Origin of the sequence: Desulfobulbus oralis, from assembly GCF_002952055.1 — a bacterium.
In the GTDB taxonomy this organism is placed as follows: Bacteria; Desulfobacterota; Desulfobulbia; order Desulfobulbales; family Desulfobulbaceae; genus Desulfobulbus; species Desulfobulbus oralis.
Map to the genome: position 1 here is coordinate 230,032 of NZ_CP021255.1, position 115,343 is coordinate 345,374.

The following is a 115,343-nucleotide window of genomic DNA, read 5'->3' on the forward strand; positions in this document are numbered from 1 at the left end:
TTCTGGGCGGTGATGTCGCCGTCCGTAAACCGGATCGTCTCGATGCGGTTGTTGGGGTTCCGCCAGTTTTTGATGGTCAGCACATCAGAAAGCCCGGAAAAGGCCTTGCCCTCCTCTTTAATGCCGATCTCGAGGTCATCACCAGAAAGCCGCATCACAACCTGCTCACGACTCAGATCCCGCATGATGAGCGTGTCGTTGCCCGCATGGTACCGCTTGTCCACTCCGGCAAAGCTCGACCCGGCACCGTCCCACTCATAGTAGTTGTCAAAGAGGGTGTCATGACCATAACCTTTTGAAAATACATAGTTGTCATTGCCAGCCATCCCCTGGGCCAGGTCACGGCCCCCGCCAGGATCCAGCGTATCATTCCCCGCCAGGCCAAACAGGATCTCTCCGGCAGCCGTGCCCTTCAGAACATCGCTGCTGTTCGTGCCCCGGATAACGCTTGCCGCAGCACCTGCCTCAACCGTTACAGTAAACACATCAGACACGCTGTACTCGCCGTCAGAGGCCACGACTTTCACATCCCAGGTTCCGGCCGCGCCCGGCCTGCCGCTGAAGGTCCGGCTCGCCGCATCGAAGCTCAGCCAGGAGGGCAGCGCCGAACCGTCCGCCAGACTCGCGCTGTACGAAAGCTCATCGCCGTCCGGATCGCTGAAGGCCCCGGCCGCCAGCACATAGCTGAAGTCCTCCCCAGCCTTGCCCGCAGCATCCGCAAGCGGAGAAGACAGCACCGGCTCGTGGTTGACAGGTGCTGCCGCCACGCTCAGCCTGAACACATCAGACACGCTGTACTCCCCGTCAGAGGCCACGACTTTCACCTCCCAGGTTCCGGCCGCGCCCGGCCTGCCGCTGAAGGTCCGGCTCGCCGCATCGAAGCTCAGCCAGGAGGGCAGCGCCGAACCGTCCGCCAGACTCGCGCTGTACGAAAGCTCATCGCCGTCCGGATCGCTGAAGGCCCCGGCCGCCAGCACATAGCTGAAGTCTTCCCCAGCCTTGCCCGCAGCATCCGCAAGCGGAGAAGACAACACCGGCTCGTGGTTGACAGGTGCTGCCGCCACGCTCAGCCTGAACACATCAGACACGCTGAACTCCCCGTCAGAGGCCACGACTTTCACCTCCCAGGTTCCGGCCGCGCCCGGCCTGCCGCTGAAGGTCCGGCTCGCCGCATCGAAGCTCAGCCAGGAGGGCAGCGCCGAACCGTCCGCCAGACTCGCGCTGTACGAAAGCTCATCGCCGTCCGGATCGCTGAAGGCCCCGGCCGCCAGCACATAGCTGAAGTCTTCCCCAGCCTTGCCCGCAGCATCCGCAAGCGGGGTGGACAGCACTGGCTCGTGGTTGACAGGTGCTGCCGCCACGCTCAGCCTGAACACATCAGATACGCTGTACTCCCCGTCAGAGGCCACGACTTTCACCTCCCAGGTTCCGGCCGCGCCCGGCCTGCCGCTGAAGGTCCGGCTCGCCGCATCGAAGCTCAGCCAGGAGGGCAGCGCCGAACCGTCCGCCAGACTCGCGCTGTACGAAAGCTCATCGCCGTCCGGATCGCTGAAGGCCCCGGCCGCCAGCACATAGCTGAAGTCTTCCCCGGCCTTGCCCGCAGCATCCGCAAGCGGAGAAGACAGCACCGGCTCGTGGTTGACAGGTGCTGCCGCCACGCTCAGCCTGAACACATCAGATACGCTGAACTCCCCGTCAGAGGCCACGACTTTCACCTCCCAGGTTCCGGCCGCGCCCGGCCTGCCGCTGAAGGTCCGGCTCGCCGCATCGAAGCTCAGCCAGGAGGGCAGCGCCGAACCGTCCGCCAGACTCGCGCTGTACGAAAGCTCATCGCCGTCCGGATCGCTGAAGGCCCCGGCCGCCAGCACATAGCTGAAGTCCTCCCCAGCCTTGCCCGCAGCATCCGCAAGCGGAGAAGACAGCACCGGCTCGTGGTTGACAGGTTTCGGAGGCTCTGGCGGCGTTTCACCACCCTGAAAACTTATCCCCAGATCCCCATCCTGCCAGTGCAGAATCTCCACATGTCCCTTTTGGCCACCCATGGTCACATACAGCGTGTTGCCGGCTTTGGTCAGCGTGTAGCCGCCATCCGCTGTCTGGCGGACTGTATCGGACACAATCCTCAGATCTTCGCCTCTGACCAACTGCCCGTTCAGCCATACACTCCCCTTGCCGTCCCGGTCATCTATCCGGGTCACCGAACCGGCTGTCCCAAACGTCATCCTTTGCAGATGGTAGCGGTCATTGCCGCTCTCGTCCCTCATGGTCGATTCGCCAACGCCGCTGTAGTACACATCGTCGCCAGTTCCGCCGTCCAGCAGCGTATTCCCCCGGAACCGGCATTCAGGGTGTCATTGCCAGCCTCGCCGTACAGCTCGTCTCCGCCGCTGCCGGCCCACAGCTCGTCGTGGCCCGCGCCGCCGTACACCAGGTCTTTTGCACCGTCGTCTTCAGAGGCATACAACTGATCATCTCCGCCACCACCGTACAGCCTGTCCGCGCCGTTCCCCCAACCAGCATGTCATCGCCTTCTGCCATGCCCTCCGGCAGAGCCACGGCATCGTCTCCGTACAGGATATCGTCGCCGTCCCCACCATAGATAACGTCGCTGCCCGCCTGACCCGCTACCCAGTCGTTGCCGGAACCGGCGTCGATATAGTCGTCCCCCGGATCCGCCGCCACACGGGTCTGCAGGCTCAGGTTCATTCCAGGGGCAAAGGAAAAATCATAATCCGCCCCCACAGTCCAGCCCCAGCCGTAAAACATCTGCCCCCTGGGAACCATCACGATGCTATCGCTCAGGTTGCGGATCTGCCGCATCTCGCCTGTGGCTGTGTCCCAGTAATACTCCCGCGCTACCGGAATACCGTTGAGCGAGCCCGTCAGAGTCTGGGTCTGCAGGCGTATCTGGTAATGCCCATCCCCCAGAATCAAATCATCTCCCGCCCCGCCCCGAAGCTCATCACTGCCTCCGCCGCCAAAGAGAAAATCCCTGCCGCCGCTGCCGATAAGCGCATCGTCTCCTTCTTCGCCCGCCACCCAGTCGCCGGGCCCTCCACTCGCCGCCTCGATATCGTCTGCGGCAAAACCGCCGTACAGCACATCCGCTCCGCCGCCGCCGTAGATGATATCGCTGCCGCCACCCCCCTCGACATGGTCGTTGTCGCTCTCCGGCGCACCCGGCTGCAGAAAGTTGCCCGCACGGATGAACTCGTTGCCCGCTCCGCCCAGAATGAAGTCGTCGCCGCCGTGGGCCAGAACCAGATTGGTGGCTCCGTCACCGGTCTCGATCCGGTCGCCGTACTCGCTGCCCGTCAGATAGTCGTTGCGCCTGCTGCCGACAATCCGACCGCCTTTCGGCGCCGCTTTCAGGCTCACCGCCAGATAAAACCGCTCCCACTGGCTGTAATCCGCATCGATGGAGTCCGGACCATCCTGATGCGCCTCCCGCAGGCGAATGCCGAAGGCGCCATCGGCAAAATCCGCCGCACTCGTCTGCTTGGCAAAGGTGATGCTGGTATTCCCGTTGATGGTCAGAACGCCCGGGGAATGAAACGCCAGACGATGCCTGGGGCTGCCGTCCGCATTCCTCACAAGGCTTTCAAATTCGCTGCCGCTGCCTGCCGCCGCCTGAAACGTCCCGGCAATCAGCGTTTCATGACCGTTACGATCCCGGTAGAGAATGTGATTCCTGCCGCTGTCGATGATCGTATCGTGACTGCCCTCGACCACGACATAGGTGTCTTCCCCCGCTCCGCCGATAAGGGTGTCGTGGCCGGGGCCGCCGTCAAGGTAGTCCCGGCCGGTGCCCCCCACCAGCACGTCATTGCCGCCACCACCATTCAGGGCGACACCGTTCGTGTTGCCCAGACTCGTATTCCCGAGCAGGATGTTGTTCTGCCCTGTACCGGCAAGTGGAGTCCCTGAATACACGGCGAAAACCTCGGTGGCATCAAAATCAGCAGCATGCAGATTGAGGCCGGGGTTACCGGCGTTCAACTCCGCCACTATCGCATCCCGGGCCGCGTTGAGCTGATCCTGAAGCCCGCTTGCCTGGGAAATGGTAATCCCGGCATTCCTCCGGGCCAGCTCGGCGTTTATGACGGCAATATCGCCGTTGGCATTGGTAAACGCCGTCCTCCGGGCTCTATCCCAGGCGGTATTCATATAATTGCTGTTACTGCCGTTCCCCTGCCGGTTGTGTCTGGTGTACACACTGTACACGCCCCGGGCGTCTTCTGCCGTGACCGCAGCGGCATTTTCATACAACCCGAACACCTCGGATTCGATAATGCGCCGCTTGTACTGATTGCCGCTGTTGTAGCGAATCTCGTACCATGCTTCGGCTCGATCCCGCGCCATGCCCTCAATATCGGTAACACCATTTGTTGTTCTTTGTGCATTAATGGCAGCACTTAACCTGCCCCCCAACAGCACCGGATTATTATATGCCAATGAAGCCAAAACAACTCGTTCGTATGATCTGCTAATTACCGGTGTCGTATAGTCTGCCGAAGTTATGCCTGTTTGGGGATGAGTCTGCCTGTTAATTTCACCGTTCACCTTTTCTTCAAAGCAGCGCCATGTAACAATTGTAGTATTATTGTTGCCTTGAGTAGTGTCGTTGGTATCCATAAGCCCATCAAACACTGCTCTGATCTGGGTATTGGTCATTGTAAATGCAGATACAGTTCCCCCTGTTGCCGCATTGACAGCCGCATCAAACAGGGCTGCCAGAGCGTTATTTCTTCGCTGGCGAGCCGCACCAGTGTTTGTCTGAGTGGTTCTCAGCGTGTCTCTGTCCAGCACACGCTGGGCCGCATCGAGTTTCTGCTGGGCCGCATCGCGTTGCTGCCGGGCCGCAGACAGGGCGGCTGGGCTGGATGTAGGGTTATTCAATACAGCCAGAGCGGCATTGAGATTATTTCGAGCTGTGTTCAAATCTTGTCGGGCCACAGTTGCGGTAGTTTGAATCAGATATTTGACCGCTCGTGCTGCCACCTGATTGGTGGGATACACAGCGCTCAGCACCCTATCAAGAACATGATTATTCCTACCACCATCAATATTAAAACCAACACCAATGGTGATCAGTGGATCATGACTAGCATTCGGATTATAATCCGCATCAAAATATGGAGTCTGAGTAAATCCCTCCAGTTGTTTGATCAGAATATAACGCAGTTCTTCGTATTGCTGGTCAGTTAAAGCGCGTCCATTAATCGCCATGATCCACCTCCAGTGTTATGGTTCATATAGTCAATCGTTCGTGATCGTACAGATATCGCTAAACATATAAAAATCAATTGATGCATCTTCCCGTTTTTTAGCCCGGCAGATTGTATGGTCTTTGGATATGCTGAAAGCCCTCCCTTTATATAAAAAAAGTTGTCGCCCACATCGACTAAAAAACCATCTGTTGTCAGGAATGTTTTCCAAAGGCCTATAATAAGAACTACTTCCTGGGTATAGTTCATTTTCGGGCACATACAGATAAATAAAGTCGTCTACCAGTCCTGAAGGATAAATACATGACATGTCGAAGGCGCGATAAAAATTATCGTAACCATTATTCTTTGCCACACTGGATATACACTTCTCATAATTGTTACAATAATCTGTATAGAATAACTTTTGTCGGTTGTATGGGCAGGTTGTGTAAAGCGTTTCGCAAAAATTTTCCTGCTCAGCCAATGACAGACCAGTATAGGACACTACCGTGACCAAGGGGCCATTTTGCTCAAAACGCACTTTTGCCCTGCGCAGGCTTGGACGAAAAGGAAGTCTGTATGACACGCCACTCGGCAACTTCTCCCCTTCTATATAACCGTTCTGCATATCGCGAAGGTATTGCGCCCGCCATTTCGCAAATGGTAGGCGATCAGAAGTTTTTACCCAGTAGTTGCTCAACTCGTAAATCATCTGCCAGTTGTCCTCAATCTTCAGCACTTCCCACTCCGGTTCGCTGAATTGCGGCATATCCGGATGAAAACGCAGCTTGCACCAAAACGAGGCTTGTGAAGGTTGCAGCTTGTTCAGATTTTTCACCATGTCCCGGCATACGTTCCAGCCGGTGTCTTTGATCTGATAATACTTCACGCGCGGTTTGACTTGGCCCTGCTTTTCCCCGGCCTGCGCCATGGGTGGCAAAGCCAGAGCGCAACACAGCGTCAGCAGCAGAAGAGCGAAAAGAGCCCAGCCCGGACATCTGCCCGCCGCAGGCCTGGCTGGCAGCCGGGCCAGGGCAGGCTCTGTGCCCGGGCCATTCCGGAAAAAGGATGGAGAAGACGGAGAAAAAGGAAGGTACAAACCGGAAGAAACACAGAGCGACATGGCATCCCTCACAAAGTATGTTAGAGGAATCTTAAGCTATCGCCAGTATAGCTCCCCCTGCTGCCCACTGGCAAGCCCTGATGTATAAACAACGCCCCCGCCGTGCCAGGTGTTTTTGTGCTCCGCATCCGCCGTAAAGCTCTGGCTTCTGGTGTCGGTACTCCCCAGAATCAGCCCGGAACGCCGGTTCAGCAAACGGCAAACAGCTCGTTGACCCTGGGCTTCTCCCGCTCATCCGCTCCGGAGAGCTGGATCGCAGCTCCTGCGTTTGCAGCGTCCAGGCCATGACGAAGCGCCCCTGCCGTGGTGTGGTAGAGGATGCAGTCCCGGTCATCCAGGGCAGAGCCTGTGGCATTGGCCACAAAAAGGCTGTCTGCAGGCGGGCCTGCTTCAGAAAGGGCCGCGAACACCGACCGGCTCAGATGCAGAGGGTCTTTTTGCGCATCCCCAGGCCCTTCGGCCTCCGGACTGTCCAGACACAGGCGCGCCCCCTCCGGTCCGGATTCCCCCAGCCCCTGGAGACCCTTCAAGGGCTCCGCTGCCTCTGCCAGGACAAAGGGCGCCTTGCGGTCAGTGGAGAGCATGGCCGCTCGTCCCGCATCCGCACCGCTCCCGGATGCATCCCTGGCTCCACTCAGGTTCAGGGCTTTTCCGTCAGAGCTCAGATACTGGCTCAGGTTCTGGGCGGTGATGTCGCCGTCCGTAAACCGGATCGTCTCGATGCGGTTGTTGGCGTTCTTCCAGTTTTTGATGGTCAACACATCAGAAAGCCCGGAAAAGGCCTTGCCTTCCTCTTTAATGCCGATCTCGAGGTCATCACCAGAAAGCCGCATCACAACCTGCTCACGACTCAGATCCCGCATGATGAGCGTGTCGTTGCCCGCATGGTACCGCTTGTCCACTCCGGCAAAGCTCGACTCCGCGCCGTCCCACTCAGAGTAGTTGTCAAAGAGACTCACCCGGCCGCCGGCCCTGCCATAGCTGTAGCTGTCGTTGCCCGCTCCGCCCTGAACAATCGAACCCGAAGCCCCGGCAGAGACATGAATGCTGTCGTTGCCGCCAGCGGTAAACACTTTGTTCGCCCCGCTGCCGGTGATAACCGTATCCCCATAGTTGCCGGTGGTGATGGTATCGTTGCCAGAGCCCAGACTGAGATCTGCCGCACTCTCCGTCCAGGTGAAGTTCTGCCCTTCGTCGCCGAATGTCAGGTAGCCGGTCAGGTTTTGGGCAGTGATGTCGCCGTCCGTAAACCGGATCGTCTCGATGCGGTTGTTGGGGTTCTTCCAGTTTTTGATGGTCAGCACATCAGAAAGCCCGGAAAAGGCCTTGCCCCCCTCTTTAATGCCGATCTCGAGATCATCACCAGAAAGCCGCATCACAACCTGCTCACGACTCAGATCCCGCATGATGAGCGTGTCGTTGCCCGCATGGTACCGCTTGTCCACTCCGGCAAAGCTCGACTCCGCGCCGTCCCACTCAGAGTAGTTGTCAAAGAGACTCACCCGGCCGCCGGCCCTGCCATAGCTGTAGCTGTCATTGCCCGCTCCTCCCTGAACAATCGAACCGGAAGCCCCGGCAGAGACATGAATGCTGTCGTTGCCGCCAGAGGTAAACACTTTGTTCGCCCCGCTGCCGGTGATAACCGTATCCCCATAGTTGCCGGTGGTGATGGTATCGTTGCCAGAGCCGCCTGTGACACGCACCGCGCTGTCTGTCCAGGACAGGCTGTCGCCCATATCGCTGGTCTCGAGGCTCAGGTTGGCAATCGTCACCCTGGCATCCGTAAACTGGATCGTCTCGATGCGGTTGTTGGCGTTCTTCCAGTTTTTGATGGTCAGCACATCAGAAAGCCCGGAAAAGGCCTTGCCCTCCTCTTTAATGCCGATCTCGAGGTCATCACCAGAAAGCCGCATCACAACCTGCTCACGACTCAGATCCCGCATGATGAGCGTGTCGTTGCCCGCATGGTACCGCTTGTCCACTCCGGCAAAGCTCGACTCCGCGCCGTCCCACTCAGAGTAGTTGTCAAAGAGACTCACCCGGCCGCCGGCCCTGCCATAGCTGTAGCTGTCGTTGCCCACTCCTCCCTGAACAATCGAACCGGAAGCCCCGGCAGAGACATGAATGCTGTCATTGCCGCCAGAGGTAAACACTTTGTTCGCCCCGCTGCCGGTGATAACCGTGTCCCCATAGTTGCCGGTGGTGATGGTATCGTTGCCAGAGCCGCCTGTGACACGCACCGCGCTGTCTGTCCAGGACAGGCTGTCGCCCATATCGCTGGTCTCGAGGCTCAGGTTGGCAATCGTCACCCTGGCATCCGTAAACTGGATCGTCTCGATGCGGTTGTTGGCGTTCTTCCAATTTTTGATGGTCAGCACATCAGAAAGCCCGGAAAAGGCCTTGCCCTCCTCTTTAATGCCGATCTCGAGGTCATCACCAGAAAGCCGCATCACAACCTGCTCACGACTCAGATCCCGCATGATGAGCGTGTCATTGCCCGCATGGTACCGCTTGTCCACTCCGGCAAAGCTCGACTCGGCGCCGTCCCACTCAGAGTAGTTGTCAAAGAGACTCACCCGGCCGCCGGCCCTGCCATAGCTGTAGCTGTCGTTGCCCACTCCGCCCTGAACAATCGAACCGGAAGCCCCGGCAGAGACATGAATGCTGTCATTGCCGCCAGAGGTAAACACTTTGTTCGCCCCGCTGCCGGTGATAACCGTGTCCCCATAGTTGCCGGTGGTGATGGTATCGTTGCCAGAGCCCAGACTGAGATCTGCCGCACTCTCCGTCCAGGTGAAGTTCTGCCCTTCGTCGCCGAATGTCAGGTAGCCGGTCAGGTTCTGGGCGGTGATGTCGCCGTCCGTAAACCGGATCGTCTCGATGCGGTTGTTGGGGTTCCGCCAGTTTTTGATGGTCAGCACATCAGAAAGCCCGGAAAAGGCCTTGCCCTCCTCTTTAATGCCGATCTCGAGGTCATCACCAGAAAGCCGCATCACAACCTGCTCACGACTCAGATCCCGCATGATGAGCGTGTCGTTGCCCGCATGGTACCGTTTGTCCACTCCGGCAAAGCTCGACTCGGCGCCGTCCCACTCAGAGTAGTTGTCAAAGAGGGTGTCATGACCATAACCTTTTGAAAATACATAGCTGTCATTGCCAGCCATCCCCTGGGCCAGGTCACGGCCCCCGCCAGGATCCAGCGTATCATTCCCCGCCAGGCCAAACAGGATCTCTCCGGCAGCCGTGCCCTTCAGAACATCGCTGCTGTTCGTGCCCCGGATAACGCTTGCCGCAGCACCTGCCTCAACCGTTACAGTAAACACATCAGACACGCTGTACTCGCCGTCAGAGGCCACGACTTTCACCTCCCAGGTTCCGGCCGCGCCCGGCCTGCCGCTGAAGGTCCGGCTCGCCGCATCGAAGCTCAGCCAGGAGGGCAGCGCCGAACCGTCCGCCAGACTCGCGCTGTACGAAAGCTCATCGCCGTCCGGATCGCTGAAGGCCCCGGCCGCCAGCACATAGCTGAAGTCCTCCCCAGCCTTGCCCGCAGCATCCGCAAGCGGGGTGGACAACACCGGCTCGTGGTTGACAGGTTTCGGAGGCTCTGGCGGCGTTTCACCACCCTGAAAACTTATCCCCAGATCCCCATCCTGCCAGTGCAGAATCTCCACATGTCCCTTTTGGCCACCCATGGTCACATACAGCGTGTTGCCGGCTTTGGTCAGCGTGTAGCCGCCATCCGCTGTCTGGCGGACTGTATCGGACACAATCCTCAGATCTTCGCCTCTGACCAACTGCCCGTTCAGCCATACACTCCCCTTGCCGTCCCGGTCATCTATCCGGGTCACCGAACCGGCTGTCCCAAACGTCATCCTTTGCAGATGGTAGCGGTCATTGCCGCTCTCGTCCCTCATGGTCGATTCGCCAACGCCGCTGTAGTACACATCGTCGCCAGTTCCGCCGTCCAGCAGCGTATTCCCCCCGGAACCGGCATTCAGGGTGTCATTGCCAGCCTCGCCGTACAGCTCGTCTCCGCCGCTGCCGGCCCACAGCTCGTCGTGGCCCGCGCCGCCGTACACCAGGTCTTTTGCACCGTCGTCTTCAGAGGCATACAACTGATCATCTCCGCCACCACCGTACAGCCTGTCCGCGCCGTTCCCCCCAACCAGCATGTCATCGCCTTCTGCCATGCCCTCCGGCAGAGCCACGGCATCGTCTCCGTACAGGATATCGTCGCCGTCCCCACCATAGATAACGTCGCTGCCCGCCTGACCCGCTACCCAGTCGTTGCCGGAACCGGCGTCGATATAGTCGTCCCCCGGATCCGCCGCCACACGGGTCTGCAGGCTCAGGTTCATTCCAGGGGCAAAGGAAAAATCATAATCCGCCCCCACAGTCCAGCCCCAGCCGTAAAACATCTGCCCCCTGGGAACCATCACGATGCTATCGCTCAGGTTGCGGATCTGCCGCATCTCGCCTGTGGCTGTGTCCCAGAAATACTCGTGCGCCACCGGAATACCGTTGAGCGAGCCTGTCAGAGTCTGGGTCTGCAGGCGTATCTGGTAATGCCCATCCCCCAGAATCAAATCATCTCCCGCCCCTGCCCTGATGGTATCCCCATGACTACCCCCAAACAGAAAGTCTCTGGACCCGCTGCCGGTAATATGGTCTGCTCCTTCTTCCCCGGCTATCCAGTCACCCGCCTGATTCTCCTGGCCGGGCCGCTCGATATCCTCCCCGATCAGCCCCCCGTACAGGCTATCCGCACCCGCACCACCGTAGAGCACATCACTGTTGCCGCCGCCTTCAACCTGATCATTGTCCGTTTGACCCGCGGCAAGCCGCCCCTGCCTACCCGCGCGGATGTAATCCATCCCCGTTCCGCCCCGGATATCGTCGTCACCCCCATAGCCAAATACCAGATTCGTCGCCCCGTCCCCGGTCTCGATCCAGTCCCTGTGTTCACTGCCAGTGAGATAGTCGTTGCGCTTGCTGCCAACAATCCGCCCGCCTTTCGGCGCGCCCTTCAGGCTGATCGCCAGATAAAACCGATCAAACTGGTGCATGTCCGCGTTGATATAATCAGAACCCGCCACATGCATCGTCTCCAGCCCCAGATCGCCGCTCTTCCAGCCGGCCAGACGCGCCACCACCCGATACGAGCCATCCTGCCCCTTCTGCGATAGCTCCCAGGCCTCGCTGTCGCCATAGCGCAGTTGCCACCTGCCGTCTGCCGAGCTGAACAGATCCGGCCGCTCCTTCGTGTTGGTGAAGGCACCCCGTACCGCTTCCTTGCCAACCCGGATCACTCCCTGGCCGTCCTCATCCCGGATGATGTCCGGGGAGCCGTCATCCTGCAGAACATAGGTGTCAAAACCCCGGCCCCCCTCGAGGATGTTTCGACCAGTGCCGGAATCAAGATGATCAGCCCCTCCGCCTGTCTTGATACTGTCGTCACCAGCGCCGCCATACACATGCTGTACCACATTGTAGAAGCGGCCGTCGTATGTATCCCCATTGTTCGAGCCGAAAATGTAGCGGGGAGCGCCGGCAACTGGCAGCTCCTCCCAATAGGGAAGCCCGGTGTTGTCATACTTTTGCACCAGCTCAAAGGGTTGAAGCTCAAGACCTGAGGCTGCATCCAGGTAATAAATTTTGTCAGCCGAGATGGTGGCATTCTCAACCCCTGCCTGAACAGCCGCCACAAGAAATGACGCCCGGTCTGTTAGGCTCAGGCCTCATTACTTGCCAAAAAGCAGAAAATCTGGTTAGTTGTGCTCAAGGAGGACGCCATGAGCCAACTTTTCTACCTTTCTGCCGAACAACTCGAACGTATCAAGCCCTTCTTCCCACGTTCACATGGTATTCCGCGGGTCGATGACCGGAAAGTCATCAGCGGCATCATTTATGTCATCAAACATGGCCTGCAGTGGAAAGACGCGCCGCGCGAGTATGGCCCGTACAAGACGCTCTACAATCGTTTTTTGCGCTGGAGCCGGATGGGCGTCTTCAACAATATTTTTACCGAATTGGCAAAAACAGCGGGACAGGATGGCCAGGTAATGATCGATGCGACCCACCTCAAGGCTCATCGTACCGCCGCCAGTTTGCTCAAAAAAGGGCTCTTTCCCGCTGCATCGGCGCCGCACAAAGGGTGGGCTGAACTCCAAACTCCATGCCCTTTGCGACGGTCACGGCAGGCCCCTGGCCATGACGCTCACAGAAGGCCAGGTGAGCGACTACAAGGGAGCCGCCCTGCTTATGGACGCCATAGATGCTTTGCCTGAGGCCAGGGCGCTGCTGGCGGACCGTGGTTATGACGCCGACTGGTTCCGTGATGCCCTGCGTGCCAGAGGCATTACGCCCTGCATCCCGCCCAGACGGAGCCGGAAGAGACCCTGCCCGTACGATAAAGATCTGTATAAACAGCGGCATAAGATCGAGATCATGTTTGGCAGGATCAAAGACTGGCGGAGAATAGCCATGCGTTATGACCGCTGCGCGCATACCTTCTTTTCAGCTCTGTGCCTCGCGGCTTCCGTCATATTCTATCTCGATTAATGAGGCCTGAGCCTAGATACTGTTCGCTCATGCCGTTTGGAGCTGTGTTGGCATCGTACAGATCCAGCTCCCCGTTTTGGTTGTGCCTGGCGATATCCACCCCGGTCTCCACCACCACGTGGCGCAGCCTGGCCAGGGCATAGCGCGCAGCCAGACCAGTGGCATCGTCCCGTTTCGCCAGATTGACCAGATCCTCTGCCCCGACCACCGCCTCCGCATCCTGGCCATAGCCCTCCAAGCCTATGGCACGCCCTATCGCCTGGGCATTGCGCAGATGGTTCATACCGCCGCCGGAGGTCAGCGCGGGCTGCGGTTCATAGGGGCTCTTGATGAGTTGTTGCATCTTCTCCTCGCCCAGGTTGGTGTAGGTCACCAGCAGGGCGTCGCGCAGGCTCTGGGGCAGATCGTCCCACTGGCCGGCATAGGCGCTGTTGTTCCTGAAAAACGCCTCGGCATGCTCCTTCATGTACAGACCATAGAGCTTGGCCGTCAGCTCGCCGCCAGGGTGCATCAAATCATTGACGAGTCTTGCATAGTCGTTGAGGTAGGGTTCCAGGTTCAGAGCCTTATACTGCTCTTTGCCAGCATGCTGCACAATCAGGTCGATCGCAGTGGCGATCTTGAAGTTACCCGGGCCGGCATCGATCAGCGCCGGGTTGAGAATTTTGTCCATCAGCGTGGGTTTGCCCTGAAACTCCCGGGCTTCTCTATAGAGATCCTGCCATTCGGCATGTGAACGCTCTGTTGCAAGTTCCGCATGGTAGGTGCTCAGCCAAACTTCGGCAGCGTCACGTTCCGGGCCATCCATAACCAGAGGGAGCGTGGCTGCCCCCAAAGAAGAGAGCATCCTGGATTTGGCATACCTGTCAAGCAGGTCATCTTTCCAGTCATAGGCCGTGTTCTCCTCGGCCATGGCGCCTGCAATCGCCCCGGCGGAAATGCCGGTCGTCTGTGCGGCGAAATCAATCGCCTCCTTCGCATCCCTGATAAACGTGAAGGCGCTGTCCTTGTAGGTTTCGTTGGTGGCGCTGTACATATACCTGAGCTTTGCCATACTGCCCTCCATAAAAAGTTGTTCATGGCCTAATGGCCGTTGCACATGCCGATGAACCACTGCGACTCGATCCGGCGGTACACGCATTCATAGTCCTGCCACTTCCTGGGCAGACGGTTGAGCGTGGGCAGCACGCGCGCCGTGAATTGATGGATTGTGGCCACCCCCTCCTTCTCGTGAAACACTGCCCCATGCTCCTCTCTGTACGTGGTCTGAAGCGGTCCGAGCAGAATTCCGTTCTCGATGCGCGGCACTTCCGAGAAAAAATAGTACTCCTTCCAGATCACGCCGAAGAGCAGGCTGCCACGGTAGTGCCTGCTGGTATCACTCCGATCAGGATGCTTGATTCTCGGAGTCGTTGCGGGCTGAATACGCAGGTCCCCGTACTTATCAAACGCGGCAAAGGGCGGCAGTTCCCGTCTCTTCCGTTCACGCCTGACGGCCGTTGCCACGGCATAGGGGTCGGGGTACCAGACGCCAAAACCATGCGCAATGTGGTCAATACCCGCCCTGTTGAAGAGTTCCAGGGTGTCGCCCTCCTTGTACCAGTCCCAGGGGGTATTGTCGGCAGGATACTCCCGGTAACGCCGCACCGCCTCGATAAAGTCCGCCCGGTGTGCCCTGAAATTCGCAATCATCTCCTCGTCGCTCGGCAGCGGATTCCAGATCAACAGGCGGTAGTAGTTGCAGCCCATGAGGCACAGAAAGACTGCCAAGGCGATACCCGCCGCCTTGATGCCAGACAGACCAAATTTTTTCCTGGCCAGCCTGTAGCCTATAAACGGCGCAGCAAGTGGAAGCACGAGATACCACGTAACATCGACCAGAACATAGACGAAAAAAGTCAGCATAAGGCCCGATTCCTGGGAAAGATGGCTAATGTTGTGTTCATGGCCTAATGGCCGTTGCACATACGGATGAACCACTGCGGCTCGATCCGGCGGTACACGCATTCATAGTCCTGCCACTTCCTGGGCAGGCGGTTGAGCGTGGGCAGCACGCGTGCCGTAAATTGATGGACTGTGGCCACCCCCTCCTTCTCGTGAAACACTGCCCCATGCGCCCCACTGCCCGCGGTCTGAAGCGCTCCGAGCAGAATCCCGTTCTCGATGCGCGGCGCTTCCGGGAAAAAGTGGTAATCCTTCCAGATCACGCCGAAGAGCAGGCTGCCATGGTAGTGCCTGCTGGTATCGCTCCGATCAGGATGGTCGATTCTCGGAGTCGTTGCGGGCTGAATACGCAGGCCGCTGTACTTATCAAGCCTGGAGGGCGGCAGCTTCTGCTCCTCCTTGTCCCGCCTGACGGCCGTTGCCACGGCATAGGGGTCGGGGAACCAAACGTCAATTGCAGAGTCAATGTTGTCAATACCCGCCCTGTTGAAGAGTTCCAGGGTGTCGTCCTCCTTGTACCAGTCCCAGGGTGTATAGTCGGCAGGATACTCCCGGTAACGCCGCACCGCCTCGACAAAGTCCGCCCGGTGTGCCCTGAAATTCGCAATCATTTCCTCGTCGCTCGGCAGGGGATTCCAGACAAGCAGGTAGTAGTACAGCATGCAGTAGAAACAGGAGAAAAGCCCGCTGCCCGCAGCCAGCCAGACCCAGTTCCGCATCAGGAAGCCGCGGCAGCCTTGCATGACCTTTCCCTGGCGGACGGCGCTCACATCGCTCTGCCTTGCCATACTGTCCTCCATAAAAAGTTGTTCATGGCCTAATGGCCGTTGCACATGCCGATGAACCACTGCGGCTCGATCCGGCGGTACACGCATTCATAGTCCTGCCACTTCCTGGGCAGGCGGTTGAGCGTGGGCAGCACGCGTGCCGTGAATTGATGGACTGTGGCCACCCCCTCCTTCTCGTGAAACACTGCCCCATGCGCCTCTCTGCCCGCGGTCTGAAGCGCTCCGAGCAGAATCCCGTTCTCGATGCGCGGCGCTTCCGGGACATTGCCTACAAGCAGGTATTTGTCGCCGATGATTCAGCACTTGGCTGACCTTGGCATCTAGAGCATTTTAACAATGACTTTTACCATATTATTTCAACGGCACAGAGCTTATGAAAATAGCCGGTAAAGATTTTCGCCAGCGTGCGGTGGCAGTGTATCAGTCAGGGGAGTTCACGCGGGAAGAAGTGGCCAAAATGTTTGGCTACACCACGACCACCATTGGTAACTGGATGCGGACCTTCAAAAAGGAAGGCCGGATCACGTCGTTGCCGCGAGGCCACAGAGCGCCGGCGTTCACAGCCGGGGAGCAACAGCAGTTACGGGAGCTTGTGCGGAAACAGCCCGATATGACCCTTGAAGAAATCAGGACGCATTTTGGCAAAAACTGTTCTCTGCCCACGGTGTCCAATACGCTGGCCAGACTGGGGCTCACGTTTAAAAAAAGACGTTAAAGGCCAGTGAACAGGTGGAACGGGCAGACATTGTCCAGGCCCGTGAAGAGTGGCGCAGGGTGCAGGATGAAACGCCGTGCGAGCATCTGGTGTTTCTGGACGAAAGCGGCGCAAAAACGAATATGACGCGCCTGTACGGTCGTGCGCCTCTGGGCGAGCGGTGCTTCGACCATGCGCCGGATGGTCGCTGGAAAACGGTGACCATGCTGTCCTCCATTCGCCTTGATGGCACCACGGAATGTCTGGTGTTTGCTGGCGCGTTGGACAGGCGCACCTTTGAAGCATACGTAAAGGAGAGTCTTGCGCCTGCGCTGAAAGAGGGTGATGTGGTTGTGATGGACAATTTGCGTGCGCATAAATCTCCGACAGCGCAGCAGGCGATTGCAGCGCGCGGAGCACGAGTGCTTTTCCTGCCTGCGTACAGCCCGGATTTGAACCCGATAGAAAAGATGTGGAGCAAGGTGAAACAGCTTTTGCGAGGCTTCAAAGCATGGAACACAGACGAGCTTTTTACCGCCATTGGCCAGGCCCTGGACAAGGTCACCGCAAGCGATGCCAAAGGCTGGTTCGCTTCATGTGGGTATAGTAATTTTCAAAGTTAAAACGCTCTAATTCCGCCTGATAGGCTGCATGGTCAAAACTCATGGCATGTTCTCCCTGTTAAAAACTGGTAAAGGTAATGGTGGTATTCGGTTGCTGATCGTGTACGCCAAAAAAACCATAGGCTGTCAACAGTTCTTTCAGCAGTTGCAGTACCCTGGCCTGCTCTTCTTCGGGAGGAATGGGCGCAAAGCGGGGATTGAAGCCAAAAAATGTCCAGGTCACGCTTGGAGGGCTTAAATTTTGGTCATCGTCCAGAAAAAACTTTTTTCGTCCTCTTTTGAGATGTACTCATTCAAAAAGGCCATAATGCTTCCTCTTGGGAAGTGATGAAAAATCTCTGCTCCGGCCCATGGGCCACCCTTTCAGGTACTTCTACCACATGCTGTATGCCGGACAAGCAAAAAAGGAAGGAAAAACAGGGAAAAAAAGAAAAAATCCAGCAGATTGGGAATCCGGGCCCGCACCGCCCTTTCGACTCCCCTGTCCGCGGCATGCCACCCGGCTCAGGTCATTTTGCGGCAAGGTCCGGGAATCATCACCCATGCGCCAGGCATACCGGCAGAAACATTCTTGATCATGCCTCCTGAGGGGCAGCTCAGACAATATTTCTGAAACACCCGTCAAAAGCCAGAGCAGAAACATGAACGCAGGCATTCCCGCGCCACCGGTGCGCCCGAGAGCCGGTGATACTGCATGAGCACCTGATAGTGCCCGTCGCCAAGCAGCAGATCATCGCCCGCCCCGCACCGGCCCTGTCCGGCCTTTTCTATTCCCCAGGAGCGGCGGGCCGTCTTTTTCTGAAGCGTTTCCGCTGCTTTTCAGGGTTAGCAGGGTCCGCCTTCGCCTCTCTGGCCCGGGCCCGGGCCGCACGGCGCTCTCCCAGTTCATGCTGAAAGGGCACTGGAACCCGCAGCACACGCTCGGCCCCAAAGGCCCCCTCTCGCCCCGCACCGGCATCCCTGAAATCCGCCAGCAAAGGCTCTCCCTTTTGCACCGACTTCCGGATCCGCACCGGCCCCGCCCACAGAATGTACTGCTCGTTGTACTCAGCATCCGCAACAGCCTGCTGCGGCGACATCAGCAACGCCCCGCTCTCCGTCTCCACCGCAAAGACCTCCAGCCCCGTCCTGGCCCTGAGAATCTCGTTGTTCGCCACAAACCAGTCCACACGCGTATACACCGTGCCAAACACATCCACCGTGATGTACACATCCACCTCGGCCTCAGACGGCGCCACCACCTGCACCCCCTCCAGGAACAGATAGGTCTGCACAATCGCCGTCAGAAACTGCAGATCCTCCGTGTTGAACTCCTCCGAGTTGTGATACGCTCCCAGTCCCTCGTACTGCAGCCCCAACTGCGCCTGCGCCGCACCGCCCCGCGTGACCGCGCGCTTCTCGCTGGGCGACGCCAGCAGACTCGAGCTCGTCGTGGTCTGGGTGCCATGCGTCCGGGTGCTGCTGCCGGAAGACAGGCCCCCGCTGTTCTCCGTAGTCGAACTGCTGCTCGATGTCGTGGTCGAACTGCTCTCGTAGCGCGGGTAAATATACGTTTCCTTCACCTGCGGCTGCTGCTGGTAATACCCGTGCAACTGCGAGACAATGGAAAAGCGCCCCCCAGTCAGGTTCCCGGCCCCGGTGTCGCCCATGGCGTTCACATAGATGTTCACCTTCCGCCCCCGGATCGCCCCAAGATCGATCTGCCTGATCGCCGTCCGCGTGGCCGCCGCAACCAGCTCCTGCTCGATGGCAAAGCGCTTGCCCCCGCCATGACCGGGTATGCCCGTCAGGGCCGCACAGCCGGAGAGCTGCAGCACACAGAACAAAACAGAAAGCAAACCAAAACACCACGGCAGACCACGCCTGCCCGGAAAAACCGACTTTTTCATCACGGCTCGCGCAGCCCCTCGTCCAAAGCCCGGATAACGGGATAGAGAAAATACGAAATCACTGAGCGCGTCCCCACCTTGATCTCCGCACGCAGCTTCATCCCCGGCAGCAGACGAAAGCCTGCCGGAACCTTTTGCAATTTGCTGTCCAGCAGGGTGATCCGGCAGCGGTAAAAGGCCGCGCCCCCAGCCGGGTGGGCTTCTTCTCCCTTAAGCAGCTCTTCCCCAGAAGCACGGGCAAAGGCGTTTTCGCTGATCACCCGCACCGCTCCGGGCAGAACCCCATGCCGCTGAAAGGGAAAGGCATCGAGCTTGATCCGCGCCGTATCACCCTCCCTGATCCGGCCAATGTCTCTGGACGCCACCTCCACCTCCGCCTCCAGCACCGTGCCCCGCGGCACCAGCACCATGAACGGCTCGGCCTGCTGAATCACCGAACCCACCGAGCGCTCCGCCGCCTGCAGCACCACCCCACGGGCCGGGGCCCTCAGCTCGATCAGCTCATGCATCCGACGCGCCTTGTGCAGCTCCTCCTCAACCCGGTTGTGCTCACGCCGCAACTCCACCGCCTGTTCCAGAAGATCAGCCTGACGCTCCTCCACAAAACGCCGCCACTCCGAACGAGCCTCCTTCAGCTCCTGCCGGGTCACCTCGGCCTCGGCACGCAGGTTGCCCAGCACATTCTCCACCTCGACCCGCGCCTTCCTGGCCTCGATCAGACGAAGCCGCCTCTGCGTCTCATCCTCCCCCTTCAGCCGACGCGCCGCTGTGCCCTCCATGTCCCGCAGCACCTTGCCCTGTCGCTCCTGACCCGCCTGCTGAACCCCATTCTGGGCCAGTTTCGCCTCCAGCGCCGCCACCTTGTCCGCATTCAGACGCCGCGTCTCCGCCACCACCTGCCGCCGCTGCCTCAGCACCTGCTCCTGCAGAAGACCGTCCCCCGCCTCCTCCGGTCTGGCCCGGAAATCCCCGCCCCCAAGCTCCGCCTCTATCCGCCTGAGCTGCGCCGCCAGAGCATGGGCCTGCTTCTCCAACTGCCCCAGATCCGCACTGGCAAAGGTCGCATCCAGGGTCGCCAGCAACTGCCCCGCCTCCACCGCATCCCCCACTCTGGCCTCGATGCTCCGGATCACCGCCGTATTCAGCGGCTGCACCACAATGGCAGGCGCGCTGGTGATCAGCTCCCCCTCTGCCACCACGATCCGGTCAACCCGGAACACTATCGCCCCCACAACCAGCGCCACTATCGCCGCCAGAATCACGTACAGCACCCAGCGCGCCCCGCCCGGAACACCGCCTGCCTCGATCGCCGCCGCATCCGGCTGATACTCCAGAAGCTCACGATCCAGATTGCCCATCCCCATCTCCTCCTGTTCACCGGGCTGCTCGAGCGGCAAACCTTTCCCGGGCTGCAGCCCATAAAATCCCTTGACGCCATAATGTTAAAACGCCACATTGCTCAGATGAATGCGAACAAGGAGGCATTATCATGAGCGAATTGTCCAGGCGTTCCACCATCTACTTCGAAGCCCGGCTCCATGCTGCCCTGAAGCTCAAAGCCATCCACTCCAACCGCAGCCTGTCCGATCTTGTCAACGATGCCGTGCGTCAGGCCCTGGCCGAAGATCAGGCCGATCTGGCCGCCTTTGGCGAGCGAAGCGCAGAACCAACCATGAGCTATCAGGAACTGTTGCAGGATCTGAAACGGCATGGCCAGATATGAACTCAGGTTCAGACAATCGGTTGCCAGGGATCTGCGCCGACTGCCCAAACAGGATCTGGCTCTCCTGCTCCGGCGTATTGCATCCCTGGCCGACAATCCCCGCCCTGCGGGGTACGAAAAGCTGAGCAATCAGGCCTGGTACCGCGTCCGCCAGGGAGTTTACCGCATTGTGTACGAAATCCAGGATCAGGCTCTGCTGGTGACGGTGGTTAAAATCGGGCATCGCCGCGAAGTCTACAGAAAACGCTGACCATGCGGTTTTCCCGGGGCAGCGCCCTACAGCTCCATCTGCTGATGCCAGAGCTTGCTGTACAGCGCGCAGTCCCCGAGCAGGGCACTGTGCGGGCCATGGCCCACCACAGTACCCCGATCCAGCACGATGATGCTGTCCGCTTCCTTCAGCATGGAGAGCCGGTGCGAGACCACCAGCACCGTCCGGTTCCTGGCAATGTCCTTCAGGTTGGCCCGCACAATCGCCTCGCTCTCCGGATCCAAAGCGCTCGTGGCCTCGTCCAGAATCAGTATCTCCGGCTGGGTCAAAAGCGCCCGCGCAATCGCCAGACGCTGGCGCTGCCCGCCCGACAGATTCTTCGCCCCCTCCTCCAAAAGCGTGTCGTAGCCCTGGGGCAGATTCACGATGAACTCGTCCGCTCCGGCCAGAATCGCCGCATGGATGATCGCCTCCCGGGTGGCCGCCGACTGCCCGGCACGGATGTTCTCCGCCACTGTCGCCCGAAACAGAAAATTCTCCTGCAGCACCACCCCCATGTGCTGCCGGAGATGCGCGGTGTCCAGCTCGTTCAGATAGCACTGGTTGATCCGGATCGTGCCGGTGGACGGAAAATACACCTTCTGCAGCATCCGGGTGAGCGTGGTCTTGCCCGAACCGCTCGGCCCCACGATCCCCAGCATGCTGCCCGCAGGAATCACAAGCGAAATCTCCTGCAAGGCCACGGGCAGGTCCGGCCCATAGCGGAAGCTCACCCGCTCGAACTGGATGTCGCCCATGAGCGAGGGCCTGGCCCCGTGCCGATCCGCCCCCCACTCCTCGCGCGCGTTCATCACCACCCCCAGCTTCTCCACCGAAAGCGCCGCCTCCTGGTACTGGTGGATCAGACCCACCAGACGCACCAGGGGCGAGGTCACCCGGCCCGCCAGCATCTGAAAGGCAATCAGCGCACCCACGCTCAGGCTGCCGTCAAAAACCAGACCAGCGCCCACCCAGATCAGGATCACCGTCATCATCCGCTCCAGAAACTGGGTCAGGCTGCGGGCGGTAATCGAGATCCTGCCCACCCTGAACTGCATGCTCACCGCAGCCGCCACCTTCTGCTCCCACTGGCCCCGCAGCAGCGGCTCGATCGCCATGGCCTTGACCGTCGCAATCCCGTGAATCGTTTCCACCAGCATGGCCTGACGCTTCGACTCCGCCTCATAAAGCGCATCCAGACGCCGCCTGAAGGGCCGGATCAAAAGCCCAATCACCAGGGTGATCAGAGCGGTGATCACCAGCACAATCCCAGTCAGTCTGACGCTGTAGAAAAACAGAAAGGGCAGAAACACAAAGAGCGAGCTGGCCTCCAGCAGGGTCAGAAACACGCTGCCCGAGAGAAACTGCCGGATCTTCGCCGTCTGCTGCATGTGCTGGGTCAGCACGCCCGCGGTGATGTGCTCGAAAAAGTCCAGCGGCAGATGCAAAAGGTGCCGGAAGGTGCGGGCCGTCACCCGCAGATCGATCTTGTTGGTGGCGTGCAGCAGCAGGTAGTCCCTGAGAAAATCCAGGCAGGCGTTCACCAGCAGCGCCACGCTCATGCCTATCCCCAGCACCTGCAGCGTGGTGAAGGCCTGGTTCACCAGCACCTTGTCGATCACTATCTGAAAAAACAGGGGCGTCACCAGGGCAATCAGGTTGATGAAGAGCACCGACAGCCCCACATCGAAAAACGTCGCTTTCTGACGCAGAAACTCCGGAATGAACCAGCGCAGGGAAAAGGGCTGCTCCTCGTCGCCCAGCCGGTACACCCGCTTGAACAGGCAGAGTTCCCCTCCCCAGAGCGCGGAGAACGCCTCTTCCCCCATGCGCAGGTGCCCCTCCCTGCTCAAGGGATCGTACAGGCCAAGCAGCGGCTTTCCTGCCCTGTCCCTGCCCAGACCCGTCAGCACCACATGACGGCCGTTTTTCAGACGCGCCAGAACCGGAAAGGCCTTGCCCAGTCTGGCCAGATCCCGCCAGGACGCGCGCAGGCTCCGCGCCCGCAGGCCAAGGTCCCTGGCCATGCGCAGCAGGGTTTTTTCAGGTATCTCCCGCCGGCTCAAGCCATATTCGTGGACCAGACGATCCCGGCTCAGCTCGATTTTGTGCTCCCCGGCAATCAGAACAAAGCAGATCAGGGCGGTGTTGACCTGTTCAAAAAAGAGCATGCCGCCTGTCCAGAGCTGACCGAACGCTTCCAGACCTGTCTGCTCTTCCTGGGCCCCAGGGCTCATGAGAGACAGCCGGGCCCTGCTCTGGTTCATGCCGACAAGAACCTGATAGCTGCCGTTCTTCAGCTCCACAATCACCGGCAGACGACCGGCCAGTCCCGCCAACTGCTCCTGGTTCAGCCGGGCCACCTGGGGCCGCAGGCCAGAGAGACGCGCCAGTTCCAGCACCTGCTGAAACAGCTGTTTACAGCCTGCTGCTCCCGCCGGTTCATGAAGCGCGGAGAGCGCCGCCTCGAACCCCGCTTCATCCAGGGTCTTCGCCAGATACTGGCAGCAGGCCAGAAGGCCGCTCTGCCCGCCCTGGACGGCAGCCTGATCAAAACCGGCGGATTCCAATGCCGCACCCCCTGGGGTGTTGAGGATGAAAAGGACGCCATGGCACGCCGGCACAGACCCGAGCGCCCGGCACCCATGCCGCCATGGACAGAAAGCCCTGCCCCCACAGGAGCGTGGAGGCAGGGCCATTGTACAGAAAATCCAGGAGCATGCAAAGACCTGGAATCCGGTTCAGTGCAAGTTCATGGGCGGCTCCGCTCCGCCCTGTGGCCGGCCGCCTATTTCACCACGAAGAAGTCGCTGGCCTTGAGTTCCGGCCTGCTATCCAGCCGGGCAAACTGGATCGCAGCTCCTGCTCCGGTGCCGTCCGGATCGTACAGAAGCGCCCCTGTCGTGGTGTTGTAGAGGATGCAGTCCCGGTCATCCAGGGCAGAGCCTGTGGCATTGGCCACAAAAAGGCTGTCTGCAAGCGGGCCCGCTTCAGAAAGGGCCGTGAACACCGACCGGCTCAGATGCAGCTTGTCTTCGCCCGGCTTGAAGTCCGTAATCCGGTCTACATTGTTCGTTTCGTCCAGCGCATCCCTGAACAGAAAAACGTCTGCCCCGCTGCCACCCGTCAGAACCGTACTTTTGGAGCCGCCGGAAAGGATGTCTCCAAGCCCCTCGTTGCCCTGCAGGTAACCGCCGTTCGCGGCGCTCACCGCCTTCTGCGCCAGCAGCTCCTGCCAGCTCAGGCTCTTGCCGTCCGCAAAGGCAAACACATCCACACGCCTGTCCGCATAGCTCGGATAGTACCAGTACTCCAGTTTCACACTCTGCCCGCTCTCGCCAATCCGGATGATCAGATCATAGCCCGATTTCTCCAGACTGATGTCGGAAAGCCCGATCCCCTCCCCAAAGCGCAGCGTGTCCGTACTCTTCTCATCCCCATCCAGCTCGATCACCGTCTCCCCGCTCCCCGCCTGGATCAGATACTCGTCCGAGCCCGCCCCGCCTCTCATCCGCGTAGTCGCCGCACTCCCGCTCTGGTTGACCAGCAGATCGTCACCTTCTTCCCCGTACAGATACGATTTTGTGGCGGCCGCATTGGTGAAGAGCTGGTCGTCATCCCTGCCACCATACAGAGACGCAGTCTGGGACAACCCCGCATAGAGGCGATCCCGCCCGCCAAGGCCCCGCAGCGTTTCAGTGCTCCCGGCTTTGGCAACAGTGCTGCCTCGCAGCACATCATCCACCCCCTCATTGCCGTCCAGCTGTCCGCCTTCCATGGCCAGAGTCACCGCCTTCTGCGCCAGCAGCTCCTGCCAGCTCAGGCTCCTGCCGTCCGCAAAGGCAAACACATCCACACGCCTGTCCGCATGGACGTAGTACCAGTCCGCCAGTTTCACACTCTGCCCGCCTTCGCCAACCCGGATGATCAGATCATAGCCCGATTTCTCCAGACTGATGTCGGAAAGCCCGATCCCCTCCCCAAAGCGCAGCGTGTCCGTGCTCTTCTCATCCCCATCCAGATCGATCACCGTCTCCCCGCTCCCCGCCTGGATCAGATACTCGTCCGAGCCCGCCCCGCCTCTCATCCGCGTAGTCGCCGCACTCCCGCTCTGGTTGACCAGCAGATCGTCGCCCTCCTCCCCGTACAGATACGATTTTGTGGCAGCCGCATTGGTGAAGAGCTGGTCGTCATCCCTGCCACCATACAGAGACGCGGTCGAAGACAACCCCGCATAGAGGCGATCCCGCCCGCCAAGACCCCGCAGCGTTTCAGTGCTCCCGGCTTTGGCAACAGTGCTGCCTCGCAGCACATCATCCACCCCCTCATTGCCGTCCAGCTGTCCGCCTTCCATGGCCAGACTCACCGCCTTCTGCGCCAGCAGCTCCTGCCAGCTCAGGCTCCTGCCGTCCGCAAAGGCAAACACATCCACACGCCTGTCCGCATGGACGTAGTACCAGTCCGCCAGTTTCACACTCTGCCCGCCTTCGCCAACCCGGATGATCAGATCATAGCCCGATTTCTCCAGACTGATGTCGGAAAGCCCGATCCCCTCGCCAAAGCGCAGCGTGTCCGTGCTCTTCTCATCCCCATCCAGATCGATCACCGTCTCCCCGCTCCCCGCCTGGATCAGATACTCGTCCGAGCCCGCCCCGCCTCTCATCTGCGTAGTCGCCGCACTCCCGCTCTGGTTGACCAGCAGATCGTCGCCCTCCTCCCCGTACAAATACGATTTTGTGGCGGCCGCATTGGTGAAGAGCTGGTCGTCATCCCTGCCACCATACAGAGACGCAGTCGAAGACAACCCGGCATAGAGGCGATCCCCCCCGCCAAGGCCCCGCAGCGTTTCAGTGCTCCCGGCTTTGGCAACAGTGCTGCCCCGCAGCACATCATCCACCCCCTCATTGCCGTCCAGCTGTCCGCCTTCCGTGGCCAGAGTCACCGCCTTCTGCGCCAGCAGTTCCTGCCAGCTCAGGCTCCTGCCGTCCGCAAAGGCAAACACATCCACACGCCTGTCCGCATTGACGTAGTACCAGTCCGCCAGTTTCACACTCTGCCCGCTTTCACCAACCCGGATGATCAGATCATAGCCCGATTTCTCCAGACGGATGTCGGAAAGCCCGATCCCCGCCCCAAAGCGCAGCGTGTCCGTGCTCTTCTCATCCCCATCCAGATCGATCACCGTCTCCCCGCTCCCCGCCTGGATCAGATACTCGTCCGAGCCCGCCCCGCCTCTCATCTGCGTAGTCGCCGCACTCCCGCTCTGGTTGACCAGCAGATCGTCGCCTTCCTCCCCGTACAAATACGATTTTGTGGCGGCCGCATTGGTGAAGAGCTGGTCGTCATCCCTGCCACCATACAGAGACGCAGTCGAAGACAACCCGGCATAGAGGCGATCCCCCCGCCAAGGCCCCGCAGCGTTTCAGTGCTCCCGGCTTTGGCAACAGTGCTGCCCCGCAGCACATCATCCACCCCCTCATTGCCGTCCAGCTGTCCGCCTTCCGTGGCCAGACTCACCGCCTTCTGCGCCAGCAGCTCCTGCCAGCTCAGGCTCCTGCCGTCCGCAAAGGCAAACACATCCACACGCCTGTCCGCATAGTTCGGATAGTACCAGTACTCCAGTTTCACACTCTGCCCGCTTTCACCAACCCGAATGATCAGATCATAGCCCGATTGCTCCAGACGGATGTCGGAAAGCCCGATCCCCTCGCCAAAGCGCAGCGTGTCCGTACTCTCCGTATCTCCGTCCAGCTCGATCACCGTCTCCCCGCTCCCCGCCTGGATCAGATACTCGTCCGAGCCCGCCCCGCCTGTCATCCGCGTAGTCGCCGCACTCCCGCTCTGGTTGACCAGCAGATCGTCGCCTTCCTCCCCATACAGATACGATTTTGTGGCAGCCGCATTGGTGAAGAGCTGGTCGTCATCCCTGCCGCCATAGAGAGACGCGGTCGAAGACAACCCCGCATAGAGGCGATCCCGCCCGCCAAGGCCCCGCAGCGTTTCAGTGCTCCCGGCTTTGGCAACAGTGCTGCCTCGCAGCACATCATCCACCCCCTCATTGCCGTCCAGCTGTCCGCCTTCCGTGGCCAGACTCACCGCCTTCTGCGCCAGCAGTTCCTGCCAGCTCAGGCTCCTGCCGTCCGCAAAGGCAAACACATCCACACGCCTGTCCGCATAGTTCGGATAGTACCAGTACTCCAGTTTCACACTCTGCCCGCTTTCACCAACCCGAATGATCAGATCATAGCCCGATTGCTCCAGACGGATGTCGGAAAGCCCGATCCCCTCGCCAAAGCGCAGCGTGTCCGTACTCTCCGTATCTCCGTCCAGCTCGATCACCGTCTCCCCGCTCCCCGCCTGGATCAGATACTCGTCCGAGCCCGCCCCGCCTGTCATCCGCGTAGTCGCTGCACTCCCGCTCTGGTTGACCAGCAGATCGTCGCCATCCTCCCCATACAGAGAGGAGCTCGTGGCGGCCGCATTGGTGAAGAGCTGGTCGTCATCCCTGCCACCATACAGAGACGCGGTCTGGGACAACCCCGCATAGAGGCGATCCCGCCCGCCAAGACCCCGCAGCGTTTCAGTGCTCCCGGCTTTGGCAAGCGTGCTGCCCCGCAGCACATCATCCACCCCCTCATTGCCGTCCAGCTGTCCGCCTTCCGTGGCCAGACTCACCGCCTTCTGCGCCAGCAGTTCCTGCCAGCTCAGGCTCCTGCCGTCCGCAAAGGCAAACACATCCACACGCCTGTCCGCATAGTTCGGATAGTACCAGTACTCCAGTTTCACACTCTGCCCGCTTTCACCAACCCGAATGATCAGATCATAGCCCGATTGCTCCAGACGGATGTCGGAAAGCCCGATCCCCTCGCCAAAGCGCAGTCTGTCCTTGCCCTCGCCGGAGCTTATCGTAATCTCCTGCCCGCCCCGGGGAGCAATCAGGTACAGATCGTCGCCTGCCGTGCCGCTCAGCCGCTCTTGGTCTCCTGTGCCCGGCCTGAGCACCTGCAGTCCCGCGCTCGCCACCGCAAAGGCAAAGGCATCGCCATCCAGATCGCCCGCGGCCCGGAAAGCATCGAGCACCCGCTCCCCATCCTCGCCATAACTGCTCAAATAACGAACCAGGGACTGCAGCAGAGCGGAACATCTGCCGCTGTCCGCTGTCCAGCTCTCCTGCAGCAGGGCCATGCTCCGGCTGAAGTCAAAGCTCAGTTCCCAAGTCGCCGGATCGATGCTCAGCTTAATACCTGCCAGCAGCGGCGCCAGATGCGTCTGCGCCATGAGCTGACCATCCACATAGTCCTTCAACCTGGCAAAGGCCTCGCTGAGGTATTTCGCGCCGTGCTGATTGGGATTGGGGGAAGAGCCGCCCTGACGGAAAGCCGAACCCATAAAGGCCTCCATGGCGGCCACGATGCGGGCGTCGATATTGCCGCCCCGGCTGTCCGGGGCAAGGCCTGCCACCCCGGCCCAGGTATAGATGAGCTGTTCCAGAATGGCCTGCCGAGCCGCCACATCCGTCTCCGCGGCAAAGCGCTCCACCAGGGATTTCAAGGCACCGCTCCCATCCCGGGCCATAGCCTGATGCAGACTGTACACGTTGCCAAAGGCCATAACATCCGGCAGGGCCGCTATCTCTTCGGGAACCTCGACCAGCTCGGTGGGCAGAGTGCGCGCCGTATCTTCGGCAAACCACACGTCGCCCATCTGGCCCGTGCTGCCGTTTACATAAGTAAAACTGCCCTGCTGCCGCAGCGCATTGCCGTTGGCATCCACCACCTGCTGCACCGTGTAGCTGGTACAGAGACTCTGGATGCCCAGCTCGTCCAGGGTCAGCAGCTCGCCCTCGCCGACTTGGCCGTCGCTGTTTTTGTCCCGCCAGACCCGCAGGGCAGCAAAGGCCGCGTCACTGGCATCCAGCACGCCGTCTTTGTTTTTATCCAGCTCAGCCAGGGCCGCAAAGCCGTTGGCGGCCTTCTGGCCATTTTCCAGCAGGCTGTTGTTGCCAAAGAGTTCCGAACCATCGTCTATCTGTCCGTTGCCGTTCCTGTCCCAGACCAGGAGACCGTCATCAGGCGCAACCCAGCCGGAAAGCTGGGCAAAGCCGTTGCCGTCGTGGTCGAAGAACACACCCGCATCCTGGCCCAGGGTCTCGACGCCATCTCCGTCCAGGTCGAGAACAATGGGATCCTGACCGGCTGTGCCGAAGAGACCTTTCAACCCATCCAACAAGCCGTCCACAAAGGGATTGTACGGACGCTTCTTCGGCGGGTCTTTCAGGTGGGGAATATCCGGGTCGTCATCAGGATTGTACGGCGTTTTTTTTGACGGGTCGTCCAGATGAGGGACAGATGGTTCACCATTGCCGTCAGGGGTGCCGGGCGCAGTGGGATTCCCATCCCCAGCCTCTTTATCCTTGTCCTTATCCTCAGATTCAGCGGGCGTGGATGGCTGCTTGTTATTTTCGGGCTCTTTGCCTTCACTGCTGTTCGAGCCACCTTTGACAAAAAGCTCTGGGTGCTGAGTTGGGTCCTTCTCCCAGCCTTTCGGAGTTTTAGATTGAAGGCGGCCATCCCACCACATTTTAAAGCGTTCTAAATTTCCCTCTTTAGTGCCATATTTACTAGCATGCCAGTTGGGTTTTCCATCCGGTCCAACTTCAACATCTATATTATCTGTAATTTTGTACCACTTTTTCTCCTTATCATCCCAATATCCGTCTACGCCAGATATTTTTTCACCATTTTTAATGACTTGAAACCGATTCTTATTTTTATCATCATTATCCTCAAGCTTTACTATTATATCACCACCTGAATTATTTGTAAATTCCCCTTTATTTGGATAATCACGCTTATAATCATCTTTCCAACCCATGGAGCACCTCCTTATAATGAGAAAATTATTGCAATCAATACAAAAGATTATTTATCACTGATTTGATTTTTTTGACAGTTCAAAAAATTCATCAAACGAATGTTGATCAAAAATTTCAGGACAATTATCTTTTCCGCATCTATAAACATAATCGCCAAAATTTCGCTTTATAACAACACTAGTCATTTTATCATCTATAAAGTAAACATTGAATTCAAATCCCGCATTAAATATACCTTTATATGTATATACAAATTTTATTAATTTTTTATATTCATCGCTATATTCTGCCCAGTTTTTACCAGGATTCCTATCTTGAATTTTTTTGGCTTCTTCATAAGGAGAAATAACTTTAACAGGATATCCTAAAGATTTGATCACAGCGTCTCTGTTATCACCAATTTTCAGAGACATTATTTTTTCCTTTGTAAGATTCGGGGCAACATAGCATCCTGCTAAGGGATCATAAAGAAACGTTAAAATAGCTGTAGATATCGTGAATAAATGATATAAAAATATTACAATAAAAACATTCGGAAATGCTTTCCAAAAAAAATTAATTTTACCTTTATGAAGAAATTTTATAATTAAAAATACTATATAAATAGTGCACAGCAATGCGACTCTAATTACTTCTTCTTGTTGATAGCGTAACATTTTATGCCATATAGTACCGTCAAGTAACGTAAAAATTCCGCCGAGTATGGCAAAATATTTTGCTACTTTAACAATTATTGACCATCTCCCTTTAATTTTTGGTTTGCATTCTATCACGCTTATTCCTCCATTTTGCCATAACAGTCCGTTGAAAAAGTCGCAGTAGTGCACAATGCGAGTAAAAATCTTCGTCAGGCAGAGCCGCAACTCACTGATTCTACGCTACTTGAAAATTGAAATTCCTGTAGCGTGAAACCTGAAATATAGTTTTTCAACAGCCTGATAAGTTATTTGTCGCATCTGGATTCCAGCCCGGCAAATGGGGTTGCCAAATTATTTTCATGAAACCAAATTCTGGCCGTATTTGCAAGTTGTTATTTGCAATGCCGGCCGGCAAAAACCAGAGACCGAAAATGAAAAAGCAGCCCGACTATGCCGCAAGCGGCAGGCATTGCTCCGGGTAGTCATCCGCAAAGCGACTGGCCACATCCGCCACCCCGGCCCAGGTGTAGATGATCTGTTCCAGAATGGCCTGCCGATCCGCTCCCCACTCCTCGCGCGCGTTCATCACCACCCCCAGCTTCTCCACCGAAAGCGCCGCCTCCTGGTACTGGTGGATCAGACCCACTAGACGCACCAGGGGCGAGGTCACCCGGCCCGCCAGCATCTGAAAGGCAATCAGCGCACCCACGCTCAGGCTGCCGTCAAAAACCAGACCAGCGCCCACCCAGATCAGAATTACCGTCATCATCCGCTCCAGAAACTGGGTCAGGCTGCGGGCGGTAATCGAGATCCTGCCCACCCTGAACTGCATGCTCACCGCAGCCGCCACCTTCTGCTCCCACTGGCCCCGCAACAGCGGCTCAATCGCCATGGCCTTGACCGTCGCAATCCCGTGAATCGTTTCCACCAGCATGGCCTGACGCTTCGACTCCGCCTCATAAAGCGCATCCAGACGCCGCCTGAAGGTCCGGCTCGCCGCATCGAAGCTCAGCCAGGAGGGCAGCGCCGAACCGTCCGCCAGACTCGCGCTGTACGAAAGCGCGTCGCCGTCCGGGTCGCTGAAGGCATCGGCCGCCAGCACATAGCTGAAGTCCTCCCCAGCCTGCCCCGCCGCATCCGCAAGCGGGGCGGACAGCACCGGCTCGTGGTTTTTCGTTACCATCAGGGCAAAAATGCCCCCCGTCCTCGCACCCTTCGAGTCGGTTGCGGTGAGCTGTATCTGCAGATTGCCCATAGTATCCATGCAGCAGCCTTTCCGCCGCTGGCGCCAGGGAGCCTTGCCACGAAAAACAGTTCTGCTGCACACTGTGTGAAACACCGTGATCCAGCGCCCTGGGCAGCCCATTGCCTGCAACCGTGTCGCGGTCACAGGCCCTTTAGCCTTTCCGGCTGCCTCTGGCGCCCAGATGACAGTGCAGCGCTTTGCAGCACTCGCATTCCGTACCGGTAATATGCTCCAGAATGCCGCAATCGCCACCGCGATCCCCGGAACAGGAACGCAGCAGCGTCTGCAGATGCTCCTTCAGATGGCTGAGCTCGACAATCTGGGCCTCGACACTGGCAATGTGCTTTTCCACCAGTTGGCTGACCCAGCGGCAGCTCCTTGTGGGGTGATCCCGGAACTGCAGGAGTTCGCGGATTTCCGAAAGTGTCATGCCGTGCAGACGGCAGTGGCGGATGAAGTGCAGGCGCTCCGCCGCCCCCTCATCGTAGAGCCGGTAATTGCCTTCCGTACGTGCCGGGGCTGACAGGAGCCCTGCCTTTTCGTAGTAGCGGATGGTCACCACCTGACAGCCGCTCAGTTTCGCCAGTTCACCGATTTTAAGCTGCATCCGCGCCTCCCCTTCGTCTTGCCATATCCGCGGCAAAGGCCGCCGCGCTCCCCCCATTTTTTCAAAAAGGGCTTGACCCTATAGCAGGTAGAGCCTGTACCGTACAGTCCCTGACAGGAAAAGGCACGACCTTTCCGCTCCAGTACAAGCATTGACACAGAGGGAGCACACATGAGTGAAGCCATGGTTTTATGTCCTTGCGGCGCTCGCCATCCCGAAGGCTTCGCCTGCGAGGCGGGTGAACGCATCCGGCGGCAGCGGGCGGCGGAGCACGCGCATCATCACAAGCACGAACACGAGACTGGGCACTGCCACGCGCCCGCAGACCCGCATCCCCATGAGCACAGCTGCTGTTGCGGGCACAGCGGGACGCTGCAAGCGGCCGGCTCCGGGACAGGGAGCGGCCAGACCGTGGTCTACCGCATCGATGCCATGGACTGCCCCACGGAGGAGGCGCTGATTCGCAAAAAACTGGAGCGCCTGCCGGGCGTCGTCAGCCTGGAATTCCGGCTTGTGCAGCGGCTGCTCAGCGTGCGTCACACCTTGGATTCCACGGCAGACATCGAGGCCGCGCTGCAGGCCATCGACATGCCGCCGGCCTTTGCGGGGGTGGAAGCGGTCTTTGTGATCAGCGGCATGGACTGCCCGGTTGAGGAAGGCCTGGTACGCAGCAGGCTGGCCGACATGGACGGCGTATACGGCCTGGACTTCAACCTGATGCAGCGCCGGCTCGTGGTGCGGCACGAGCCGGCCCAGTTGGCCAACATCGTGCGCGCACTGGAATCCCTGAACATGGGCGCCCTGCTGGTGGACCAGACCAAACCCGAAGCCCGGACCGCTCCCGAAAGTTCACGCACTCCCTGGAGGCGGCTGGCCGTGGCCGGCGTTTTTGCGGCTCTGGCCGAGGCTATCGAGTTCGTGTTGCAGTGGCAGGCCCCGGCCCTGGAGGCTGCGCTGGACCGGCTGCCCTCTCTTGGCGCTGCGCTGGACCGGGTAAGCGCGCTGTCCCTGGTCCACGCCCTGCCGCTTCTGGCCGCGCTCATCGCCATCGGCCTGAGCGGCCTCGGCACCTACCGCAAGGGCTGGATTGCGGTGACGAACGGCAATCTGAACATCAACGCCCTGATGTCGGTCGCGGTCACGGGCGCGCTGTGCATCGGCCAGTATCCGGAGGCCGCCATGGTCATGGTGCTCTTCAACCTCTCCGAGGCCATCGAGGCTCTGTCTTTGGCCAGGGCGCGCCAGGCCATCGGCAAGCTGCTGGCGCTGGCTCCGGAACGGGCGACAGTGCTGGATGCCTCGGGCAACTGGACCGAGGTCGATATCCAGCAGGTCGCGGTCGGCACGCGGGTGCGGGTGCGGCCCGGCGAAAAGGTGGGGCTGGACGGGGTGGTGGCCTCCGGGATGTCCACGGTCAATCAGGCGCCGATCACGGGCGAGAGCATGCCGGTCGAGAAGCGCTCAGGCGACCCGGTTTTTGCGGGCAGCATCAACGAGTCCGGCTCCTTCGAGTTCACGGTGAGCGCCCCGGCGACGGATTCCACCCTCGCCCGCATCATCCGCGCCGTGGAAGAGGCCCAGGCCTCCCGCGCACCCATGCAGCGTTTTGTGGACGTCTTTGCCCGCTACTACACCCCAGCCGTGTTCCTGCTGGCGATCTTCATTGCCACGGCAGGGCCGCTGGCCTTTGCCATGCCCTGGAAAAACGCGGTCTACACGGCTCTGGTGGTGCTGGTCATCGGCTGCCCCTGCGCGCTGGTCATCTCCATTCCGGTCAGCATTGTGAGTGGCCTGGCCGCGGCCACGCGCCACGGCATTCTCATCAAGGGCGGCATGTTTCTGGAAAGCGGTCGCAAGCTGGGCTGGCTCGCACTGGACAAAACCGGCACCATCACCCGGGGCCGGCCTGTGCAGACGGATTTTTTCTGCATGAGTGGCGATGCGGACAGGGCATGGCGTCTGGCAGCCAGCCTGGCCTCGCGCTCGGATCACCCGGTATCCAAAGCGCTGGTCGAAGCGGCCGGAGATGCGCCTTTGCTGCCGGTTGAGGATTTTGCCGCGCTGCCTGGCCAGGGCGTGGCGGGCCGCATGGATGGCCAGCTCTGGCATTTGGGCAATCACCGCATGGTGGAGGCCCTGGGCCGCTGTTCCGAAGCGCTCGAGGCCCGGATCTTCCCGCTGGAAGAGGCGGGCAAGACCGTGGTGGTGCTGGTGGGCGAACAGGGAGCGGTGGCCCTGTTCGCGGTGGCGGACACCGTCAGGGCAAGCAGCCGGGAGGCGATTGGCGAGCTGCGGCAACTGGGGATTAAAACGCTGATGCTGACCGGTGACAACGCGCACACCGCCGCGGCGATTGCCAAAGAGGTTGGCGTGGACGAGTTCAAAGCCGACATGCTGCCGGAGGACAAGCTCGAGGCCGTGGCCGGGCTGGCTCAGCAGGCCAAAGGCCGCGTGGGCATGGTGGGCGACGGCATCAACGACGCGCCCGCGCTCGCCAGGGCGGACATCGGCTTTGCCATGGCGGCCGGGGGCACGGATGTGGCCATCGAAACCGCGGACGTAGCCCTGATGGACGACGATCTGCGCAAGATTCCGCGCTTTATCAGGCTCTCGCGCGCCACCTGCGCCATTCTGATGCAGAACATCGTCCTGGCACTGGGCGTGAAGGCGCTCTTCTTCGCTCTTGCCTTTGCCGGCATGGCCACCATGTGGATGGCGGTCTTCGCCGACGTGGGCACCGCCCTCCTGGTCGTGGCCAACGGCCTGCGCGCCATGCGCCTGTAGCTCAGGGGAAAAGCCAGACAAAAAACGGCTCCAGGACCTCTCCTGGAGCCGTTGTTGCCGGGCTGGACAGCAAGAGCTATTTTACCGCCGCTGCTCCGGCCCTGGCCACGGCCGTATCCTCGGCCACGCTGCCGCCGCTGACCCCAACCGCGCCCACGATGACGCCGCCCCGGATCAGGAGCTCGCCGCCGCCAAAAATGGCCAGACCGCCGTTGGTCACCTCGATGCCGTACAGCTCCTGGCCTGGCTGGGCAGCCGCGCCCAACTGGGCGGAAGACATGTTGAAGGCGCGTGCTGTGCGGGCCTTCTTCTGCGAAATGTCGATACTGCCCAAAAACGCGCCGTCTTCCCGGACAAAGGCCTTGAGGTTGCCGCCCGCATCCACCACGGCTATGTTCATGGGCACGCCCTGGGCTGCCGACTTCTTCAGCGCCGCGTCCACCACGGCCCGGGCCTCGGACAGGGTCAGATCATCGGGCAACTGCTTGACCAGCTCTGCAGCCTGCCCGTTGACAACAAGCAGCAATCCGGCCAGAACACAAACAAGTCCGTAACGCATGACACACCTCCCTGGTGTTGGAAAATATTGGCGCCAAAACTGGCATAAATGTTCCACAGTATAGAGCATCCGCCCATCCCTCTCAACAGGAATGCCCGGCCCCTCGGCCGGGCGAGAGCAAAAAACGCCGTTTTTTCTGGCGGAAAATGCGGTACAATGCGGGGGCAGGCGGGCCGCGCTCCGCGCGCTGACCTGAAGCATACGGAATTTCACCTGAAAGAGGACTATGATTGCGGCACGCATCACGGAGCAGGACGCTCTCGCGCAGGCCCGGCTTCTCCTGGTGGACGACGAGAGCGCCTTTCGGCGGGCCCTGGGCCGGCAGTTGGAGCACCGGGGCATCGCGCTCACCGCGGTGGGCTGCTGCGCCGAAGCCCTGCGCCATCTGGAACTTGAGCCCGTGGATGTGGTCATCATGGACATGCAGATGCCCGGTCTGGACGGCGTGGAATGCCTGCGTCGGATCAAGCGGCGCTGGCCCCAGGCGGAGGTCATTTTTCTGACCGCCCACGCCTCGGTGCAAAGCGGCACTGCCGGCATGGCAGGCGGGGCCTTTGACTACTGCCTCAAACCCATCGACATATCGGAGCTGCTGGACAGGGTGGAGCTGGCCGCGCAAAAGGCGCTGATCAACCGGGAAAGCGGAGCGCTCTGAGCTCCCGCAATACGGTCTTGCAACCAGGTGCAGTGGATTTATAATGGAGAATCCCGACTGCATCAGGAATGTGCTGGATGGAAGAGAAGAAGAATATGGACGAGGGCAGCATGCCCATTGCACCAGCAGTCTTCCCTGGGAGGTTCAACAGATGACAACGCGACACATGATTTTCAAGCTGATGGCGGCTTTCGGTTTTGCCCTGCTGCTGGCGCAGCCCGGCCCGGCGCAGGCCAGGGGGCGCGTCATGACCGAAACTCATTTTTTCCCCGGCACGGGCCACTACACGGTGGAGGAACAGCACTACTCCTTTGGCGCGCCGATCTACAGCGAGACCTTTTACCCCTTCGTCGTCCAGGAGCGATTCTACTCCCCTGATGGCTCCGTGGTCGTGCATAACAAGTCCAGGCATTGGCTGCCAGGCCGCGCCTACCACAGGGGCAGACCCATGTACCGGGAATGTTTCTGCACCGCTGATCCGCTCTATTCGGACATGGAGCTGGACGACTGCTGTTACGGGCCGCATGCAGACCGCTGTTTCAGGCCGAATCCCCAGTATTACGGCCCGCGATGGCATCAGTTCCCCAGACTGCACAAGCACTATCCGGGCGAGTATCGCCCCTTGCGCTACCGGCAAATGCCCAGGGGCAGGTCATACCAGAAATTCCGCTCTGCCAGATAAGAGCTGAAGACCGTACCGGTACATGCAGGGCCCGTCAGATGGCGGGCCCTTTTTTATGATCGCCCTGGCCGCCCCGGGCCAGAGAACAGCACAGACCCAGGCTGCAGAACACGGCGGAACAGCAGAAGACCACGTGAATGGCCCCAAGAAAACGTGGATACAGGGCAGGCGTGATGGCCACATTGCCGAGCAGCAGGGACAGCACCACCGTGGCCATGGCCATGCTGGTCATCTGGCCCAGGAGCCGCATGATCGCCGCCACCCCCGAGGCGACACCGTACTGACTCCGGTCCACCGCACCCATGATCGCGCTGATGTTGGGCGAGGAAAAGAGGGCGAAGCCCGTGCCGATCAGCAGCAGATTGCAAAAAATCCATGACTTGGGCGTATGCAGGCCAAGCTGTGTATAGCAGGCAATGCCGATGGTGGTTAGCAGCATGCCGGCAGAGGACAGCAGACGCGCCGGCACTCGCTCGGAAAGCCGGCCCACCAGCGGCGAGCCCAGGGCCATCACCGCCGGCTGCGCCACCAGAAGCGCGCCCGCGGCCTGCGGCGTCATGGCCTGAATGTACTGCAGATACAGACTCATGGTAAAGGTGACCGCATAGGTGGCACTGTAGTTGAAGAGCGCCGCAAAGCTGGAAAAGGCAAAACTGCGGTTGGCTGTGAAAAGCCGCAGATCCAGAACCGGATGCCGGCTTTTGTACTGGTGCAGGACAAAGGCCACGCCGCAGAGCAGACCCGCGGCCAGAAGCACCTGCCCCGCTCTGGTGGCGCTGATGGAGGCGCCATAGACCAGGGCCGCGATGGCCAGCGCATAGAGCACGCAGCCAGCCAGATCAAAGGGACTGGAATCCGGGTTTTGCCATTCGCCTTTCAGGTAGCAGCGCATGAGCACAAGGCAAAACGCGCCCAACGGCAGCATGAGCCAGAACAGGCAGCGCCAGCCCCAGAAACCGGTCAGCAGACCGCCCACAAAGGGCCCGGCGGACAGCCCGATGTAGACCGCAGCCACATAGATGCCGATGACCCGGCCGCGTCGTTTTGGCGGAAACACCGAGGTGAGGATCGCCATGCCGGTGCTGATGAACATGCCGGCCCCCACGCCCTGCAGGCCTCTGCAAATGAGGAGGGGGGCGGCATGATGCGCCACCGCGCCGAGCAGGGAGGCCAGGGTATACAGCCAAAGCCCCATGCCGAAGATCTTCTTGCGGCCCAGACGGTCGGCCAGCGCGCCCAGGGGCACCAAAGCGATGGCCATGACCAGCATGTACATGGTGGGCACCCAGGTCAGAGTCACGGTTTTCAGGTGGAGTTCCGCCTGCATGGCAGGCAGGGCCACATTGATCGCCGAGACCCCGAAGGGGCCCAGAAAGGAAGTCAGGGCACAGACCAGAAGCGCGGAGCGTTCCTGGGCGGTGTCGGCTGTGACAGGCGGGGCGGGGTTGTGCATGGCGGCTCCGGAACGGCTGAGAATCTTCAGTGCAGCGCTTTACCTGCACGAGAGCACAAAAAAGCCTCCCGACAGGAGGGGAGGCTTCTCATCTGGATTGGCTCCTTTCGGGCGCTCCAGTGCGCGGGCTCAGCTCATTTACCCCGATGCTGCCGCTCCCGGCTGGCCTTGAGGCGCTGGATCCAGACATCGACCACGCCATCGTATTCGGCAAGCCCGTGCAGCACCGGTACGGCCTTGATACCGGCCTTTTTGAGTTGACTTTCCCATGAGTCCGGATCCTTGCCCGACATGTCGTTGATGCTGTGATCACCGGCCACGGTCATGAACGGAATCAGATAGGCCTTTTTCACGCCCCTGGCCTTGAGCTGATCGAGGATCTCCTCAAAGGTGGGGGAACCCTCGACCGTGCCAACAAAGCAGTTGGGATCCCTCTTCTGGGCCTTGTACATCATGGCCGAATAGATGGCATCGGCGGGATGGTGGCTCCCATGCCCCATGAAGACCACCGCATCTTCCGCCTTGCGCTCGTCAGGGATGATGCTCTTGAAGGCCACCTCCAGCACCTGATCCATGCTCTTGTTATCCATCAGCAGCGGATAGCCGATCCTGATCTTCCGGATTCCGCCACGCATCTCCTCGAATTTGCGGGCATTGCTGTTCAGGGCATGAAATTCCGCGCCCGGCAGGATGTGCAGAGATTGCAGGGTCACCTCGCGATAGCCCTCGTCCATCAGCCTGGCCAGGGCGATTTCCGGAGAGTCGATCATCTTGCCCTCTCCAGCCAGTTTCCTGCGGATGATCTGCGAGGTGTAGGCCCAGCGGATATCTGTATTGGGGAACGCGGCCTGCATCTTCTTTTCGATATGCTCAAAAGATTTCTGGGCCGATTGCACGCTGGTGCCAAAGGTGACAAGCAGCAGCGCGTCCTTTTTTGGGGGCGGGTTCTTGCTGTGACCGCCATAGGCAAAGGCCGGAGCGACGCTGACGACACAGAACAGTGCCATCAGAAAAACGGAGGACAACAGGACAGCCGACATTTTTCGCATCACACACCTCCATGGATGGGCTTCGGAAAACAGGCCAGCTTGGCCTGCATTGCCAAGGAAAAACGCGTGAATGTACTTGTTATGACGGTCCGCCGCTGAGCGAGCCTGCCATTTCATGCCGACAGGATACGGGGAGCTCCTGTCCTCACTGCAGGTTTTCCCGATGCTGGAGAGCATACAACTCAGCGGCTGCTGCGTTTTGTCCCGGTTCCAGCGGCGAGCCCTGTACCCAAAGGTCACATCAGGGGCTCCGTTTTCCTGAGAGGCATGCCAAAGGCGCTTACAGTAAAAAAATTTTCGCACCGCCTGTCAAGTCTTTCTCCGAAAGGCAAGCCGCCATGCAGACGCAACAGGCGGCGGCCCCCTCTGCGAGGCCGCCCCGGGCCTGTACAGTGCTGGTCTGCGGCTTCAGTATTTCGCGTCGGCATAGGCCAGCCAGCCGCCGGCCGCGACAAGCTGCCTGTCAAAGGGGTTGAGTGTAAAGGAACAGCTCAGACTTTCCCCTCTGTCGCTGCTGGCGCTCAGTTTTTCCGCCTCCACATCCACGGCAATCATCACCCTGCCCCCCAGGGCCCCCAGGGCGAAGAGTCTCTCCAGGTCGCCCCTGGCCAGTTCCACTGCCAGAATGCCGCAGTTGAACATGTTTTGCCGGAAGATGCGGGCAAAGCTCTCGGCCACCACCACCTTGATGTCGTTCACCTCCAAAGCCCACACCGCATGCTCCCGGGACGAGCCACAGCCGAAATTGGAGCGCGTGACCAATACCTTGACGCCGGCGAGATCTTTGGGATCAAAGTGCCGGCCTTCCAGATGCAGATCCTCCAGCAGGTGGGGGCCAAGCGCGGCCTTGCTGATTTCGGTGAGATAGCGGGCTGGGATGATCTCGTCGGTATTGATGTCGCTCCGGTCGATAAAGGCGGCCGGACCGCCGAATTTTTTGGCATTGTGCAGGTCTTGCATGGCAAAGTCCTCGTCAGGAAAGGAAAGGTCTGGGGTCGGCGATTGTGCCTGCCAGGGCCGTGGCCGCTGCGGTGGCCGGGCTCATCAGGTGCACCATGCCGCCCTTGCCCATGCGGCCGCTGAAGTTGCGGTTGGTGGAGGAGGCGCAGACCTCGCCTTCGGCCAGGATGCCATTGCTCATGCCCAGGCAGGCGCCGCAGGTCGGGTTGGTCACGCAGAAGCCGCTGTCCATGAAGATTTTGATGAGGCCCTCGTCCAGGGCCTGCGAATAGATCTGCGGTGTGGCGGGAGAGAGAATGGCCCGCACCGTCTCGGCAATCTTCCGCCCCCTGACGATGGCCGCGACCACCCGCAGGTCCTCGATGCGGCCGTTGGTGCAGGAGCCGATATAGACCTGATCGACGGGCGTGCCGGCCATGTCGGCCACATCCCTGACCTTGTCCGGCTTGTAGCCATAGCTCACCTGTGGCGCCAGCGTGCTGACGTCCATTTCCAGCACGCGTTCATAGGAGGCGTCCGGATCGGAATGCCAGCGTTTGAAATCCCTGGCCGCGTCCTCGGGAGAGGCATAATCCTGCTGGATGAAGGGCCAGAGATATCTGGCGGTCTCCAAATCCGGCAGGCACACGCCGGAAGTCGCGCCAGCCTCCACGGCCATATTGCAGAGCGTCATGCGGGAGGCCATGCTCAGGCTGTCAATGACCGGGCCGGTGAACTCGATCACCTGATCGGTCGCGCCGTTCACCGTCAACTGCCTGATGATGTTCAGGATCAGATCCTTGGCATACACGCCTCTGGGCAGGGCCCCCTCAACCACGATTTTCAGGGAGCGCGGCGTGCGGAAGGCGCACACGCCTTTCAGAATGCCCACGGCCAAATCTGTGGTGCCCACGCCTGCGGCAAAGGCGCCGAAGGCTCCGTGGGTACAGGTGTGGGAATCGCCCATGATGACCGTGTTGCCGGGGCGGATAAAGCCCTTTTCCGGAAAGAGCGCGTGGCAGACGCCGTTGCGGCCGATGTCGAAAAAGTCTTTAATCTGGTGCCGTCTGGCCCAGTCACGCATGATTTTGGACTGCATGGCCGTCTTGGCATCCTTGGGCGGGGTGACGTGATCGATGACGGCCTTGATGCGCCTGGCATCGCACACCCGGTCCTTGCCCCTGGCCACCAAATCCATGATGGCGATGGGCGTGGTGATTTCGTGGCACATGATGACGTCGATATCCAGCACCATATTGCCCGGAGCCGGGTTGTCGCGCAGATGGGCGGCGAAAATCTTCTCGGTAATGGTTTTGCCCATGACACACTCCTGGAAAAGAGGAAACAAACAGCAGGCCCGCCCCTGCGAAAGATGGCCGGAGGCCCACAGCGAAAGACTGTACAAGACCGGAGTGCCGGCGTATAGTGCAAGGCCGTTCGCCTACCAACAGCCAGCCCGGGAGGGCACTATGCGGTTTTTTCTGCGCCGGTTCATGCTGGCCGCCCTGTTTTTCATGCCCCTGCCGCTCCAGGCCGGCCATGGCCTCAGCATTGACGGCAGCCTCAAATACCCGAAGAACTTCGAGCGCTTCGCCTATACCTCGCCGAAGGCCCGGCCCGGCGGGCTGCTCAACCTACATGACCTGGGCGGCTTTGACAAGATGAATCCCTTCACCCTGAAGGGCGCGGCGCCTGCGGGACTTGCCGGCTATGTCTTTGAGACGCTGACCGTGCCCAGTCTGGACGAACCTTTTGCCCAATACGGCCTGATCGCAGAAGACATAGAGCTGGCAGCGGACAAAATGTCCGTGACCTTCACCATCGACCCCAGGGCCGCCTTCTCCGACGGCACGCCGGTGACCGTGGCGGATGTGCAGTTTTCTCTGGAAACGCTCAAGAGCGGGGCGGCCCATCCCTTTTACCAGATGTACTTTCAAGACATCGAAGGGGCCGAGATCCTGGACGCGCGCCGCATCCGTTTCCGCTTCGCGCGGCTGAACCGCGAATTGCCCATGATAGCCGGCCAGTTGCCGGTTCTGAGCAAGGCCTTCTACAGCGCCCACCCCTTTGCAGCCAGTGGCGCCGGACTCATGACCCCGCCCCTGGGCAGCGGCCCCTACCTGGTGGAGCGGGCTGTGGCGGGCAAGAGCATCAGCTACAAAAAAAATCCGAACTACTGGGCCAAAGACCACCCCGCCCGGCGCGGCATGTTCAACTTCGAGCGTATCGTGGTCAAGTGCTACAAAGACCCGATCGTGGCTCTGGAGGCGTTCAAGGCCGGCGAATTCGACGTCCTCTCCGTTCATATCGCCAAGCAGTGGCACCGGGACATGAAGGGCCGGCGCTTTGACAGCGGCCAACTGCTCAGGAAGAACTTTCCGCACCGTAACGATGCCGGATTGCAGGGTTTTATACTGAACACCAGAAGGCCCCTGTTCAAAGATGTGCGGGTGCGTCAGGCCTTGGGGCTGGCGCTGGACTTCGAGTGGACCAACGAGAGTCTCTTTTACGGCGGCTATGTCCGCAGCAATTCGTATTTTTCCAATTCCATCTATGCGGCGCCCGGCCTGCCCGACGAAGCCGAGCTGGCCCTGCTGAATCCCTGGCGCTCCCACTTGCCGGAGGCGGTCTTCACCACGCCGCTCACCCCGCCCAGCACCAGGCCGCCCCACAGTCTGCGCGGCAATCTCCTGCAGGCCAGGAGTCTCCTGGAACAGGCGGGCTGGCAGATGCAAAACGGCGTTTTGCGAAACGCGGCCGGCCAGCCCTTCCACTTTGACATTCTGCTGGCTGACAACGCCTTTGAGCGGGTCATGGCCGCCTATGCCCACAATCTGAAAAAACTGGGCATTCGGGCGGATTACCGCCATATTGACCTCAGCCTCTACGCGGACCGGGTCAGGAACTTCGATTTCGACATGATAGTCAACGGCTTTGGCCAGTCGCAGTCGCCGGGCAACGAGCAGCGCGACTACTGGACCAGTGCGGCTGCGGATCAGAAAGGCTCGCGCAATCTGGCCGGCATCAAAAGCCCGGTGGTGGACGCGCTCGTGAATGCGGTCATCTACGCCGAGACCCAGGAGGCGCTGATCACGGCCTGCCGCGCCCTCGACCGGGTGCTGTGGTATGGTTACTACGTGGTGCCGAACTGGTATCTGGCCAGCCATCGTTTGGCCTATGCCTCGTGGCTGCGGCAACCGGAAATCCTGCCCTTATACTACAGTGCCGACCAGTGGCTGAATACATGGTGGCGCGAATGAAGGCCGGCAACGGAGGCAAGAACGGCATGGGTTCAGCCCCGGAAAAAAAGGGCCCGCAGCCTGCGGGGCAGGTGCCTGCGCCCGCTCCAGAGGCCCGGGTCAAGGCAGGCCCCGCGAAGGCGGCAAAAAGCGGCGGCAAAACGGGCAAGGAACAGCAGTGGATCTATCAGACCGGCAAGGAAGTCTACCAGTTTTTCAGCCGGGTGAAGGGCCGGCTGCAGGGCATTCAGGTTTTTGCCCTGGTGGGCAAAAGCGGTACCGGCAAGAGCTTTCGGGCAAAACTGCTGGCCGAAAAGCTGGGCGTGCCCTACATCATCGACGACGGCCTGCTCATCCACGACACGACCATCCTGGCCGGCAAGTCGGCCAAGCAGAGCAAGAACTATATCAGCGCCATCCGCACCGCCCTCTTCGCTGAACCCACACACCGGGACGAGGTGGTCAAGGTTATCCAGGAACACAAAATCAAGAAAATCCTGCTCCTGGGCACCTCGGAAAAAATGGTGACCCGGGTGGCCGAGGCGCTGGAACTGCCGCCCATCAGCCAGGTCATTCATATCGAGGAAATTGCCAGCCAAAAGGATATCGAAAACGCCATCAGGTCGCGCTTCGAGGAGGGCAAACACGTGATTCCCGTGCCAGCCATCGAGATCAAGCGCGCCTTTATCCAGAATCTGACCGACACCATCCGCATATTTTTCAAGGGCACCCGTGGCAGCGACGGGGCCCAGCGCTCCCGCTTCTTTGAAAAATCCGTGGTACAGCCCAGGTTTCAGGAAAAGGCCGGCACCGGCACCGTTACCATCTCGGAGGCTGCACTCAGCCAGATGATCATCCACTGTGTGGACGAGTATGACGACGAAATTCTGGTGCGCAAGATCCGGGTGCATGTGGGCCGCCACGGTTACGGCATCGATCTGGGCATCGATGTGCCCTACGGCAAAACCCTGGCCGGGGGCCTGCACGAGCTGAACGGCTATATCCTCAATCACATCCAGAAGTATACCGGCATTGCCATCAAGCACCTGGAAATCGAGGTGGAAAAAATCACCCAGCGCCAGCCGAAGCTGCCGCGGAAGCGTCAGGCTTAGAGCGCCTGACTTATGGGCCAAGCGGAGTCGGTTGACAGGATGAGCAGGAATGAGGCCGCAGGCTTTGCAGGTCTTCGGGTTTGGGCCCAGGCTCCGGCATCCTGCCTTTTCCGGGCTGCACCACGGCAGCTATTCCCCTGGGCGTGGCCATGAGTCTTCTCATCACCGCACCGCCCGTCAAGGAACGAGCGGCGCTGCCGCTTTTGTGCGCCCTGGCGGGCGTTCAACCCGCTGCGGGCTGTGCCTTGGCAAGGGCCGAAGCGGCACTTACGGGCAGAGTTCCAGCAGAAACACGTTCAGCGTGTCCACATCCGGGCAGGCGAATCGGGCCGTGCCCGGCGGCTGCCCCGGAATGGCGCCGCCGTAGCGGAGAATGTCGGCATAGACAAAGGCCACATGAAAGGCCATGGGGCAGAGGCTGCCCCGCTCGGTATCAAAGTCCCAGCTATCGCCCACCCTGTGGCCGTGATGGCAGGGCAGAGCACCCTTTCGCTCGATGAGCGTGATTCTGATCTTGGGCCTCCTGCTCACAGTTCCTCCTGCAGATAGGTTGCGCAAAAACCGCAGAGCTGCCGCTCCTTTTTCAGGACCTTGTCCCAAAGGGGCGGATGCCGGCTGCAGCCTGCCCCGTCCGTATGCAGGGCACATCGGCATCCAGCCGGCACGCGCGGCCGGCGGCTCCGGGCACTCCGGTTCTCCCGGAAAGTCAGGGCGCCATGTTGTTCGCCGGCCGCCGTGCTCTTAGGCCAGCCCCTTTGCTTCGCCCGCCGCGCAGAACGCGGCCGAGCTCATGATCGCAGCGCCGATGTTACGCATATCCGCAAGGTTTGCGGCCTGAATCTCGGGCGTGCTGGCCGAGCAGCAATCCTCTATGAGCGTCACCTGATAGTCCAGCGAAATGGCGTCGTAGCAGGTGGTCCGGATGCAGTTTGGCGTGGTGGTGCCGATGAGATACAGCCGGGCAATGCCGTTTCGCCGCAAAATCAGATCCAGGCTGGTCTGGAAAAAGGCGGAGAAGCGCGGCTTCACGATATGATAATCGAGGGGCAGGCATTCAAATTCGGCTGGATACGCGGCAGAGAGCTCGCCCCTGGCCGAGCGGGTAATGGGTCGGCCCTGCTCCCACAGGGCCTTGCGCGGCAGTTCCACATCCGTGCCGTCCTCGCGGTACAGGCGGGTGACATAGGCCACCAAAAGCCCCTGCCGGTGCGCCTCCCGAATCACCCGGCTGCACGCCGGAACCGTGGCTTCTGCCATGCGGATGCACAGGGGCGATGCGGCCTTGATAAAGCCGTTTTGCATGTCAATGACAATGAGGGCTTTTTTGCTGTCTGCGGTCATGTCCTGCTCCTGTTCGAGCCTGGCGGTGCTGGCCTATACCCATAGATACCTTCTCAACAGCGACCAGAGGCCCCTGAACCTTTTGACCACGCCCTCACCGCTGTCCCGGAACAAAAAGGGCTGTGGCAGGCGGGGCATCAGCCACGGCAGACCTGATTGCGGCCCGCTGCCTTGGCCCGGTACATGGCCGCATCCACGCGTTTGATGAAATCCTTGGCCGTCTCGTTGGCCCGGTATTGGGCCACACCGATGCTGATCGTGGCATGGCCGCCGTCCGGCAAGAGCGGCGTGTCGCCGATATTGGCACGGATGCGCCTGGCGACCAGAAAGGCGTCTTCCAGCCTGGTCGCTGCGAGCAGAATGACAAATTCCTCGCCGCCAATCCGGGCGGCCAGATCCTTGGAGCGGCAGGAGCTGCGCAGCATGCCGGCAATGGCGCGTAAAATCATGTCGCCCGTGTCGTGGCCGTAGGTATCGTTGATGTTTTTGAAGTGGTCGATGTCGGCCATGAGCATGCACATGGGAATCTGCTTGCGCCGCGCCAGATCCATGCCCAGGGTCAGATATTCCGCAAAGGGGCGCCGGTTGGCCAGGCCGGTCAGCGCGTCCGAGCGACTCAGGTAGCGCAGTTTCTGCTGCACGCGCCACAGTTCTTCCACCTTGGCCGCGAGATTCCGCTTCAGGGCCACCTGCTCGGAAATGTCCACAATCATGCCCACCTGGGCCCAGGTGCCCAGCGCCCGGTCGCCGAAGCCCTTGCTCCAGTACATGGCCTGCCGCTTGCCCCGGGGGGTGTCGTATTCGGTCTCGTAATGCCGGGTGTGGCCCTCGCGGATGATGACGACGTCTTCCTCCTGATAGCGCTCCCGTTCCTCGGCGTTCATGTGCTTGGTGTCCTTGAGCGTCCGGCCCAGCAGGTTTTCCCGCTGGACGCCAAAAAACTGCTCATAGGACTTGTTGCACAGGCAAAAACGCGACTTGATCGTTTTGGCAAAAATGGGTGTGGGCAGTTCGTCCACCAGCGATTCGTAAAAGGACAGCAGTTTGCGCAGGCGCCTGATTTCGGCCTCCATGTTGCCTGCCTGGTCTGTCGCATCGATGGCGGCAACTATTCTGGCCCGATTGACGAGCGCCTGATCGCTGTCGGCCATGTCCGCTGCAGCCCTGGAAACGGCAGCTTCCGGAACCTCGGGCACGGGATGCTCCGGCCCGGGCAATCGGGCCGGCGGCCTAGGCCCGCCGTGGTCGGCATTTTCCGCTCTGCCGCATATCCGGCGCCACAGTTGGGTCAGACGCCCGAGGAAGCAGCCCAGCGGGGGCTCCCCGTGGCCAGATCTCATGATTTTTTTCCCCTGCATGGAAGCCAGTTGTGCAGCCATTTGTCCCGATGTTCACGTTGCTCTGCCGCATCGCGCTGCGGAGGAATCGGTGGAAAAGTGCTGGATATTGCCAGCACCACCAATTTACGCTATAGAAAGCCCCATTTCAAGGCAGGCTCCAAGGAATCCGGTTTTTCCCGGGAACCTCGCGATACCTTTGGCGGGTTTTTCTGTTCAGGGCTGGAAGGCGCTGAAAAGCTGCCGGGCCAGGTCCACCATGCCGCGTGCCGCCTCGGTGCGCAGCATGCGCACGTTCAGGCCTGCCTCGCCCAGTCGCACCCGGTCCAGCGCGTCCGCGTCCTTGAAGATGCGATAGGCCTCCAGCCACCCTTTGGCTGCCCGGTGACCGCCCGCCTGCCGGACAATGGCGTCAAGGCCTTCAGCGTCGCTCTGGTCGTGCCAGGTCATGATGCTGGCCGCCCGCTGGGAGTAGGGCAGGCCACGCTCCCTGCAGAAGGAGATATAGTAGTAGGCCGCACGGGCGCCATGGCCCTGGTCGCGGCCTTCGTCGCGGCGGCGGGTGTCGTGGAAAATGGCGGCATGGGCCAGGGCATCCTCCACGTCTTCGTAGCCTGTCCGGTGCGCGATGCCGAGCGCCAAGAGCAGCACCCGGGCGCAGTGGGGCCGGCCGTGAATCCGGCTGTGCCTCAGACTGAAGTCCAGATTTTCTTCCATGTAGGCGCACCAGAGGGCGGCCTTTTCGGCAATGGCCGCATGCTCCGGTCTGTGCAGAATGTGTTCAGGCAGCATGTTTTCCCCGGAAAAATGTTTGTGATGGTTTGACGATGACCAGCGAGACGACAGTGCCCGAATATATCATCAGGGCCATGCAGGCGAAAGACGAAGGCGAGGTGCTCGCCATGATGCGGGTCTTTTATGCCTCCCCGGCCGTGCTGAGCAACGGCACGGAAGACATTTTCCGGCGCGATCTGGCCTTTTGTCTCAGCGATTCGCCGCTCCTGTCCGGCTATGTCTTTGCCGCGGCGAACCGGCTGCTGGGCTATGGCATGGTGGCGCCCGCCTTTTCGACCGAATACGGCGGCCCCTGCCTGTGGATTGAAGACCTGTACGTGCAGCCGGAGTTTCGCGGCCATGGCCTGGGCCGGGCCTTTTTCCGCTTCATCGAGGAGCGGTATCCCGAGATCCGTATCTTCAGGCTGGAGCTCGAAGCTGAAAATGCCGGCGCCGCCCGGCTCTACCGCCGCTGCGGCTACGATCCGCTGCCCTACCGGGAGATGAAGAAAGTCAGGAAATAATCACCGGCAAAAGGCCTTTGGCAGTTCATCCCATTCCGTGGTGGCCCGGGGCGAGACCCGATCCTGCCGTACATGCCAGCCCGCATCTTTAGGCCCGGCAGCGCCAAGGCGCAGCGTCTCCCGGCCCATTTTCCGGTTGATCGCGTCCATGGCCTGCATGAGCGCCGCCCGCTGGGCTGTGCTCGCTTCGCTCTGCTCGGGAAAAAGTGCGTACTGGCCCCGGGCGGCATCGGTCAGTTCAAAGAGCAGGACCCCGGCCTTGGCGTAGGCCGGACCCCGCCGATACAGGGTCCGCAGAACCGAAAGCGCCGCCTCTTGCAACCGGCCGGTATCGTTCGTGGCCTCGGACAGGCGCTTCTGGCCCGAGGCATTGTAGGCCGCGCCTGTATACAGGGAGCTGCGGATATGCACACCAACGCCGCCGGCCGCCAGGCCCGCCTTTCTGAGCCGTTCCGCCGCCCTGGCGGTGAAGGTGGCCACAGCCTGGGCAAGCGGGGGCAGATCCCGCACCTGCTCGCCAAAGGATCGCGAAACCACCAGCGTATGCCGGGGCGTGGGCGCGTGCTCCCCGGCAAGCGCCGGCATGCCGCGCAGCTCCCGGGCCGTGCGCAGGCCGCCTATGGTGCAGTGCCGCTGGATCCACTCGTCGCTTTGGCTGGCAAAGACCCGTGCATTGCTTACGCCCAGAAAGGCCAGTTTCGCGGCCAGCCTGCGGCCGATGCCCCAGACCTCGCCCACCGGCAGGCGCTCCAGCAGGGCAGACAGATCGGCCGCCCTGTCCAGCACCACCACGCCCAGCCCTTGCTTGGCCATGTGATTGGCAGCCTTGGCCAGCGTTCTGGTCGGGGCCACGCCGACCGACACCGTGATGCCGGTCCACTTCAGCACCGTGCGGCGCAGGGTCTGGGCCACGGCAAAGGCGTCTTTGGCCAGAGCGCCACTGAGCGGAATAAAGGCCTCGTCAATCGAATACTGGCAGATCTCCGGGCACAGGCCGGCCAGCGTGGCCATGACCCGTGCCGACATATCGGCGTAAAGGGCATAGTTGGAGGAAAAGACCTGCACCCGGTTGGCCCGCAGGATGGGCCGCACCCGAAATTCCGGAACGCCCATCCCGATGCCCAGGGCCTTGGCCTCGGGTGAACGGGCCACGATGCAACCGTCGTTGCTGGACAGCACCACCACCGGCCGGCCCTTCAGGTCGGGCCGGAAAACCAGCTCGCAGGACACGAAGAAGTTGTTGCAGTCCACCAGAGCCCACAGCATTGGCTCTGGTCTGGCGCCCTTCAGGCGGGGGCTGTCAGAGCTGATGGATGACATGGGTGACCACGCCCCAGATCTGTACCGTGTCCTGCCCGGTGATGTCCAGGGCCGGATAGTCCGGATTGGCGGGCACGAGCCAGACCCGGCCCTGCCGCAGCTCCAGCCGCTTCACGGTCAGTTCGCCGTCAAGGGAGGCGATGACGATGCGTCTGTTGCCCGCTTCGAGCGAACGGTCCACCACCAGCAGGTCGCCGTCGTGGATGCCGGCCTCCACCATGGAATGGCCGCTCGCCTTCAGAAAAAAGGTGGCGGCCGGGTTGCGCACCAGATGTTCGTGCAGATTCAGGCTTCGTTCCACATCATCCGCTGCGGGCGTGGGAAAACCGGCCTGTACCGGAGAGAGAAAAAGCGGCTGGCCGGACGGATTTTCCGGCTCCGCGGCGGATGGGATGGCATTCGTTTTCATGGTCTGAGTGCCCGGCAGCGGCGGTGCAGGCAATCAGCCTGCCAGCGACCGCGCTGGCAGTGCACAGGCGCAAGCCGCCTCCCCGCGCCCCGGATACGGCACAGGGAGAAGTGATCGGGCACGGTTTCACCGGGGGCAAGGCCCAAGAATTCCAGCAGGGACAGGACACCGCGAGCTGTGGCGGCGGATGCCGCACTCAAAGTCGATGCCCCAAAACAGCCGATCAAGAGCATGCGGAAAGAGCGGCCCGGCGGGATGGACCTGCGGCCGGATTTTTCGGCGGAGCATGGAGCGCACAGCTTTTCGGGGAAGCTGTCAAATTCTTCCTCATGCAGGAGCTCTTGCAGCCGCTGGTACAAGACCTGCCCCCGACTCTGGGGCAGTTGATCGTACGAAAGCCACATGCTCTTCTGCTGTTCCTGCCTCCGGCCAGGACTCATGGACGCCTCCCCTCCTCGACACAGTTTGATCGCCTGGGTTCCATTATGCCTTGTCTGGAGACTTTTTCAACGGGCTGATAAGCAGGACAGCTCCTCGGTAGTCGCTCATCCGGCCTGCCGTGCGCCTCATGGCCAGGGCCTGCCGTGAGCGTCGCAAGGCGCATGGTTTTGGAGTTCAGCCCGCCCGTTGTGCGTCCGATGCAGCGGGAAAGAGCCCTTTTTCAAGCAAACTGGCGGCGGTACGATGCGCCTTGAGGTAGGTCGCATCGATCATCACCTGGCCACCTTGGCCCGCTGTTTCTTCGCATGGTCTCCAGGAATATCCCCGGATATCCCAATGGGTTTTGCTGCCGCCTTGGCGGCGGCTTTTGGGAACCAGAGCCGCCCCTGTGCCTGCTCGATGCCTGCCCGGCTCATGGGCCCGTGAAAATTGCCCAGTTTCTTTGCATGCCATTTAATTTTTTATTCGTTTGACAGGGATATTTTTTTCCATTAGTTATCCCTTTGGTATTTTTCCCTGCCCTGCGTTTGCGCAGCGGCCGGCGGCGTATAACTCGTACCAAGACGGAGTGAGCATGATCACGATCGACATTACCCTCCTGATTCACATCATCAACATCATCGTGCTGATGGTGGTACTCAACGCGGTACTCTACAAGCCTGTCCTTGGCATCATGGCGAAACGGACCCAACGGCTGGGCGCCCTGGAAGAAGAGGTGGCCAGGTTTGAAAGCGATGCCGCAGCCCAGCAAAACGCCCTGGACAGCAAGATTCGCGAGGCCAGCGCCAGGGCCAAAAAGGCTTTGGATGAGGCCAAGGCCCAGGCCCAGGCCATGACTGCCAAAACCCTGGCCGAAAAACGCGCCGCCGCGGACGAAGACAAGAAGAAAGCTCTGGAAATTGCTCATCAGGAAGCCGAAAACGCCCGCAAGGCACTGCAAGACAAGACCGCCGATTTCGCACGGGCTATGACCGAAAAGATACTGGGAAGGAGTCTGAACGCATGAATGCCTCGCTGACAAGCATGCTGCGGCAGCTAACGCTGGTTTTGCTGCTGGCAGCCATTCCGCCGTTTTTTGCAATGCCCTGCACTGCCCTGGCAGCCGGCGGGCAGCGGGTCACGGCCGCAGAAACCGCGGCCCCTGCCGCGGCGCCCGCGAAAGCCGCAACCGTGAAGCACGCCAAGGCCCACAGCAATCCCCTGAGCTGGGCCAAGCTGAAGGATTTCTTCTGGCGGACGGTCAACTTCATCGCCCTGCTCATCATTTTGGTCAAATTTCTGGGCGGGCCCACGGTCAAATATATGAACGAGCGCCGGGAGCGCATCGCCCACGAACTCGACGATCTCACCACCAAGAGGGATGAGGCGGAAAAGGCCTACAGGGAATTCTCCACCAAACTCGCTGGCATGGAAAAAGACATGGAGCGGGTGATCGAGCAGGCCATGGCGCAGGCTCAGACCGAAAAGGCCCGCATTCTGGCCGAAGCCGAACAGATGGCGGAGGACATCAGGCATCAGGCCCAGGCAGCGGTACAGGGCGAAATCGAGAGCGCCAAGCGCAGCCTGCGTGAAGACGTCGCCGAAGCGGCAGCCAAAATGGCTGAAGAGCTGCTCAGAAACAATCTGAGCGAGGCCGATCAGAATACCATTGCCGAACAGTATCTCGAACGAGTGGGGGCAGCACTGTGAAAAGCACGATATTGGCTCGCCGCTATGCCAAGGCGCTGTTTTCCCTGGGCAAGCAGGAGGAGAAGGTCGAGGAGTACAGTGAAAAACTGAGCGCCATTGCGGCCCTGTACCATGACGAAAGCGCCGGAATCCGGGACGCGCTGGTCAATCCGCTGTATCCGCTGGATGCAAGGCGTCAGGTTATGGGCAGGATTGCCGAAACGGTGCAGGCCGATCAGATGCTGGGCGGCTTTCTGAAGCTTCTGCTGGAGAAGAACCGGGCGGCCATCCTGCCGGACATTGCCGACGAAATGCGCATCCTGGCGGATCGGGCCCAGAATATCAGCCACGGTCTGGTCATCTCCGCCGTCCCTCTGGGCGACGAGCTGCTCGCCAAAACCCAGGCGACCCTGGAAAAACTCACAGGCACCAGAGTCCTTTTGGAAACCGAGGTCGATCCTGCCCTGATCGGCGGGATTGTGGCCAAGGTCGGGGACTTGGTGCTGGATGGCAGTATTAAGACTCAACTCAACGGACTCAAGGAATCTATCAAGGGGAGAGAATAACCAATGCAGATCAAAGCCGAAGAGATCAGCCAGATCATCAAGGATCAGATAGCTGGCTATACCAAGGATGTCGACCTGAAGGAAACTGGCACCGTTCTGTCTGTTGGTGATGGCATTGCACGCGTGTACGGCGTCGAGAACTGCCAGGCCATGGAATTGCTCGAATTTCCGGGCAACATCTACGGTCTTGCTCTGAACCTGGAAGAGGACAACGTCGGTTGCGCCATTCTGGGCAGCGTACGCGACATCAAGGAAGGCGATGTCGTCAAGCGCACCGGGCGCATTGCCGAGGTTCCTGTTGGTCCTGAAATGGAAGGGCGCGTTGTTGACGGCATTGGCCAGCCCATTGACGGCAAGGGGCCGATCAAGGCTGCGCAAACCCGTAAAATCGAGGTGTTGGCCCCCGGCGTTATTGCCAGGAAGAGCGTACACGAGCCCTGCTATACCGGGGCCAAGGCGGTCGACGCCATGACCCCGGTCGGCCGCGGCCAGCGCGAGCTGGTCATCGGTGACCGCCAGATCGGCAAGACGGCGCTCTGTGTCGATGCCATTATCGCGCAGAAGAACACGGACGTGCACTGCATCTACGTCGCTATCGGCCAGAAGCAGAGCACCGTTGCCCTGGTGGTCGAGGCCCTGCGCAAGCACGGGGCCATGGACTACACCACGGTGGTTGCGGCCTGCGCCTCCGACCCCGCGCCCATGCAGTACGTTTCCGCCTTTGCCGGCTGCGCCATGGGCGAGTACTTCCGCGACAACGGCCAGCACGCGCTGATCATCTACGATGACCTCTCCAAGCAGGCCGTTTCCTACCGTGAGGTTTCCCTGCTGCTCCGCCGTCCGCCGGGACGCGAGGCCTACCCGGGCGATATTTTCTTCAACCACTCCCGCCTGCTGGAACGCGCGGCCAAACTGAACGACGAGCTGGGCGCCGGCTCCCTGACCGCCCTGCCCATCATTGAAACCCAGGCCGGCGACGTCTCGGCCTTCATCCCGACCAACGTCATTTCCATTACCGATGGTCAGGTGTATCTGGAGCCGGGCCTGTTCTTCGCCGGCGTCCGCCCGGCCATCAATGTCGGTCTGTCCGTCTCCCGCGTTGGCGGCGCGGCCCAGGTCAAGGCCATGAAACAGGTGGCCGGCACGCTCCGCCTCGATCTGGCGCAGTATCGCGAGCTGGCGGCCTTTGCCAGCTTCGGTTCCGACCTGGATGCCGCGACCCAGGCCCAGTTGACCCGGGGCGAGCGGCTGGTTGAAATTCTGAAGCAGCCGCAGTATCAGCCGCTGCCCATGGAAAAGCAGGTCACCATCATCTTTGCCGGCACCAAGGGCTTCCTCGACAAACTGCCGATCAACACCCTGCGCGATTACGAGCAGGACCTGTACAACTACATCGAGTCCAACGCGCCCTTCATTTTCGAGGAGCTGCGTGAGCAGCAGAAGATTTCGCCCGAACTGGAAGAGAAGATGAAGCAGGTGCTCGCCACCTTTGGCGAGACCTTCAAGGCGACCAAAGGGCTGAACTGAGCCTGAACCTGAACTGAGGATACAGCTCATGCCTGGACTCAAGGATGTCAAAAACAAAATAAAAGGCATCGGCAAAACCGCCCAGATAACCAAAACCATGTACATGGTGGCCTCGGCGAAGCTTCGCAGCGCCCAGAAGCGGATGGAAGACTTTCGCCCCTACACGGCGAAATTCACCGACGTCATGCAGGAGTTGTCCGGGGGCGGCGAGAGCGAAACGGGGGTTCTGCCCCTGATGGAACAGCGCGAGGTCAAGACCGTGGCACTGGTCGTCATCACCTCGGACCGCGGTCTTGCCGGCAGCTTCAACTCGAATATCCTCCGCGCGGCCGACCGGCTGCGCAGGCAGTACGAAGGCGAGGGGAAAAAGGTCAGCGTGGTGGCGGTCGGCAAAAAGGCGAGCCGCTACTTCCGCAAGACCGGTTTGTTGCGGGAAGAATTCAACGACATCATGGGCTCTTTCCTGATGTTCAACGCCCGCGATATTGCCCAGGTGCTCACCAGGGCTTTTTTGGCCGGCGAATGCGACCGGGTGGATCTCATCTATGGCAAGTATTTCTCCATGGCTGTCCAGAAACCGGAAATCGAGCAGATGCTGCCGATCGAGCCGGTCCAGGGCAGGCAGGCCGGAGACGACAGGGTCCAGCCCCCTGCTGCGGGGCCAAACGGTGTCTACACCTTCGAGCCCGATGCCGGCGCCATCATGAACGATCTCCTGCCCCTCTTTCTGAATGTGCAGGTGTATCACGCCATGCTCGAGGTCGGCGCCAGCGAGCAGGCCGCGCGCATGACCGCCATGGACAACGCCACCAAGGCCTGCAAGGATATGATCAAGGATCTGACCCGGCTCTACAACAAGGCCCGCCAGGCGGCAGTCACCAACGAACTGATCGATATCGTCGGCGGCGCCGAGGCGCTGAAAGGGTAATTAAAGGGAACAACCTTTTTTTGGAAGAACAGAGGAGACCATCCAGATGGACGAGGCAAGAACAGGCAAGGTTATACAGGTCATTGGCCCGGTTGTGGATGTGGAATTCGAGCCGGGCGATCTGCCTGAAATCATGAACGCGCTTTTCATCACGAACCCGGCCATCAACGATCAGCCGGACAATCTGGTGTGCGAAGTCGCCCAGCATCTGGGGGACAACGTCGTGCGCACCATTGCCATGGATCAGACCGACGGTCTGGTTCGCGGCATGCAGGCCAGGGATTCGGGCGCGCCCATTTCCGTTCCGGTGGGCAAGGATGCCCTGGGCCGCATCCTCAACGTGGTCGGCCGCCCGGTGGACGGCCTGGGCCCGGTCAATGCAAAGGACAAAATGCCGATCCACCGGCCAGCCCCGGAATTCACCGACCAGAACACCGAGGTCAACGTGCTGGAAACCGGCATCAAGGTCATTGACCTGCTGATCCCCTTCCCGCGCGGCGGCAAGATGGGCCTCTTCGGCGGCGCCGGCGTCGGCAAGACCGTTATCATGATGGAGATGGTCAACAACATCGCCATGCATCACGGCGGTATTTCCGTTTTCTGCGGCGTGGGCGAGCGGACCCGTGAGGGCAACGACCTGTACCACGAAATGAAGGAGTCGGGCGTTCTGCCCAAGGCCGCCCTGGTGTACGGCCAGATGACCGAACCGCCGGGAGCCCGTTCCCGCGTGGCCCTGACCGGTCTGACCGAAGCGGAATACTTCCGCGATGTGGAGGGCCAGGACGTACTGCTCTTCATCGACAACATCTTCCGCTTCACCCAGGCGGGCTCCGAGGTCTCCGCCCTGCTGGGCCGCATGCCGTCCGCCGTTGGCTATCAACCGACCCTGGCCACGGACATGGGCGCCCTGCAGGAGCGCATCACCTCCACCAGCAAGGGCTCCATCACCGCCGTGCAGTGCGTTTACGTCCCTGCCGACGACCTGACCGACCCGGCCCCGGCCACCACCTTCGCCCACCTGGACGGCACCGTGGTGCTCTCCCGTCAGATCGCCGAGCTGGGCATCTATCCGGCCGTGGATCCCCTGGACTCCACCTCCCGCATTCTTGATCCGAATGTGGTCGGCGCCGAACACTACAACACGGCCCGCGGCGTGCAGGTCACCCTGCAGAAGTACAAGGAACTGCAGGACATCATCGCCATCCTCGGTCTGGACGAGCTTTCCGAGGAGGACCAGATCACGGTGGCCAGGGCCCGCAAGATCCAGCGCTTCCTGTCCCAGCCCTTCCATGTGGCCGAGGTCTTTACCGGCTTCCCCGGCAAGTTCTGCACAATTGCCGAGACCGTGCGCGGCTTCAAGGAAATCCTGGAAGGCAAGCACGACGATCTGCCGGAATCCGCATTCTATATGGTCGGCTCCATTGACGAGGCGGTGGAAAAGGCGGCAAAGCGGGCGGCTGCCTGATCGGCTCCCCTGAACAACGAGGATGACATGGCGCAAATTCATCTTGAAATAGTAACGCCCACGGGCCCGGTCGTCAGTGAAGACGTGGATGTGGTGACTGCGCCAGGCTCCGGTGGTGAGTTCGGTGTTCTGGCCAATCACGCCCCCTATCTGACGACCATCAAACCGGGCACGCTGTCGTACCGCAAGGATCGGGATACCAAATATCTCATGGTCAGCGGCGGCTTTGTGGAAGTGTCCTGCAACCGGGCCACCTTCCTGGTGGAAAGCGCGGAGTTCGGCACAGCCATCGATGTGGAGCGCGCGCTCAAGGCCAAGGAACGGGCCGAGCGTCGCATTGCCCAGGCAGTGCAGGGCGATGCGGAGGTCAACCGTATCCGCGCCGAAGCCGCCCTGCACCGGGCCCTGGCTCGCCTCCAGACCGCCCAGCGCGCGAAGCTGTAAGCAGCGGGCCTGGCGTTTCGGGTTCGGCTTTGCTGATTTCCACACAGGGAAGCGTCCTGCCCCGGGGCAGCGCTTCCCTGCCCCTTGAACCCTTTTGCTCGCTGAGACAGACCATTCAACTCTAGGTAAGCGACATGGACGAACACGAGGGCGCCACCCGGGTGCAGGAGGCGGCCCGCCATTCTCTGGATGAAAGCGCCAGGCGCCGCCAGGCTCTGACCGTTGTCGCATGGTTTGGCGCCATGGTCATCGGCGCTGTGCTGGGCAATCTGCACATTGCCCAACTGGACGAGCTGTTCACATTCATCGCCACGGTTTTCACCCGGCTGTTTCAGTTTGTGGCGGTGCCGGTCATCGCCCTGGCCGTGATAACCACACTGGCCACCCTCGGTGCACGCAGGGAGACCGGCCGCATCTTCGGCCACGCGATACTGTACACCCTGAGCACCACCTTTGCCGCCGCCCTGGTCGCGCTGAGCCTCTTCATCCTGATCGCGCCGGAAAATGTGCCGGCCACAGGCGGCTCGACCATCCCGGAAAAGCTGGGCCGGCTTTCCTACTATGAGCACCTGCTGTCGGTCATCCCCAACAACATCCTGCAGCCCTTTGTGAGCGGCAACGTGCTCTCGGTCCTGCTGATCGCCTCGGCTGCCGGTCTGGCGCTGGCCTTCATGCCCCGCACCGAAAACCGGGAGACCCTCGTCCGGGTCATCGCTGGCCTGCAGGAGCTGCTCTTCTTCCTTATCCGGGCCCTGCTCACCATCCTGCCCGTCGGCATTCTGGCCTTCACCGCCCAGTTGGTGGCGGAAATCAGGGCGGGCGTCATCGTGGGCGCGCTGGGGCAGTACGTGGCCGTGGTCATTGGCAGCAACCTGCTGCAATTCTTCGTGATCATCCCGCTCTTCCTGCTGGCCCGCCACCTCAACCCGATCACCGTCTTCCGCGGCATGTCGCCGGCTCTGGCAGTCGCCTTCTTCTCCAAGAGCTCGGCCGGCACCCTGCCGGTCACCATGGCCTCGGCGGAGGACAACCTGCACCTTGACCGCCGGGTGACCCGCTTTGTGCTGCCCATCTGCACCACCATCAACATGAACGGCTGCGCGGCCTTCATCCTGGTCACCTCGCTTTTTTTGATGCAGAATGCGGGCATCCACATCACGGCAGGCACCATGTGCGTGTGGCTCTTTGTGGCCGTACTGGCAGCCATCGGCAACGCCGGCGTGCCCATGGGCTGCTATTTCCTCACCCTCTCCCTCATGTCGTCCATGAACGTGCCGGTTGACCTGATGGGCGTGATTCTGCCCATCTACGCCATCATCGACATGATAGAGACCGGCGTGAACGTGTGGTCGGATTCCTCGGTCGCCGCCATGACGGACCACGATTTGCGCGGCAAACTCCCGCTCGCGGCAATGCCCGGGATGGAATAGGCACAGCGGGTGGGCATTTCTGTCTGCAGGGCAGCCGCGCAAGGGGCTGCCCTTTTTTCAATTTCGCCCTGGTCCGGCACGCTGTGGCCCCTCCTCATCCAAGCCGGCAGCTCCGCCGTGCTCCCCGGAGCAAGCAGAAAAGGCCCCTCTGCTCCGCCTTGCAGCGCCCGGTTCCTACCGTTTTTGGCGCCTGTTCTCCACCATGCCCGGGAGGCCGGGCCCTTCTATTTGCAGCGACCCATATTGACCTTCCTGCTGCTGTGATTATGCTCTGCGTCATTCCAGCCCCGGCCCCCGCTCCTGTGCAGCCTCTGCCGCCTGTCCCCTGAGCCATTCCTCCCACCTGTCACCTGCCCCGGACAGCGCAGGCGCTGCAAGGCTTTCTGGAGCGGCACCGTACGCACACGGGTGGCGCACCCGCACCTTCCGCCCCAGCACCAGCAGCGCTCCCGCTTGTCAGTTCCCGGCGAACTTGCTATAACGAAGGCGTACCGGATGGCTTTTCCTGTCCCGTATACGATCCATTTCCTTTGGAGACAACCATGCGCCACATATTTTCCTGCACCATCATCGCGCCCCTGCTCACGCTGAGTCTCTCCTGCTGCGCCGGCCAATACGGCAGCCAGCGCACCATCGTTCGCTACTATCCATCCTGCTACCGGCCCATTTACGATCTGCGGCGCTCCGAACACAACGTGGCCAGAGTCACCGCCGGCACCGCCCTTGTCGGCGCGCTGCTTGGCGCCGCGCTCGGCGTGGCCGGCTCCGACCGCAGGCACCGGGGCCAGGGGGCATTGGCCGGGGCGGCATTGGGCGGCGTGGCCGGCGGCATGGCGGGCAACATCTATGCGCAGAAGCAGCAGATCGCCGATGAAAACCGCCGCATGGCCAGCTACCTGGAGACCCTGGAAGGCGACATCTCGAATCTGGACATTGTCAGCGGCTCGGCACGCGCCTCCCTGCAGTGCTATGACCGCCAGTTTGCGGGGCTGCTCGAGGACATCAGAATCCGGCGCGTTCCGCCCGCACAGGCACGGCAGATGTATTCCGAAATCCGCTCGGGCCGCGAAGAGGCCATTGCCCTTCTGGGCCAGGCGGAAACCCATGGCCACGAGCTGGATCGCCAGTATCAGCAGGCCTTTTACGAGGAAGAACGCCAGTTGGGCCTCCCACACGGTCGAGAGGAGGAACTGGCATCTGCCCCGAGGCAAAGCCAGCTCAACAGGTCCACGCCCAAACAGTCCCGGCGCACCGACACCGGCCCCAGGACGCACGCGCAACGCACCCTGGCCAACGCCAAAAAGAAGCAGGCAGCCCTGAGCCAGAAGGTCAACAGAATCACCGAAGACCGAGTGGCTGCCCAGCGCCGCAACCAGGCCGAAGCCAGAGAGCTGGAGCGTATGCTGGCCGACATCGACGCCTGAGCCGCCCGCACCGCTGCCTGTCCGACCAGAGCCCCCGCAGGGATCTGCGGGGCCGATTTGCCTTTCCCCGCCCGGAGTCGCCCATGTCCACCGCCTCACCCGCTCCCCGCTCCTTTGCCTTGCTCGTCCCGCTGCTGCTCATTCTGGGCCTGCTGGCGGCGATCGCCTACTTTGGCCTTGAGCTCTGGAAAAGCTGGCATTCATCTGCATCAGGAAGCACGGCCGTCCTGCTGCAGGCGGAAAAAACCCTGGCCGGGCAGCTTAAGGCCGAAAAACAGCGGCTGGAAATGCTGCTGCAGGAGCCCGCCTGCAAGGCCAGGGCCCGGCTGGAAGGCCGCCATGCCGCCACGAGCCCGGCGCCGGCCGGGCTGCCCGCAGTGGCAGCGCCCACGGCTCAGCCCGACGACAGCCCCGAAGCCAGCGGCACGACCATGGTCGAGCAGGCCTGCGTCTTCATTGTCAGCCTGGGCCGGCAGGGCGCTGCCAACACCGGTTCCGGTTTTTTTGTCGCACCGGGCTATGTCGCCACCAACAAGCACGTGGTGGCCGGCGCAAACGGTAAAATCCTGGTCACCAGCAAATCGCTGGGCCAGCCGAGCATGGCGGAAACCGTGGCCCTGGGGCAGAAGGACAGGGACTATGCCATTCTCAAGGTCAAGATGCCCAAGGGCAAAAGCATCAGGCCCCTGCATTTCGCCCCCGGATTCCGCCGTACCGACAAGGTCGGCGCCTGGGGCTTTCCCCACATCATCGGCCAGAACGACCCGGCCTATGCCCGCTTCTTCAGCGGTCACATCGACGCCGTACCCGAACTGTCCTACACGGAAGGCGTCATCAGCGCCGTTCTGGAGCGCGAGCCGCCCCTGATCGTCCACTCCGCGCCCCTTTCGCCGGGCAACAGCGGTGGGCCTCTGGTCAACGCCAAAGGCGAAATCGTCGGCATCAACACCATGATCACTCTGGACGACGGGAGCTATCGGCAGGCCTCCATCGCCCTGGCGGGCGACGACCTGCTGCGCTTCCTCCGGGAACGCGGCATTGCCGCCCCCAGCGGCCGGCAAAGCGCAGGCGCCGGAGGCCAGCGATGAACGGAACCCTGATCACCTCGACACCCAAGAGTTCCATGCACGCCCTGGCCTGTCAGGGCATCATGGTGGCGTCCTGCTACCCGCAGCTCCGCGACATGCTGCGCAAAAAACTGGGCGACGACTATGTGCTCCTCTTTGCGGAGCCCATGCCCAACAGCGCCGACAACAGCATCGACTGGTACACGCCGGTGCAGGGCGCGGTGCAGCGCCTGGACGCGCTGCCGGAAGCGGCGCAAGACCGGCTGCGGGACACACTCGCGCAGATGGCCGCAGAGATCCGGCGTTATGCCGACGAGCTCAGACAGTCGCCGGACAGCGCCAAACAGACCCGGGGCGAAATCCTCAGGCTGGCGCTGCACTACCCGGGCGAGGAGAGGATCTTCGTGGTGGGCGATCAGCCGGTCTTCACCTGCTGGGGCCACGGGCCGGGAACCCCGGGTGCAGAAGCCCAGGACCTGAGCCGGCTGAGCCGCAACATCCAGAAGGCACCCTTGATGGCCGTCGCAGCGGCAGAGCGGGAAGAGCCGCTTCCGGCCGAAGGCCCCGCCCCGCCTCTCCCCAGGACGGAGCAGGAGCCAGAACCGCGCGGCCGCCTTGCGCCCTTTCCGGGTGCTGGCTGCCTCTGGTGGCTCCTGGCCCTGCTGCTTCTGCTCGTCCTGCTCTTTCTGCTCTGCGTGGGCATCGACGAGCAGCCCGCCCGCTCCGGCCTGACCCTGTACAGGCTCAAAAGCCGGATGCCGCCAGAACTCGGGATGCTGCGCGACCGGAACCGGGCGCTGGAGGACGAAATTTCCGGCCTGAAAGAGCGGCTCCAGAAACACGTGGCAGGCTGCCGGGAAGAGACTCCGGCCGAGCCGGCGGGCGAAGCCATGCGCATCCCCGAAAAATCGGCCGGGATATCGTTTCTGCAGGGCGCCTGGCGCTGTGAAACCGGGCTGGTCAACCTGGGAAACAACGAGCCCCTGGTGATTGAATTCCGCTTTGACGAAAAGGGCGAAGGCCAGGCCATTGTCCAGGAACAGAATGGCAACCGCTGCACCGGCCCGGTCCGGGCCACACTGGGGGATGCGGGCCTGCATATTGCCGTAGACCCGCAGCGCTGCACGGACGGCAGCCTGTTCTCCAGTCAGAAAATCGACTGTAAAAACGAAGGCCAAAGCGCCCAGTGCTCCGGCCTCAACGAGGAGCAGGGCAATCACTGGGAGGCCCGCTTCTTCAGGCTGGGCGGTTGATGGCTTGAAACTGCCGCCCTGCCCAGCAGACGCGGACAAAAGCAGGGAACTGCAAACGAGGAAAGTATGCACATACACTGTACGCACAAAAGGGCGCTGACGCTGCTCTGCGCGCTGGCCCTGATCTTCCTGCTCCCGGGCACCGGCCTGGGTGTTTCGGGCTGGGGCAATGCGCCCGAGCGGAATACAAACAGCAATACAGAGCCCCATTCCGGCCAGCGGACCACGGAAGACAGTCAGAGCGAAAGCGAATCCGGCACGGTGGACGAGACCACCATCCCTGTGCCCGGCTCCGGCAGCAAGGCCCCGAAAGCCGCAGAGGCAGACGCCGCTCAGGCGCAGCCGGGCCGGAGTTCGGAACGCGTGCTTGAAAGCAAAAGCACTTCCGAAAGCGAGCGCCGCACGGACACGGAACGGAAAGAAACCATCATAGTGCCGGAAGATCGCCGGCAGAACGCGGCGCAGCCTCAGGAGGGGCCTGCCCAAGGAGGGAACGGGGAAAAGGAGCGGATCACCAGGGAAAGCACGAATTCCGAAAAGGACAAGGCATCGCTTCGGGAAGAAACCAGGATTATAGTGCCTGAACAGGCGGGGCCGGAGACGCAGAACCCGGAGGCCAGGCAATCGGAAGAACAGCAGAAGGGGATCACGGAGGAGCGCAGGCAGTCCGACAGGGAGGAGAAGACGCGGCAGGAAGAAAGGACCACCGTGCTGCCGCCGGCAGAGGCCGGGCGGGCCGAAGGCAGCGCCAGAGGCAAGGGCGTGTATCTGCGGGAGCTCATTCCCCTGACCAGGATGCCGCCCAAAGACAACGGCGAGGCAGCGCCCGAAGAGGTCAAGGCAGACGGAAGCGCGCAGCCAGCGGAAAGGCCGGCCCAGCCAGGTGAAGAAAAAGAGGCGGCAAAGCTTGAGGACACGCGAAAAAAGGCGGTGCCGTCCGAAGCCGGGCAAAAGGAGGCCAAAGGCCACATCGAAAAGGCCAAAGCGGAAAGGGCCAGGGAGGAGCCGGCGCAGACAAAGGCCGAAAAAGGCAAAACGGAAAAGGCGCCCGCGCAGCCGGAGCCGGCCGGGGCGGAAAAGGCCGGGGCAGAGCGGGGCAAAGCAGAGCGGAAAAACGCCAGGCCCAAAATCGGCGAGCCCCTGCGCATTCCGCCGGAGGCCGTGAAAACGGGCAATCTCGACTTTCTGGAAGGCTGTTGGCAGGGCACGCGGCCGGAGTACTACTCCAAGCGCACCGTCGAGGAATGCTTCTGCTTTGGCCCCGGCGGTCAGACCGGCAAGCGCCGGATCATCGACCCGGCAGGCGGGCGCAGCTGCATCGGCGCGACCCGCGCCAATCTGAACAAAAACGGCGTGCTGTCCGTCACTTCACAAAAGGGCTACTGCGACGACGGCGTCAACTGGGGTCAGGCCGAAATGCTCTGCCACGGCGAAGGCCAGAGCACACCCTGCTCCTGGGTGTTCCGCGACGCCCAGGGGGGCCGCCAGGCCTACAGGATTCCCTTTGTCCGCGTGCGCGCCTGCGGGAGGTAAAGCATGTTCACCATGCCCAAGTACAAGGAGCGGATCAGCCTCATTCCCGGCGGCTGCCCCCAACTGCTGGATTTTGCCGCCGACCTGAACGCGATCCCCAAGATGCGGCGCAACTTCGAGGAGCGCAGGGCTCAGGCGGAGGACGGCACATCCAAGGTGCGGCTCTTTCCCATTGTGGCCAAGGACGAAAGGCTGGTGGACGCCATCGAGGGCCGACCGGCCCTGGGCAATGGCTACGATCTCGAGGCCCGGAAAACGCTTGCGCCCTGGCTTGGGCAGTGGATTCCGCTGCCCTTTCTCCGGGAGCGGGAGCAGCGGTGGGCAGACGACGACGTCTGCCGGGTGGAGTACGGCCCCAGCAACTGGGCCCGCGCCCGGCTGGTGATGAGCGATTCCGCCCCGGACACGCTCCGCATCGTGCTGGCCTTTGACATGCAGGTGGAGAGCCCCAGGGATGGGGGCTACTGCGCCCTGTCGCCGCAGGACGTGAGCGCCCATGCCCAGTTCCGGCTGGCCTGGCAGCCAAGGGACAACGCCTGGTTTCTGAACGAAGCCTGGGTGGACGACTGGCTGAAAGAAATCTGGAGCGCCTGGCAGAAAAAAAACCGCCGCCGGCCGCAGGAAGGCGATCCGGAGCTGGAACACCTGGCGAGTTACCTCACCGTGCTGGAGCTGCTCGATCACTGCATCCAAGGGACCAGGGTCTATGTCATCAACCCCGAGCACCGCAACCCCATTGACGTGGACCTGGTGTTGGACATCGGCAACTCGCGCACCACGGGCATCCTGATCGAGACCCGCGCCCAGAGCATCACCAACCTGAACGACAGCTATCTCCTGCAGCTTCGGGACATGGATCAGCCGGAGCATGTCTATACCGAGCCCTTTGAAACCCGCATCGAATTTTCGGAAATCAGCTTTGGCAACGACGCCCTGAGCCGCCGCTCCGGCCGCAGGACCCCGGCCTTTGTCTGGCCCTCTCCGGTGCGCATCGGGCCCGAGGCCGGTCGCCTGTCCACCCAGTCGCTCTGCGTGGAAGGCAGCACCGGCATGTCCAGCCCCAAGCGCTATCTCTGGGACGAGCGCGACTGGCAGCAGAGCTGGCGCTTCAATACCCGGGGCCAGGGCGAGGAGCCCTACGTCACCCGCGGGCTGCTGGCGCAGCAGCTCAACTCCAGCGGCACCCCGCTCTGCTGCATGCAGGACAGGCTCTTTCTGCGCAACCGGATTTTGAACAAGCAGGAGAAGGAAAGCGCCTTCGAGTCGCTCTTCACCCGCTCGTCCCTGATGATGTTCCTCCTGGTGGAACTCATCCAGCAGGCGCTCCTGACCATCAACTCGCCGGGCCAGCGGGAACGCCACGATTTCTCCGACCAGCCGCGCCGGCTCAGGCAGCTCATCTTCACCGTGCCGGCCGGCATGCCCCTGGCCGAACAGCGCATCTACCGCCGCTGGGCCCACTGGGCCGTGCATGTGCTCTGGGAGGCGCTGGGCTGGGAGCAGTACTACAGCGACAGCAGGGGCGCGCCGCAGCGCGGCCTCCGGGTCGATTACCGCAGCAACCCGCAGGTGCGCTGCAACTGGGACGAGGCCACCTGCACGCAGTTGGTCTACATCTACAACGAAATCACCCGCAAGCTCCAGGGCGACGCCCACCTCTTCTGCCAGCTGGCGGGACGGCCACGGCCGGAATACGGAGAGCATCCCTGCATCCGAGTCGCCACCATCGACATCGGCGGCGGCACCACGGATCTGTCCATCACCACCTTCGAGCTGCAGAGCGATGCCGGTTCCACGGCCCGCATGGCGGCGCATCCGGAATTTCATGACGGCTTCAATCTGGCGGGCGACGATGTGCTCCGGGCCGTGGTGGAAAAGCACGTGCTGGGCGCGCTGGCCGAGGCCATGGCCCAGGCAGGCGTCAAAAACACCGGCATGGCGCTGCCCAATCTCTTTGGCCGCGAGGTCATGGACCGCACCCAGGAGAGCCGCAATCTGCGCGGCCAGTTTATCCGGCAGGTGGCGGTGCCGGTGGCGCTCTGCATCCTGGCGCTCTACGAGCAGGCCGATCTGAAGAGCGGCAGCGGCATTATCACCTGTCGCATTCGCGACTGCTTCCAGTTCCCGCTGGCCAATGGCGAAAACGGCGACGAAGGGGCCATGGCGGGCGAGGCCCAGGCGCCCGAGCTGCCCTGCCCGCGGCACCCCGCGCCCAATCGGGCGGCCACCCGCTATCTGGAGCAGTACGTGCAGGACAATGGCGGCGACCTGCTCTTCAATGTGCTGGACGTGCCGCTCCGCATCGACCCCAAGGGGGTCAACGACACGGTGCGCAGCGCGCTGGAGGAGGTGCTTGCCAATCTCTGCGAGGTTATCCACAGCTATGACTGCGACGCCCTGCTGCTCACCGGCCGGCCCAGCCGCTGGCCGGGCATCATCGGCAGCGTCTTCGCCCATCTGCCCGTCCCGCCCGACCGCATTTTCCCCATGGGTGACTACCGGGTGGGCGGCTGGTACCCCTTCTCGGACGCCCTGGGTCACATGACCGACCCCAAAACCACGGTGGTGGTGGGCGCCATCCTCTGCACCCTGGCCGAAGGCCAACTGGAGGGCTTTTCCTTTGACCCGGCCAGGCTGAGCCTGACCTCAACGGCCCGCTTCATCGGCGAGATGGAGCTGAACGGCCAGATCAAGCGGCCCAAGGTCTGGTTCGAGGTGGACGTAAACAGCCGGGAAGGCCGGGAACAGACCCGGACGATTACCTTCGGCGGCCCCATCGCCGTGGGCTTCCGGCAGCTCGATGTGGAACGCTGGACCACGACCCGCTTCTATCTGCTGGAATTCGTGGATGAAAACGCCCGGCGCGACTACGCGCCCCGCCTGCCCCTCACGGTCACCCTGACCCTTGTCGTGGCCGAGCTGGACGAGAGCGGCCATCAGGACCCGAACCGTGCGGAACGGGACGAGGGCGAGTTCTTCATCGAAGAGGTGCTGGACAGAAACGGCGACAGCATTCCCACCAACGCGCTGGAGATCCGGCTCCAGACCCTGCCCCGGGACGAGGGCTTCTGGCTGGACACCGGCATCATCTCCGACTGAAAAACGCAGGCCAGGCACAAATGCAAGGAGTACGCGACATGGAGCTTTCACAGTATGCCCGGGAACTGGCTGCCGCCTGCAGGGACGCGGGCGCCTGGGTGACGCGCAACAGCGAGCTGGTGCGCAACGAGCAGGAGGGGCTTTTGAAGGAACTCCGGCGGGCGGGCCGCATGTTCGGGCGCTGCGCCCGGGCCGCAGACCGCAAGATGTGCGCCGGCGTGTTCGGCCCCAGTCAGGCCGGCAAATCCTACCTCATCTCCGCCCTGGCACGGGACACGGAGGGCAACCTGCAGGCCCGCTTCGGCGCGGAGATGCACGACTTCATCAGCGAGATCAATCCGGAAGGCGGCAAGGAATCCACCGGACTGGTGACCCGCTTCACCATGACCCGGCCGGAGAGCCTGCCGGAAGGCCATCCCGTGCAGATCCGGCTGCTGAGCGAAACCGATCTCGTCAAGATCATCGCCAACACCTGGTTCGCCGACTGCGAGCACAAGGAAGAGCCGCAGAGCGACATCAAAACGAGCCTGGACGCTCTGGCCGGCCGCACCCAAAAGGCCACGGACTCCCCCATCGATCTGGACGCGCTCGAAGATCTGCGCGAATACCTGGTCCGGGACTTCCGGGCCAAGGCGCGGGTGCAGGAACTGGAGCGCAGCTTCTGGGAGCAGGCGCTCGCCATCGGCCCGCACTTGGGGCTGGAGGACCGCATTCTGCTCTACGCCCTCATCTGGGACGAGACCACGGCCTTCACCGCTCTGCTGCGACGCCTTTTGCAGGCGCTCGAAGCGCTGGGGCACAGCGATACGGCCTTTGCCCCCCTGGGCGCGCTCATCCCGAGAGAGGGCAGCATCATCGACGTGGCGACCCTCGCCAATCTGGAAAGCGAAAGCGGCGGCAGCGACGAGACGCTCGACATCGTCAGCGCAGGCGGCCGGCACGCGAGCCTGCCCCGGGCCGTGGTGACGGCGCTCACAGCCGAACTCAGCATTGTCATGGACAAGCAGCCAGCGCCCTATTTCGAGCACACCGACCTGCTGGACTTCCCCGGCTACCGCTCCCGCTACAAGTTCGACGACGTGCGGCGCGAGCTGGAAAAACCGGGGCTGCTCAGGGAAATGTTCCTGCGCGGCAAGGTGGCCTACCTCTTCCAGCGCTACTGCGCCGAACGCGAGCTGACCAGCATGCTGCTCTGCATCGGCCCCAGCAACCAGGAGGTGCAGGATCTGCCCGGCGTCATCAACGACTGGATCTGCAGCACCCACGGCGAACGGCCGGAGGAACGCGCGGGCCGGCAGGTCTCGCTCTTCTTCGTACTCACCAAGTTTGACATGGAATTCGAGCAGAAAAAGGGCGCGCCTTCGGTGGAAATCCGCTGGGACAACCGCCTGCACGCCTCGCTGCTGGACTTTTTCGGCAAGCAGCACGACTGGCCCCATGAATGGGACGGCGTCCATGCCTTCAACAACATGTTTCTGCTCAGGAATCCGAATTTCCGCTTTGACGCGATTCTGGAATACGACGAGGCTGGCCGGGAAAAAGGCATCCGGCCCCAGATGCAGGCCTATGTGAACGAGCTGGAAAACGCCTTCATGCACAGCAGGCTCGTGGCCGCGCATTTCCGGAATCCCCGGTTCGCCTGGGATGCGGCCATGAAGCTGAACGACGGCGGCATCAGTCATATCCGGGAGAGTCTGAGTCCGCTCTGCAACCCGGAAATCAAGCGGGCCCAGCTCCTGCAGAGCATCGCCACGACGCGGAATGCCCTGCATCAAAGGCTCAGGACTTTTTACCAGACCGACGACCGGGAGGAAATGCGCCGGCAGAAGCAGCAGTTCGTGAACACGCTCTTTGCCCGGCTGGGCCAACTGGAAAAAAGCCAGCAGCGGCTGGGGCTGCTGCTGCGCAGCTTTACGGTCAGCGACGCGGACATCTGCGACCTGCACCCCGAGGCCTTCCGCCGCTTTCTGGCCCTGCGGGAAGAGGGCCAGCCGGAGGAGGCGCCGGCCGCGCCCGCGGACGATTTCCTCGACAATCCCTTCGAATCGGCCGAAACGCCGGCCGCACCCGCGGAAAGCACGGCCCCGCCCGGGCCGGGCCAGGACGAAGCGGCCTTTTTCGCCTCCTATATCGAAAGCAGTTGGGTGGGCCGCCTGCACGAGCTGGCGGACGATCCGGCCCTGCAAAAGTACTTCATGCTGCCGGGGCAGGATTTCTCCGGTCTGGTGGGCGAGCTGGCGACCGGCGTGGCCCGCATGGGCCTGAGCCGGCACATGGCCGCCCTGTTCCGCAAAGCCGCGGCCTACGCCAACACCAGAAAGGAGAGCATTGTGCGCCAGCAGGCCAGCATCGCGGCCCACTGCCTGAACAGCTATGTCAACTGGCTGGGCTTTGACCCCCTGACCAGGACGGAGAGCGAACGCAGCATCGTGGTGCAAACCCGGGAGGGGTCGGTCAATGTGCCGCTTTTCCAGCCGCTGCCGCCCGTTCAGGGCTGGCCACAGCTTGCGGAAAGCCGCAGCGGCTACACGGCGCTGTGGTTCCGCGACTGGCTCTACGCCCTGCGCCAACTGGTCATGGACAACGTGAACTTCGACGGCGACCAGACCATCAACGTCGAGGAAAACGCGGCCCTGGGCGGCATCCTGCGTCAACTGGCGGACAGCGGCCGGGGAGCAGCCTGAAAAAACGGCACAGAACAAAGGCAGGCCATGAAGATCAGCTACGAAAACGACGCAGGGCGGGGGCCGGGCCACGGTTTGCTGCGCTGCACCATGGATGCGGGCGAACTCTGCCCGGAAGGGCCCTGCACGCTCGTGCTGCAACGAAGCGAGGACCACGGCTATCTGGGCCAAAACGGCTGGGGCGGGCAGAAAAACGGCCTCGAGGTGACAGCGGAACGCGGGGCCAATGGCGAACTGCTCCTGTTTTTGGAGCCGCAGATCGTAAACCAGCTCGTGCCGCTCCAGAACTACCGGGCCACCGTGCAGCCCGCAGAGGGCACGGCCTTGAAAACCGTGCAGTTTCGGGCCCAGACTATCGTCTACAGCCCGGAAGCCCCGGGCGGCAACATGGCCGAAGCGGCCCGGCCGGAACCCATGCCGGCAGGAGATGCTCCGGAAGCGGAACGGCCTGACGCAGCGCAGGCAGCCATCCCCCAGGACACGGCGGCAGCGGCGCTTGCCCATCCTCCAGAGGAGGAAGAGCCGCTGCTTCCGCCGGAAGAGGATCCTTTGATCATCAGGGAGGAGCAAGCGCACAAATCCGGCCAGGGCAGGCTCCTCATCATCGTGCTGGCCATAGTGGCGGTGCTGGCCCTGGCCGGCGCGGCGGGCTGGGCCTTCTTTCTGCGGCACAAGCCAGTGGAGCCGGACAGCGGGCCCGGGCCGCAGATGCCCATCGAAAAGCCGGCACCACCGGAGCCAACGCCACCGGAGCCTGCACCACCGAAGCCGCCGTCTTCGCCCGAAAAAACGCCCGCCCCAACTCCGGCCCAGAGCACCGAGGACCGGGTCAGGGCCTTTTTTACCGGGCCGGATCGCAACCCGGCAGCAGCGGCCCGGCTCAGCCGCGAACTAAGCGCCGCCACTCCGGCCGAGCAGGATGCGCTCTACCGGCTCTACACCTATGCGGCAGACAGCGGCGAGCCCGAGATCCTGCGTCACTACGCCGCCTGTCTGGATCCGTCGAAGCCCCAGTGGGGCAGTATCGGCAAGGATCCGGCCGCAGCCTGGCAGCTCTACGAGCGGGCCGAGGCCAGCGAGGCCCAGCAACAGATGAAGAGCTGGCTGGAGCAGCAGGCCGCAGGCGGCGATGCCCAGGCCGCAGCCTGGCTGCGCAGCCTGCAGTGAAAGCCCCCAAGAGACAAGTCCCTTTCAGGAGACATCAGCCATGAAAGCCCTTTCCGCCATCCTCCTGCCGGCAGGTCTGATCCTTGCCGCCCTGCTGTGCAGCCTGCCGGCGACCGCAGCCGGGGCCCGGACGCCTCTGCTCCAGCCGGGTAAAAAAAGCGTGTACCAGCGGGTGCTCAGTCACCCGGGCGCCAGACTCTACGCCGGCCCGGAGGCCGATGCCCAGGTCAAAAACGACCGGGTCAAAACCTTCACCGTCTTCTACATCTACGGCCGGCAGGGCGAACGCCTTGAGGTGGGCGCAGGCAGCTCGGGCGCGGACGGCTGGGTGGACGCCAGCATGGTCACCGAATGGCCGCAGGCCATCACCATGCTCTTTACCGACCGCACGGGCCGTGCCCCGGTCTACTTCTTCCGCGACCGCGAATCGCTGGAAAAGACCTGTCAGGCCGACAATGTAACCGATACGATCCGGCAATACGCGGCTGCCATAGAGCAGAAAAAGCAGCCGGCGGACTTCCCGGTTGTCGCCAGCGAGCCGGCGGACAGCGCGGTTGCCCAGAAAAACTTCTACCTTATGCCGGTTCTGAATATTGACAGCCGCTATCAGGGTCTGAACCTGGTGGAGGTGGCCGCCATCAATCCGGGCAGCGGCGAGGGCGGCAATGGGGCAGCCGTTGCGGACCGGAAGGCCACGTCGGCTCCGGCCGAGCTGCGCACCGGCATTGCCTTTGTCATTGACACCACCATCTCCATGAAGCCCTATATCGACCAGAGCCTGAAGCTCATTCGCCATCTCTACGACGAGCTGGAGAAAAGCCCCTACCGCGACAAGATGGCCTTTGCCGTGGTGGCCTTCCGCAGCAACATGGAGCGCACGCCGGAGATTGGCTATACCGCCAAAATCATCTGCGATTTCACCACAGTGCAGGACCGGGCCCGGCTGGAGCATGCGCTGGCCCAGGTGCAGGAGGCCACGGTCTCGACCCACGACGTGAACGAGGACGCCTTTGCCGGCATCAAGGAGGGCGTGGACAAGCTCAGTTGGAAGGACTACGGCGGCCGCGTCATGCTGATGATCAGCGACGCCGGGCCGCTGGGCGCGGGTGATCCCACCTCCCAGACCGGGCTGTCGCCGGAAGCTTTGGCCGACTATCTGCGGGAAAACCGCATCTATCTCACCGCGCTGCACCTCAAGACGCCGGCCGCGATCCAGAACCACAGGTACGCGGCCGAAGCCTACCGCACGCTGACCATGCAGAGCGACAATCAGGCCAGCTATATTCCGCTGGACGCCTCGACCCCCCAACAGGGCACCGCCGGGTTCCACAGGACAGGACAGATTCTGGCGGAGAGCTACGGCAAGGTGGTCACGGCCACGGCCGAGGGCCGGCTTCTGGACACGCCCAGGCAGGAGAGCCAAAAAGACCTGTCGCCGGAAGACGAGGCCAGGCGCATCGCCGAAAGCACCGGCTACGCCATGCAGCTCCAGTTTCTGGGCGACCGCAGCCATGCTGCCGCGCCGCAGGTGGTCAGGGCCTGGCTCGCCGATGCGGATCTGGCCAGGCTGGAAAACAACGGGGGCGCGCCCATTCTGGCCGTAAGCCCTGCGGTGCTGCTCACCAAGAGCCAGCTCAGCAATCTCCACAAGCAGCTCAAGCTCATCCTCCAGGGCAGCAGGGAAGCCTTTCTGAACGGCAATGACGATCTTTTCGGCCAGATCCGTTCCGCCGCGGCCCAGATGAGCCGCGACCCGGCCCAGTTCACCCTGCATCCGGACCGCAACCTGGTGGAAAACGGACTTTTGGACGAGGTGCTGAACGACCTGCCCTACAAGAGCACCGTGGGCGCCCTGACCCAGAAGAGCTGGGAAGACATGTCCACCGGCGAGCGCGATGCCTTCAACCGCCGGCTGGAAGGCCTGCTCGCCCGCTATGAGGAGTACGACCGGGATGCCACCCACTGGGAAACCTTTGGCGCCCCCAACCCCGAGGACTGGGTCTACCGCGTACCACTGTCCATGTTGCCCTGAAAGCGTGCTGTACCGTATCGAAAACCTGGGCAAAAAATGGGCCCGGGAAGGGGGCTGGCGGCTTTTGATCCGCCGGCTGCACGTGGAGGCAGGGGCGCGCCTGGCGATCACCGGCCCCAGCGGTTGCGGCAAGAGCACCACGCTGGACCTTTTGGGGCTGGCGCTGGAGCCGGACAGCGCCGGCGCCTTTCTCTTCGCCCCCTGCAATCAGGCAATCGATGCGGTCCGGCTCTGGCGCGAAAAACGCCTGGACGCCATGGCCGCCCTGCGGCTGGCCCACATGGGCTATGTGCTGCAAACCGGCGGCCTGCTGCCCTTTCTGAACGTGATTGACAACATGCTGCTCACCGCCCGCATGGCCGGGCTGCCCGAAGCGGCGGCCCGGGAACAGGCCATGGCCCTTTCCCGGCAACTGGGCATCGAAGGGCTGCTCAGGGCCATGCCCGCCACGCTGTCCATTGGCGAGCGCCAGCGGGTGGCGATTGTGCGGGCGCTCACGCCCAAACCGGCGCTGATTCTGGCGGACGAACCCACGGCCGCCCTCGACCCGGCCCATGCGGCCCGGGTCATGGAGGCCTTTCTGAGCGCCGTGGACGAGCAGGGCGGCACGCTCATTCTGGTGACCCACAATGCCGGCTGGGCGCGGCGCGGCGGGCTGACCGAGCTGCCCTTTGTCATGGAGGAGGATGAACAGGGTCTCACCGCCGTGCTGGACGACCGCAGGGACGAAGCCCTCAGCCCGCCCGATCCGGTACCGGCAAGGGGTTCGTCATGCTGAACAAAGTGGCCCTGGCTGCCAGACTGGCCCTGCAGGACTGGTTGCACGAACGCACCCTGTCCCTGTGCGCGGTGCTGGCGCTAGCCAGCATGCTGGCCCCGCTGCTGGTTTTGCAGGGGGTGAAAAACGGCGTGGTCGGCATCATGCGGGAACGACTGCTGCAGGATCCGGAGGTGCTGATCATCACACCGGCAGGTTCGGGCAGCGAGGGTTCCTACACGGCAGAGTTCATTGCCTCCCTGATCAGGCTGCCGGGCGCGCGCTTTGTCATCGGCCGCACCAGAGACATCGCCACCGACCTCGGCCTGCAGGGGCCATCCGGCGGCAAAAGCGTGCAGATGGAGCCCTGCGCGCCGGGCGAGCCCCTTTTGGAGCATTACCAGGTGGCGCCGCCCAGGGACGGCGCGGAACCGGAGCTGGTCCTGAGCGCCAGGGCCGCGCAGGCTCTGGGGGTCAGGGTGGGCGGCAGGGTCACGGCCAATCTGGGGCGCCGCACGCCGGAGGGCCGGCTGGAATCGACCACGCTGCGCTTTCACGTCAGCGCGGTGCTGCCGGAGCAGGTCTCCGGCCGGAATCTGGGCTTGCTGCCGCTGCAGGTGCTGGAGGACATTCAGGATTACCGGGACTACATCGAGGTGCCCAGACGGGCCGCGCAGGGTTTCAGCGGCCGGCCGCGGCCAGCGGGCGAGCGCCGCTATTCCTCCTTCCGCCTCTATGCCCAGGACCTGGATGCGGTGGAAAATCTGGCCTCGGCCCTCAGTGCCCAGGGCATAGAGGCCCGTACCCGGGCCAGGGAAATTGCCGGCATCCGGCGGCTGGCCGCGGCCATCACCAGCGTCATCCTGATCATTTCGCTGGCTGTGGGTACAGGCTTTGCCGCCTTCACGCTGAGTTCGGTGCAGGGCGCGGTGCGGCGCAAGGACAGGATGCTCGGCATGCTGCGGCTCCTGGGTTTTCCGCGGGCAGCCCTCCTGCTCTTTCCGCTCAGCCAGGCGCTTCTGACCGCGGTTTCAGGCATTATGGCCTCGGGCTGCCTCTACCTGCCGGTGAGCTACGGCATAGACCGGCTCTTTGCCGTCCAGAGCGGCAATGCGGCCCTGTGCCGCCTCTCCCCTGCCGAAATGCTGGCCGCAACCGGCATCGTGGTGCTGCTCGCCATCCTGGCAGCCGCCAGGGCTTCATGGCAGGCGGCCTCCATTGAGCCCTCGGCCGTGATCCGGGAAATCTGAGCCGACAAGCGGACATAGTAGATTCTCATTCCAAATGCACCACTTGGTAGGGGCATGAAAAGTTAAAAGGACAAGGCGGGATTCTGGTAGAGTTGGCAGCACCAACAACCACTCAGCCAGAAGGAGCCCGCCATGTCCCATAGCCATCTTACTCTGGAAGAACGCATCAGGATCGAACTCTTTGTGTCCATGGGCCTGAGCTGCCGGGAAATGGCCAGACGCCTGGGCAGGAGTCACAGCACGCTTTCCCGAGAGCTGCGCCGCAACTCCAGGTCTGCAAAAAGAGGCTATTGTGCGCAGAGCGCAGAGCGGCGTGCCCGGAAAAGACGAAAGAGAGCAAGGCATTACCGCTGTATGAATCGGCCCGGATTGCTCGCCTGGGTCGATGAAAAGTTACGCGCCAACTGGTCTCCCGAACAGATTGCGGGCCGCATCCGTCTGGAGTATCCAGAGGATCAAAGCATGCGTATCAGTACAGAGACTATCTACCGCTGGGTTTATGCAGCGGCACAATTCGGCGATACCAGCTACAGCCATTTACGCCGCGCCCACAAAGGCCGGAGGCGGCAAGCCAGGTATGGCCAGGGCCGGCGCCTGTTTCCCGGGCGTATCGATATCAGCGAGCGGCCGGGGATTGTGGAATTCAGAACCCGCTTTGGTGACTGGGAAGCAGACCTTGTCTGCGCCTCCAAAGGAAAAGTGGCGCTGCTCAGCTGTACCGAACGCAAGAGCCGCTTTCTCCTGCTGGCCAGGGTCCAGGACAAGACAGCCGCGTCCTTCAATGCGGCACTCATTCCCTGCCTGCGTGCTGTGCCGCCAAAGCTGCGGCAGACCCTGGCGCTGGATAATGGTTCGGAAATGGCAGGCTTCAGGGCTCTGGAGGCAGCCACTGGCCTGCGCACGTATTTTTGTAAACCACATGCGCCGTGGCAGCGTGGGACGAACGAAAACGAGGGCGGGCTTTTGCGGCAGTATTTTCCCAGGGGCATCAGCTTTCACAAGATCACGGAAGCAATGGTCGTTAAGGCGGCAGAACAACTGAATAACCGGCCGCGCAAATGTTTACACTACCAGACTCCCGCTGAGGTTTTTAACCAGGAACTCACCGGTGCATTTGCAATTTGAATTCACCCCGGCTCGGGAAACGCAGATTGTTCTGCACCGTGCCGAGTTGGACCTGGGTCCTGCCAAAGGGCAGGGCGGTGGCCTGCCAGACCGCTGTGCCCTCTCCTGCAATCAGCCGCTGCGGCGTGCCCAGGTGATCGTTGATGTAGAAGTACAAGCCAGGCCGGAGTTCGTATTCCCGAAGCACCACAGGCTCCTGCCCCAGCCAGACATATTCCCTGAGCACGGTACCATTTTCGGAGATCTCCGCAAGCAGACGGTTCTCCAGATCATGGAGGTAATAGGTGGTGTTCGTACATGCGGTCTTGCGAATACGCCGGTTCTGACTGCCATAGCCGTAGCTGGATTGATTATTCAATGCTTAAAATTATGAATTTATCATATCTGATAGCGCTGATCATAACCGCGACTCAGATTCACCCCGCCCAGTCGCATGCCCGTGACCGGACCAAAGGGCAGATACCGGATAGCTGTGGCCAACTCGTGCTCGCCAAAACGAAGCCCGCTGATCCGGCCCACCGTGTCATAGCTGCAGCGCAGCACTTTGCCGGAGGGATAGGTAATGCTGCTCAGTTCGCCTGTGGCCTCGTCATAGCCATAGTATATCGAAGCACTCGCCCAGCCCACTTTTTTCTGCTAATTTTCAGGATAACCTAAGAACTTTCGCCATTTATTAATTGTTTCCTGAGGTACGGACAGATTCATTGCAGCTTGTTTTGCTTGATCTGTTAAAATAATTTGTGCCTTTGGGTTCCCAGCCTCAGCCGCTATCTGTAACCACTCTAGAGCTTTTATAGTATCAATAGGTACTAAATGCTCTTCATCGAGAAAGTCAAGTGCAACAAAATACTCAGTCTCGCCATCGTCAGGTTCTTTACAATCAGCTTTTCTAAACCACATTTTTGCGCGTAAAATATTACTTTCTCGGCCTAACCCAAATGCATAAATTTCTCCTAACATTCTCTGCGCTGAAGCATTGCCAGCCTCAACATAAGGGAGCAGATATTCATACGCCAAGTCATAATTTTCTGATTTGAGAGCACTAACACCTGAACGAAATTTCTTTTCCTTTTTATACTCCCATGAATCCCATGCCACCAAACTGAGAATAATGAATATTATTATCATAATCACAGTCAAAGCATATTTAAAAACTTTCATTATGGCACCACTGTCATTGTATTATTAGAATCTTTATGCAATATCTCTATCAATTTGTTAAATTATTTCATATCCTTACTGTTATTTTTGTTGACAGTAAAGCCAACCATTAGAATAATGTCTTTCATGAAAAATAATACACATCTTCCAACTCTCATCATATTACAAAAGTGTTTTTTGAATAATCTTTCTTTTAGAGCGTTTTAACTTTGAAAATTACTATACCCACATGAAGCGAACCAGCCTTTGGCATCGCTTGCGGTGACCTTGTCCAGGGCCTGGCCAATGGCGGTAAAAAGCTCGTCTGTGTTCCATGCTTTGAAGCCTCGCAAAAGCTGTTTCACCTTGCTCCACATCTTTTCTATCGGGTTCAAATCCGGGCTGTACGCAGGCAGGAAAAGCACTCGTGCTCCGCGCGCTGCAATCGCCTGCTGCGCTGTCGGAGATTTATGCGCACGCAAATTGTCCATCACAACCACATCACCCTCTTTCAGCGCAGGCGCAAGACTCTCCTTTACGTATGCTTCAAAGGTGCGCCTGTCCAACGCGCCAGCAAACACCAGACATTCCGTGGTGCCATCAAGGCGAATGGAGGACAGCATGGTCACCGTTTTCCAGCGACCATCCGGCGCATGGTCGAAGCACCGCTCGCCCAGAGGCGCACGACCGTACAGGCGCGTCATATTCGTTTTTGCGCCGCTTTCGTCCAGAAACACCAGATGCTCGCACGGCGTTTCATCCTGCACCCTGCGCCACTCTTCACGGGCCTGGACAATGTCTGCCCGTTCCACCTGTTCACTGGCCTTTAACGTCTTTTTTTAAACGTGAGCCCCAGTCTGGCCAGCGTATTGGACACCGTGGGCAGAGAACAGTTTTTGCCAAAATGCGTCCTGATTTCTTCAAGGGTCATATCGGGCTGTTTCCGCACAAGCTCCCGTAACTGCTGTTGCTCCCCGGCTGTGAACGCCGGCGCTCTGTGGCCTCGCGGCAACGACGTGATCCGGCCTTCCTTTTTGAAGGTCCGCATCCAGTTACCAATGGTGGTCGTGGTGTAGCCAAACATTTTGGCCACTTCTTCCCGCGTGAACTCCCCTGACTGATACACTGCCACCGCACGCTGGCGAAAATCTTTACCGGCTATTTTCATAAGCTCTGTGCCGTTGAAATAATATGGTAAAAGTCATTGTTAAAATGCTCTAGCCAATAAGAACCACCGTACTTATAGGAATGATCGTATCATAATCTCCAGGTTGAACAGGTCCAACATCCTTCTTGTCAATACACTCAGGATGATCTTTGTATTTACACTGATCGGGGAATATTCCATCTGGACCAATTTGCTCAGTTGTGCCATCGTCTGCTGTACAGACCACCTAATGCTTACTGATCGACTATATACACTCGGCTAGTCTCCATAAATACAGTCTGTTTACCGGATCATTTTCCGCATAGGCATAGAGGTTAAGTCCCTCACCTAGGCCAATGGGATCAGGTAAAATATATCTTTTGGTCTCCGGGTCGTAGTAGCGGTTCCAGTTGTAATGCAGGCCGGTCTCGGCGTCAAAGTACTGACCGGGGAACCTCAGGTTGTTATGCACCGTGCCGAGTTGGAGCTGGGTCTGGCCAAAGGGCAGGGCAGCCGCCTGCCAGACCACTGTGCCCTCTCCAGTAATTAGCCGCTACGGTGTACACAGGTGATTGTGGATGAACTATTATGTGCCCGCTCAGAAGCCGTTAAACCTATTATTTGGTTTTATATAAGCAGACAGTCATCGCTTTCCGCTATTGACATGAGTTCCCTTGCCTTATGAGCGTCTTTTGGATAGCCAAATTCACCATTTTGATAAAATGAAGCTAAAGTTCTAATTGCACCTTCAGATTTGAGAGCTGCTGCTTCCTCAATGATTTTGAATCCTTGTTCTATATTCCCTTTTTGATAAAGCATACGTATCCCTCGTCGCCATAATGCATGAGGATGTTTTTTTCTGCAGCAAGCTCTGAATAAAATATTGCAAGATCTTTGTCAACATTAACAATATCTCCAGTATCGTAATGTATACTCATGTAATATAATGCTTCAGCATTTCCTAATAATGCTGCTTTTGTTAAAAGATTGATTTCTCTATTATTCATATCTTCTGCAGATTCATCGGCTAGGCCTATCTCAGATCTGATAACCATTGCTTCTGAACAATTTTCTGCAATTAATTCATCAAGAATATTAATTGCTTCTTCAAACATTTCTGATTTAATTGCTTCTTTTGCAGCCAATAATCGAATATCAATATTTTCTTTCATCGTTTCTGAACCCTCACTTCTTCTCCATTTGCTTTCATACAGTTACTTGATTATAGATATAGTCCAGGTCCCCCGCCTAGCCGCATGCCCGTAACCGGCCCAAAGGGCAGATAGCGGATAGCTGTGGCCAACTCGTGCTCGCCAAAACGAAGCCCGCTGATCCGGGCCCGCTGCATCATAACTGCCGCGCAGCACCGTGCCGGAGGGATAGGTGATGCTGCTCAGCTCGCCTGTGGCCTCGTCATAGCCATAGCCCACACTCAGGCTCACCACCCCCTCCCTGCTCACCTGATCCTGCGTCACCCGGCCCAGACCGTCGTAGCCGAAGCGCCGCTCAAACTCCTCCTCCTGTATCCCCGTCAGACGCCCCAGCCGTATCCTGATCCCAGATCAGCTCCACCGCCCGCACAGACCCCGGCCATTGGATACGCACAGGACGGTTCAGCGCGTCCCGGAATCACTCCACCCGCTCGCCCAGGGCATTGCTCCGGCTCAGAAGATTCCCACTGTGCTTCATAGCCCGACCTTGTTGGCAGAGTCGGGCCCGAACTCAGGGCCGTTCAGGGTCAGGGGCTGCCGCCCAACAAGGACACTGCCCATCCGGAGAAGTCCCCCGCAGGCGCCGCGGCCTGGGCTTCCTTTGCGTCCGGGCAATGGCCCCCGGCTTTTTCCAGACAGCATCAGAAATGCCCTGTCGTCTGTGGGCGGCATGCTGCGACAGGCCTTCCCCCCTCCTTGCACTTGAGCACAAACCCCATAATACCACAAAATTATGCCCGCCGGCAGACGCATATGGCGCTCCGAAATATGCTGACTTTCCGGGCCGCAGGGGGTTACAATGCAGAGCCATCCCATTCTCCTTACCCGTGAGGTGCATGATGTCCGCAGAACAGGCCTCTTCCATCCAATCGCAGGCTCTGAGCGCCAACCTGAAGGAAACCGCGGGGACCGTGCATGTCGATCCCCGCTTTGCCCCCCTGAGAGATATCGTGGGCCGCCAGCCGGGCCTGCTCGCGAAAATCGATGCACTGCTGCACGAGGTCAGTCACCCTTTTCGCAACTGGAAACTGATCATCCCGGAACTGCGTTCCTATGTGTTGAAGAACGTCAATATCTACCGGGACCACGAAAAGGGGCCAGAGGCCTTTGCCCTCTTTGTGGGCATTTTTTTCGATGCCCTCGTGGAATCAGCCAAAAATGAGTCTCTGGTCAACCGTATTCTGGATGCGCTCCTGGCCTATGTGGACAAGCTGGCCCTGAACCTGGACGCTGCCACGCTGCCCCGCTACGAGGCGGGGCTGACCGATTTTGCCCGTCGCATACGGGAACTGGACAGCAGCGCGCCGCAACTGCTGCTGGCCATTGTCCAGAGTCAGTACACGCTCCGCAGGATGACAACCCACATCATGCAGCTTTGGCGGGAGGAAACCGATCCCGGACACTGCAGGGCGCTGAAGGAGATGAGCCAGGTCATGCTGCAGCGCAACTATGCATACTGGCTCGCCGAGGAGGATCCGGAGCCCTGGTTCGACAAAAACTGCGGCGTCTACTGTGCAAGCTGGCCGGGCAGGCCGCTTTTGCAGGCCATTTCCCATGCACGCATCCGGGCGTGCATGGCCAGACTGGAGGAGCTGGAGAGCGCCGAGCCTGAACGCGCGCTGGGCGAAATGCTGAAGCTGCCGGAACACATGGATTTTGTCCGCAGCTACCGGGACATTCCGGCCTGGATGACGATAGAGCAAACAGGCGAAAAGGATACCAAAGCGCTGGACAAGTGGCGGCTGCTCTTCCTCTTCCGCATCATGGAAACCGAGGGGCTTGGGCTCATTCACGAGGAGACGCTCCGGGAGATCAACCGCTCCCTGGGGCAGCTCATCCGCCGCCAGACTTTCGAGCAGATCGAGCGCTTTTTCACCACCACCTTCCGCCTGCTCAAGACCAATGTCAAACGCTACCCGCACACCTCCTTGCAGTGCATCCAGGCCATCGGCAATGAAGTCTTTCAGCGTAACAATTCCCGCCTGGTCGAGGCCTTTCTCTGGGAGACGGTGCGCTTCGGCTTCCAGTACGCGAACGTGCGCGGCGTGGACGAGGACTGGCAGCCCATCGCCAACCCGGCCCACCTCACCAATATCCGTGTGTGGCTCTCCCTCATCCAGCAGGAACCGAAGTGGTGCTCCACACTCTTCTCCGCACTCATCATCAATCTGCACCTCTCCGGCACCTGCGTGCGGGATACCGATCTGTTCCAGCGCGACATCACCGCTCTTCTGAACCACCCCATCGCGCCGATTTACAATCTGGCCAAGCAGTTCACCAAGCTGATGCCGGTGTTCTTCAACGATATCGGCGCGGAAGGCGAGCTGCGCGATGTATCCACCGAACTTGACGAGGGCCATCGCCGCAAGGATAAACTCATCCATTTCCTGCGCAAGCAGGCGCACGTGGAGTCCAACAACCTGATTGTGGGTTTTATCGAGGGCATTTTCCTGTTCTGGCTGGATCTGGACCCGGGCCACGTGGCGCCCTACGTGCCCCAGGAGCTGCTCTCGCAGATTGACCCGCATGGCCCTTTTGTGGTCGAAGAGCACCGGCTTTCGCTGCGCATCCAGAAGGAATGCGCCATCTGGAAGCTGTCGCAGCTTCTGGTCTGGCCGGACGACAGGCGGGACGCCTATCTGGCCAGACAGACCGACATTCCGGAAGTGGAGCGGATGCGCTATGCCCGGCTGCACCGCATGTACAAGCTTGTGCACGTGAAGTACAACCTCTCGCTGCCCGAGATTCATGCCCAGCTCGAACAGGCCATTCAGGGCGGCTTTCCGGAGATAGAGCAGTTGCTCCAACTGCTGGAGCGGGAAAAGAACCCCTTTGTCTGCCTGGAGGCGCTCCTGGACGAGCTGGAAGGCCTGAAGGCCGTGATTTTAAGCCCCGAACACTTTGAACCAACCGAACAGATCTACCACAAGCGCCACATTGCCGTGGACATCCCCTCGGTCTACGGCCGCTACAGTGAGCGCAAGTTTGATGCCCTAGGTCTGACGTTCCGGCTGGAGACCGTGGCCAATGTGTATCTGGAGCGGCTCTTCGATACGGTGAATCTGTCCTTCATCACCCAGGCTACCTTCATCAGCATTCTGCGCTGCCTCAAGGTTTTTTCCCGCGCCCTGAATGTGGACGGCATCGGCAGCCGCCGGCTCGATACCTATATCAGCATGCTGGAGTCATCGATAGGAATACGTCGGTTTTCCTATACGCAACAGCTTGATATCATGCGAGGATTGTCTGAAGGTGTCAAGGATATTATCTATGCCTATTACACAAATATTCACCAGAACAATCTCTCCATTATAGTTCCCCAGATAGGTATGGAGAATATGCTGGCAAAATATCAGAAGGTCTGGGATAACGATGCCAGAAACATGCCGGAAAATGTACTCAGAATTTCAGAGATCTTTTTCCGTGATCTGATTGCCACGACATTTGGCCTGCAACATCTGGACAATTTTATTGGCAATATCATAAGTACTCTGGAATCACAGCAGGATTTGCTGGATCATGATACGCTGGATCTTTTGATGACCTACAATCCCAAAATGGCTATCAGTCTGATTCATGATCCTAATCCGGCAACGAATAACCTCATTCATCTGGGTAATAAAGGATACAATCTGATGGTGCTGGCCGGAGAGCAGAAGCCGGTGCCGCCGGCCTTTGTCATCACCACCGAGGTGTTTCGCTGCCGCAGCGCCCTGCAGCGCTTTGGCCGCGCCAGAGAGGAATTCATGCGCCGGATGCGGCGGGCCATTACCGAGGTGGAAAATCGTGCGGGCCTGGTTTTCGGCTCCACCGAAAGACCGCTTTTGCTGTCCGTGCGTTCCGGCTCGGCCATTTCCATGCCAGGCATCATGTCCACCATTCACAACGTGGGCTTCAACGAGGAGCTGGTGGAGGAGTACGTCAGCCTGCACCCGGAGCGCCGCTATTTTGCCTGGGACAATTTCCGGCGCTTCCAGCAGTCCTGGGGCATGTGCGAGGGCATGGACCGCGAGGATTTCCAGGAGATCATGAATGCCCACAAGGCCCAGTTCCATGTGCGCTACAAACGTGAGTTCACCGCAGAGGCCATGCACGAGCTGGCCCTGAAATATCAGGATCTGGTGCGCAGCCGGGGCTTTGCCGTGCCGGATGACCCCTGGCTGCAACTGGTCGCCGCGGTCGAGCTGGTGCTGCACTCCTGGGATACGCCCAAGGCCCGGGAGTACCGCCACCTGATGCGGGTTTCCGACGACTGGGGTACAGCGGTCATCGTGCAGGCCATGGCCTACGGCAATCTGAATGCCGGAGCCGGCAGCGGCGTCCTCTTCACTGCCCACCCCTATCGCAAGGTGCGGCGGGTGGCGCTCTGGGGCGACTATGCCACGGGCGACCAGGGCGAGGACATCGTCTCCGGTCTGGTCACGAGCTATCCCATCTCGGTGGAGCAGGCGGAGATCGACGGCCGCGACGAGGACATGACGCTGGAACGACGCTTTCCGGAGATCTATGAGCGCCTTTTGACCATCAGCCGCGAGCTGGTCTACGACAAGGAGTGGAACGCGCAGGAAATCGAGTTCACCTTCGAGGGGCCAAAGGCGGAACAGCTCTACCTGCTGCAAAGCCGCGACATGATTACGATCAAAAAGAAGGAGCACCTCATGGTCTTTGCCGATTCCGACTTTGCGCACCGCCATATCGTGGCCAAGGGCATTGGCGTTTCCGGCTCGGCCATGAGCGGCAAGGCGGTGTTCACGGAGGAACATATCCGCGATCTCCGGCGTGCCGCGCCGGACGAAAAGCTGATCCTTATCCGGCAGGATACGGTGCCTGAGGACATCCGGGAGATTTCCATGGCCGACGGGCTGGTGACCTCGAGGGGCGGCCAGACTTCCCACGCCTCGGTGATGGCGACCAGGCTGGAAAAAACCTGCGTGGTCGGCTGCCGCGAGATGCAGGTCTACGAAACGGAAGGCTACGCGCAGATCGGCGACACCCGCATCGCCTTCGGCGATCCGATTGCCATCGACGGCCGTCACGGTCTGTTGCTCGAGGGCAACTATCCTCTCAACGAGGAGGTTCACATCCTGCCGCTCTGAGGGGAAAAGAGTACGCAGCCGCGAGGGGGAGCCGGGCGCCTGTCGCAGGGCCTGGCTCGCTGTTCCGGTCACGCCCAGGCCGGGGCTTTTCTGAGCTGAAGGTTTGTTCATGCCCGCCATCGTTCTTGCCACCATCAATGCCCGGTATATCCACGCGAGCCTGGGTCTGCGCTGGCTGAAGGCCAATCTGGCCGGGCTGGCGGCAGAGACGCAGATTCTGGAATTTACGCTGGAAGACCGGGCCGCGGACATGGCCGAGGCCATTCTGGCCGCAGGGCCGCGCATCGTGGGCCTGGGCGTCTATATCTGGAACGCCCGGCAGAGCCGCGAGCTTGTGGTTTTGCTGAAGCAGGTCGCGCCGGAGCTTGTCGTGGTTCTGGGCGGGCCGGAGGTGAGCCACGAGCCCTTTCGGGTGGATTTTGGCGCGGCCGACTATATCGTGCAGGGCGAGGGCGAGCTGGCCTTTGCCGCCCTGAGCCGGGATGTGCTGGCCGGCCGGCAGCGGGCGGAGCGGATAATTGCCGCCAGGGGGCCGGAGCCGGCTGCCCTCGCGTTGCCCTATGACTTGTACACGGACACGGACATCGCCCACCGGGTGCTCTATATCGAGGCCTCGCGCGGCTGCCCCTTTGGCTGCGAGTTCTGCCTTTCCTCTCTGGACAGGCGGCTGCGTTTTTTTAAGACAACCACGATGCTGGCCGAACTGGAAAAGCTGTGGCGGCGGGGGGCGCGCACCTTCAAGTTTGTGGACCGCAGCTTCAACTGCTCCGCGCACATGGCTCTGGCCATTCTGGACTTTTTCCTCGACAAAACGCCGCCTTTTCACGCGCATTTCGAGGTGGTGCCCGACCATTTTCCGGCCGCGATCCGGGAGCGGCTGCGGCGTTTTCCGGCGGGCTGCCTGCAGTTGGAAATCGGCATCCAGACGCTCAAGGCCGGGGTGGCGGCAGCCATCGGCAGACGGCTGGATATGGAGAAGATTCGCGAGAACCTGCGCTTTCTCACGCAGGAGACCGCGGCCCATCTGCATCTGGACCTGATCATGGGCCTGCCGGGCGAGAGCGCCCTGGACTTCGGCGACAACCTCGACCAGTTGATGCTTTGGAGCGCCGGCCAGGCCGAGATTCAGCTCGGCATCCTGAAAAAGCTCTCCGGTACAGCCATAACCCGTCATGACGAGCGCTTTGGCATGGTGTACAGCCCCGAACCGCCGTATGAGCTCTTGCAAAACCACCAGATTCCTTTTGCCGCCATGCAGGAACTGGGGCGCATGGCCCGCTTCTGGGATTTGGTGGTGAACAGCGGCAATTTCCGCAGGACCGCACCGCTGCTCTGGCAGGATGGCCGCGTATTCAGCGGGTTCTCCGCCTTTGCCCGCTGGCTCTTCGCCGAAACCAGGGCCACCTGGAAAATTGCGCTGCCCAGGCTGGCCGAGCTGCTCTTCCAGTATCTGGTGCGGGAAAGGGCCTGTGAGCCGGCAAGATGCGCCAATCTTCTGGCTGCGGATATTCTGACCGTAAAGGGCCGGGTTTTGCCGGCTGCCATTCAGGCCCATGTGACACTCGTGCCCGTCCTGCACCATAGGCCCGCCAGACCGCTGGCCAAACGGCAGCACCGCCGCCAGGCCTATTGAGTCCGCTGCAACAGGCTCGGCAGCTCAAGGGCATGCTCCGAGATTCCTCTTTACAGAATGGCAGTGCCCTGCTATTTTCCAGAATTTTGCACAGAAGCATCTGTATACTGTTTTGAATTTGCATTCCGCACGCTGCGGAACGCCTGGAGTAACACATAACGGAGAGGGTCGGCAAAAGCGGCTGGCAGTATGAAAAAGGATCTGGACAAGGTACGGAACATAGGCATAAGCGCCCACATTGACTCGGGCAAAACCACGCTGACGGAACGCATTCTGTTTTTTACGCAGCGCATTCACGCCATTCACGAGGTGCGCGGCAAAGACGGGGTCGGCGCAACCATGGATTCCATGGATCTGGAACGCGAGCGTGGCATCACCATCCAGAGCGCAGCGACCCACTGCACTTGGAAGGACTACGCCATCAACATCATCGACACCCCGGGCCACGTGGACTTTACCATCGAGGTGGAGCGCGCGCTCCGGGTGCTGGACGGCGCCGTCCTGATTCTCTGCTCGGTGGGCGGCGTGCAGTCGCAGTCCATTACCGTGAACCGGCAGATGACCCGCTACAGGGTGCCCCGCATCGCCTTTGTCAACAAATGCGACCGCACCGGCGCCAATCCCTACCGGGTCGTGCAGCAGATCCGCGACAAGCTGGGCCTGAATGCCGTGATGCTGCAGATGCCCATCGGCCTTGAGGCCGACCTGGAAGGCATGGTGGATCTGGTGACCATGGAGGCCGTATATTTCGACGGCGAGCAGGGACAGCAGATCCGCCGTGAAGCCATTCCGGAGGCGCTGCTGGAGGAGGCTCAGGCCAAGCGCGAGGCGCTTTTGGACGCGGTGTCCATGTTCTCCGACGAGCTGATGGAGGCCATGCTGGAGGAGAAGGAGATTGCTCCGGAGCTGATTCACGAGGCCATCCGCAAGGGCACCCTGGCCCTGGAGTTCACCCCGGTGATGATGGGCTCTGCCTACAAGAACAAGGGCATCCAGCTCCTGCTGGACGCCGTGGGCGCGTATCTGCCCAATCCGAAGGATATTGAAAATATCGCGCTCGACCTGAACGAAGACGAAAAGGAAGTCAGGGTCAGCAACAATGTGGAAGACCCGCTGGTGGCCCTGGCCTTCAAGCTGGAAGACGGCCGCTACGGCCAGCTCACCTACATCCGTACCTATCAGGGCGGGATCAGGAAGGGCGACACCATCGTGAACACCCGCACCGGCAAAAAGATCAAGGTCGGCCGTCTGGTGCGTATGCACGCCGACGAGATGGAGGAAATCGAAGAGGCCGGATCCGGCGACATCGTGGCGCTCTTCGGCGTGGACTGCGCCTCGGGCGACACCTTCTGCGCCCCCGAGCTGAACTGGTCCATGAGTTCCATGCACATCCCCGCGCCGGTGATTTCGCTGGCCATCAGGCCGGTGGACAACAAGGCGCAGATCAACATGTCCAAGGCGCTCAATCGCTTCACCAAGGAAGATCCCACCTTCAAGACCTTTGTGGATCACGAAACCGGCGAGACCATCATTTCCGGCATGGGCGAACTGCATCTGGACGTGTACATCGAGCGCATGAGACGCGAGTACAACGCCGAGGTGGAGGCGGGTGCGCCCCAGGTGGCCTATCGCGAGGCCATTACCAGGCGGGCCGACTTCGACTACACCCATAAGAAACAGACCGGCGGTTCCGGTCAGTTCGGCCGGGTGGCCGGTTTCATGGAACCCATGGAAGAGGGCGACTACGAGTTTGTGGACCAGATCGTGGGCGGCACCATTCCCCGCGAATTTATCGGTTCCTGCGACAAGGGCTTCCAGAAGTCCCTGGAAAAGGGCACCCTGGTGGGTGCGCCCATTACCGGGGTGCGGGTCACCATCAACGATGGCTCCTCCCACGCGGTGGACTCCTCGGATGTGGCCTTTCAGGTGGCGGCCATGGGTGCTTTCAGGCAGGGCTACGAAAAGGCCGGCGCCGTGATCATGGAGCCGATCATGAAGGTGGCCGTCGAGGGGCCGTCCGAATTTCAGGGCGCGGTCATGGGCAGCATCAACCAGCGCCGCGGCGTGATTATCGGCACCTCCGAGGACAGCAACTACACCGTGGTCGAGGCGGAAGTGCCGCTGGTGGAGATGTTCGGCTATTCCACGGTGCTGCGCTCCCTGACGCAGGGCAAGGCGGAGTTCACCATGGAATTCGCCAGCTACAAGCAGGTGCCCAGAAATCTGGCGGACGAGCTGATCAAGTCCTTTAACGAAAAGAAGAAAGAGGCCTGAGCTATGGCATACACGGAACTGACGCAGCAGAACCCGCTCAGGGCGCTGCACATGAGCAAGGACAGCCACATGGGGCTGATTATGGCCCGGGCCGGCTTGGGCAAGACCGCGATTCTGGCCCAGATCGCCCTGGACGCCATTCTGCGCGGCAAGCGGGTCATCCATGTGAGCGTCGGCAGAAGCATTGATAAGATCAAGGCCCGCTACGATGAGATCCTGCAGCTTATCCTCGAGGAGCACTGTGTTGACCGGCCCCATGAGCTGATCGATATGGTGAACCGCCACCGCATGATCATGACCTTCCAGGTGGCGACCTTTTCCCGGTCCCGTTTGGAAGAGCGTCTGAACGATTTGATTCTGCAGGATATTTTTCGACCGAACGTGCTGATTGTGGATGGGCTGGATTTTGCCAATACGTCCCGCGAGTCGCTGGCAGACCTGAAGGACATGGTGGAGAGCATGAATCTGCACGCCTGGTTTTCCGCCATCCGTCACCGGGACGACCCGCGTGTTTCGCCGCGCGGCGTGCCGGCGCCCTGTCACGAGGTGGATGACCTGTTCGGCATGGTTATTCTTTTGAATCCGCAGGAAGACTCCAGCCTTGAGCTGCAGCTCATCAGCAGCGGTGGGGCCTGTCACGGCGGCGCCAGTCTGCGCCTTGATCCCACCACCATGATGGTCAAGGAAAACTGAATTTCTCCTTTTTCCGGGGAGCGGCTTGTGCTCCCCGGTCCCTTTTTGTGGGTAGGCCCATGCGTTTTCGTCCCTGCATCGATCTGCATGACGGCAAGGTGAAGCAGATTGTCGGCTCGACCTTGCGGGACGAACCCGGCGCCCTGCGCGCCAATTTTTCTTCTTCCCTTCCTGCTTCCCATTACGCATCCCTCTACCGGCGCGACCAACTCCCGGGCGGCCACGTCGTCATGCTGGGGCCGGGCAACGAGGCTGCGGCCGCCGAGGCCCTGGCCGCTTGGCCGGGCGGTCTGCAGGTGGGCGGCGGCGTGACGGCGGACAACGCCGAACGGTGGCTCGCCCGTGGCGCCTCGCATGTCATCGTGACTTCGTGGATTTTTCGCGAAGGCCAGGTGGATATGCAGCGGCTGGCCCATCTGGCCGGGCTGGTGGGCAAGGCGCATCTGGTTCTGGATTTGAGCTGCCGTTTTCGGGAAAACGCGTACTATGTGGTGAGTGAGCACTGGCAGCGTTTCACCTCACTGCGGCTGGATGGGGCGACGCTGTCCGCCCTGGCCGCGTACTGCGATGAATTTCTGGTGCACGCTGTGGATGTGGAGGGGACCTGCACCGGCCTGGATGCGGGGCTTCTGGCGCTGCTGGCCGAGGCTGCCCCAATCCCCACGACCTATGCCGGCGGCATCTCCAGCATGGCCGATCTGGAGCTGGTGGAGCGAGTGGGCCGCGGCCGCATTGACGCCACCGTGGGTTCGGCACTGGATATTTTTGGCGGTCAGGGTATCAAATACAGCGACATACTTGCCCGTTTCGCTCCGGCCGGCCGGGAGATGGCCGGTGGGGGCGGGCATCGGGAGGGGAGCCTATGAGCGGTACCATGCTGGATTGTCGGGGGCTGGCCTGTCCGGAGCCGGTTTTACGGGTGAAAGACGCGCTGGAGCGGGGCGCGGCCGTGCTTGCCGTGGTGGTGGACAACGAGGCGGCCTGCCAGAATGTGCAGCGCTTCGCAGGCACCCGGGGCTGCCGGGTAGAGGTGCATCCGCAGGGGGAGGGGGTCTTCCGGCTGGACATCCGTGCGGGCCAGGGCCAGGTGCCTGCCGCGGCGAGCGGCGGGTGCTGCTGCGAGGCCCCGGCGCATCCGGGTGGGCTGGTCTATGTTATCGCCTCCGACACCATGGGCCGCGGCGACGACCTTTTGGGCCGCTCGCTGCTGCAGACCTATATTCAGACCATCGCCAAGGTGGAGCCGCTGCCACAGCGCATCATCTTCTACAACAGCGGCGTCAGAGTGGTGGCCACGGAGTCGGATGCCCTGGCTGCCCTGCAGGCCCTGCAGGCAAAGGGCGTGGAGATCCTGGTCTGCGGCACCTGCCTTGACTTTTACCAACTGAAATCGGCTATTCAGGTAGGCCAGATTTCCAATATGTTCGCCATCATGGACGCCACGATCCATGCGGCCAAAGTGGTCAGCCCGCTGTAAGCGGCAGACCTCCGTTTCCGGCCTGCGGGCCAATGAGTCGAGGTTGTCATGCGCTGTTTTGTGTCCTTTGCCCTGGCCCTGCTGCTGTCGCTTACGCCCGGCGCGGTTCTGGCGAAATCGGCCGCTTCGGTTGACGAGTCCTTCAATCTGGAGCGCAACCAGTTGATCGCCGCCATTATGAGTCAGCAGTTGAGTTCCCGCCATTTTTCCCGTACGCCGCTGGACGATGCCCTTTCCCGCAAGATATACGACCTCTACCTGAATCAGCTCGATCCCCGCAAGCGCTTCCTGCTGCAGGAGGATGTGCGGAAGCTCGACAGCTTCAGGGAGCGCATTGACGATGAACTCCGGCGCGGCGGCTTCCGTCTGCCCGATGCGGGTCGGCAGCTTTTGAATGCGCGTATTCGGGAGGCAGACCGGCTGATTGATCCGATCCTGGATGCGGGTTTTGATTTCAATCGCAAGGAAGCCCTGGAGATTGACCCCAAAAAACTGGAGTTCGTCTCCGACGAAGCGGCGCTGAAGGAACGCTGGCGGCTCACGCTGAAGATGCAGGTTCTGGACAGCTATTTCGAGGAGCTGGAAGACAGGAAGAAGGCCGAGCAGAAAAAGGCGGGCCAGGGCCAGCCAAGGCAGGGGGCAACAACGGCGGCAGCGCCGGAGCCTGTGCCGGATCCCGCAGCGCATCCCGAGCAGATGCAGGAGGCGGTCCGCAAGGTACGGTCCCGCATGCACCGGGCCCTGCAGCGCCTGCAGGAACAGAGCCTGCAGGATCATTACGATCGCTATTTCGATGCGGTGGCCCGCGCCTTTGATCCGCATTCCAGCTACATGCCGCCCACGACCAAGGAGGATTTCGATATCCAGATGAGCGGTTCCCTGGAGGGCATCGGCGCACTTTTGCGCGAGGACGAGGGGCTGATCAAGGTGGTTCGGATCATGCCCGGCTCGCCGGCGGAAAAGCAGGGGCAGTTGCAGGCAGAGGACACCATTCTGAGTGTGGCCGAAAAGGGGCACGAAGCGGTGGATATCACGGAAATGCGCATCCGGGAGGCGGTCAAGCTGATTCGTGGTCCCCGGGGCAGTCAGGTGCTGCTCAACGTGCGCAAGCCGGACGGCGGCAAGATGTCCATTGTTATCACCCGCGACATCGTGCAGCTCGACGAAACCTATGCCAGGTCGGCACTGCTGCATACGGACGGCGGCACGCCCATCGGCTATATCCGCATTCCCGGTTTTTATCGTGATTTCAGCAACGACAAAGGCAAGGGCAGGAACGCGACCGACGATACCAGAAGGCTTGTGCAGCAGTTGAAGCGGCAGGGCATCAGGGGCCTGATTCTGGATCTGCGCAACAACGGCGGCGGCGCGCTCGAAGACGCGGTGGACATTACGGGGCTCTTTCTGCCCGGCGGCCCGGCCGTGCAGGTCAAGGACGGCGGCGGCCACACGGAGGTCCGTTCCGACGAGGACACGGCAGTGGAATACGATGGCCTTCTGATTGTTTTGGTGAACCAGTTCAGCGCCTCGGCCTCTGAGATTCTGGCTGCCGCCCTGCAGGACTACGGCCGGGCGGTGATCATCGGCAGCCAGCACACCCACGGCAAGGGCACGGTGCAGGCCATGCTGGATATGAACCGCTACCTGCCCCTGTTCCGGCCCAGGCGCCTGGGGGATCTGGGCGCGCTCAAGATGACCATCCAGAAATTTTACCGCATCAACGGCGGTTCCACCCAGTTCCGCGGTGTCAAACCGGACCTGATCGTCCCCTCCATGCTGGATCACCTGGAAAGCGGTGAACAGTACATGGACTATCCGCTGCCCTGGGATCAGGTGCTGCCGGTGCCCTACCAAACCTGGAAGGGGCCGATGCTGGATCGGGCGATGGTCCAGAGCAGGGGTAAAGAATGGGTGGCCCACAGCGCCGCCTTCCAGAAAATCAAGCAGGAAAGCGACGAGGCCAAACTGCGGGCGCAGCGGACGGTGGTCACGGTGGCCTGGGAAGACATGTGGCGGGAGCGGCAGTTGCAGGCCAAGGTCAGGGAAGAGGCCAAAGCGGCAGGCTTTGTGGAAGACCCGGGCGAGGAGGAGGAGAACGAGGGCAGGCGGGCGGGCCGGGAGAAAAAGCTGGAGGAAGGCCTGGCCCATGATCCCTATGTGCAGCTCTCTTTGGAACTGTTTGGAAACATGGGCAAAAAGGAGGCCAGTGCGGTCAGGGCCCGCTGATTTTTTGCTTGAAACAAGGGGGCAATCGTGCTAGTCACTGTCCCGGCTTGTATATTCTTCAAAGAGCATGTCTGTTTCACCTTGTGCAATTTTGAGGGCTTATGGCTCTTTATGCAAAACTGGCCGGAATACTGGCAGACAGGCGGAAGCAGATACTCGATATCTGGCTCGAAAGGACCCTGCAAACCTATAAGTCGCCGAATTTCTTCATTCAGGTGCAGGATCCTTTCACCAACCCTGTGGGGATGCTTATCCGTGACGGTCTGTCCCGGATATTCGAGTTGCTGTGCCAGGAGGCGGAGGAAGAAGCCTATATCCGCCCCGTGGACCAGATCGTACGTATCCGGGCGGTACAGGAGTTTGCCGCATCACAGGCGGTAGTCCCCTTTCTTGAACTCAGATGGGTTGTCAGAGAAGTTCTGGCCGACAATCCGTCTTTCAATTTGCCGGCCGACCAACTGCAGCACTTTGACTGTGCGGCAGAGCGGGTAGCTCTGATAGCTTTTGACTTGTATTGCCGGTGTCGTGAACAGTTGTACCGCACCCGCGTTCGGGAACTGAAAAGCGGGCGGGCCAGATTCACGGATGGCGGTTGTCCCTCCCGTTTGCTTGACGCTGACACGAAATCCGGAGCCAGCGAAAAAGAGTGAGGCGGCAGGCGGCAGGCACATGGACAGCATGTGTCCGGTGCCGCTGCTCTGCCTGAAATAAAACTATGCGAAGGAGTGATTGATGAAGTACGCCTTCCCGCTGGCGGCAGTGATTGCCCTGATCCTGATTGCATTGATAGGGGTGCAGATCCCTGGAATGCAATACCTGTTCGGTGTGTTTATTCCCTATGTCGCCACGATGGTGTTTGTCGCTGGCTTCATCTACCGCGTGTACAACTGGGGAAAATCACCGGTTCCTTTCCGTATTCCGACGACCTGCGGTCAGGGATTCTCACTGCCCTGGATCAAGCAGGACAAGTTGGACTGCCCGGCGACCAAAGTCCAGGTTCTGGGCCGGATGCTCCTTGAAATTCTGCTCTTCCGCTCACTGTGGCGCAACACCAAGGCAACCATGTATGAGGGGCCCCAGCTCACCCATGAATCCAGCAAGTGGTTGTGGCTCTTCGGCATTGTTTTTCATTACAGCTTCCTGATTATTGTCCTGCGGCATCTGCGGCTCTTTCTGGAACCCGTGCCCGCCTGCGTTGCCTTTGTCGAGGTGCTGGACTCGCTTTTGCAGGTGGGTGCGCCCCTGATGTACATCACCGATGCCACCGTGCTTCTGGCCCTGCTGCTGCTCTTCCTGCGGCGGCTGTGGAATCCCCATGTCCGTTACATCTCCCTGGCCAACGACTATTTCCCCCTGTTCCTTATCCTGGCGATTGTGTGCACCGGCATCCTGATGCGCTACTTCCTGCGCAGCCACGTGGATATTGAGGCCATCAAGCAGTTGGCCATTGGGCTGGTGACCCTGCATCCCACCATTGTGGCCAAGATCAGCCCGCTTTTCTATGTGCACCTGTTTCTGGTGAGCGTGCTTTTGGTCTATTTTCCCTTCAGCAAACTCATGCACATGGGCGGCGTTTTCCTGAGCCCGACCCGGAATCTGCCCAACGATTCGCGCATGCGCCGGCACATCAACCCCTGGAACCCGCCGATCAGGCCCCATTCCTATGCCAGCTATGAGGACGAGTTCCGTGCGGACATGGTCGAGCAGGGCATTCCGGTCGACAGGCCCCTGTCCAAAGAGGCCGGCGCTGCCAACTAGGGACTCTGGCGAACAGTTTGCAGCTCGAGTGAACACGAACGCTTAAGGATATAATGCAATGGCAAACGTAACTGTAGAGAAACTGGCGGAAAGCGTTGTCAAGGGGCCGTCTCTGATGACGGGCGGCTACCCGACCAAGCCGTGGATGGATATTCCGGCGGTCTTCAGGCCCGGCAACTATGCCTACCCGACCAAGGCGGAAAAACTGGAGTACCTCGACCGGCAGGAGGGGGTGAGCTTCCCCAACGCCCGCGAGTGGAGCCCGGAAGACGATGACTGGAAACTGCCGCCGAACTGGAAGGAGATCATTTTACAGGGCCTGGCAGACCGGCTCGACCGCTTCCGTTCCCTCAAGATCTTCATGGACTGTTGCGTCCGCTGCGGTGCCTGCGCCGATAAGTGTCACTTCTTCCTGGGCACGGGCGATCCCAAGAACATGCCGGTGTTGCGGGCCGAACTTTTGCGCTCGGTCTACCGTGGCAACTTCACCCTGGCCGGCAAGATCCTGGGCAAACTGGCCGGCGGCCGGGAAATGACGGTCGGCGTGCTCAAGGAATGGTTCATGTACGCCTACCAGTGCACGGAGTGCCGGCGTTGTTCGGTGTTCTGCCCCTACGGCATAGATACGGCCGAAATCACCATGATCCTCAGGGAACTGCTGCATCTGGTGGGCGTCGGCATCAACTGGGCCATGGAGCCGGTTGCCAACTCCAACCGCACGGGCAATCACATGGGCCTGACGCCGCAGGCCTTCAAGGGGAACGTCGAGTTTCTCTGTGACGACATCGAAAATCTGACCGGCATCCGGGTCAACCCCAGCTTCAACCGCAAGGGCGCGGAGGTGCTCTTCATCACGCCTTCTGCCGACGTCTTCGCGGAACCCGGCATCTTCACCTGCATGGGCTACCTGCTCCTCTTCGAAGCCATCGGCCTGGACTACACCTGGTCCACCTACGCGTCCGAGGGCGGCAACTTCGGCCTCTTCACATCCAACGAGATGATGAAGAAACTGAACGGCAAGATGTATGCCGAGGCGAAGCGCCTTGGGGTCAAGTGGATTTTGGGTGGTGAGTGCGGTCATATGTGGCGGGTTATCCACCAGTACATGGATACCATGAACGGCCCTGCCGATTTTCTGGAAGTGCCCAGATCGCCCATGACCGGTACGGTCTTCGAAAACGCGGCCTCCACCAAGATGGTGCACATCTCCGAGTTTACCGCGGATCTGATCAGGAACGGCAAGCTCCAACTCGACAAGAGCAGAAATGCCCACGTGATCGCCACCTTCCACGATTCCTGCAACCCTGCCCGGGCCATGGGGCTTCTGGACGAGCCGCGCTACATTCTCGATAATGTGGTCGACAAGTGGTACGAGATGCCCGAAAACACCATCCGCGAGAAGACCTTCTGCTGCGGTTCGGGTACGGCCCTCAACACGGATGAAATCATGGAGCTGCGCATGCGCGCCGGGTTGCCCCGGGCCAATGCCGTGAAATACGTGCATGAAAAGCATGGCGTCAATACGCTGAGCTGCGTCTGCGCCATCGATCGGGCCACCCTGAGCACGCTGATGGATTACTGGGTGCCTGGCGTGCAGGTCGCGGGCATCAGCGAACTGGTGGGCAATGCCCTGGTTATCGAGGGCGAACAGAGGCAGGATCTGACCGAGGGTCTCCGAACCCTGGTTTAATGGCAGAACTGGAGGAACCGTAATGTACGACCGTGTGAAAATCATTACAGGGCTGGTTATCTTCGTCCTGCTTGTCCTGATACCCTTTTTGTACAACGGCAAGGCGAGCAAGGCCGTGCCCGAACTGAGCCTGCCGACGACCGCCAAGCACTGCGTTCTGCCGGCCGACGAGATGCGGGCCAAGCACATGCAGCTCTTGAATACCTGGCGCGACGAGGTGGTGCGCAGTGGTGACCGTACGCCCGTTGTCGTTGACGGTCAGGCGTATCCGAAGAGTCTGCAGCTGAACTGCATGGCATGCCACACCAGCAAGGTGAATTTCTGTGACAGGTGCCACGACTATTCCTCGGTAAAACCGTACTGCTGGGATTGCCATTTGGCTCCGGTTGAGTGAGCGCGGAGAAGGAGACTGACAGATGGATCAGAAACGAAGAAATTTCCTGAAGATAGCGGGCATTTCCACCCTGGCTGGCCTGGGCGCGGGCACAGGTTTGGGGCATCTGGTGGATGGCGCCCAGTCGGCTTTGGCGGCAACGGCAGCGCCCCAGGGCAATACGGCCGGCCAGCATAGCGGCACTGCGCCCAGCGGCAAGCGCTATGGCCTCTTGATTGACGCCCGCAAGTTCCGCGAGAATCCGGCCCTGGGCGAGCGGGTGGTGCGGGCCTGCCATGAAACCCACAATGTGCCCCGCTTCCCGGAAAAGGACAAGAAGGACGAGATCAAGTGGATCTGGATGACGCACTTTGAAAACGCCTTTCCGGAACAGCCGAATCTGTATCCGGATCAGCAGACTGCGGAGGCGGAACTGCCCATTCTCTGCAATCACTGCGACAATCCGCCCTGCGTGCGCGTCTGCCCGACCCAGGCGACCTTCCGCAATCAGGACGGCATTATCGTGATGGACTTCCACCGCTGCATCGGCTGCCGCTTCTGCATGGCCGCCTGCCCCTATGGTAGCCGCAGTTTCAACTGGCGCGATCCCCGGCCCTTTATCGACGAGAGCACCAAAAACAAGGACTTCCCGACCCGGACCCGGGGTGTGGTGGAAAAATGCAATTTCTGCGCCGAGCGCCTGCGGCAGGGCCTGCAACCGGCCTGCGTGGAAGCCTGCGGCGACACCAAGGCCATGGTCTTCGGCGATCTGAACGATCCAGACTCGGAACTGCGGCAGATGCTGAGGCAAAACCATACGGTTCAGCGGAATCCCTCCTTGGGCACGCATCCTTCCGTTTTCTACATCCTGTGAGGCTCCCATGTTCGAAAAAGCGCTAAAAGGAAATCACTACTACTGGATGTGGCTGGCCTTTCTGGGCTTCATTGTCGCCATCGGCGGCATTTGCTACCTGCGTCAGTATTTTTACGGCCTGGGCATTACCGGCATGAGCCGGGACGTTTCGTGGGGGCTCTACATTTCCCAGTTCACCTTTCTGGTGGGCGTGGCGGCCGGAGGCGTGATGCTGGTTTTGCCCTACTACATCCACGACTTCAAGGCATTCGGCCGCATCACCATCCTGGGCGAATTTCTGGCCATCCCCGCGCTGATCATGTGCCTGCTGTTCATCATGGTGGATATCGGACAGCCGCTTCGCGCCATGAACATGATTCTGCACCCGACCCCGAACTCCATGCTGTTCTGGGATATGTGCGTGCTGCTGGGCTACCTTTTTCTGAACGCCCTCTGCGGCTGGGTCATCCTGACCGCAGAACGCAAGCAGGTGCATCCGCCCAAGTGGATCTATTTCTTCGTCTATTTTTCCATCCCCTTCGCCTTTTCGATTCATACGGTCACGGCCATGCTGTACTGCGGTTTGCCGGGGCGGCATTACTGGCTCTCGGCCATCATCGCCCCACGCTTTCTGGCCTCCGCCTTTGCAGCCGGCCCCTGCCTTATCGTGATCATGGCCCTGATCCTGAAGCGGGTGGCCAATTTCGACGCCGGCCGGGTGGCCATCGACAAGATCGTGACCATCATCATCTATGCGGCCATTGCCAATATGTTCTTCTGGTCGCTCGAGTTGTTTGTCGGCGCCTACTCCAATGTGCCCGGCCATCTGCACACCCTCGAGTATCTGTTCTTCGGGCTGGAGCACAACGGTCATGTCTACAACAATCTGGTGCCCTTCATGTGGCTCTTTCTGATTCTCTTCATTGTGGGCATCGCCATGATCAGCTATCCGCCGATCCGCCGGGGCGGCGGCCTGTGGCTGGGCGTTGGTTGCGCCTGCATTTTCACCGCCTTCTGGCTGGACAAGGGCATTGGTTTCGTGCTGGGCGGCTTTGTGCCCACGCCGACGGATGAAATCGTGGAATACTATCCCCACTTCAACGAGCTGATGATTGCAGCCGGCATCTGGGCGGCAGGCTTTTTCATCCTGACCATCCTGTACAAGATCGCCATTGGCGTGGATCGGGAGATAGAGGCGTAAGGCATTCTGCCCCGAAAGCTTGCACCCCCACGGGAAAAGCCCCGGTTCCCTGTGGAACCGGGGCTTTTCCTTGTGGATGCGTCGCCACGGGGACTGGAGACGCTTTTCTGATGAGTGCCCTGTGCCTTCTCTGGAAAGCGGGCGCCAGCGCGGGTGGGGAGCTTACTGCAGGCCGCTCAGGCCGAGGTACATTTGCCAGAGCGCCATGATTGGTTCCTGCAGGAAGAGAAAGACAGCAGCGGCGATTGCCAGAAAGGGCCCATAGGGAATGCGGGTCTGGCCGCCTTTTTTCTGGTGCACCATGGCGGCAATGCCGATGACACTGCCGAGTGTCGCGCTGCAGAGAATGACAAAGGGCAGGCTCTGCCAGCCCAGAAAAGCGCCGATCATGGCCAGAAACTTGATGTCCCCCCCACCCATGCCCTCCTGTTTTTTGAGGAGGTAGTAGCCCAGGGCCACCGCATAGAGGATGCCGCCGCCGCAGAGGATGCCCAGAGCAGACTGCTGCCAGCTGACCTGTTCGCTGAGCAGGGAGCCGGCAAAGCCCAGGACGATGCCCGGCAGGCTGATGATGTCTGGAATAATCTGGTGATGGAAGTCGATAAATATGATAACCAGAAGAGCCGCCACAAAGACAAAGTAGTAGAAGAAATCGAAGCCTGGCCCGAACTGTCGCATCAGGAGCGCCGCGAGGACGGCCATGGCCAGTTCGACTGCCGGATACTGGAGTGAAATCGCCTGCCGGCAGGAACGGCATTTGCCGCGGAGCATGAGATAGCTTAAGATCGGGATATTGTCGTACCAGTGCAGCATGTAGCCGCACCTGGGGCAGTGGGAGGCCGGGAAGACGACGGAGCCGCCTTCTTCCGGCAGCCGCAGGATGACGACATTGAGAAAAGACCCGACAACCGCACCAAAGAGCGCGGCAAAGGAGCAGATGAGCAGTTCCATGGGTGATCCGGGGGCAGATTGAGTAAACAGGCTGCAATGTACGGCAAATATGCTGTCTGCAGCCGTACCAGCCAGCAATGTTGTAGCGTTTTCCATGCCTGAATTCCAGAAAAATTGCACTGTCATCACCGGCGAGCAGCCGGCCCGGGGTCTGCTGCGCCTGCGCCTTGCAGCGCCGGAGATCGCCGCTGCAGTCAGGCCGGGCCAGTTTGTGATGGTCGCCTGCGGCGCTGACCGGGATCCGCTCCTGCGCCGGCCCCTTTCTGTCCACAACGCGGAAGCGGGGGCGACAATAGACCTGCTCGTGCGGGTGCTGGGGCGGGGCACCGCCGCCCTGACCCGGCTCAGGGCCGGCGATACCCTGTCTGTGCTTGGCCCCCTGGGCCGCGGCTTTGGCGAGGCCCAGGAGGGCGCTGAAGTCCTCCTGGTGGGCGGCGGCATCGGCTGCGCGCCGCTGCTCCTGCTGGCGCGGCGTCTGCTGGCGCGTCGGGCCAGGCCGGTACTGCTCCTGGGCGCTGCCCATGGGGCAGAGGCCCGGGCCTTTCGGGACTGCTTTCAGGGGCTCGACTGCCCGGTGCATCTCAGCACCGACGACGGCTCACTGGGCTATCACGGCTTTGTGACCGGGCTCCTGCCGGAACTGGCCGCTGCCGCCTCCCGGGTCTATGCCTGCGGCCCCATGCCGATGATGGCTGCAGTGGCGCGTTTCTGCGGCAGCCGCCTGCCCTGCGAGGTGTCGCTGGAAAGCCGCATGGCCTGCGGTCTGGGCGCATGCCTGGGCTGTGCGGTTCCAGCCCCGGACAGGCCCGGCGCATACCGGCATGTGTGCAAGGACGGTCCGGTTTTTCCGGCAAACGAGGTGCTCTGGCCATGAGCGCACAAAACAGTCCTGATCTGCGTGTACATATCGGCGCATTGACGCTCGACAACCCGGTGATGACCGCCTCCGGCACCTTTGGCTATGGCGCGGAGTTTGCGGGCCTGCTCGATCTGTCGCGTCTGGGGGCGCTGGTGACCAAGGGCATTTCCCTGGAGCCACGCGCGGGCAATCCGCCGCCGCGCATTGCGGAATGCGCCTCCGGCATGCTGAACGCCATTGGCCTTGAAAACGTGGGGGTCGAGCGTTTCCTGGCCGAAAAGATGCCTTTTCTCCGGCGCTTCGGCGCCAAAACCATTGTCAATATTCTGGGCAACAGCGAGGAGGAATACGCGGCCCTGGCGGCCAGACTCGCCGGGGTGGAGGGGGTGCTCGCCCTGGAAGTGAATATCTCCTGCCCGAACGTGCGCCAGGGCGGCATTGCCTTTGGCGTGGATCCGAAAATGGCTGCCGCTGTGGTGCGGGCCGTGAAGCGGCATGCACTGCAGCCGGTCATTGTCAAACTCTCGCCCAATGTCACGGATATCTGCCTTATGGCCCGGGCCGTGGCGGATGCGGGCGCGGATGCGGTTTCGCTCATCAACACGCTGATCGGCATGGCCATCGATATCCGTACCCGCAGGCCGGAGCTCGCCAACCGCACCGGCGGCCTGTCCGGCCCGGCCATCAAGCCGGTGGCCCTGCGCATGGTCTGGCAGGTGGCCCAGGTGCTGCAGATCCCTGTTATTGGCGTCGGCGGCATTGCCACGGCGGAAGACGCGCTGGAATTTCTTCTGGCCGGGGCCACCGCAGTACAGGTGGGCACGGCAACCTTCACCAACCCCGGGGCCAGCGTGGCCATCGTGGAGGGCATAGCCGCCTGGCTGGCTGCCCAGCACGAGCCCTCGGTTCAGGCCATTATCGGCGGCCTGCGCGATGTCTGACAACAGGCGCGGCCTGCTTTGTCTGTCTCTGGCCGGCCCGGACGCGGCTGCCCTGATTCGTCGGGCCGAAGCGCTCATCGATTTGGCCGATCTGGTGGAACTTCGGCTGGACAGTATGCAAGACCCGGACATCAGGCCCTTTTGCCGGCGCTTTGCCACGCCGGTTTTGGCGACTAACCGGCCCACCTGGGAAGGTGGCGCCTTTGCCGGCCCGGAAGATGAACGGCTGGCGCTGCTGACCCAGGCCATGAGCGCGGGTGCAGCCTATGTGGACATCGAACTCCGCACCGAGGCCAGCCGCCGGGATGCCTTTCTGGCTGCAGCCAGGGCCGCGGGCAAATGGGCCCTGGTTTCGTGGCATGACTTCAGGGCAACGCCGGATACGGCCGCGCTGACCCGGATTTTTGCCAGGATGCGCGCCACAGCGGCCCGAAGCGGCAAAATCGTGACCACCGCCGAAAATGCCGCCGACGCGGCCCGCCTTCTGGGCCTGCTTGCTCACAGTAGTCCCGAATTCCCCCTGAGCGCCTTTGCCATGGGCGCGCCCGGCGGCATTACCCGCCTGAGCTCGCTTTTTCTGGGCGGCCATATCGGCTATGCATCCGCAGACGCTGCCCTGGCCACTGCGCCGGGGCAGATGGAGCTCCGGCGTCTGCGGGACCTTTGCGATCTTTTCGAGGCAAAATCATGACCATAAGCGGAACGACCCGCCTGTTCGGCGTCTTGGGCAGCCCGGTGGGGCACTCGCTCAGCCCGGCCATGCACAATGCGGCCTTTCAGTCGCGGAACATCGATGCGGTCTATATTCCTCTGGCCGCCACCGAACTGGCCGCGGCCTTTGCGGGCATCAAGGCCCTGTCCTTCAGCGGCGTGTCGGTGACCGTGCCGCACAAGGTGGCCATTCTGCCGCTTCTGGACAGCATCGACCCGGTGGCGCAGAAGATCGGCGCGGTCAACACGCTCGTCTTCAGGCAGCGGGCCGATGGCCGGGTGCACTGCACGGGCGTCAACACCGACTGGCTGGGCGCCAACCAGGCCCTGGAGCAGGTCATCCCCCTGAAGGGGGCCTCGGTGCTGCTTCTGGGCGCGGGCGGCGCGGCCCGGGCCGTGGGCTTTGGCCTGAAAGAGGCAGGCGCGCAGTTGCTTGTGCACAATCGCGGCGAGGAGCGCGGTCGGGCCCTGGCAGCCCAGCTCGAATGCGGCTGTCTCACGGCCGGAGAACTGCGCGGCCGGCGGGCCGACATTCTGGTGAACGCCACCTCGGTCGGCATGACGCCCCATGCGGACGGGATCCCGATTGAGCCTGATCTGCTTTCGAACTTCCAGGTGGTTATGGACATCGTCTATGCACCGCTCAGGACCAGGCTCCTGCGCGAAGCCGCAAGCCGGGGCTGCACGGTGGTGTCCGGCAGCAGCATGCTTTTGTATCAGGCCATGGCCCAGTGGCGCCTGTGGATGGACGCCGAGCCGCCGCTTGAGGCCATGCGCGCGGCCCTCATGGCCGGCCTCGAACAGCAGGGTGGCTGAGCATGCGCAGCATTCAGCCTGTCTCCAATATAGATGTGGGCCTTGCGGTGCCCGGGTCCAAGAGCATCACCCAGCGGGCCCTGGTCGCCGCGGCCCTGGCAGGCGGCGAATCCCTGCTCCTGGGCGTTCTGGACAGCGAAGACACAAACTATCTGCGCAGCGCCCTGCGGGCCTTGGGCGTGCGCATTGACTGCAGTGACCCGGAGGCCTGGCGGGTGCAGGGCTGCGGCGGCCGCCTGCGCGCTCCGGATGCCCCGATTTACCTGGGCAACAACGGCACAGCCACCAGGCTCTTGACCTCGGTGGCTGCCCTGGCGGGCGGCCCGGTGCGCATCACCGGCGATGCCCGCATGGCCGAGCGACCCATTGCGCCGCTCATGGAGGCGCTGCGGGGCTGGGGCGTGGCGATTGCCAGCGAGCGCGGCAACGGCTGCCCGCCGCTCACCATTCACGGCCAGGGCATCCAAGGCGGCAGCACCACGCTGGCAACCGGCAAGTCCAGCCAGTATCTGTCCTCACTGCTGCTGGTCGCCCCCTATGCGCAGGAGACGGCGGAGATCGCCGTGGCCGGCAGGCTCTATTCCCGGCCCTACGTGGACATGACGCTCGCGGTGATGCAGGCCTTTGGCGTGCAGGCAGGGCCTGTTCCGGGACAGAGCCGATTCGTGGTGCCCCGGGGCGGCTACCGTGCCCGGCAGTACCAGATCGAGGGCGATGCCTCCAGCGCCTCGTACTTCCTGGCCGCGGCGGCCATCTGCGGCGGTCGGGTGCGGGTGATGAACCTGCCTTCGCCCTCCCTGCAGGGCGACGCCGGATTCGTGGAGCTGCTGGCGCGCATGGGCTGCCGGGTGGAGCAGGACAGGGGCGGCATGCAGGTGACAGGCGCTTCCTGCCTGCACGGCATCGAGGCCGACATGGGCGACATGCCCGATGTCGCGCCCACGCTGGCCGTGGTGGCGGCCTTTGCCGAAGGCATGACCAGCATCACGAACGTCTCCCACCTCAGGGTCAAGGAGTGCGACCGGCTGAGCGCCATGACCCATGAACTGCGCCGCCTGGGCGTGGCTGTGGAGGAGCGGGAGGACGCCATGCACATTCAGGGCAGGGGCGGCCTGGGCCTGCACGGCGGCCGTATCCAGACCTACAGGGACCACCGCATCGCCATGAGCATGGCGCTGGCCGGCCTGCGCATTCCGGGGGTGGCGATAGAGGGCGAAGACTGTGTGGCCAAGTCCTTCCCGGATTTCTGGGAGCGCTTCCGTATGCTGGAAGGGCAGGGATAGGCCGGGCATCCTTATCCCTGGTTTTTTCTCTTTGGCCAGCTCGGAACGAAGGGCCCCAGGCGAGGCCCTGCGACGTGGCGCAGGCTCTTTTTTTCGTGCAATGGGGCCTTGGGGAGGACGGGCCGGGGCATGGTGAATTCAAATTGCAAATGCACCGGTGAGGGCCTGGTTAAAAACCTCGGCTGGAGTCTGGTAGTGTAAACATTTGCGCGGCCGGTTATTCAGTTGTTCTGCCGCCTTAACGACCATTGCTTCCGTGATCTTGTGAAAGCTGATGCCCCTGGGAAAATACTGCCGCAAAAGCCCGCCCTCGTTTTCGTTTGTGCCACGCTGCCAAGGAGCATGTGGTTTACAAAAATACGTGCGCAGGCCAGTGGCCAACTCCAGAGCCCTGAAGCCTGCCAGTTCCGAACCATTATCCAGCGTCAGGGTCTGCCTCAGCTTTGGCGGCACAGCACGCAGGCAGGGAATGAGTGCCGCATTGAAGGACGCGGCTGTCTTGTACCCTGGCCAGCAGGAGAAAGCGGCTCCTGCGTTCGGTACAGCTGAGCAGCGGCTGCTTTTCCTTTGGAGGCACAGACAAGGTCGGCTTCCCAGTCACCAAAGCGAGTTCTGAGTTCCACAATCCCCGGGCGGCAGCTGATATCAATACGCCCGGGAAACAGGCGCCGGCCCTGGCCATACCTGGCTTGCCGCCTCCGGCCTTTGTGGGCGCGGCGCAGATGGCGGTAGCTGGTATCGCCGAATTGTGCCGCTGCATGGACCCAGCGGTAGATAGTCTCTGTACTGATACGCATGCTTTGATCCTCTGGATACTCCAGACGGATGCGCCCTGCAATCTGCTCGGAAAACCAGTTTGCGCGCAACTTTTCATCGACCCAGGCGATCAATCCGGGCCGATTCATACAACGGTAATGCCTTGCTCTCTTTCGTCTTTTCCGGGCACGCCGCTCTGCGCTCTGCGCACGATAGCCTCGTTTTGCAGAACCCACGTTGCGGCGCAGCTCCCGGGAAAGCGTGCTGTGACTCCTGCCCAGGCGTCTGGCCATTTCCCGGCAGCTCAGGCCCATGGACACAAATATTTCGATCCTGATGCGTTCTTCCAGAGTAAGATGGCTATGGGACATGGCGGGCTCCTTCTGGCCGAGTGGTTGTTGGTGCTGCCAACTCTACCAGAATCCCGCCTTGTCCTTTTAACTTTTCATCCCCCTACCACGTGGTGCGTTTGGAATGAGAATCTACCCCCAGGCGATCAGATCGGAGCGGCTCATGCAGCGGTAATGGCGCAGCTCCCGGCAATCTCCGCAAGCAGACGGTTCTTCAGATCTTAGAGATAGTACGTGCTCCTGGCACTACGGTCTTCGGAGCCGCCGGTTCCGGCGCCATAGCCATAGCTAGCCAGAACCACACCGTTGACCTCTACCTGACGCAAAGGGCGTAGGGACATCCCATAATAAGTGCTGGTGTAGGAATATGACGTGTGAATTCACCAAATGCTCAGCTCATTCACGAACTCACTTTAAAAATAGCTGGAGTTCATCTAAGGTCCTCCACCACTCTCTGTTTCTATGATAAGTGTCCCAATCAACTTCTTCTTGTACTTCATTTACATGACATATATCCCTCCAAGTGTATTCTTTTGGAAAGCTTTTCCAGTATAATAAACTTCCTGGATATATTTCATTTAGCACTAAATTATCTGATAAAGTATGATATAAATTTGATTCTATCGAAGTTTTTGCAAATTTGTATCCAATATTTTTATCAGTGCAAAGAAAGTCAATAATTATATTAGTACTATCTTCATATGATGAGTCAATACAGTATCTATTCCAAATTGGGGTTCTCTCAATTGCCCATATACCTCCTCCTTTTTTAGTAATTTGGTAATAATTATTATTAAATGTTATATATTGTTCATATTTTAAAGTATTAAGAACTCTTAATAATTCTCTGTCATTAAAATCATGTGAATACTCAACATTCATATGAATAGAATAGTTTTCTTCACATAAATTTTTAAAATTGCTTCTTCCTTCTAAAGCTAGAAAATCGAGTATAAATAATTCACCATTTGAGAGATGTGTGATTTTTGTCCTTTTTGGCAGCATAAAAATAGCTTAATGTTATCATTGAATTAGTTAATGAGCCAGCCAAATATATTTTTGATTGGGCCTCTAATTGTCTCTTCACAACATTGACAAGTTGTTGTACTCACCAAATGAGAGCCATTTCCAGTTACTTGGTAATGATACCCTTTCCCAGCACAAGGACATTTATAAAATAATTCCATTTCTAAAACAATAGTGAATTTATAATCCATGACCAGGCGACGATGGATTTGACGCGGGGCTGATCGAGTTCCATACTGCGCAAGGCTGTTTCCAGGTGATCTTCCAGAGCATCAAGACTGTCGAAAACCAGGTTGCCAAAGTATTGCTCACGCACTTCATCCCATATATGCTCAACAGGATGCAACTCGGGCGAATAAGGAGGCAGCGAAACAAGCCGCATGTTGGCGGGAATGTTCAGGCACGACTCCCTGTGCCAGCCAGCGCCATCCAGAATCATGAGCAGTCTTTCTTCAGGATAACGGGAAGCCACTTCATCCAGGAATATCTGCATGCACACCCTGTTGACATGCGGCATGATCAACGTGTCCAGGCGACCATCACTCACCGATACCGTGGCATAGGCGTAAACAGATTCCTGCGTTACCATGCTCCGGCATACGGGGCGATGCGGCCGTGGACACCAGCACCGCCTTGACAGCGAAATCCGGCCAAAGCGGCCCTCATCCTGAAACAGCACGCGCAAGGGTCCCGTTCCAGGCCAATGGCTGTCTACGGTGGCGAGCAATGCCGGGAATTTTTTTCCACTCTGCCTGTATCCCGGCATCGGCCCTGACGTGCCGCTTGTCCGGAGCGAGCTTGCGCCAGTTATGGCGGTGCAGCAAATTGTAGACTGTGGACAGGGGAACAGTGCGGCCCAGGTGCGCATCGAGCGCCTGCTTGATCTCCCGGACAACCAGAATGCCACCCTGGGCTGCTTTTTCGAAGAAAGGAGCCAGGAAAGCGGCTTCTTCCTCCCTGCTCATGTTTTCATGCCGTCTGCCGCCCGGTTTTCGCTTGTCCAAATCAGGCGCGCCTGCCAGGCGGATGAACCGGTTGCGCAGCTGACAGACCCATCCTTTGGATATTCCGGTGACCATGGCCACCTGTTCCAGGGAAAAACCAAACTCCAGCGGCAGGATGACTGCCTGGGCCTGGCGGAGCTCTGCCACTGTGTGCGCCTGTTTCAATGCCTCCCTGGCCGCAACAAGAACCTCTTGTCCTCGTGCTGGACGTGCCATCTGCCCACCTCCTGTAAGATGAGCATATTATACCATTAATGATGTGGAATTGGAATTAGAAGGACAAGGCGGGATTCTGGTAGAGTTGGCAGCACCAACAACCACTCAGCCAGAAGGAGCCCGCCATGTCCCATAGCCATCTTGCTCTGGAAAAACGCATCAGGATCGAAATATTTGTGTCCATGGGCCTGAGCTGCCGGGAAATGGCCAGACGCCTGGGCAGGAGTCACAGCACGCTTTCCCGGGAGCTGCGCCGCAACGTGGGTTCTGCAAAAAGAGGCTATCGTGCGCAGAGTGCAGAGCGGCGTGCCCGGAAAAGACGAAAGAGAGCAAGGCATTACCGCTGTATGAATCGGCCCGAACTGGTTGCCTGGGTCGATGAAAAATTACGCGCAAACTGGTCTCCCGAACAGATTGCAGGGCGCATCCGTCTGGAGTATCCAGAGGATCAAAGCATGCGTATCAGTACAGAGACTATCTACCGCTGGGTCTATGCAGCGGCACAATTCGGCGATACCAGCTACCGCCATCTGCGCCGCGCCCACAAAGGCCGGAGGCGGCAAGCCAGGTATGGCCAGGGCCGGCGTCTGTTTCCCGGGCGTATTGATATCAGCTGCCGCCCGGGGATTGTGGCACTCAGAACCCGCTTTGGTGACTGGGAAGCCGACCTTGTCTGTGCCTCCAAAGGAAAGGCGGCGCTGCTCAGCTGTACCGAACGGAAAAGCCGCTTTCTCTTGCTGGCCAGGGTACAGGACAAGACAGCCGCGTTCTTCAATGCGGCGCTCATTCCCTGCCTGCGTGCTGTGCCGTCAAAGCTGAGGCAGACCCTGACGCTGGATAATGGTTCGGAAATGGCAGGCTTCAGGGCGCTGGAGTTGGCCACTGGCCTGCGCACGTATTTTTGCCAGCCGCATGCTCCTTGGCAGCGTGGCACAAACGAAAACAGCAACGGGCTTTTGCGGCAGTATTTTCCCAGGGGCATCAGCTTGCACAAGATCACGGAAGCAATGGTCGTTAAGGCGGCAGAACAACTGAACAACCGGCCGCGCAAATGTTTACACTACCAGACTCCCGCTGAGGTTTTTAACCAGGAACTCACCGGTGCATTTGCAATTTGAATTCACCGCCTTCATCAAATTTCGCAGTCGCCTGGGGCAATCTATCCTGCAGATTTTACGGCTTGTTCAGCTCAATTTGTTTGAACGGCGGGATTTAGACGAACTTTTTTGTCCGGAAAAACAAAAAATACCATTACATAACAACCAGTTATCGCTATTCCAAATTTAGTGGGACAGCAGTGTGTCTGTTTGATTATCCGTTCTACAAGCATGGGTTCCTCTCTAGATAGATTGTTGACTGATCGCCCTCTATCTATCCAAAAGAACTCATGCTTTTTAGTTTGTTCAGATCTTTTTACGCACCGTTTTGTGAGAAGAACCCATTTTTTTATTTAAAATTGAAAATTAACGGCAAAATTGTAATAACAAATAAAGACCAAATAATATAAACTGGTAAAAAACTTACTATTGATTTAGTCATAATTTCAGTTATCCTGCTCTCAGTTTTAATATATTTGAAATATGCAATAAGTATAACGATAAGATGAGTAAAAAGTGAATTCTCTACCGCCTAAAGGCGGTAGCTTCGAACCATTGCCGCCTGCAAGGCGGCTTACGGAGCCAGGGTAAAATCGTCATCGTGGGCTCGCTCCTCCAAGTCCTGCTCTGCAATATATTGCATGATGACATCGTCTGTGACATTGCCTGAACTGGCGGCAAAATATCCGCGACCCCACAGATGACGGCCCCAAAATTGCCCGGACAAACGTCGGTTTTCTGCAAGCAGCTTGCGTGAGGTTTTCCCTTTTATGCGGCCAACCAATTTACTCACAGAAATCTGTGGAGGAAGCGAAACAAACAGATGTACATGATCTTTGGAGACGTGCCCTTTCAAAATATCTATATCCATGGATCGGCATATTTCTCGTATCAGATCCTGTAAACGCACGGCCACGTCTCCAAAGAGAACCGGTTTGCGATACTTGGTAATCCATACAATATGGACCTTGAGGGAATAAATTGAATGCGAGCCTTTGCGATACGCATAGTCATCCATAGTATCGCAAACCTACTGAAGTCTTCGCCTCAAGGCGAGGGATTTTCTCCCATTCCCAGAAAGAGACATTAAACCTTTGTTCTCTCTTCTCCCTGATGGGGAAGGTATATAATTAACTCTTGCATGCCAAACTCTTAAAGTTTCTGAATCCGGAAACATCTTAATTGCTTCAACTAACCAATCCTCAAATTGGAATTTATCCCGCCGATAAAGTCTTTCCAGTTTTTCTGGAGCATCTATGTTTGTAACAATTTCATTCTTCATGACTTATCATCCCTTTGAAGAAAGGTTGATTTTTCGAAGAGGACACAAAGAGGGCGATTGTGCCCCTGCGTGTCAGTTGTGCCATCTCGAAATGACCATCATGGCACAATCCGGAGCATCAGCCGTATTCGGCAGCCAAATGACCAATATGAGCAGGCTCAGGTTGCCGATTCGGGCAAAAAGCAGTGCCGCAGGGGCATCGGCCCAACCCCTGGGGCTGCCAAAACCAAACAAGGCCCGTAGCAGGATACCCAAATTGAACCCCGCAACATGAATAATGTAACGCTTCTCCACATTGGCCAGCCCGCAAAGATGCACCCGCCGCATGCCGCCCCGGTCAAGGCAGTGGGCAAAGCTGCGCTCCACCCGCTCGCCCCGCGCCCGCAAAAGCGCCTTGCCCTTTTCGGATTTCAGCCGGCCACGGTTCCCGTACACCGCATCCCGGGCCGCCGTATCCCCATGCCAGCGCAACCGCCCCTTGTGCGCCGGTTCACTGATCCGGCTTGTGCAGGCATCCGGCAAATCCTTCAGCACTTTCCGGCTGTGATAGCCCTTGTCCGCCACCAGAGCAAAGGGCTCGTCAATGCCGGGCGCGTCTTCTTTGTCCCTGACCGCGCACAGCTTGGCCTGGGCATCCTCGAGTGTGGTGGCAAGTGTTGTCGTGTCGCCCCGATCCGCAGGATGCACCACAGCCGAAACAATGGCCCCGGATTCCAAGTCAACCACATGCTCGGGCTTGTACGCCATATGCGTACGGCCATCCTTGAGTTTGGCTATGCGCGCATCCTCATCGGTGCTCGATTGCCAGTCCTTGTTGGAGGTCTTTCTGCCCTGGCGCTTGCGGTCAAAGGCGATCAATTCCGCCCTGGTCGGCGTCCTGATGCCGCTCTCTTCAGCCAGGCGTTCAAGCATTTCCTGATACGTCTCGCCTGTATCACGGCGGACAATGCTCTTCATGGCGGCATTGGCCTCCATGCTAGAAGCGTCGATGCCAAGATATTTGCCTTCAAGCAGGCGGGCCTGTTGCAAAATCTTGAGCACAAAGACAAACATTTCGTGATGGACTTCCAGCGGCAGACGCTGACGAATACGGCACAAAGAGGAGTGGTCAGGCACGAATTCGGTGGGGCCGAGCCCGAGGAATTCGCGCAGAGAAAGGGAATCGGCACAGCGCCAGCAAATGCCGCGCTCGGAATCTACCCCCTCGAAGTAGCCGATCAAAAGCATGCGGAAATAACGGCCCGGCGGGATGAATTTGCGGCCGGGTTTTTCGGCGTAGAAGGGCGCACAGAGCTTTTCGAGGAAGGCGTCAAATGCTTCCTCATGCAGGAGCTTCTGCAGCCGCTCGTAAAAGACATGCCCCTGACTCTGGGGCAGCTGATCATAGATCAGCCACATGCTCTTCTGCTCTGCCTGCCTCCGGCCAGGACTCATGCTGCCTCCTCGACACAATTTGATCGCCTGTGCACCATTATGCCTTGCCTGAAGACTTTTTCAACGGCCTTTTACCACGTGCACAGTGAGATACAAACAGCAGATCATGATCCGTGCGCCGTCCTTCAGCCGCCTGGTCGTCCGTCTGCCCCGGACCCGTGCCCCAGAATTCGTCATTGCCCGCGCCGCATGCCAGGTCGGCATGGTCTGGTGGAACATCATCGGCCTCTGGCAAGCCCGGTTTTCCCGGCATGGTTCCGGCGGGCCGCCGCCCTGCCGGCAGGCGGCCCTGATTCCGAACGGTGCGGCACAAAAAAACGGGAAGTCCGTATGCACCGGGCCTCCCGTTTTTTGACGCTCCACAGGTTCCGCCATGCAGCCGCCTGCGTGACAGCGCTTCAGGGGCCGGCGTCCCTGATGATCACGTCAAACTGGTCAAGCTGCAGCACCGCACCCGGGCCGCTGCCCAGGAGGTAAAAGGAAAAACTCTGGCGTTCCTTTTTGTTGTGAAAGGAAAAGGACCGTTCCAGGCTTTCCCCCCTGTGCAGCAGCGGCAATGCGGGCAGGGGAATATCCGTCTGGTCCTTCTCCCACTCCTTGACCAGCAGCTTGAACTGCACGCCCTCCCTGGGCGCCTGCAGCAACTTCAGGCGCATACGCACCTCGACATCCGAATTGGCCGGGAAATCCAGGTACTGTGCGCCCACCAGGTTGTCACTCCAGTCGTTGCCCACCACCTGGGACAATTTGCGCCGCTGGCCATCGCCAAACTTCAGCACCCGTTCCGCTGCGCCCGTGACCTTGAGCGTTCTATCCAGAGTGCGGGCAATGGCCTGCAGCTCGCGGCCCTGCCTGCGCGGCAGGCGGCGCATCGTTTCCGGCGGATCGCCCAGGATGCTCGGGGCTTCGCCGCCTTTGCACCTGCCGTCATCCATGCACTCGATGCGCTGATTGCCGGCCGTGTGCCGCCGGAGCACCGAGGTCGTGTAGGAGAGCATCTCCCGGGGGCTGTCGTAATCGCGGAAAAAGCTGCGGCCCAGGACGCTCAGCGGCACGGGCAGCTCAAAGTAGTCCAGCACCGAGACGCTCATGTCCACCAGACCATAACCGCCTTTTTTGATGCGCGGAAGCTGCCTGCCGCCGCCATCGGGTGCAAGCACCATGCCCATTCCCCAGGAACTGACCCAGCCGGCCAATTCGGCGCCGTGGGATTCGTCGGAGGTCACGATCACCAGCGTGTCCCTGAGCACACCGTCCTGTTTGAGCTGCGCCAGAAAGCGCCCAACCGCCTCGTCCAGCAGCGCCACGGCCGCGGCCTTGCGGTTCGGATATTTTGCCGCGACTTCATCCGGCACGGCATAGGGCTGGTGCGTGCCCACGGTCAGCAGCGTCAGCATCCAGGGTTTGCCGGCCCTGCGCAGTCCCTGGATATAGCGCCGCGCCCCGGCAAAAAAGGCGCTGTCCACCTTGCCCCACTCAAAGGGAAATGGATTGGCCTCCTTTTTGAACCATTCCACGCCGTGCACCTGCTCAAAGCCCGTCAGCGCCATGACGCGGTCCTTGGCCATAAAGCCCAGCCCCGCGGCCTGCAGGTAGTGGGTTGACCAGCCGTGCGCCCGCATCTGCGCGGGCAGGCAGTCCCGGGCCCGCTCCGGAACGGCCTGCAATTCAAAGGCCTTGGGCGTGTCCCAGGAAAACTTGCTGAAATCGCCGCAGAGGATGGCGTACAGTCCGCGAATGGTCTGATGACTGTGGACGGTGAAATCCGGGATCAGCATGGCATCTGGGGCGCTGGCCGCAAGCTGCTCCATGGTGATGGGCGCATCCGCAGCAGCCACGCCCATGCTGTTCCTGATTTCAGGGTGATACAGGCCGGGAATGCCCTCCATCACAATGATGAGCACATTCCTGGCCGCACCCCGCCCGGCAAAAAGCGGCCTGCCCTGCACGTCGGCCTGCCGCAGCCCCTGGGGCAGCTCGGCCGCACTGTATTCCACCCTGATCCAGGGCCTGTTGTTGACCAGATCCAGGACAAACCAGTGCAGGGGATTGTAGCGGGCGGCGACACTCTGGCTGTCGAAACGCTGGGCAAGCTGGTCATGACCGGGCAGTCCCAGCCCCAGCGCCAGGGCGACCAGGAGGAGTGCGCGCCAGAGACGCAGCCGCTTCAGGGGGACGAGCAGCGCCAGGAGCACGGAGCCCAACTGCACCAGGACGAACACGGGTTCCGAGAATTTGAAACCGTCTGTGGTGTTCCTGACAAAGTCCGCATCGATCAGATAGTGCAGATCCTGCCAGACCGGATAGCGCTGGAGTGAGAAAAACAGCTCCTGCGAGCCCGCCTGGAAAAGCCCCCAAAGCAGGGCCAGCGGAAAGCGCAGCAGCCAGGGACTGGCCCAGGCCAGGGCAAAAAAAGCCAGCCCCAGGCTCAGGTCGGAGCAGATCCCGGCCCCCTGATCCGGCTGGGTGGCCAGGCGAAGGCCCGCCGGCGCAAAGGCGGCCAGACCCAGAAACAGCAGGGCAAGAGTTCGTTGCAAAGCGTCACCTTGGGGTTGAAGAGGCGGAAACAGGAGCAGAGATCCCCTGCAACAAAAAGTCCGGACGGGCGCCTGTGCAATTTTGCCAGTCAAACCGCCCGGTTCGCAAATTGGGGGGCACAGTCCGGCCAAACAGAATGGCCGTGCCTTCATGAAAAAAATGTTGCGCCGCAATGTCAAGCACAATAAAAGTTGGGCCCCGCGACTTTACACAAACCGTTCCTCCAAGGAGACAAAGCATGTCGTACGTTGAAAGAGTGTTGACCAGCCTCGGCGATCGCTACCCCCATCAGCCCGTGTTCCTGCAGGCGGTGAAAGAGGTGCTTACCAGCATCCAGCCGGCTCTGGACAGAAAAAAGGACTACGAAAAATACAAGATCCTCGAGCGCATCACCGAACCGGAGCGCATCATCTCATTCCGTGTGGACTGGGTGGACGACAAAGGCGAGGTCCAGACCAACCGCGGCTACCGGGTCCAGTACAATTCCGTCATCGGCCCCTACAAGGGCGGTCTGCGCCTGCACCCCAGCGTCAATCTGGGCATTCTGAAATTTCTCGGCTTCGAGCAGATCTTCAAGAATTCCCTGACCGGCCTGCCCATTGGCGGTGGCAAGGGCGGCTCCGATTTTGATCCCAAGGGCAAGACGGAAAACGAAATCATGCGCTTCTGCCAGGCCTTCATGAACGAGCTGTTCCGCCACATCGGCGCGACCATCGACGTGCCGGCCGGGGATATCGGGGTCGGCGGCCGTGAGATCGGCTATCTCTTCGGCCAGTACAAGAAGCTGACCCGCAGGTACGAGGGGGTATTGACCGGCAAGAACCCGCTCTTCGGCGGCTCGCTGGCCCGCACCGAGGCCACGGGTTATGGCGTGGTCTATTTGACCCAGAGCATGCTGGCCGCACGCAAGGAAGGCCTGGAGGGCAAGACCTGTGCCGTCTCGGGCGCCGGCAATGTGGCCACCTACTGCTGCGAAAAGCTGATCCAGGTGGGCGCGAAGCCGGTCACCATCTCCGACTCCCGGGGCATGATCTATGACCCCACGGGCATCAAGGTGGATGTGCTGAAGCAGGTGAAGGAAGTGGAGCGCGCCTCGCTC

Annotated in this window: 98 protein-coding genes and 3 pseudogenes (2 of these 101 only partly in view); 53 read left to right on the forward strand and 48 right to left on the reverse strand. The window is 60.4% G+C overall.

The window, feature by feature from the left end:
* From CAY53_RS00920 to CAY53_RS13280, 3 genes and pseudogenes are all read right to left on the reverse strand, one after another.
* Positions 1–2,294 carry the start of a putative Ig domain-containing protein gene (locus CAY53_RS00920; RefSeq protein WP_146106345.1) on the reverse strand. Its footprint begins 3,730 nt before the window's first position, so 2,294 of the gene's 6,024 nt are visible here — the first part of the coding sequence; its start codon is at positions 2,292–2,294; its stop codon lies beyond the left edge, outside the window.
* A complete protein-coding gene (locus CAY53_RS14010) occupies positions 2,261–2,491 on the reverse strand; it encodes a calcium-binding protein (protein WP_146106527.1) in 231 nt (76 codons plus the stop codon). Before CAY53_RS14010 ends, CAY53_RS00920 begins: the two co-directional genes overlap by 34 nt.
* Before the next feature lie 83 nt (positions 2,492–2,574).
* Positions 2,575–4,635: pseudogene (locus tag CAY53_RS13280) on the reverse strand (hypothetical protein); the annotation flags it as partial.
* Between CAY53_RS13280 and CAY53_RS13290 the strand changes: the two are divergent.
* Complete coding sequence (locus tag CAY53_RS13290) at positions 4,534–5,208, forward strand: hypothetical protein (protein WP_245874828.1); 675 nt, start codon at positions 4,534–4,536, stop codon at positions 5,206–5,208. The pseudogene CAY53_RS13280 and the gene CAY53_RS13290 sit on opposite strands and share 102 nt — an antisense overlap.
* A 51-nt stretch (positions 5,209–5,259) precedes the next feature.
* Here CAY53_RS13290 and CAY53_RS00930 read toward each other — a convergent pair whose 3' ends face one another.
* Positions 5,260–6,333, reverse strand: coding sequence for a hypothetical protein (locus CAY53_RS00930; protein WP_146106347.1), 1,074 nt, complete (start codon positions 6,331–6,333; stop codon positions 5,260–5,262).
* 188 nt (positions 6,334–6,521) lie between these two features.
* Positions 6,522–11,936 carry a calcium-binding protein gene (locus CAY53_RS00935; RefSeq protein ID WP_146106348.1) on the reverse strand — a complete coding sequence of 1,805 codons (5,415 nt, stop codon included), beginning with the start codon at positions 11,934–11,936 and terminating at the stop codon, positions 6,522–6,524.
* 189 nt (positions 11,937–12,125) lie between these two features.
* On the opposite strand from CAY53_RS00935, the gene CAY53_RS00940 reads away from it, so the two are divergent.
* A protein-coding gene (locus CAY53_RS00940) for an IS5 family transposase (protein ID WP_104935547.1) occupies positions 12,126–12,894 on the forward strand; the annotation gives its coding sequence in 2 pieces (ribosomal slippage) (positions 12,126–12,445 and positions 12,444–12,894; 771 coding nt in all).
* Here the strand turns inward: CAY53_RS00940 and CAY53_RS00945 are convergent.
* From CAY53_RS00945 to CAY53_RS13650, 4 genes are read right to left on the reverse strand one after another with little or no spacing between them, the layout of a single operon-like run.
* Entirely contained in the window at positions 12,875–13,948 is a 1,074-nt protein-coding gene (locus CAY53_RS00945) for a hypothetical protein (protein ID WP_146106349.1), read from the reverse strand. The two genes, CAY53_RS00940 and CAY53_RS00945, sit on opposite strands and share 20 nt — an antisense overlap.
* A gap of 29 nt (positions 13,949–13,977) precedes the next feature.
* Positions 13,978–14,799 carry a hypothetical protein gene (locus CAY53_RS00950; protein ID WP_104935549.1) on the reverse strand — a complete coding sequence of 274 codons (822 nt, stop codon included), beginning with the start codon at positions 14,797–14,799 and terminating at the stop codon, positions 13,978–13,980.
* A 44-nt stretch (positions 14,800–14,843) separates the two neighbouring features.
* A complete protein-coding gene (locus tag CAY53_RS00955) occupies positions 14,844–15,626 on the reverse strand; it encodes a hypothetical protein (RefSeq protein ID WP_104935550.1) in 783 nt (260 codons plus the stop codon).
* Between the two features lie 29 nt (positions 15,627–15,655).
* Positions 15,656–15,790: a hypothetical protein gene (locus tag CAY53_RS13650; protein ID WP_281261034.1), complete on the reverse strand. Its 135-nt coding sequence runs from the start codon at positions 15,788–15,790 to the stop codon at positions 15,656–15,658.
* 209 nt (positions 15,791–15,999) lie between these two features.
* Between CAY53_RS13650 and CAY53_RS00960 the strand changes: the two genes are divergently transcribed.
* Both CAY53_RS00960 and CAY53_RS00965 read left to right on the forward strand, forming a co-directional pair.
* Positions 16,000–16,341: a helix-turn-helix domain-containing protein gene (locus CAY53_RS00960; RefSeq protein WP_104935551.1), complete on the forward strand. Its 342-nt coding sequence runs from the start codon at positions 16,000–16,002 to the stop codon at positions 16,339–16,341.
* A gap of 14 nt (positions 16,342–16,355) precedes the next feature.
* Entirely contained in the window at positions 16,356–16,943 is a 588-nt protein-coding gene (locus CAY53_RS00965; RefSeq protein WP_104935552.1) for an IS630 family transposase, read from the forward strand.
* Between the two features lie 58 nt (positions 16,944–17,001).
* On the opposite strand, the gene CAY53_RS00970 is transcribed toward CAY53_RS00965, so the two are convergent.
* The 3 genes from CAY53_RS00970 to CAY53_RS00980 all read right to left on the reverse strand — a co-directional run bounded on the left by CAY53_RS00970 (position 17,002) and on the right by CAY53_RS00980 (position 20,190).
* Entirely contained in the window at positions 17,002–17,166 is a 165-nt protein-coding gene (locus tag CAY53_RS00970) for a hypothetical protein (protein WP_181040335.1), read from the reverse strand.
* Positions 17,167–17,710: 544 nt separating this feature from the next.
* Positions 17,711–18,832 (reverse strand): adhesin, encoded by a 1,122-nt coding sequence (locus tag CAY53_RS00975; RefSeq protein ID WP_104935553.1) that lies wholly within the window; start codon positions 18,830–18,832, stop codon positions 17,711–17,713.
* The gene (locus CAY53_RS00980) at positions 18,832–20,190 is read right to left on the reverse strand and encodes an HlyD family type I secretion periplasmic adaptor subunit (RefSeq protein ID WP_181040337.1); all 1,359 of its coding nucleotides are present in this window, start codon (positions 20,188–20,190) and stop codon (positions 18,832–18,834) included. Before CAY53_RS00980 ends, CAY53_RS00975 begins: the two co-directional genes overlap by 1 nt.
* Positions 20,191–20,321: 131 nt before the next feature.
* Here CAY53_RS00980 and CAY53_RS00985 point away from each other — a divergent pair, with 131 nt between their 5' ends.
* The gene (locus tag CAY53_RS00985; RefSeq protein ID WP_104935555.1) at positions 20,322–20,555 is read left to right on the forward strand and encodes an RH3 domain-containing protein; all 234 of its coding nucleotides are present in this window, start codon (positions 20,322–20,324) and stop codon (positions 20,553–20,555) included.
* Positions 20,542–20,805: a type II toxin-antitoxin system RelE family toxin gene (locus CAY53_RS00990; RefSeq protein ID WP_104935556.1), complete on the forward strand. Its 264-nt coding sequence runs from the start codon at positions 20,542–20,544 to the stop codon at positions 20,803–20,805. Before CAY53_RS00985 ends, CAY53_RS00990 begins: the two co-directional genes overlap by 14 nt.
* A 26-nt stretch (positions 20,806–20,831) precedes the next feature.
* Here the strand turns inward: CAY53_RS00990 and CAY53_RS00995 are convergent, their stop codons facing one another.
* The 6 genes from CAY53_RS00995 to CAY53_RS01015 form a co-directional block, all read right to left on the reverse strand.
* Positions 20,832–22,976 (reverse strand): peptidase domain-containing ABC transporter, encoded by a 2,145-nt coding sequence (locus tag CAY53_RS00995; RefSeq protein WP_425430783.1) that lies wholly within the window; start codon positions 22,974–22,976, stop codon positions 20,832–20,834.
* A gap of 617 nt (positions 22,977–23,593) precedes the next feature.
* Complete coding sequence (locus tag CAY53_RS01000) at positions 23,594–26,107, reverse strand: calcium-binding protein (protein WP_146106352.1); 2,514 nt, start codon at positions 26,105–26,107, stop codon at positions 23,594–23,596.
* Positions 26,041–29,031 (reverse strand): SPM autocatalytic domain-containing protein, encoded by a 2,991-nt coding sequence (locus CAY53_RS01005; protein ID WP_181040338.1) that lies wholly within the window; start codon positions 29,029–29,031, stop codon positions 26,041–26,043. Before CAY53_RS01005 ends, CAY53_RS01000 begins: the two co-directional genes overlap by 67 nt.
* Positions 29,032–29,733: 702 nt before the next feature.
* The gene (locus CAY53_RS12375) at positions 29,734–30,453 is read right to left on the reverse strand and encodes a hypothetical protein (RefSeq protein WP_181040340.1); all 720 of its coding nucleotides are present in this window, start codon (positions 30,451–30,453) and stop codon (positions 29,734–29,736) included.
* A gap of 313 nt (positions 30,454–30,766) precedes the next feature.
* Positions 30,767–31,582 (reverse strand): ABC transporter transmembrane domain-containing protein, encoded by an 816-nt coding sequence (locus tag CAY53_RS01010; RefSeq protein WP_219842690.1) that lies wholly within the window; start codon positions 31,580–31,582, stop codon positions 30,767–30,769.
* Positions 31,583–31,715: 133 nt separating this feature from the next.
* Complete coding sequence (locus CAY53_RS01015) at positions 31,716–32,171, reverse strand: Cd(II)/Pb(II)-responsive transcriptional regulator (RefSeq protein ID WP_104935560.1); 456 nt, start codon at positions 32,169–32,171, stop codon at positions 31,716–31,718.
* Between the two features lie 171 nt (positions 32,172–32,342).
* Between CAY53_RS01015 and CAY53_RS01020 the strand changes: the two genes are divergently transcribed.
* Positions 32,343–34,955: a cation-translocating P-type ATPase gene (locus CAY53_RS01020; protein WP_281261035.1), complete on the forward strand. Its 2,613-nt coding sequence runs from the start codon at positions 32,343–32,345 to the stop codon at positions 34,953–34,955.
* A 76-nt stretch (positions 34,956–35,031) separates the two neighbouring features.
* Here CAY53_RS01020 and CAY53_RS01025 read toward each other — a convergent pair whose 3' ends face one another.
* Positions 35,032–35,514 (reverse strand): GlcG/HbpS family heme-binding protein, encoded by a 483-nt coding sequence (locus CAY53_RS01025; protein WP_104935561.1) that lies wholly within the window; start codon positions 35,512–35,514, stop codon positions 35,032–35,034.
* Positions 35,515–35,740: 226 nt separating this feature from the next.
* On the opposite strand from CAY53_RS01025, the gene CAY53_RS01030 reads away from it, so the two are divergent.
* Both CAY53_RS01030 and CAY53_RS01035 read left to right on the forward strand, forming a co-directional pair.
* The gene (locus CAY53_RS01030; protein WP_104935562.1) at positions 35,741–36,169 is read left to right on the forward strand and encodes a response regulator; all 429 of its coding nucleotides are present in this window, start codon (positions 35,741–35,743) and stop codon (positions 36,167–36,169) included.
* Positions 36,170–36,320: 151 nt separating this feature from the next.
* Positions 36,321–36,851 carry a hypothetical protein gene (locus CAY53_RS01035; RefSeq protein WP_146106354.1) on the forward strand — a complete coding sequence of 177 codons (531 nt, stop codon included), beginning with the start codon at positions 36,321–36,323 and terminating at the stop codon, positions 36,849–36,851.
* Positions 36,852–36,885: 34 nt separating this feature from the next.
* Here the strand turns inward: CAY53_RS01035 and CAY53_RS01040 are convergent, their stop codons facing one another.
* The 4 genes from CAY53_RS01040 to CAY53_RS01055 form a co-directional block, all read right to left on the reverse strand.
* Complete coding sequence (locus CAY53_RS01040; protein ID WP_104935564.1) at positions 36,886–38,304, reverse strand: MFS transporter; 1,419 nt, start codon at positions 38,302–38,304, stop codon at positions 36,886–36,888.
* 134 nt (positions 38,305–38,438) lie between these two features.
* Entirely contained in the window at positions 38,439–39,353 is a 915-nt protein-coding gene (locus CAY53_RS01045; RefSeq protein ID WP_245874829.1) for a sirohydrochlorin cobaltochelatase, read from the reverse strand.
* A 408-nt stretch (positions 39,354–39,761) separates the two neighbouring features.
* Entirely contained in the window at positions 39,762–40,313 is a 552-nt protein-coding gene (locus CAY53_RS01050; protein ID WP_104935565.1) for a 3-isopropylmalate dehydratase small subunit, read from the reverse strand.
* A 13-nt stretch (positions 40,314–40,326) separates the two neighbouring features.
* Positions 40,327–41,613, reverse strand: a complete 1,287-nt coding sequence (locus CAY53_RS01055) for a 3-isopropylmalate dehydratase large subunit (protein ID WP_104935566.1) — start codon at positions 41,611–41,613, stop codon at positions 40,327–40,329.
* A gap of 148 nt (positions 41,614–41,761) precedes the next feature.
* On the opposite strand from CAY53_RS01055, the gene CAY53_RS01060 reads away from it, so the two are divergent.
* Entirely contained in the window at positions 41,762–43,552 is a 1,791-nt protein-coding gene (locus tag CAY53_RS01060; protein ID WP_245874830.1) for an extracellular solute-binding protein, read from the forward strand.
* On the forward strand, positions 43,549–44,643 hold the full coding sequence (locus CAY53_RS01065; RefSeq protein WP_245874831.1) for a nucleoside/nucleotide kinase family protein: 1,095 nt from the start codon (positions 43,549–43,551) through the stop codon (positions 44,641–44,643). Before CAY53_RS01060 ends, CAY53_RS01065 begins: the two co-directional genes overlap by 4 nt.
* A gap of 267 nt (positions 44,644–44,910) precedes the next feature.
* On the opposite strand, the gene CAY53_RS01070 is transcribed toward CAY53_RS01065, so the two are convergent.
* From CAY53_RS01070 to CAY53_RS01085, 4 genes are all read right to left on the reverse strand, one after another.
* Complete coding sequence (locus CAY53_RS01070) at positions 44,911–45,174, reverse strand: TIGR04076 family protein (protein ID WP_017865949.1); 264 nt, start codon at positions 45,172–45,174, stop codon at positions 44,911–44,913.
* A 210-nt stretch (positions 45,175–45,384) separates the two neighbouring features.
* The gene (locus CAY53_RS01075) at positions 45,385–45,984 is read right to left on the reverse strand and encodes a cysteine hydrolase family protein (RefSeq protein ID WP_104935570.1); all 600 of its coding nucleotides are present in this window, start codon (positions 45,982–45,984) and stop codon (positions 45,385–45,387) included.
* Between the two features lie 137 nt (positions 45,985–46,121).
* Positions 46,122–47,324 carry a sensor domain-containing diguanylate cyclase gene (locus tag CAY53_RS01080; RefSeq protein WP_181040341.1) on the reverse strand — a complete coding sequence of 401 codons (1,203 nt, stop codon included), beginning with the start codon at positions 47,322–47,324 and terminating at the stop codon, positions 46,122–46,124.
* A gap of 213 nt (positions 47,325–47,537) precedes the next feature.
* Positions 47,538–48,113, reverse strand: a complete 576-nt coding sequence (locus CAY53_RS01085; protein ID WP_104935572.1) for a hypothetical protein — start codon at positions 48,111–48,113, stop codon at positions 47,538–47,540.
* 35 nt (positions 48,114–48,148) lie between these two features.
* Between CAY53_RS01085 and CAY53_RS01090 the strand changes: the two genes are divergently transcribed.
* Positions 48,149–48,619: a GNAT family N-acetyltransferase gene (locus tag CAY53_RS01090; RefSeq protein WP_219842691.1), complete on the forward strand. Its 471-nt coding sequence runs from the start codon at positions 48,149–48,151 to the stop codon at positions 48,617–48,619.
* Here CAY53_RS01090 and CAY53_RS01095 read toward each other — a convergent pair whose 3' ends face one another.
* Genes CAY53_RS01095 through CAY53_RS01105 form a run of 3 tightly spaced genes read right to left on the reverse strand, consistent with a single transcriptional unit; the run spans position 48,620 to position 50,788 of the window.
* Complete coding sequence (locus tag CAY53_RS01095; RefSeq protein WP_219842692.1) at positions 48,620–49,939, reverse strand: Y-family DNA polymerase; 1,320 nt, start codon at positions 49,937–49,939, stop codon at positions 48,620–48,622.
* Complete coding sequence (locus tag CAY53_RS01100) at positions 49,920–50,348, reverse strand: LexA family protein (RefSeq protein WP_104935574.1); 429 nt, start codon at positions 50,346–50,348, stop codon at positions 49,920–49,922. The genes CAY53_RS01095 and CAY53_RS01100 overlap by 20 nt, the downstream gene beginning before the upstream one ends.
* On the reverse strand, positions 50,345–50,788 hold the full coding sequence (locus CAY53_RS01105; protein ID WP_104935575.1) for a transposase: 444 nt from the start codon (positions 50,786–50,788) through the stop codon (positions 50,345–50,347). Before CAY53_RS01105 ends, CAY53_RS01100 begins: the two co-directional genes overlap by 4 nt.
* 575 nt (positions 50,789–51,363) lie before the next feature.
* Between CAY53_RS01105 and CAY53_RS01110 the strand changes: the two genes are divergently transcribed.
* From CAY53_RS01110 to CAY53_RS01195, 19 genes are all read left to right on the forward strand, one after another.
* Positions 51,364–51,795, forward strand: a complete 432-nt coding sequence (locus CAY53_RS01110; protein WP_104935576.1) for a F0F1 ATP synthase subunit B — start codon at positions 51,364–51,366, stop codon at positions 51,793–51,795.
* Positions 51,792–52,478, forward strand: coding sequence for a F0F1 ATP synthase subunit B (gene atpF, locus CAY53_RS01115; RefSeq protein WP_104935577.1), 687 nt, complete (start codon positions 51,792–51,794; stop codon positions 52,476–52,478). Before CAY53_RS01110 ends, atpF begins: the two co-directional genes overlap by 4 nt.
* Positions 52,475–53,023 (forward strand): ATP synthase F1 subunit delta, encoded by a 549-nt coding sequence (atpH, locus tag CAY53_RS01120; RefSeq protein ID WP_104935578.1) that lies wholly within the window; start codon positions 52,475–52,477, stop codon positions 53,021–53,023. Before atpF ends, atpH begins: the two co-directional genes overlap by 4 nt.
* Positions 53,024–53,026: 3 nt before the next feature.
* The gene (gene atpA, locus CAY53_RS01125) at positions 53,027–54,550 is read left to right on the forward strand and encodes a F0F1 ATP synthase subunit alpha (RefSeq protein WP_104935579.1); all 1,524 of its coding nucleotides are present in this window, start codon (positions 53,027–53,029) and stop codon (positions 54,548–54,550) included.
* A gap of 28 nt (positions 54,551–54,578) precedes the next feature.
* Positions 54,579–55,478, forward strand: a complete 900-nt coding sequence (gene atpG / locus CAY53_RS01130; protein WP_104935580.1) for an ATP synthase F1 subunit gamma — start codon at positions 54,579–54,581, stop codon at positions 55,476–55,478.
* A 46-nt stretch (positions 55,479–55,524) separates the two neighbouring features.
* Positions 55,525–56,943: a F0F1 ATP synthase subunit beta gene (gene atpD / locus CAY53_RS01135; RefSeq protein WP_104935581.1), complete on the forward strand. Its 1,419-nt coding sequence runs from the start codon at positions 55,525–55,527 to the stop codon at positions 56,941–56,943.
* A 27-nt stretch (positions 56,944–56,970) separates the two neighbouring features.
* Positions 56,971–57,387, forward strand: a complete 417-nt coding sequence (locus CAY53_RS01140; protein ID WP_017866633.1) for a F0F1 ATP synthase subunit epsilon — start codon at positions 56,971–56,973, stop codon at positions 57,385–57,387.
* A gap of 134 nt (positions 57,388–57,521) precedes the next feature.
* The gene (locus CAY53_RS01145; RefSeq protein ID WP_017866634.1) at positions 57,522–58,817 is read left to right on the forward strand and encodes a dicarboxylate/amino acid:cation symporter; all 1,296 of its coding nucleotides are present in this window, start codon (positions 57,522–57,524) and stop codon (positions 58,815–58,817) included.
* A gap of 542 nt (positions 58,818–59,359) precedes the next feature.
* Positions 59,360–60,241: a glycine zipper domain-containing protein gene (locus CAY53_RS01150; protein ID WP_104935582.1), complete on the forward strand. Its 882-nt coding sequence runs from the start codon at positions 59,360–59,362 to the stop codon at positions 60,239–60,241.
* An 83-nt stretch (positions 60,242–60,324) separates the two neighbouring features.
* On the forward strand, positions 60,325–61,329 hold the full coding sequence (locus tag CAY53_RS01155) for a S1C family serine protease (protein WP_104935583.1): 1,005 nt from the start codon (positions 60,325–60,327) through the stop codon (positions 61,327–61,329).
* Entirely contained in the window at positions 61,326–62,561 is a 1,236-nt protein-coding gene (locus CAY53_RS01160; protein ID WP_104935584.1) for an SrfA family protein, read from the forward strand. Before CAY53_RS01155 ends, CAY53_RS01160 begins: the two co-directional genes overlap by 4 nt.
* Positions 62,562–62,627: 66 nt before the next feature.
* Positions 62,628–64,094 (forward strand): hypothetical protein, encoded by a 1,467-nt coding sequence (locus CAY53_RS01165; protein WP_104935585.1) that lies wholly within the window; start codon positions 62,628–62,630, stop codon positions 64,092–64,094.
* A 3-nt stretch (positions 64,095–64,097) separates the two neighbouring features.
* Complete coding sequence (locus CAY53_RS01170) at positions 64,098–67,193, forward strand: virulence factor SrfB (protein ID WP_104935586.1); 3,096 nt, start codon at positions 64,098–64,100, stop codon at positions 67,191–67,193.
* Between the two features lie 38 nt (positions 67,194–67,231).
* Positions 67,232–69,877, forward strand: a complete 2,646-nt coding sequence (locus CAY53_RS01175; protein WP_219842693.1) for a virulence factor SrfC family protein — start codon at positions 67,232–67,234, stop codon at positions 69,875–69,877.
* Between the two features lie 27 nt (positions 69,878–69,904).
* Positions 69,905–71,044 carry a hypothetical protein gene (locus CAY53_RS01180; protein ID WP_104935588.1) on the forward strand — a complete coding sequence of 380 codons (1,140 nt, stop codon included), beginning with the start codon at positions 69,905–69,907 and terminating at the stop codon, positions 71,042–71,044.
* A 40-nt stretch (positions 71,045–71,084) separates the two neighbouring features.
* Positions 71,085–73,076 carry a vWA domain-containing protein gene (locus tag CAY53_RS12840; RefSeq protein WP_181040343.1) on the forward strand — a complete coding sequence of 664 codons (1,992 nt, stop codon included), beginning with the start codon at positions 71,085–71,087 and terminating at the stop codon, positions 73,074–73,076.
* A 4-nt stretch (positions 73,077–73,080) separates the two neighbouring features.
* The gene (locus CAY53_RS01185; RefSeq protein ID WP_181040345.1) at positions 73,081–73,854 is read left to right on the forward strand and encodes an ABC transporter ATP-binding protein; all 774 of its coding nucleotides are present in this window, start codon (positions 73,081–73,083) and stop codon (positions 73,852–73,854) included.
* Positions 73,848–75,083 (forward strand): ABC transporter permease, encoded by a 1,236-nt coding sequence (locus tag CAY53_RS01190; RefSeq protein WP_104935590.1) that lies wholly within the window; start codon positions 73,848–73,850, stop codon positions 75,081–75,083. Before CAY53_RS01185 ends, CAY53_RS01190 begins: the two co-directional genes overlap by 7 nt.
* Positions 75,084–75,215: 132 nt before the next feature.
* Positions 75,216–76,208 carry an IS30 family transposase gene (locus CAY53_RS01195; RefSeq protein WP_104935591.1) on the forward strand — a complete coding sequence of 331 codons (993 nt, stop codon included), beginning with the start codon at positions 75,216–75,218 and terminating at the stop codon, positions 76,206–76,208.
* On the opposite strand, the gene CAY53_RS01200 is transcribed toward CAY53_RS01195, so the two are convergent.
* The 9 genes from CAY53_RS01200 to CAY53_RS12385 form a co-directional block, all read right to left on the reverse strand.
* Positions 76,186–76,566, reverse strand: coding sequence for an RHS domain-containing protein (locus CAY53_RS01200; protein ID WP_104935592.1), 381 nt, complete (start codon positions 76,564–76,566; stop codon positions 76,186–76,188). The two genes, CAY53_RS01195 and CAY53_RS01200, sit on opposite strands and share 23 nt — an antisense overlap.
* Positions 76,567–76,586: 20 nt before the next feature.
* A complete protein-coding gene (locus tag CAY53_RS01205; RefSeq protein ID WP_104935593.1) occupies positions 76,587–76,835 on the reverse strand; it encodes a hypothetical protein in 249 nt (82 codons plus the stop codon).
* 9 nt (positions 76,836–76,844) lie between these two features.
* Entirely contained in the window at positions 76,845–77,369 is a 525-nt protein-coding gene (locus CAY53_RS01210; RefSeq protein ID WP_104935594.1) for a tetratricopeptide repeat protein, read from the reverse strand.
* 203 nt (positions 77,370–77,572) lie between these two features.
* Positions 77,573–78,160, reverse strand: coding sequence for an IS630 family transposase (locus CAY53_RS01215; protein WP_104935552.1), 588 nt, complete (start codon positions 78,158–78,160; stop codon positions 77,573–77,575).
* Between the two features lie 14 nt (positions 78,161–78,174).
* Positions 78,175–78,516 carry a helix-turn-helix domain-containing protein gene (locus CAY53_RS01220; protein WP_104935551.1) on the reverse strand — a complete coding sequence of 114 codons (342 nt, stop codon included), beginning with the start codon at positions 78,514–78,516 and terminating at the stop codon, positions 78,175–78,177.
* A gap of 244 nt (positions 78,517–78,760) precedes the next feature.
* Entirely contained in the window at positions 78,761–79,024 is a 264-nt protein-coding gene (locus tag CAY53_RS13655) for an RHS repeat-associated core domain-containing protein (RefSeq protein ID WP_281261036.1), read from the reverse strand.
* 98 nt (positions 79,025–79,122) lie between these two features.
* Positions 79,123–79,314 carry a hypothetical protein gene (locus tag CAY53_RS12380; RefSeq protein WP_146106355.1) on the reverse strand — a complete coding sequence of 64 codons (192 nt, stop codon included), beginning with the start codon at positions 79,312–79,314 and terminating at the stop codon, positions 79,123–79,125.
* Complete coding sequence (locus CAY53_RS01230) at positions 79,290–79,667, reverse strand: sel1 repeat family protein (RefSeq protein WP_104935596.1); 378 nt, start codon at positions 79,665–79,667, stop codon at positions 79,290–79,292. Before CAY53_RS01230 ends, CAY53_RS12380 begins: the two co-directional genes overlap by 25 nt.
* Before the next feature lie 42 nt (positions 79,668–79,709).
* On the reverse strand, positions 79,710–79,955 hold the full coding sequence (locus CAY53_RS12385; RefSeq protein ID WP_146106356.1) for a hypothetical protein: 246 nt from the start codon (positions 79,953–79,955) through the stop codon (positions 79,710–79,712).
* Positions 79,956–80,542: 587 nt separating this feature from the next.
* Between CAY53_RS12385 and CAY53_RS01235 the strand changes: the two genes are divergently transcribed.
* From CAY53_RS01235 to dsrP, 13 genes are all read left to right on the forward strand, one after another.
* The gene (locus CAY53_RS01235; protein WP_104935597.1) at positions 80,543–84,802 is read left to right on the forward strand and encodes a PEP/pyruvate-binding domain-containing protein; all 4,260 of its coding nucleotides are present in this window, start codon (positions 80,543–80,545) and stop codon (positions 84,800–84,802) included.
* 109 nt (positions 84,803–84,911) lie between these two features.
* Complete coding sequence (locus CAY53_RS01240) at positions 84,912–86,435, forward strand: B12-binding domain-containing radical SAM protein (protein ID WP_104935598.1); 1,524 nt, start codon at positions 84,912–84,914, stop codon at positions 86,433–86,435.
* A gap of 189 nt (positions 86,436–86,624) precedes the next feature.
* A complete protein-coding gene (gene fusA, locus CAY53_RS01245) occupies positions 86,625–88,709 on the forward strand; it encodes an elongation factor G (protein ID WP_104935599.1) in 2,085 nt (694 codons plus the stop codon).
* 3 nt (positions 88,710–88,712) lie between these two features.
* Positions 88,713–89,402: a P-loop domain-containing protein gene (locus CAY53_RS01250; protein WP_104935600.1), complete on the forward strand. Its 690-nt coding sequence runs from the start codon at positions 88,713–88,715 to the stop codon at positions 89,400–89,402.
* Positions 89,403–89,461: 59 nt separating this feature from the next.
* On the forward strand, positions 89,462–90,268 hold the full coding sequence (gene hisA / locus CAY53_RS01255) for a phosphoribosylformimino-5-aminoimidazole carboxamide ribotide isomerase (protein WP_104935601.1): 807 nt from the start codon (positions 89,462–89,464) through the stop codon (positions 90,266–90,268).
* Positions 90,265–90,879 (forward strand): sulfurtransferase-like selenium metabolism protein YedF, encoded by a 615-nt coding sequence (gene yedF / locus CAY53_RS01260; RefSeq protein WP_104935602.1) that lies wholly within the window; start codon positions 90,265–90,267, stop codon positions 90,877–90,879. Before hisA ends, yedF begins: the two co-directional genes overlap by 4 nt.
* 48 nt (positions 90,880–90,927) lie before the next feature.
* Entirely contained in the window at positions 90,928–93,105 is a 2,178-nt protein-coding gene (locus CAY53_RS01265; protein WP_104935603.1) for a carboxy terminal-processing peptidase, read from the forward strand.
* Positions 93,106–93,206: 101 nt separating this feature from the next.
* Entirely contained in the window at positions 93,207–93,755 is a 549-nt protein-coding gene (locus CAY53_RS01270) for an RsbRD N-terminal domain-containing protein (RefSeq protein WP_104935604.1), read from the forward strand.
* An 82-nt stretch (positions 93,756–93,837) separates the two neighbouring features.
* Entirely contained in the window at positions 93,838–94,863 is a 1,026-nt protein-coding gene (gene dsrM, locus CAY53_RS01275; RefSeq protein ID WP_104935605.1) for a sulfate reduction electron transfer complex DsrMKJOP subunit DsrM, read from the forward strand.
* A gap of 58 nt (positions 94,864–94,921) precedes the next feature.
* The gene (gene dsrK, locus CAY53_RS01280) at positions 94,922–96,553 is read left to right on the forward strand and encodes a sulfate reduction electron transfer complex DsrMKJOP subunit DsrK (protein ID WP_104935606.1); all 1,632 of its coding nucleotides are present in this window, start codon (positions 94,922–94,924) and stop codon (positions 96,551–96,553) included.
* Between the two features lie 22 nt (positions 96,554–96,575).
* On the forward strand, positions 96,576–96,947 hold the full coding sequence (dsrJ, locus tag CAY53_RS01285) for a sulfate reduction electron transfer complex DsrMKJOP subunit DsrJ (RefSeq protein ID WP_022656478.1): 372 nt from the start codon (positions 96,576–96,578) through the stop codon (positions 96,945–96,947).
* Between the two features lie 22 nt (positions 96,948–96,969).
* Positions 96,970–97,800 carry a sulfate reduction electron transfer complex DsrMKJOP subunit DsrO gene (dsrO, locus tag CAY53_RS01290; protein ID WP_104935607.1) on the forward strand — a complete coding sequence of 277 codons (831 nt, stop codon included), beginning with the start codon at positions 96,970–96,972 and terminating at the stop codon, positions 97,798–97,800.
* 7 nt (positions 97,801–97,807) lie between these two features.
* Positions 97,808–98,980, forward strand: a complete 1,173-nt coding sequence (gene dsrP, locus CAY53_RS01295; protein ID WP_104935608.1) for a sulfate reduction electron transfer complex DsrMKJOP subunit DsrP — start codon at positions 97,808–97,810, stop codon at positions 98,978–98,980.
* Between the two features lie 162 nt (positions 98,981–99,142).
* On the opposite strand, the gene CAY53_RS01300 is transcribed toward dsrP, so the two are convergent.
* Positions 99,143–99,931, reverse strand: coding sequence for a prepilin peptidase (locus tag CAY53_RS01300; protein WP_104935609.1), 789 nt, complete (start codon positions 99,929–99,931; stop codon positions 99,143–99,145).
* Positions 99,932–100,025: 94 nt separating this feature from the next.
* Between CAY53_RS01300 and CAY53_RS01305 the strand changes: the two genes are divergently transcribed.
* The 5 genes from CAY53_RS01305 to aroA are packed head-to-tail and all read left to right on the forward strand — an operon-like array spanning position 100,026 to position 104,541.
* Positions 100,026–100,805 carry a dihydroorotate dehydrogenase electron transfer subunit gene (locus tag CAY53_RS01305; RefSeq protein ID WP_104935610.1) on the forward strand — a complete coding sequence of 260 codons (780 nt, stop codon included), beginning with the start codon at positions 100,026–100,028 and terminating at the stop codon, positions 100,803–100,805.
* Complete coding sequence (locus CAY53_RS01310; protein ID WP_104935611.1) at positions 100,802–101,731, forward strand: dihydroorotate dehydrogenase; 930 nt, start codon at positions 100,802–100,804, stop codon at positions 101,729–101,731. Before CAY53_RS01305 ends, CAY53_RS01310 begins: the two co-directional genes overlap by 4 nt.
* A complete protein-coding gene (locus CAY53_RS01315) occupies positions 101,724–102,422 on the forward strand; it encodes a type I 3-dehydroquinate dehydratase (RefSeq protein WP_104935612.1) in 699 nt (232 codons plus the stop codon). The genes CAY53_RS01310 and CAY53_RS01315 overlap by 8 nt, the downstream gene beginning before the upstream one ends.
* Positions 102,419–103,258 (forward strand): shikimate dehydrogenase, encoded by an 840-nt coding sequence (locus CAY53_RS01320; RefSeq protein ID WP_219842694.1) that lies wholly within the window; start codon positions 102,419–102,421, stop codon positions 103,256–103,258. The genes CAY53_RS01315 and CAY53_RS01320 overlap by 4 nt, the downstream gene beginning before the upstream one ends.
* Positions 103,259–103,260: 2 nt before the next feature.
* Positions 103,261–104,541 carry a 3-phosphoshikimate 1-carboxyvinyltransferase gene (gene aroA, locus CAY53_RS01325; protein WP_104935613.1) on the forward strand — a complete coding sequence of 427 codons (1,281 nt, stop codon included), beginning with the start codon at positions 103,261–103,263 and terminating at the stop codon, positions 104,539–104,541.
* Between the two features lie 138 nt (positions 104,542–104,679).
* Here aroA and CAY53_RS13665 read toward each other — a convergent pair.
* The 4 genes and pseudogenes from CAY53_RS13665 to CAY53_RS01345 all read right to left on the reverse strand — a co-directional run bounded on the left by CAY53_RS13665 (position 104,680) and on the right by CAY53_RS01345 (position 107,893).
* Positions 104,680–105,668: pseudogene (locus CAY53_RS13665) on the reverse strand (IS30 family transposase).
* Between the two features lie 387 nt (positions 105,669–106,055).
* Positions 106,056–106,652 carry a hypothetical protein gene (locus CAY53_RS12390; RefSeq protein WP_146106358.1) on the reverse strand — a complete coding sequence of 199 codons (597 nt, stop codon included), beginning with the start codon at positions 106,650–106,652 and terminating at the stop codon, positions 106,056–106,058.
* A gap of 184 nt (positions 106,653–106,836) precedes the next feature.
* Positions 106,837–107,439, reverse strand: a complete 603-nt coding sequence (locus tag CAY53_RS13080; RefSeq protein ID WP_245874832.1) for an IS630 family transposase — start codon at positions 107,437–107,439, stop codon at positions 106,837–106,839.
* Positions 107,336–107,893 (reverse strand): winged helix-turn-helix domain-containing protein, encoded by a 558-nt coding sequence (locus CAY53_RS01345; protein ID WP_104935616.1) that lies wholly within the window; start codon positions 107,891–107,893, stop codon positions 107,336–107,338. The genes CAY53_RS13080 and CAY53_RS01345 overlap by 104 nt, the downstream gene beginning before the upstream one ends.
* Before the next feature lie 125 nt (positions 107,894–108,018).
* Between CAY53_RS01345 and CAY53_RS01350 the strand changes: the two genes are divergently transcribed.
* Together CAY53_RS01350 and CAY53_RS13305 are read left to right on the forward strand one after the other, a co-directional pair.
* Positions 108,019–109,011 carry an IS30 family transposase gene (locus tag CAY53_RS01350; RefSeq protein ID WP_104935617.1) on the forward strand — a complete coding sequence of 331 codons (993 nt, stop codon included), beginning with the start codon at positions 108,019–108,021 and terminating at the stop codon, positions 109,009–109,011.
* 40 nt (positions 109,012–109,051) lie between these two features.
* Positions 109,052–109,180, forward strand: a pseudogene (locus CAY53_RS13305) (IS4 family transposase); the annotation flags it as partial.
* A 384-nt stretch (positions 109,181–109,564) separates the two neighbouring features.
* Here CAY53_RS13305 and tnpA read toward each other — a convergent pair.
* From tnpA to CAY53_RS01360, 3 genes are all read right to left on the reverse strand, one after another.
* Positions 109,565–110,008, reverse strand: coding sequence for an IS200/IS605 family transposase (gene tnpA / locus CAY53_RS01355; RefSeq protein WP_104935618.1), 444 nt, complete (start codon positions 110,006–110,008; stop codon positions 109,565–109,567).
* Positions 110,009–110,020: 12 nt separating this feature from the next.
* The gene (locus tag CAY53_RS12395; protein ID WP_146106359.1) at positions 110,021–110,272 is read right to left on the reverse strand and encodes a hypothetical protein; all 252 of its coding nucleotides are present in this window, start codon (positions 110,270–110,272) and stop codon (positions 110,021–110,023) included.
* A gap of 72 nt (positions 110,273–110,344) precedes the next feature.
* Positions 110,345–111,706: a transposase gene (locus tag CAY53_RS01360; RefSeq protein WP_219842696.1), complete on the reverse strand. Its 1,362-nt coding sequence runs from the start codon at positions 111,704–111,706 to the stop codon at positions 110,345–110,347.
* A gap of 85 nt (positions 111,707–111,791) precedes the next feature.
* Between CAY53_RS01360 and CAY53_RS01365 the strand changes: the two genes are divergently transcribed.
* Complete coding sequence (locus tag CAY53_RS01365; RefSeq protein ID WP_104935619.1) at positions 111,792–112,061, forward strand: hypothetical protein; 270 nt, start codon at positions 111,792–111,794, stop codon at positions 112,059–112,061.
* Positions 112,062–112,104: 43 nt separating this feature from the next.
* Here CAY53_RS01365 and CAY53_RS01370 read toward each other — a convergent pair whose 3' ends face one another.
* Positions 112,105–114,243 (reverse strand): LTA synthase family protein, encoded by a 2,139-nt coding sequence (locus tag CAY53_RS01370; RefSeq protein ID WP_104935620.1) that lies wholly within the window; start codon positions 114,241–114,243, stop codon positions 112,105–112,107.
* A gap of 239 nt (positions 114,244–114,482) precedes the next feature.
* Here CAY53_RS01370 and gdhA point away from each other — a divergent pair, with 239 nt between their 5' ends.
* Positions 114,483–115,343 carry the 5' portion of an NADP-specific glutamate dehydrogenase gene (gene gdhA, locus CAY53_RS01375; RefSeq protein WP_104935621.1) on the forward strand. It continues 492 nt past the right edge of the window, so the window shows 861 of its 1,353 coding nt (coding positions 1–861); the start codon lies at positions 114,483–114,485; the stop codon falls past the right edge of the window.

What these genes read in the sequence shown, in the direction of transcription:
- atpG (WP_104935580.1), top strand. Translation starts at nt 54,579, where the DNA reads ATGCCTGGACTCAAGGATGTCAAAAACAAAATAAAAGGCATCGGCAAA.
- CAY53_RS01105 (WP_104935575.1), bottom strand. Translation starts at nt 50,788, where the DNA reads ATGAGTCCTGGCCGGAGGCAGGAACAGCAGAAGAGCATGTGGCTTTCG.
- CAY53_RS12395 (WP_146106359.1), bottom strand. Translation starts at nt 110,272, where the DNA reads ATGAAGAATGAAATTGTTACAAACATAGATGCTCCAGAAAAACTGGAA.
- CAY53_RS01085 (WP_104935572.1), bottom strand. Translation starts at nt 48,113, where the DNA reads ATGCTGCCTGAACACATTCTGCACAGACCGGAGCATGCGGCCATTGCC.
- CAY53_RS12380 (WP_146106355.1), bottom strand. Translation starts at nt 79,314, where the DNA reads ATGCTTTATCAAAAAGGGAATATAGAACAAGGATTCAAAATCATTGAG.
- CAY53_RS01025 (WP_104935561.1), bottom strand. Translation starts at nt 35,514, where the DNA reads ATGCGTTACGGACTTGTTTGTGTTCTGGCCGGATTGCTGCTTGTTGTC.
- CAY53_RS01055 (WP_104935566.1), bottom strand. Translation starts at nt 41,613, where the DNA reads ATGGGCAAAACCATTACCGAGAAGATTTTCGCCGCCCATCTGCGCGAC.
- CAY53_RS01190 (WP_104935590.1), top strand. Translation starts at nt 73,848, where the DNA reads ATGCTGAACAAAGTGGCCCTGGCTGCCAGACTGGCCCTGCAGGACTGG.
- CAY53_RS01080 (WP_181040341.1), bottom strand. Translation starts at nt 47,324, where the DNA reads ATGAGATCTGGCCACGGGGAGCCCCCGCTGGGCTGCTTCCTCGGGCGT.
- CAY53_RS01350 (WP_104935617.1), top strand. Translation starts at nt 108,019, where the DNA reads ATGTCCCATAGCCATCTTGCTCTGGAAAAACGCATCAGGATCGAAATA.
- dsrM (WP_104935605.1), top strand. Translation starts at nt 93,838, where the DNA reads ATGAAGTACGCCTTCCCGCTGGCGGCAGTGATTGCCCTGATCCTGATT.
- CAY53_RS01220 (WP_104935551.1), bottom strand. Translation starts at nt 78,516, where the DNA reads ATGAAAATAGCCGGTAAAGATTTTCGCCAGCGTGCGGTGGCAGTGTAT.
- CAY53_RS01265 (WP_104935603.1), top strand. Translation starts at nt 90,928, where the DNA reads ATGCGCTGTTTTGTGTCCTTTGCCCTGGCCCTGCTGCTGTCGCTTACG.
- CAY53_RS00955 (WP_104935550.1), bottom strand. Translation starts at nt 15,626, where the DNA reads ATGGCAAGGCAGAGCGATGTGAGCGCCGTCCGCCAGGGAAAGGTCATG.
- CAY53_RS00930 (WP_146106347.1), bottom strand. Translation starts at nt 6,333, where the DNA reads ATGTCGCTCTGTGTTTCTTCCGGTTTGTACCTTCCTTTTTCTCCGTCT.
- CAY53_RS01010 (WP_219842690.1), bottom strand. Translation starts at nt 31,582, where the DNA reads ATGGATACTATGGGCAATCTGCAGATACAGCTCACCGCAACCGACTCG.
- CAY53_RS01065 (WP_245874831.1), top strand. Translation starts at nt 43,549, where the DNA reads ATGAAGGCCGGCAACGGAGGCAAGAACGGCATGGGTTCAGCCCCGGAA.
- CAY53_RS01210 (WP_104935594.1), bottom strand. Translation starts at nt 77,369, where the DNA reads ATGAAAGTTTTTAAATATGCTTTGACTGTGATTATGATAATAATATTC.
- dsrK (WP_104935606.1), top strand. Translation starts at nt 94,922, where the DNA reads ATGGCAAACGTAACTGTAGAGAAACTGGCGGAAAGCGTTGTCAAGGGG.
- CAY53_RS00985 (WP_104935555.1), top strand. Translation starts at nt 20,322, where the DNA reads ATGAGCGAATTGTCCAGGCGTTCCACCATCTACTTCGAAGCCCGGCTC.
- fusA (WP_104935599.1), top strand. Translation starts at nt 86,625, where the DNA reads ATGAAAAAGGATCTGGACAAGGTACGGAACATAGGCATAAGCGCCCAC.
- CAY53_RS01040 (WP_104935564.1), bottom strand. Translation starts at nt 38,304, where the DNA reads ATGCACAACCCCGCCCCGCCTGTCACAGCCGACACCGCCCAGGAACGC.
- CAY53_RS12840 (WP_181040343.1), top strand. Translation starts at nt 71,085, where the DNA reads ATGAAAGCCCTTTCCGCCATCCTCCTGCCGGCAGGTCTGATCCTTGCC.
- CAY53_RS01050 (WP_104935565.1), bottom strand. Translation starts at nt 40,313, where the DNA reads ATGCAAGACCTGCACAATGCCAAAAAATTCGGCGGTCCGGCCGCCTTT.
- CAY53_RS12390 (WP_146106358.1), bottom strand. Translation starts at nt 106,652, where the DNA reads ATGCTGCCAAAAAGGACAAAAATCACACATCTCTCAAATGGTGAATTA.
- CAY53_RS01250 (WP_104935600.1), top strand. Translation starts at nt 88,713, where the DNA reads ATGGCATACACGGAACTGACGCAGCAGAACCCGCTCAGGGCGCTGCAC.
- CAY53_RS01230 (WP_104935596.1), bottom strand. Translation starts at nt 79,667, where the DNA reads ATGAAAGAAAATATTGATATTCGATTATTGGCTGCAAAAGAAGCAATT.
- CAY53_RS01360 (WP_219842696.1), bottom strand. Translation starts at nt 111,706, where the DNA reads ATGAGTCCTGGCCGGAGGCAGGCAGAGCAGAAGAGCATGTGGCTGATC.
- CAY53_RS01145 (WP_017866634.1), top strand. Translation starts at nt 57,522, where the DNA reads ATGGACGAACACGAGGGCGCCACCCGGGTGCAGGAGGCGGCCCGCCAT.
- CAY53_RS00990 (WP_104935556.1), top strand. Translation starts at nt 20,542, where the DNA reads ATGGCCAGATATGAACTCAGGTTCAGACAATCGGTTGCCAGGGATCTG.
- CAY53_RS01060 (WP_245874830.1), top strand. Translation starts at nt 41,762, where the DNA reads ATGCGGTTTTTTCTGCGCCGGTTCATGCTGGCCGCCCTGTTTTTCATG.
- CAY53_RS01095 (WP_219842692.1), bottom strand. Translation starts at nt 49,939, where the DNA reads ATGTCATCCATCAGCTCTGACAGCCCCCGCCTGAAGGGCGCCAGACCA.
- CAY53_RS01045 (WP_245874829.1), bottom strand. Translation starts at nt 39,353, where the DNA reads ATGCGAAAAATGTCGGCTGTCCTGTTGTCCTCCGTTTTTCTGATGGCA.
- CAY53_RS13080 (WP_245874832.1), bottom strand. Translation starts at nt 107,439, where the DNA reads ATGCCGGGATACAGGCAGAGTGGAAAAAAATTCCCGGCATTGCTCGCC.
- aroA (WP_104935613.1), top strand. Translation starts at nt 103,261, where the DNA reads ATGCGCAGCATTCAGCCTGTCTCCAATATAGATGTGGGCCTTGCGGTG.
- CAY53_RS01270 (WP_104935604.1), top strand. Translation starts at nt 93,207, where the DNA reads ATGGCTCTTTATGCAAAACTGGCCGGAATACTGGCAGACAGGCGGAAG.
- yedF (WP_104935602.1), top strand. Translation starts at nt 90,265, where the DNA reads ATGAGCGGTACCATGCTGGATTGTCGGGGGCTGGCCTGTCCGGAGCCG.
- CAY53_RS01140 (WP_017866633.1), top strand. Translation starts at nt 56,971, where the DNA reads ATGGCGCAAATTCATCTTGAAATAGTAACGCCCACGGGCCCGGTCGTC.
- CAY53_RS01075 (WP_104935570.1), bottom strand. Translation starts at nt 45,984, where the DNA reads ATGACCGCAGACAGCAAAAAAGCCCTCATTGTCATTGACATGCAAAAC.
- dsrO (WP_104935607.1), top strand. Translation starts at nt 96,970, where the DNA reads ATGGATCAGAAACGAAGAAATTTCCTGAAGATAGCGGGCATTTCCACC.
- CAY53_RS01035 (WP_146106354.1), top strand. Translation starts at nt 36,321, where the DNA reads ATGACAACGCGACACATGATTTTCAAGCTGATGGCGGCTTTCGGTTTT.
- CAY53_RS00980 (WP_181040337.1), bottom strand. Translation starts at nt 20,190, where the DNA reads ATGGGCAATCTGGATCGTGAGCTTCTGGAGTATCAGCCGGATGCGGCG.
- CAY53_RS01300 (WP_104935609.1), bottom strand. Translation starts at nt 99,931, where the DNA reads ATGGAACTGCTCATCTGCTCCTTTGCCGCGCTCTTTGGTGCGGTTGTC.
- CAY53_RS01150 (WP_104935582.1), top strand. Translation starts at nt 59,360, where the DNA reads ATGCGCCACATATTTTCCTGCACCATCATCGCGCCCCTGCTCACGCTG.
- atpA (WP_104935579.1), top strand. Translation starts at nt 53,027, where the DNA reads ATGCAGATCAAAGCCGAAGAGATCAGCCAGATCATCAAGGATCAGATA.
- CAY53_RS01345 (WP_104935616.1), bottom strand. Translation starts at nt 107,893, where the DNA reads ATGGCACGTCCAGCACGAGGACAAGAGGTTCTTGTTGCGGCCAGGGAG.
- atpF (WP_104935577.1), top strand. Translation starts at nt 51,792, where the DNA reads ATGAATGCCTCGCTGACAAGCATGCTGCGGCAGCTAACGCTGGTTTTG.
- CAY53_RS01100 (WP_104935574.1), bottom strand. Translation starts at nt 50,348, where the DNA reads ATGAAAACGAATGCCATCCCATCCGCCGCGGAGCCGGAAAATCCGTCC.
- CAY53_RS01160 (WP_104935584.1), top strand. Translation starts at nt 61,326, where the DNA reads ATGAACGGAACCCTGATCACCTCGACACCCAAGAGTTCCATGCACGCC.
- CAY53_RS01015 (WP_104935560.1), bottom strand. Translation starts at nt 32,171, where the DNA reads ATGCAGCTTAAAATCGGTGAACTGGCGAAACTGAGCGGCTGTCAGGTG.
- tnpA (WP_104935618.1), bottom strand. Translation starts at nt 110,008, where the DNA reads ATGGATGACTATGCGTATCGCAAAGGCTCGCATTCAATTTATTCCCTC.
- hisA (WP_104935601.1), top strand. Translation starts at nt 89,462, where the DNA reads ATGCGTTTTCGTCCCTGCATCGATCTGCATGACGGCAAGGTGAAGCAG.
- CAY53_RS00945 (WP_146106349.1), bottom strand. Translation starts at nt 13,948, where the DNA reads ATGGCAAAGCTCAGGTATATGTACAGCGCCACCAACGAAACCTACAAG.
- CAY53_RS01310 (WP_104935611.1), top strand. Translation starts at nt 100,802, where the DNA reads ATGAGCGCACAAAACAGTCCTGATCTGCGTGTACATATCGGCGCATTG.
- dsrP (WP_104935608.1), top strand. Translation starts at nt 97,808, where the DNA reads ATGTTCGAAAAAGCGCTAAAAGGAAATCACTACTACTGGATGTGGCTG.
- CAY53_RS01110 (WP_104935576.1), top strand. Translation starts at nt 51,364, where the DNA reads ATGATCACGATCGACATTACCCTCCTGATTCACATCATCAACATCATC.
- CAY53_RS01155 (WP_104935583.1), top strand. Translation starts at nt 60,325, where the DNA reads ATGTCCACCGCCTCACCCGCTCCCCGCTCCTTTGCCTTGCTCGTCCCG.
- CAY53_RS00950 (WP_104935549.1), bottom strand. Translation starts at nt 14,799, where the DNA reads ATGCTGACTTTTTTCGTCTATGTTCTGGTCGATGTTACGTGGTATCTC.
- CAY53_RS01020 (WP_281261035.1), top strand. Translation starts at nt 32,343, where the DNA reads ATGAGTGAAGCCATGGTTTTATGTCCTTGCGGCGCTCGCCATCCCGAA.
- CAY53_RS01090 (WP_219842691.1), top strand. Translation starts at nt 48,149, where the DNA reads ATGACCAGCGAGACGACAGTGCCCGAATATATCATCAGGGCCATGCAG.
- CAY53_RS01165 (WP_104935585.1), top strand. Translation starts at nt 62,628, where the DNA reads ATGCACATACACTGTACGCACAAAAGGGCGCTGACGCTGCTCTGCGCG.
- CAY53_RS00975 (WP_104935553.1), bottom strand. Translation starts at nt 18,832, where the DNA reads ATGAAAAAGTCGGTTTTTCCGGGCAGGCGTGGTCTGCCGTGGTGTTTT.
- CAY53_RS01305 (WP_104935610.1), top strand. Translation starts at nt 100,026, where the DNA reads ATGCCTGAATTCCAGAAAAATTGCACTGTCATCACCGGCGAGCAGCCG.
- CAY53_RS01240 (WP_104935598.1), top strand. Translation starts at nt 84,912, where the DNA reads ATGCCCGCCATCGTTCTTGCCACCATCAATGCCCGGTATATCCACGCG.
- CAY53_RS01180 (WP_104935588.1), top strand. Translation starts at nt 69,905, where the DNA reads ATGAAGATCAGCTACGAAAACGACGCAGGGCGGGGGCCGGGCCACGGT.
- CAY53_RS00960 (WP_104935551.1), top strand. Translation starts at nt 16,000, where the DNA reads ATGAAAATAGCCGGTAAAGATTTTCGCCAGCGTGCGGTGGCAGTGTAT.
- CAY53_RS01030 (WP_104935562.1), top strand. Translation starts at nt 35,741, where the DNA reads ATGATTGCGGCACGCATCACGGAGCAGGACGCTCTCGCGCAGGCCCGG.
- CAY53_RS01170 (WP_104935586.1), top strand. Translation starts at nt 64,098, where the DNA reads ATGTTCACCATGCCCAAGTACAAGGAGCGGATCAGCCTCATTCCCGGC.
- CAY53_RS01320 (WP_219842694.1), top strand. Translation starts at nt 102,419, where the DNA reads ATGACCATAAGCGGAACGACCCGCCTGTTCGGCGTCTTGGGCAGCCCG.
- CAY53_RS01175 (WP_219842693.1), top strand. Translation starts at nt 67,232, where the DNA reads ATGGAGCTTTCACAGTATGCCCGGGAACTGGCTGCCGCCTGCAGGGAC.
- dsrJ (WP_022656478.1), top strand. Translation starts at nt 96,576, where the DNA reads ATGTACGACCGTGTGAAAATCATTACAGGGCTGGTTATCTTCGTCCTG.
- CAY53_RS00995 (WP_425430783.1), bottom strand. Translation starts at nt 22,976, where the DNA reads ATGCTCTTTTTTGAACAGGTCAACACCGCCCTGATCTGCTTTGTTCTG.
- CAY53_RS01315 (WP_104935612.1), top strand. Translation starts at nt 101,724, where the DNA reads ATGTCTGACAACAGGCGCGGCCTGCTTTGTCTGTCTCTGGCCGGCCCG.
- CAY53_RS13290 (WP_245874828.1), top strand. Translation starts at nt 4,534, where the DNA reads ATGAGTCTGCCTGTTAATTTCACCGTTCACCTTTTCTTCAAAGCAGCG.
- CAY53_RS01235 (WP_104935597.1), top strand. Translation starts at nt 80,543, where the DNA reads ATGATGTCCGCAGAACAGGCCTCTTCCATCCAATCGCAGGCTCTGAGC.
- CAY53_RS01195 (WP_104935591.1), top strand. Translation starts at nt 75,216, where the DNA reads ATGTCCCATAGCCATCTTACTCTGGAAGAACGCATCAGGATCGAACTC.
- atpD (WP_104935581.1), top strand. Translation starts at nt 55,525, where the DNA reads ATGGACGAGGCAAGAACAGGCAAGGTTATACAGGTCATTGGCCCGGTT.